Source organism: Ramlibacter agri (assembly GCF_012927085.1).
Classification (GTDB): domain Bacteria; phylum Pseudomonadota; class Gammaproteobacteria; order Burkholderiales; family Burkholderiaceae_C; genus Ramlibacter; species Ramlibacter agri.
Genome location: NZ_JABBFX010000004.1, coordinates 340,912 through 437,028, shown reverse-complemented (window position 1 = coordinate 437,028; position 96,117 = coordinate 340,912). Strand labels below are relative to the sequence as shown.

Here is a 96,117-nt window from a genome sequence, read left to right as displayed (position 1 = left end):
AAGGGGATGCCGGCCTTCTTGGCCGCCTTCGCCGCCAGGATCTCGCCGTCGGCGTGCTGCATCCCGGTCAGGCCGGTCGGGGCGATCGCCACCGGCATGGCGACCTCCTGGCCGACCATGGTGGTGCGGGTGCTGCGGCCCTCCATGTTCACGGCCACCCGCTGGCGCAGCAGGATCTTCTCGAAGTCGGCTTCGTTGGCGCGGTAGGTGCTCTCCGTCCAGGAGCCGGAATCCGCGTAGTCATAGAACATGCGCGGCACGCGCTTCTGCGCCAGGACCCGCAGGTCCTCGATGTTGGTGACGACGGCCATCTATCTCCTCTCCAGTGTCCGCATCGTAACGGGCGAGTCTGCTGCGACACTTGAAGAATTCTCACAGCGGGGTGAAGCCTATTCCACGGCCCTGGACGCGAATAGTGGCCAACGCTCGCATCTTCCGCTGCACTCGTGCCGCCAACTTCGAAGACGCGACCAGCGCTGTGCGACGCAATTCGGGGTTTTCCCGCGGCCGCTTCGTCCATCCGGGCGAAGAAGCCCGGCGCGCGGCGTCGAACAATGCGTGAAGCAAGGAGGCCCCGATGAAGAACATCGTCATCTGCTGCGACGGCACCTGGAACACGCCCGACGAACGCCACGACGGCGTCCCCACACCGACCAACGTCGTGCGCATCTTCAATGCGGTGGCGGCTGCCGACGCCAAGGGCACGCAGCAGCACCGCTACTACCACCCCGGCGTGGGCACCGACGGCACCTGGTGGGACAAGGCCGTGGGCGGCGGCACTGGCGCGGGCCTGGACCGCAACATCATGAGCGCCTACCGCGAGCTGTGCGACTGGTACGCGCCGGACGATGCCATCTACCTGTTCGGCTTCAGCCGCGGCGCCTACACGGTGCGCAGCCTGGCCGGGTTCATCTCCCACTGCGGGCTGCTGAAGACGCAGGGCCTGGCCGAGGCCGACGTGTGGGCGCGCATCGAAAGGCTGTTCCAGAACGGCTACCGCCGGCAGATCGAATCACGCGAGCAGCACTCCTGGGCGGATTACGCCTTCCATGCCAACGGCGACGCGGTGCCCATCCGCTTCCTCGGCGTGTGGGACACGGTCGGCGCGCTGGGCATCCCCGAAGACATGGCGGTGCTGAACCTGCTGGACAAGCTGCAGGACCACACCTTCCACGACACCGTGCTCGGCACGCATATCCAGGTGGCGCGCCACGCGGTGGCGCTCGACGAGCTGCGGGCCAGCTTCCAGCCCACGCTGTGGGACGCGCCCGCCACCGTGGACGCGCAGCAGGTCTGGTTCGCCGGCGTGCACTCGGACGTCGGCGGCGGCTACCCCGAGACCGGCCTGTCGGACGGCACTTTGGCCTGGATGCTGGCCGAAGCCGGGCGCGCCGGGCTGGCCTTCACCGCCGGCATGGTGGGCCAGGTGAAGCCTTCCGTGCAGGACGTGCTGCACGAATCCTGCCGCGGCGCCTTCGCCTTGCTGCCCACGCAGCCGCGCAGCGCCCCGCGCCTGGTCGAGGGTCCTTCGGTGCATCCGTCGGTGCTCGAGCGCCAGAAGGCGCCGCCGATCTCGCAGTGCCCGTACCGGGACAACCTGGCGTTCGACAAGCAACTGCCGGCGCAGGTGCAGGTGTTCGCGCTGCCGCCCTGGAACGCCACCGGCCTGTGGCTGGAGGCCGGCACGGCCTACCGCTTCGAGGCCAGCGGCGAGTGGATGGACGCGTCCATCAAGTGCGGCCCCGCGGGCTGCAACGACGGCCACTTCCAGATCGGCGAACTGGCGCAGATGGCCGGCACGCTGCTCGGGAAGGCGGAGGACGCATGGAAGAAGATCACCGGCAACGAAGCCGCGGACTTCCGCTTCACGCGCCGGCACGAGAACATGCCCTGGTTCTGCCTGGTCGGCGCCATCGCCAACGGCGGGGGCGTCGACGCCAAGCAGCACCTCGCGCCGCACGAGAGCTTCGCCATCGGGGACGGCTGCACCTACACGCCGCGCAAGTCGGGCTACTTCTACGCGTATGCCAACGACGCCTGGAACTGCTACGGCAACAACCGCGGGCGGGTGAACCTGAGGGTCACTTTTGCCTGAGGCGCTGGCGCGTCCGCCACGCGCCAGGGGATGCGCCGGCTAAGGTGCGTCGGGCGCGGCGGCGGCCCCTGCCGCAGCGGCTACGGCGACGCCGCCGCCGGAGCGTGCCTGCGGCTCGCCCAGCGCCAGCATCACTTCGATGTCGTCGCCGGCGCCGTTGACCACGCATTGGACACCGTTGCCGCCCTTCGCGGACATGCCCGTCTGGTTGGCGTTCACGTCCCAGCTGCCGCCGCATTCCGAGCGCAGCGCGGACTTGAAGTTGTCCAGCGAGCCGAGCTTGTAGCCCGGGAATTCCTTGAACAGTCGCAGCTGCGCCATCGACAGCTCCCCGCTGTCGCGGTAGGACACCGAGACGGCGCGCACGCGGAAGCCCTTCCAGCGGCTTTCTGCCTCGAGCCCGCCCTTCATCTTGAACTGTTCGAATTCGGCGGACTTGCTTTTCCCGACCCGCAGCACCGATTCCAGCTGGTTCGGGCCACGCACGACGGAAAGGGCGCTGGTCAGCCAGGCCGGTTCGGTGAACCACACCCACAAGGCGAACATGAGCAGCGGGGTGAGCAGGGTCCCCGCGACCTGCGCGATGTTGCCTTGGCCTGCAGCGGTTTCCCCTTCGCTCGCTGCCGGCGAAGCCGTTGGCGCCGGCGCGGAGCTGCCGACATCCAGGGCCAGCGACTCCTGGGGCGGCGTTTCCGGCTCCACGGTCACCGTGCAACCCGCGGCGGCCAGCGCCTGTTCGTAGCGGGCCGCGGCTTGCAGGTCCAGCCCCCTGCGGACGACGACGGAACGCGCCTGCGCCAGTTCCAGCGCCTTGTCTTGCGGCAGCTTGAAAGCCGCGGCCAGTTTCGCGGCAACTTCCGACGGCGACGCACCAGCCGACCGGCCGGTGATCACGACCTTGTATTTCGACATCCCACTCCTCAACGCTCGATTTGTAAGTCGAATGTACCTGAGTGGTGCGGCCTTGCCGACAGGGGTAACGCCGACAAAAAAAAGGCGGCCCGGGTGGGCCGCCTTGCTTGCAGGGACGCGGCTTATTCGGCCTTGATCCCGCGCATCATGATGACGCCGCCCAGCAGGTTGGTGTCGGACTTGATGCGGTTCGCCAGGCCTTCGGCGTTGGTGCCCACGGCCGTCCAGCCCTGGGTGAACAGCTTCTGGCGCACGTCCGGCGTGCGGGCGATGTCGGCGATCATCTGCGACAGCTTCTCCGCGATCGGCTTGGGCATGGACTTCGGCGCGGCGGCGGCGGTCCAGATCTCCAGCTGGAAACCGCGGATGCCCTGCTCGTTCAGGCTGGGGTACTGCGGCACCAGCGAGCTGCGGCCGGTGGACGTGACGCCAATGGCCCGCAGCTTGCCGGCCTTGATCTGGGCGTCGGCCAGCGCGGGCGGCAGCAGCGCGAGCTGGATTTCGCCGGTGATCAGGGCGTTGACCACCTGCGGGTTGCCCGGGTAGGGCACGTGCACCGGGTCGATGTTGGTCTTGGTCTTGAGCAGCTCCATGCCGATGTGGCCCACGGTGCCGACGCCGGGCGAGCCGTAGCTCCACTTGTTGCCGGCGTTGCGGCCGGCCAGGAAGAAGTCCTGCGCGGTCGCGCCCGGCGTGTGGGCGGACGCGGTCAGCAGCAGCGGCGCGGTGCCGATCAGGCTGAGGGGCTGGAAAGCCGTCTGCGGGTCGTAGGTGACCTTCGGGTTCAGCAGCTTGGCGATCGTCATGTTGCCGTTGATCATCACGCCGATGGTGTGATCGTCGGTGGCCCGGGCCACGATGTCGGCGGCGATGTTGCCGCCCGCGCCCACGCGGTTGTCCACGACCACGGGCTGGCCCAGCTGCTTGGACAGCGGGTCGGCGATGGTGCGTGCCACCAGGTCGGGCGTGGAGCCGGGCGGGAAGCCGACGACGATGCGCAGCGGCTTGGTGGGCCAGTTCAGCGGCGCGGCGGCGGCGGCGGGCGCCTTGGCGGGCTGCTTCTGGGCAAAGGCGGCGCCGGCAGCGGCCGCGAGGGCCAGCAGCACGAGGCCGCGGCGGGCGGAGTTCTTCAACATCTCGATTACGTCCTTGCTAACGAACGGGCGATGGTAGCAAGCCGACATGGCCCCTCCATGGCACCCCCTAGGAATTTTGCGTATGCCCCTCAGGCGGAAATCGCTTCGAGCAATTCCGTCTCGATCTCCAGCTGCCGCCGGTTCTGCTGCAGCTCGGGCCCGTCGATGAGGAAGGTGTCTTCCACCCGTTCGCCCAGCGTGCTGACCTTGGCCAGCTGCAGGTTCAGCTTGTGCCGGGCCAGCACGCGCGCGATCGAGTACAGCAGGCCGACGCGGTCGCTGGTGGAGATGGACAGCAGCCAGTGCTGCGCCTTCTCGTCGGGCCGCAGGTCGACGCGCGGCGTGACGGGGAAGCTCTTGACCCGGCGGGACACGCGGCCGCGGCTGGGCGCGGGCAGCGGGCCGGCCTGGCTGATGGTGCTGGCGAGTTCTGCCTCCGCCATGTTGCACAGCTCGCGGTAGTGCTCGGGCAGCATGGACGTCACCACCTGGAAGGTGTCCAGCGCATAGCCGTTGCTGGCGGTGTGGACCTTGGCGTCCAGGATGCTGAAGCCGGCCTGGTCGAAGTAGCCGCAGATGCGGGCGAACAGGTCCGGCTGGTCCGGCGTGTAGACGACGATCTGCAAGCCTTCGCCCACCGGCGACAGGCGCGCGCGCACGATCGTCTTGCCGCTTCCCACATGGCGCGACAAGTGGCGCGTGTGCCAGGCGATGTCGCCGGCCTCGTGCCGCATGAAGTAGCCCACGTCCAGCGTTTCCCACAGTTTCTTGTGGGCCTCGAAGGGCAGGGCGTGCAGCTGCAGCAGCACCAGCGCTTCGCGCTTGGTCGCTTCCACCTCGGCCTGCGGATCCGGCGCCCGGCCGCCCAGCACGCGCAGCGTGTAGCGGTACAGGTCTTCCAGCAGCTTGCCCTTCCAGGCGTTCCACACCTTGGGGCTGGTGCCGCGGATGTCGGCGACCGTCAGCAGGTACAGGGCGGTCAGGTAGCGCTCGTTGCCCACGCGCTTCGCGAAGGCCTGGATCACGGCCGGATCGCCGAGGTCTTCCTTCTGCGCGACGCGGCTCATCATGAGGTGCCCGCGCACCAGGAACTCGATCAGCTCGCAGTCCTCCGGCTCGATCTGGTGCTGGCGGCAGAAGCGCTTGACCTCGCGCGCGCCCAGTTCCGAGTGGTCGCCGCCGCGGCCCTTGGCGATGTCGTGGAACAGCGCCGCGGCGTACAGGATCCACGGCTTATCCCAGCCGGCGGCCAGCTGCGAGCAGAACGGGTACTCGTGCGCGTGTTCCGCCATGAAGAAGCGGCGCACGTTGCGCAGCACCATCAGGATGTGCTGGTCCACCGTGTAGACGTGGAACAGGTCGTGCTGCATCTGGCCGACGATGCGCCGGAACACCCACAGGTAGCGCCCCAGCACCGAGGTCTGGTTCATCAGCCGCATCGCGTGGGTGATGCCTTCCGGCTGCATCAGGATGGCGCGGAAGGTGGCGTGGTTGACCGGGTCGTTGCGGAAGGCGCCGTCCATGACCTTGCGGGCGTTGTACAGCGCGCGCAGCGTCCGGGCCGACAGGCCCTTGACCCCGGGCGTCGTCTCGTACAGCAGGAAGGTCTCGAGGATCGCGTGCGGGTTCGCCAGGTACAGGTCGTCGCTCGCCACCTCGATCATCCCGGCCTTCTCGGAGAAGCGCTCGTTGATGGGGCGCGCTTCGGCGCCGGCGGGGTTGAGCCGCTCCTCGATGTTCAGCAGCAGGATCTGGTTCAGCTGCGCCACCGCCTTGGCCGCCCAGTAGAAGCGCTTCATCAGCCGCTCGCTGGCGCGCTCCAGCGGACGGCCGTCCGGCCGCATCGTGGTCTGGTAGCCGAAGGACTCCGCCACCGCGTTCTGCAGGTCGAACACCAGCCGGTCCTCGCGCCGGTTGGCGATGAGGTGCAGGCGGGCGCGGATCAGGTTCAGCAGCGCCTCGTTGTGCTTGATCTGGCGCGCCTCGAAGGCCGTGGCCAGCCCGCTGCGGGCCAGCTCGTCCCAGCTCTTGCCGAAGCCGGCGGCGTTGGCCACCCACAGGATCACCTGCAGGTCGCGCAGGCCGCCAGGCGACTCCTTGCAGTTCGGCTCCAGCGAGTACGGGGTGTTCTCGAACTTGTTGTGGCGCTGGCGCATTTCCAGCGTCTTGGCCACGAAGAAGGCCCTGGGATCCAGCGTGGCGCGAAAACGCTCCTGGAAGGCCAGGAACAGCTTGCGCGAGCCGGTGATCAGGCGCGACTCCAGCAGGCTGGTCTGCACCGTCACGTCTTCCAGCGCCTGCGCCACGCATTCCTCCACGGTGCGCACGCTGGAGCCGATCTCCAGCCCGGCGTCCCAGCAGCTGCCGATGAAGTCCTCGATGCGCTGCTTCAGCGCCGGGTCGTGGTCCGGCGAGATGCCATCGGGCATCAGCAGCAGCACGTCGACGTCGGAATGGGGGAAGAGTTCGCCGCGGCCGAAGCCGCCGACGGCGACCAGCGCCACGCCGGCGGGCAGGCCGGCGCGCTGGCACAAGGCCTTGAGGGTGTCGTCGGCGAGCTGGCTGAAGGCGGCCAGCAGGTTCTTGATGCCGCGGGTGGAGCCGCGCTCGTCGCGCAGCTGCTGCAGCAGGCCCGCCTTGCGGGCGCGATGCGTCTCGCGGATGTCGCCGATGGCGGAATGGACTGGCGGCTGGGCCGCTTCGATGACGGAATGACCTGAACCTGTCATTCCCTCATTCTGTCACGCGCGCAGCGAGGTCACTTCCGGACGAAGTCCGGCGGCTGCGGGGCGCCGTCGGAAAGCGTCATCACCTCGTAGCCGTCTTCGGTGACCAGCACGGTGTGTTCCCACTGGGCGGACAGCGAGTGGTCCTTGGTGACGATGGTCCAGCCGTCGTTGCCGAACTCCTTCACCTCGCGGCGGCCGGCGTTGATCATCGGCTCGATGGTGAAGGTCATGCCCGGCTTCAGTTCTTCCAGCGTGCCCGGCTTGCCATAGTGCAGGACCTGGGGCTCCTCGTGGAAGTTGCGGCCGATGCCGTGGCCGCAGAACTCGCGCACCACCGAGAAGCCGTTGCCTTCGGCGAACTTCTGGATGGCGAAGCCGATGTCGCCCAGGCGGATGCCCGGCTTGACCATGGAGATGCCGTGCCACATGGCGTCGTAGGTGATCTGCACCAGGCGCTTCGCGGCGATGGAGGCGTCGCCGATGACGAACATGCGGCTGGTGTCGCCGTACCAGCCGTCCTTGATGACGGTGACGTCGACGTTGACGATGTCGCCCTTCTTCAGCGGCTTGTCGTTCGGGATGCCGTGGCACACCACGTTGTTGACCGAAGTGCACAGCGAAGCCGGGTAGGGCGGGTAGCCCGAGGGCTGGTAGCCCAGCGTGGCGGAAATCGAGCCCTGCTTCTTCATGAACTCGGCGGCGAGGCGGTCGATCTCGCGCGTGGTGATGCCGGGCTTGATGTGGTCGGTCAGGTGGTCCAGGACTTCGGCGGCCAGGCGGCCGGCGGTCCGCATCCCCTGGATGCCTTGTTCGTCTTTGTAGGTGATGCCCATGGCAAGGGATTATCCCAGAGGGTGGAATCCCCCGCAGGTAAAATGCCGGGTTCTCCCGCCGCCGTACCCCACACCGTGTCCCTGCATATCACCGAGTTCGAGGGCGGCCAGGCCCTCAGCGACTTCCGCGTCCAGCAACTCCTGCCCCGCCTGCAAGCGGTGCATCCGAAGATCACGGGCATCCAGGCCCGCTACGTCCACCTGGTCGCGGCCGACCATGCCCCTTCCGCGGCGGAACGCGAGCGCCTGGCGGCACTGCTGACCTACGGCGAGCCCTGCGCCGGCTCCAGCCAGGGGCCGCTGGTCATCGTCACGCCCCGTTTCGGCACCGTCTCGCCCTGGGCTTCCAAGGCCACGGACATCGCCCACAACTGCGGCCTGGCGGTGCGGCGGGTCGAGCGCGTGGTGGAGTACCGCCTGCAACTGGCCTCGGGCCTGCTCGGCAAGGCCAGCCTGGACGCCGCCCAGTTGGGTGCGGTGGCGGCGCTGCTGCACGACCGCATGACCGAAAGCGTGGTTCCCGGCCGCGCCGATGCCCATCGCCTGTTCACCGAACTCGAGCCGCAGCCGATGGAGCACGTGGACGTGCTGGGCGGCGGCCGCGCGGCGCTGGAAGCGGCCAACAGCCGCTTCGGCCTGGCGCTGGCGGACGACGAGATCGACTACCTGGTGGACGCCTTCCGCAAGCTGGAGCGCAACCCGACGGACGTGGAACTGATGATGTTCGCGCAGGCGAACAGCGAGCACTGCCGGCACAAGATCTTCAACGCCTCCTTCACGGTCGACGGCGTGGCGCAGGACAAGAGCATGTTCGGCATGATCCGCAACACGCACCAGTTGAATCCGCAGCACACGATCGTCGCCTATGCCGACAACGCGTCGGTGATGGAAGGCCATGCGGTGGAGCGCTTCCTGCCGGGCGCGGGCGGCACCTACGGCAAGACCGACGCCACCCATCACGTGCTGATGAAGGTGGAGACGCACAACCACCCGACGGCCATCTCGCCCTTCCCGGGCGCGTCCACCGGCGCCGGCGGCGAGATTCGTGACGAGGGCGCCACCGGCCGCGGCGCGCGGCCCAAGGCCGGCCTGGCCGGCTTCACGGTCTCGAAGCTGTGGGACGCGAAGTTCGGCAAGCCCGAGCACATCGCCAGCCCGCTGCAGATCATGACCGAGGGGCCGCTGGGCGGCGCCGCTTTCAACAACGAATTCGGCCGTCCCAACCTGCTGGGCTACTTCCGCGAGTACGAGCAGGAAGTGGCGGGCGTGAAGCGCGGCTACCACAAGCCCATCATGATCGCCGGCGGCATCGGCTTCATCGATGCGGGCCTCACGCACAAGATCCTCTTCCCGGCCGGCACCTTGCTGATCCAGCTGGGCGGCCCCGGCATGCGCATCGGCATGGGCGGCGGCGCGGCTTCGTCCATGGCCACCGGCACCAACACCGCCGAACTGGACTTCGACTCGGTGCAGCGCGGCAACCCCGAGATCGAGCGCCGGGCGCAAGAGGTCATCAACGCCTGCTGGTCGCTGGGCGACCACAACCCCATCCTGGCGATCCACGACGTCGGCGCCGGCGGCCTGTCCAACGCCTTCCCCGAGCTGACCAACGACGCCGGCCGCGGCGCGCGCTTCGACCTGCGCCAGGTGCCGCTGGAAGAAAGCGGCCTGGCGCCCAAGGAAATCTGGAGCAACGAAAGCCAGGAACGCTACGTGATGGCGATCGCGCCGGAGTCGCTGGAGCAATTCCGCGCCTTCTGCGAGCGCGAGCGCTGCCCGTTCGCGGTGGTGGGCGTGGCCACCGAGCAGCGCGAGCTGGTCGTGGCCGACGAAGGCGCCGACACGCCGGTGGACATGCCGATGGACGTGCTCCTGGGCAAGCCGCCGCGCATGCATCGCGACGTCCAGCGCGTGGCCCGCGAAGTGCCGCCGCTGAAGCTGGATGGCGTGGCCCTGCAGGAAGCGGTGATCCAGGTGCTGAGCCATCCCACGGTGGCGTCGAAGCGCTTCCTGGTCACCATCGGTGACCGCACGGTGGGCGGGCTGACGCATCGCGACCAGATGGTCGGCCCCTGGCAGGTGCCGGTGGCCGATTGCGCCGTCACGCTGGCCGATTACCAGGGCTTCGCCGGGGAAGCCATGAGCATGGGCGAGCGCACGCCGCTGGCCGCCGTCGACGGCCCGGCTTCCGGCCGCATGGCGGTGGCCGAGGCCATCACCAACCTGCTGGCCGCGCCCATCGACCTGGCGCGCGTGAAGCTGTCCGCCAACTGGATGGCCGCCTGCGGTGAACCCGGCGAAGACGCCGCGCTGTACGACACGGTGCATGCGGTGGGCATGGAGCTGTGCCCGCAGCTGGGCGTGTCCATTCCGGTCGGCAAGGACAGCCTGTCGATGCGCACGCAGTGGCAGCAGGACGGCGCCACGCAGAAGGTGACCTCGCCGGTCAGCCTGATCGTCAGCGCCTTCGCCAGCCTGGACGACGTGCGCGGCACGCTGACGCCGCAGCTGGATGCGAAGGAAGACACGACGCTGGTGCTGGTGGACCTGGGCCACGGCCGCAATCGCATGGGCGGCAGCATCCTGGCGCAGGTGCTGGGCCAGCCGGGCGGCGAGGTGCCGGACCTGGACGAGGCGCAGGACCTGGTGAAGCTGGTCGCCGCGGTCAACGAACTGCGCGCGCAGGGCCGCATCCTGGCCTACCACGACCGCAGCGACGGCGGCCTGTTCGCCGCCGCCGCCGAAATGGCCTTCGCCGGCCAGGTGGGCGTCGCGCTGAACGTCGACCTGCTGGTGACCGAAGGCGACGGCATCAGCGACAGTCGCGCCGAATACGGCGACGCCAAGAACTGGGCCTCGCAGGTCAGCGTGCGACGCGAGGAGCTGACGCTCAAGGCGCTGTTCAACGAGGAACTGGGCGTGGTGCTGCAGGTGAAGACCTCGGAGCGCAACGACGTGATGCAGGTGCTGCGCGCGCACGGCCTGTCCAGGCACAGCCACTTCGTCGGCCAATCGCGGCCGCTGTCGTCCGCCATAGCCGTGGGCAAGGGCGAAATCCAGGTCTGGCGCGACACCAAGACCGTCTTCAGCGCGAAGCTCGCCGACCTGCACCAGGTCTGGGACAGCGTCAGCTGGAAGATCTGCCAGCAGCGCGACAACCCGGCCTGCGCCGACAGCGAGCACGCGGCGGCCGGCGATCCGGCCGACCCGGGCCTGCACGTTTTCCTGCCGCGCGAACTGCCCGCAGCTCCCGCCACCCTCAGCTCGCGTCCGCGCGTCGCCATCCTGCGCGAACAGGGCGTCAACTCGCACATCGAGATGGCCTACGTCTTCACCGAAGCGGGCTTCGAGGCGGTCGACGTGCACATGACCGACCTGCAGGCCGGCCGCCACAAGCTGCAGGACTTCCGCGGCGTCGTCGCCTGCGGCGGCTTCAGCTACGGCGACACGCTGGGCGCGGGCATAGGCTGGGCGCGCAGCATCACCTTCAACCCGGTGCTGTCGGAACAGTTCCAGGCCTTCTTCGGCCGCAAGGACACCTTCGGCCTGGGCGTTTGCAATGGCTGCCAGATGTTCGCCGAGCTGGCCGACATCATCCCCGGCGCCGAGGCCTGGCCGCGCTTCACCACCAACCGCAGCGAGCGCTTCGAGGCGCGCCTGTCCATGGTGGAAGTGCTCGAGTCGCCCAGCCTGTTCTTCCAGGGCCTGGCCGGCGCGCGCCTGCCGATCGCGGTGGCGCACGGCGAGGGCTACCCGAACTTCGCGCACCGTGGCGACGCCGGCAAGGCGATCGCGGCGATGCGCTTCGTCGACAACCACGGCCAGGCGACCGAGCGCTATCCCTTCAACCCGAACGGCGGCGCCGGCGGCCTGACGGGCGTGACCACGGCCGACGGCCGCTTCACGGCGCTGATGCCGCACCCCGAGCGCGTGTTCCGCAACATCCAGCTGTCCTGGACCTCGGGCGACAAGTCGGCGCTGAGCCCGTGGATGCAGATCTGGCGCAACGCCAGGAAGTGGGTCGGCTAGGTCACTTGCGTTCGCCCGCCCGGGCGAAGCAGTTGCTGAAGGTGTCTTCGATCAGCGTGCTGACGCCGATCGAAGGCCCTTCGAAGGCGAGGTTCACGGTGTCGTTCAGGAACTTGTCGCCGGCCTTGGGATAGCGGGCAGACAGCGTCGTCCAGACGGCGTCCTTCGCCTTGCCGTCCGCGCGCAGCCGCGCCGCCAGGTCCAGCGGCTCGATCGAACGGAAGCAGAACTCGCTCGCGGGCTTCTGCCGCGGTTGCGGATCCAGGCGCAGCGCCGTGGCGCAACGCATGAAGCGCTCCGCCGCCAGGGCGCTGGGGGTGGGGTACTCCTTGCTTTGCAGCCGCTCGAAATCCTGGATTTCCTCTTCGGCCGCCTTCCTGCCCAGGCTCTTGCGGGCAAAGCCCTCGACCTGCGGCATGCTGATCGAGCCTTCCCGCACCATGTTCGCCATGCGCCAGGCGCGCTTCGCATAGAGCACGCAGTAGCGGAATTCCGCCGGCCCGCCCTTGTCGGCGGGAACCTGGTAGCTCGCGAGGCCGCCGTAGTCGTCGGGTTTGTTGTCCTGCGCTTGCGCGAGGGCGCAGGCGGCCAGGAAGGCGCAGAGCAAGGCTTGTTGGAGGATCCGCAGCATGGCGCGATCCTACCCGGCCTGCCGTCGGCCCCGCGTCAAGCCGCGGGCCGCGTCCTGTAGAACTTCAAGGGCACCGCCTGCGCTTCCCGCAGCACGGCCTTCTTGATCTTGCCGACCACGTGCATCTCGCAGGGCTTGCAGTCGAAGCGCAAGGTGAGCTTCTCGCTGCCGTTGATCAACTGCAGCGGCTCCGCCTTGATCGTGCCCTTGACGCCCACCACCCCCTTGGCCTGCTTGGGGCACAGGCTCATCGACCAGCGCACGCAGTGCTTGGTGATCATGAGGCTGACCTCGCCTTCCTCCTCGTGCGACTCGTAGGCCGCGGCGATCACGTTGACGCCGTGCTTCGCGTAGAAGTCGCGTGCCTTGTGGTTGAAGACGTTGGCGAGATAGGTGAGGGTGTCCTCGGGATAGGCCACCGGCGGTTCGACCGGCTGGCCACGCTGCGGACGCTCGTAGCCGGCAGACCGTGCGGCTTCCAGCGAGATGATGGCGTCGCGGCGCAGCTGGTTGATCAGCGAAGGCGGCACGAACCAGGAAGCCGAGACTTCCAGCTGGATGTCCAGCGCCGTGAAGATGGTGTTGCCGAAGCGGCCCAGGTGTTCGCGCAGCGCTTCCTCGCCCTTGGTGGCATCGCGCGCCGGCTGCCTGTCGAACGGCGCCGCAGCCTCGCCCAGGTAACCGTCCTCGTCGGTCAGGCGCAGCGCGAAGCCGTCCGGCGTCTCGCCAAAGGTGGCCCAAACGCCGATGCGGCGGTCGCTGGATTTCTTCTCCAGCACCCGCACCCAGTCCATGTCGCGGTTGCGGTTGATCTGCGTGCCCTTGCGCAGGTCCTTCATGCCCGCGATCGGGTCCTTGGGGAACACGCGCCAGGCGCCCAGCCTGGCCAGCGGCTCGGCGCGGTTCAGCGCCATGCCCACCAGCTCCTTCTGCAGGTCGAAGTAGCACAGGCCGTCGCCGTTGTGCAGCAGCTTGCTGGCGTCGTCCAGTTCCAGCTCCACCGAATCCGCGTTCACCTTGGTCACCCAGCCGATCGCCTGGCCCGGGTTCTTGGGCGAATCGAAGGCGCCGATGTCGTCCTTGCGCCCGTTCACGAAGTAGTCGGTGAACTCGCGGTTGAAGTTCTGGTTGGGGTCGGGCGTGAAGGTGAAGGTGGTGCGGCCGGCGGAGGCGCGCGCCACCGGGAAATCCGACGCTTCCCGGTCCTCGATCAGCTGGTCGAACAGCTTGCGATAGTGGGCCGTGATGTTCTTCACGTAGCCCATGTCCTTGTAGCGGCCCTCGATCTTGAAGCTGCGCACGCCGGCATCCACCAGCGCCCCGAGGTTCTCGCTCTGGTTGTTGTCCTTCATCGAGAGCACGTGCTTGTCGTGCGCGACGAAGCGGCCTTGGCTGTCCACCACCTGGTACGGCAGGCGGCAGGCCTGCGAGCAGTCGCCGCGGTTGGCGCTGCGGCCCGTGTGGGCGTGGCTGATGTAGCACTGGCCGCTGTAGGCCACGCACAGCGCGCCGTGGATGAAGAACTCCACCTTGCAGCGATCCGCATCGAGCGCTGCGTGGATCTCGCGGATCTGCTCCAGGGTCAGCTCGCGGGCCAGCACCATCTGCGAGAAGCCGACGTCCTGCAGGAACGTCGCTTTCTCCACGGTGCGGATGTCGGTCTGCGTGCTGGCATGCAGCTGGATCGGCGGCAGGTCCAGTTCCAGCAGGCCCATGTCCTGGATGATCAGCACGTCGGCGCCGGCGTGGTAGACGTCCCAGGCCATCTTGCGGGCGGCATCCAGCTCGTCGTCGCGCAGGATGGTGTTGTGCGTGACGAAGATGCGGCTGCCGAAGCGGTGCGCGTGCTTCGCGAGGCGTTCGATGTCCTGCACCGTGTTGCTGGCCGATACGCGTGCGCCGAAGTCCGGGCCGCCGATGTAGACGGCGTCGGCGCCATGGTTGATCGCCTCGATGCCGATGTCGGCATCGCGCGCCGGAGCAAGCAGCTCCAGCTGGTGGTACAAGAGGGACATGGAGGGCTCTGCAGGGAGCCCGGAATTTTACCGGGCCGCCTGCGGCGGAGCTACCACCGCCCCTTCGACGCCATGGCGCTTCAGCGACTCCGCCACGAAGCCGGAGGCCTTCATTTCCTCGATGAAGCTGCTGAGCCAGGCCTGGGCGGCCGTGCGGCCCTTGGGCACGCCCATGGCCTGTTCGATGACCATGAAGCGGCCCGGCAGCAGGCGGACGCCGCCGACGCGTTTCGCGTCCATTTCCAGCTGCTGCTTCACGCCGGCAGCCACGTCCAGGTTCTGCGCCAGGAAGCCATCGACGACTTCGGGCGAGGTCGGCGTGCGCACCAACGTGGCCTGCTTCAGCTCGCGCGTGAGGTACAGGTCATAGGCGCTCCCGCGGCCCACCGCGACGCGCGTCCCGGGCCGGTCCACTTCCTCGTTGCGCTGCAGCGGCGAGGCGTTGCGCACCAGGTAGGCGCCTTCGATGATGACGTAGGGCGCGGTGGAGTCCAGGTCGGCCGCGCGCACCGGGTCGATGGCGACGAAGGCCAGGTCCACCTTGCGCGCCTTCACCGCTTCCACCGTCATGCCGGCGGAGTTGAAGGTGACCAGTTCCAGCGGCAGGCCGAGCCGGCGCGCGGCTTCGGTCGCCAGGTCCACGGACAGGCCGCGTGGCTCGCCGCCCGGGCCGCGCGTGGCGAGGATGGGGTTGCCGAAGTTGATGGCGGCACGCAGCTTGCCGGTGCCACCGAGTTCGCTGACGACCGCGGCCGGCGGCGCGGAAGGCGCCGTGGCGCAAGCCGTGAGCAGGGTGGCCGCGACGGCCAGCAGCAGGAAGCGGATTCGGGTCATGGCGCGGGATTGGAACCGCGGCTGCCGGAGACGTCAACGGGGCAGCCCCTACACTTGCGCGCGTGCCGACCAAGAAGACGCCCCGCTACGACCGCATCGACGCCCTGCGTGGCGTCGCCATCGTCTGGATGACGGTCTTCCACTTCTGCTACGACCTCAATTACTTCGGCTGGCTGCACCAGGACTTCCTGGGCGACCGCTTCTGGACCGGCCAGCGCACGGCCATCGTGAGCCTGTTCCTGTTCTGCGCCGGCCTGTCGCAGGCGGTGGCCGTGGCCCAGGGGCAGCGCTGGCCGCGCTTCTGGCGCCGCTGGTCGCAGGTGGCCGGCTGCGCGCTGCTGGTGAGCGTCGGCACCTGGTTCGTGTTCCATGCGCGCTTCATCTGGTTCGGCGTGCTGCACGGCATCGCGGCGATGCTGGTGGTCGTGCGGCTGACCGCGCACTGGGGCCGCTGGCTGTGGCTGGCCGGCGCGGTGGCCATCGGACTCGCCTGGGTCGCGCCCTTCGCGCACGTGCACTGGCCGGCGCTGAACGTGTTGAACGACCCCGCCTTCAGCTGGATCGGCTTCGTGTCGCGCAAGCCGCAGACCGAGGACTACGTGCCGCTGCTGCCCTGGCTGGGCGTGATGTGGTGGGGCATGGCCGCAGGCGCGTGGGTGCTGCGGGAGCGGCCGCAGTGGGTGCAGGGCGCGCTCCCGAAGGCGGCGGGGCCGCTGGCGTGGCTGGGGCGCTGGAGCCTGACGTGGTACATGCTGCACCAGCCGCTGCTGTTCGGCCTGGTGATGCTCACGCGCCAATGAAAAACGGCCCCGACGGGCCGTTTGACATTTACTCGATCTTCGCGCCCTTGCGCAGCGAATCCTGGAACTGCGCCAGCTTCTGCTGCTGCAGCTGCTGCGCGATCTGGGGCTTCACTTCCTCGAACTTGGGCAGCTGCGCCTGGCGGATGTCGTCGACGCGGATCACGTGCCAGCCGAACTGCGACTTCACCGGCGCGTCGGTCATCTGGCCCTTCTGCAGCTTGGTGATGGCCTCGGCGAACTCCGGCACGTAGCTGGCAGCGGCGGCCCAGTCGAGGTCGCCGCCGTGGTCCTTGGAGCCCGGATCCTTGGACATCTTCTTGGCCAGGTCGTCGAACTTCGCGCCCTTCTTCAGGTCGGCGATGATCTTCTTGGCGTCCGCTTCGTTTTCCACCAGGATGTGGCGAACCTTGTATTCCTTGCCGCCGTTGGCCGCGACGAACTTGTCGTATTCGGCCTTGATCTCTTCGTCGGTGACGGGGTTCTTGGCCTGCTGGTCGGCGAACAGCTCGCGGATCAGGATGGTCTGGCGGGCCAGTTCCATCTGCGCCTTGTAGTCTTCGCTGGCGTCCAGGCCGCGCTTGGAGGCTTCCTGCATGAAGATTTCGCGCGCGATCACTTCATCCTTCAGCTGGCCCTCGGCTTCCTTGGGCACCGGGCGGCCGGCCTTTTCCAGCTGGTTCTTCAGCATGTCGACGCGAGCCATCGGCACCGGCTTGCCGTTGACGATGGCGACGTTCTGGGCTGCGGCGGGCAGGGCCATGCCGATGGCGGCCGCGGCCACCGCGGTCAGGATGACTTTTTTCATGGGTTTTCCGTCTATGAGGGGAGATTCAGAGCGTCTCGATCGCGAGCGCATGCATGCCGCGGTCCAGGAAATCGCGCAGGGCATCATACACAAGGCGATGCCGGGCTACCTTGGGCATCCCGGTGAAGATAGGTGAAGCGATCCGCACCCGGAAATGGGTGCCGGAACCGGTGCCGTCCTGGCCCGCGTGACCCAGGTGCTGGGCGCTTTCGTCGATCACTTCGAGCTGGCTCGGGGCGAGTTTTTCCGCCAGCCGCGCTCGCACGGCTTCGGCGGTGATGCCAGTGCTCATGGTTGTTCGCCGGCGCCCGCCTTGTCGTCCTTCATGTAGCGGCCCAGGTAGAAAGCCTGCGCCACCACGAAGACGGCCATCAGGCCCAGGCCGCCGAACAGCTTGAAGTTGACCCAGGTCGCGGTGTCGTAGTGGAAGGCGACCCAGAGGTTGATCACGCCCATGCAGGCGAAGAAGACGATCCAGCTCCAGTTCATCACGCGCCAGGCGTTTTCCGGCAGTTCCAGCTGCGAGCCCATCACGGACTTCAGCAGGTTCTTGCGGAAACCCAGCATGCCCACGGCGAGGCTGCCGCCCATCAGCCAGTACAGCACCGTCGGCTTCCACTTGATGAAGGTGTCGTCGTGGGCCAGGATGGTCGCGCCGCCGAACACCACGATGATGCCCAGGCTCAGCCACTGCATCGGTTCCACCTTGCCGGTGGAGTAGCGCACGTACGCGATCTGCGCGATGGTCGCCACGATGGCCACCCCGGTGGCGACGTAGATGCCCCAGAGCTTGAAGGCGACGAAGAAGAGGGCGATGGGGAAGAAGTCGAGCAGCAGCTTCATTCAGGCTTTTTCTTGCGGGTGGAAGTCCAGCGAGGCAGAGTTCATGCAATAGCGCAAGCCGGTGTCGGTGGGACCGTCGGGGAACACGTGGCCGAGGTGGGCGCCGCATTGCGCGCAGACCGTCTCGGTGCGGATCATGCCGTGGGTGCTGTCGCGGATCTCCCGGATCGCGCCGGGCACCGCCCGGTCGAAGCTGGGCCAGCCGCAGCCGGCGTCGAACTTGGTGTCGGCGTCGAACAGCTTGGCGCCGCAGCAGATGCAGTGGTAGCTGCCGTCGGCCCACACGCGCTCGTACTTGCCGCTGAAGGGCCGCTCGGTGGCGGCGTGGCGGGTCACCTGGAAGGCGCCGGGCTCCGCGCCCTTGGCAGCCAGGATCTCCTTCCACTCGGGGTCGGATTTCTGGATCGGATAGTCGTCGGTCATGAAGAGCAGCTGATCTCGATGTGCGAAGCCCAGTCGGGCGGGAAGCCGGCCATGTCCTCGTGTTCCGGGTGTTCGTCGAACGGCGCCCGGACCAAGCGCAGCAGGGCTTCGACCGCGGAAAAGTCGTTTAGTTTCGCTTGCCGGATGGCCAGTTCGCACAAATGGTTGCGCAGCACGTACTTGGGGTTGGTCGCGAGCATGCGCCTGGCGGCCGTGTTGCGATCGTCCGGCAGGCGCTCGTCGTATTGTCGGAGCCAGCCGTCAATTCTTTCACGGGCAAGGAAAAGGTCGCGCACTTCCTCCGCCGGCGCACCGGCCACGTAGCGGGAAAGCCGGCGCCAGAAGATCGGGTAATCGACCCGGTCGGCGGCCAGCAGTTGCAGGACGTCCTCGATCAGCTGGCGGTCAGCTTCCTGCTCGCCCTGCAGGCCCAGCTTGGCGCGCATGCGGCCTTCCATTTCGCGCGGGAACACCGTCTTGTACGACTCGAGCGCCGCCAAAGCCAGTTCCTGGTCCTCGACCAGCGGCAGCAGCGCCTGGCCGAGGCAGAACAGGTTCCAGTGGGCGACGTTGGGCTGGCGGTTGTACGCGTAGCGGCCGCTTTCGTCGCTGTGGTTGCAGATGTGGTTGGGGACGAAGGCGTCCAGGTACTGGAAGGGGCCGTAGTCGATGGTGAGCCCCAGGATGCTCATGTTGTCCGTGTTCATTACGCCATGGCAGAAGCCCACGGCCTGCCACTGCGCCATCAGCGCCGCCGTGCGCTCGCTGACCTGTTCCAGCAGGTTCGCGTAGGGGTTGCCGGCCAGGCGCTCGCAGCCACGGCAGGCGGGGTAGTAGCGGTCGATGACGTAATCCGCCAGTTGGCGCAACTCGCCGTACTGCTCGCGCGAGGAGAAGTGCTCGAAATGGCCGAAGCGGATGAAGCTGGGGGCGACGCGCAGCACCACGGCGGCCGTTTCGATCTCCTCGCGGCGCACCGGCTGCGGCGAACCGGTGACCGACAGTGCCCGCGTGGTGGGAACTCCCAGGCCCTGCATGGCCTCGGAACCCAGGTACTCGCGGATGCTCGAACGCAGCACGGCGCGGCCGTCGCCCATGCGCGAGTAGGGCGTGCGGCCGCTGCCTTTCAGTTGCAGTTCCTGCGGGCCCAGCGGCGTCTGCACCTCGCCCAGCAGGATGGCGCGGCCATCCCCCAGCTGCCCGGCCCAGACGCCGAACTGGTGGCCGCTGTAGACGCTGGCCAACGGCCGGCCGCCCTCGAACAAAACGTTACCTGTGAGGGCGGCCACGCCCGGCGGCGAGGCGAGCTGCGCGGGGTCCAGGCCGAGGTCGCGGGCCAGGGGCTCGTTGAGTGATACCAGGGCGGGCGCCGCCAGCGGGGTGGGGGCGAGTTCGGTATAGAAAGCCGGTCCCAGCCCGGCGAAGCCTTCCTGCCAGGGCAGGCCCAGGTTCACGGTGGCCGTCTCGTCGGCAAGCAATGGGTCCATGCCGCATTGTCCCCGGTGGCGCCCAAGCGGGTATCTTTAGGGGATTCGCTTACTGTTCGGGCTGCTCATTTGTTACGCATAATGACTTCAGCCGAGCTTCGCAAACGTGTAGTAATCCGCCTGGCGCAGGAGAGGAAAGAAACAAATGAGTGACCTGTCGACCCTGGACCAATCGTTCGCGCTGCCGTCCGCCGGACCGATTGCCTTGCTGGGGGATCTTCCGCCGCTGGAATCCACGGACGTCCAGGCGCACGAGGTCACTTTCCGCCATCTCCGCACGCCCGTCGAAATCACCCGCATCCTGCACCTGCGCGACGAAATCCGCCTGCCGCAGTCCGCCCGGGAGGACCTCGCCTTCAGTACCCGCGAAAAAAAAGAGACCAGGTGGGCATGGTCGGCGCCTTCCTGCGTTTCGGTGCGTACATAGGCACGATCCGCGTCCTTCCCCTGGCCCGGAACGTCGCGCCCTGCGACAAGATGATCGAGCGCCACGACATCGCCCCTGAGCTGCTCGAGAACGCCTGGGAGGTCGGCCGCCTCGTCGTCGACCCGCACTATCGGGGTGGCCCCGAATTCCTGCGCCGCTGCCTCTTCCTCACCATTTGCGACATGCTGGAGCACTCCCGGCTCGACAATCTCTTTGCGTCCTGCACCCCGGTGCTCGCGCGGCTGTACCGCCGCTTCGGCTTCCGCGTGCTGGTGAAGGACGCCGCGCAGGCTGGGGAGGGTTCCTACTGCCTGATCCACGGCCACATGCCCGAGGTGCTGCGGGCACTCGCCGGCAACGAGGGAGAACGCGAGCTCGCGGAGGAAATGCTGATCGAGCTCGAAGAAGAAGCGATGGTGCTGCAATGATCAAGTACCTGGCGAAGGTCTATCGCCACTACGAGGACTATCACGCCTACGGCCCGAACCGGCTGAAGGTGATGGGCATCCTCGGCGCGCTCGGCTACTCCGCCTTCCACTTCTTCCGCTACACGCGGCCGCACGACACTTTGCTGGTCGAGGACGTCCCGTTCCGCCTGTTCGGCGTCGCGCTGTTCCTGCTGATGGGCCTGCGCGACTTCTGGCCCGAGCGCCTGAAGCCGTACTACATCCGCTTCTCCTACCTGGTGCTGCTGTACTGCCTGCCGTTCTTCAACGTGCTGATCGGGCTGCAGCGCGGCGGCGGCATCGCGTCCATCTCCAACACCTTCATCTGCCTGTGCTTCCTGGTGCTGCTGACCGACTGGCGCAACACCGTGCTGATGGTGCTGGTGGGGACCGCGCTCGCCTCGGGCGTCTACGTGCTGACGACGACCAATCCGCACATTCCGCGCGACCTCGTCGCCCAGTTGCCCGCGTTCGCGATGGTCGTGATCGGCGGCAACATGTTCAAGTCCAGCACGGACCGGATCGATGCCGAACGCAAGCTGCGCGCGACGCAGGCGCTCGCAGGCTCGATCGCGCACGAGATGCGGCATCCGCTCGCGCAGCTGAAGCACAGCCTGGAAGGAATGCAGGAGGTGCTGCCGGCGCCCGGCGCCTCGCGCCAGACGGCGCGGCTGGACCCGCAGGAAGTGCAGCAGCTTTATCGGCACCTGGCCCGCGGCGAACAGGCCGTGCAGCGCGGGCTGCAGGTCATCTCCATGACGCTGGACGAGGTGAGCGCGCGGCCGCTGGACGCCACCACCTTCCGCTACCTGTCGGCCGCCGAAGTGGTGCAGCAAGCCGTGGAGGAATACAGCTACGACAGCGACGAGGCCCGTGACAAGGTGAGCGTGTCGGTGGCCGAGGACTTCACCTTCAAGGGCGACGAGACCGCCTACCTGTTCGTCCTGTTCAACCTGATCAAGAACGCGCTGTACTACCTGACGCCGTATCCGCAGACGCAGGTGTCCATCACCGTGGCCGACCAGCAGGTGAAGGTGCGCGACAACGGCCCGGGCATCGCGCCCGACGTGCTCAAGGGCCTGTTCGAGCCCTTCCGCTCGATCGGCAAGTCCGGCGGCACCGGCCTCGGCCTGGCCTACTGCAAGCGCGTGATGCGCGCCTTCGGCGGCGACATCGAGTGCCGCTCGGTGCCCGGTCAGTACACCGAGTTCATGATGCGCTTCCCGGCCATCGGCGAGAAGGAGCGCGAGGAGCACCGGCTGGCCGCCGTGGCCCAGGCCCGCACCCTGCTGGCCGGCAAGCGCATCCTGATCGTCGAGGACGACCCGGTGCAGCGCATGGCGACGCGCCAGAAGCTGGGGCCGCTCGCCCTGACCGCCGACCTCGACGAGGCGGAGGACGGGCAGGTGGCGCTGGACATGCTGGGCCGGCGCACTTACCACATCGTGCTGATGGACCTGAACATGCCGGGCCTGGACGGCTACACCGTCGCCGACAAGGTCCGCAACGAGGCCGGCCCCAACCAGGACGTGCGCATCATCGCCTACACGAGCGAGCCGTCGCACCTGGCCCGCGCCAAGGCGCTGAAGGGCGGCATGGACGGCTTCATCAGCAAGCCCTGCGCGCAGCTGCCGCTGCTGGCGGCGCTGCAGCAGGTGGTGCAGCAACCGCGCGGCGCCGCGCGCACCGAGCCGGGCCGGCTGGCCGGCCGCCGCATCCTGCTGGCCGACGACAGCGCCTTCAACCGCAAGGCCGTGGCGGCCTACCTGCGCAACGCCGCCGCCGACGTGATCGAAGTCGAACATGGGCAGGCGGTGCTGGACCAGCTGCAGGCCAACGATGGCTTCGACGCCGTCGTCGTCGACCTGCACATGCCGGGCATGGACGGCCTGGAGGCGGCGCATGCCATCCGCCATTCCGGCGAGCCCTGGGCGGCCGTGCCGGTCGTCGCGCTGACTGCGCATTCCGACGAGGAGGCGGTAGCCGCGGCGCGGGCCGCCGGCATGGACGCCTTCCTGGTGAAGCCGGTCGATTCCGCGCTGCTGTACGAGACGCTGGTGCGGCTGGTGGCCGGCACCGGCAAGGCGCTTCCGCCCCCCGAGCCGCCTGCCGTGGCCGCGCGCCCGGTGGTCCCGGAGATTCCCGAGGAAGGCCTGCTGAATGTGCAGCGCCTGGAAAGCTACCGCCGCCTGGGCATGCTGGAAGAACTGCTGACGGACTACCTGCCCGAGATGTCGCGGCTGGTCGGCGCCCTGCAGGACGCCGCCGCCAGCCAGGACCGGCAACGCAGCCTGGACGCCCTGCATTCGCTGCTGGGCATGAGCGGCGAGGCCGGTGCGCAGGCGCTCTACCAGCTGGTGCGCCGCCTGTACGTGCCACTGCTGGAACGCGACGAATGGCCCGACGCGCCGGCCTGGCTGGAACACCTGCAAGCCGTGGCGGTCCGTACGGACGCCGCGCTGAAAGCCTATTGCGCCACCGAAACCCGCAGTGACGGCGCCTGACGGCGCCTTCCCTTCCTTGAACCCAGGTCCCGATAATCGGGCGAATGCCCATGCATGATCTCGCCGGCGAGGCTCCATCCATCCTGTTCGTGGACGACGAACCCACCTCGCGCAAGTGGTTCGCGCTCGAATTCGGCGACGAATTCAAGGTGGCCACCGCGGGCGGCGCCGATGAGGCGCTGGCCATCCTGAGCGAGCGCAGCCACGAATTCGGCGTGCTGGTCACCGACTACCGCATGCCCGAGCGCGACGGCATGAAGCTGCTGCGCGCCGTGCAGCGCGACTACCGCCACGTGATCCGCCTGCTGGCCACGGCCTATGCGGAGAAGGACGTCGCGATCGCCGCCGTCAACCAGGGCAAGGTGCTGCGCATCCTGGAAAAGCCGCTGGACGGCACGGCCACGCGCGAGGCCTTGCGCGAAGCCCTGGCGCTGTATCGCAGCCAGGCGCTGGAGCGCATGCTGAACGAAGGCCGGGTGGCGGCGCTGCGCGAAGCCATCGGCTTCCTGGCGCACGAACTGAACACGCCGCTGGCCACGGTGCGCGGCTACGTGAGCACGGTGGCCGCCCGCCACGTGCCGGCCGGCCCCGATGCGCCGCCGGGCGTCGCGCAGTTCACCGAGGACCATCCGGGCGAGATCCTGGCCGCGCTGGAGCGGGCCGAGCGGCGCGCGCTGTATGCGCAGTCGCTGGTGTCGACCTTCGTGCAGTCGGCGCGCGACGCCTATCCGGGCGCGCAGCCGCAGTCGGTGTCGGCGAGCAGCCTGGTCGGCGCGCTGCAGGACGAATTCCCCTTCGAGGACAGCGAACGCGCCATCGTCAGCAGCGACGTCAAGCGCGACTTCTGGCTGCCGGGCCGGCGCGACCTGCTGTACCTGGTGCTGTGCACGCTGGCCAAGAATGCCTTGCAGGCACTGCGCGGCCAGCCGGCGCCGCAGTTGCGCATCGAGGTCGGCTGCGACGCGGCGGCCCCCGCCGGCAAGCGCGCCTGGATGGTGTTCGCGGACAACGGCCCCGGCATCCCGCCGGAGGTGCTGGCCAAGCTCACGCGCGAGCCGATCACCACCCGCGCGGGAGCCGGCGGCAACGGCATGGGGCTGATGTTCTGCCACCGCGTGATGCAGGCGATCAGCGGCTCCATCGAGATCCGGTCCACGGTGGGGCAAGGCACGGCGGTCACGCTGTACTTCCAGCCGCTGGCCGAACAGGGCTGAGCGGCTCCGGCCCGGTGCCGCCGGGCCTCGCGACGCGTCGGCGACACAGGCGCGGATTTCCACCGAGTAGGGGCGGGGGCCCGCCGGGGTAGCATCCGGCCCAGAACGTACTTCCGGAGACAAGGAATGCTGGGCCTGATGCAGAACCAACCGCTGCTGATCTCTTCGCTGCTCACGCACGCGGAGCGCCACCACGGCGACGGCGAGATCGTCTCGCGCCGGGTGGAAGGCGACATCCACCGCTACCAGTGGCGCGACGTGGCACGCCGCGCGAAGCAGGTGGCGAATGCGCTGGACCAGATGCAGCTGCTGTTCTCCGACCGCGTCGCCACGCTGGCCTGGAACGGCTACCGCCACCTGGAGCTGTATTTCGGCGTCAGCGGCTCGGGCCGCGTGCTGCACACGATCAACCCGCGCCTGCACCCGGACCAGATCGCCTGGATCGCCAACCACGCGGAGGACCAGGTGCTGTGCTTCGACCTGAGCTTCCTGCCGCTGGTGCAGGCGGTCCATGCCCGCTGCCCGGGCATTAAGCAGTTCGTGGCCTTGTGCGACCCCGGCAGGCTGCCGGCCGACAGCGGCATCCCCAACCTGGTCGCCTACGAGGACTGGATCGGCGGCCAGCCGGCCGCGTACACCTGGCCCTCGTTCGACGAGAATTCCGCTTCGAGCATGTGCTACACGAGCGGCACCACGGGCAACCCGAAGGCCGCCCTCTACAGCCACCGCTCCACGATCCTGCACGCCTATGCAGCCTCGCTGCCGGACGTGATGTGCCTGTCGGCGCGCGACTCGGTGCTGCCGGTGGTGCCAATGTTCCACGTCAATGCCTGGGGCATCCCCTACGCGGCGGCGCTCACCGGCTGCAAGCTGGTGTTCCCCGGCGGCGCGCTCGATGGCAAGTCGGTCTACGACCTCATCGAGTCGGAGAAGGTGACTTTCGCGGCCGGCGTGCCGACGGTGTGGCAGATGCTGCTGGGGCACATGAAGCCGAACGGCCTGCGCTTCTCCGCCCTGAATCGCACCGTGATCGGCGGTTCGGCCTGCCCGCCGGCGATGATCAACGCCTTCCGCGAGGACTACGGCGTCGACGTGCTGCATGCCTGGGGCATGACCGAGATGAGCCCGCTGGGCACGCTGTGCACCCTGAAGAACAAGCACCTGGCCATGCCGGCCGACGAGCAGATGAAGATCCGGCTGAAGCAGGGCCGGGCCATCTTCGGCGTCGACATGAAGATCGTCGGCGACAACGGCGAGGAACTGCCCTGGGACGGCAAGGCCTTCGGCGACCTGTACGTGAAGGGGCCGTGGGTGGTGCGCGAGTACTTCAAGGGCGAGGGCGGCGACCCGCTGGTGGACGACTGGTTCCCCACCGGCGACGTGGCGACCATCGATACCGACGGCTACATGCAGATCACCGACCGCAGCAAGGACGTCATCAAGTCCGGCGGCGAGTGGATCAGCTCGATCGACGTCGAGAACATCGCGATGGCGCACCCGGGCGTGCAGATGGCGGCCTGCATCGGCATGCGGCATCCCAAATGGGACGAGCGGCCGGTCGTGGCGGTGGTGAAGAAGCCGGGCGCGGAGCTCACCCGCGAAGAGCTGCTGAAGTTCTACGAAGGCAAGATCGCCAAGTGGCAGGTGCCCGACGACGTGGTCTTCGTCGACGCGATCCCCCTCGGCGCGACCGGCAAGATGCTGAAGACGCGGCTGCGGGAGCAGCTGAAGGACTATCGGCTGCCGACGGCCTGACGCTGCGCGATCCCTTCGAGTCAATGTGCGAAGCCGACATATGCACGCGCAAGCCGCTGTCACGTTGGCGATACACATGCGCGCTGCTTACGGGCAATCCCTGACCGGGCCGCGGACTTAACGCCTGTACTCTGCGCGCTGTCAGGAATCCCTCAGGAGACAGTCGATGAAATTCACGATGAAGGTCGTTGCGGTCGCGGCGCTGTGCGCCGCCTCGGGTCTGGCACTCGCGCAGAAGGGCGAGACGGTCAGGATCGCGTTCATGGACCCGCTGTCGGGCCCGTTCGCGAACGTGGGGCAGAACCAGCTGAAGAGCTGGCAGTTCGTGGCGGACCGCTTCTCGGGCAAGAACGCCGCCGGCGTCAAGTACGAGGTGGTGGGCTTCGACAACAAGGGCACGCCCGAAGGCAGCCTCAACACGCTGAAGGCCGCCATCGACCAGGGCTTCCGCTACGTCACGCAGGGCAACGGCTCCGGCGCCGCCTGGGCGCTGCTGGACGCCATCAACAAGTACAACGATCGCAACCCCGGCAAGGAGATCGTGTATCTCAACTACGCCGCCGTCGACCCCGCGATGACGAACGCGCCGGAGAAGGAAGGCGCGCCCGGCTGCAGCTTCTGGCAGTTCCGGCTGGATGCCGACACCTCGATGAAGATGGAGGCGCTGACCTCCTTCATGAAGGACCAGGCCAGCGTCAAGAAGGTCTACATCATCGGCCAGAACTACTCGCACGGCCAGCAGGTCTCCAAGTACTTCAAGGACGCCATCAAGCGCAAGCGCCCGGACATCCAGATCGTCGGCGACGACCTGCACCCGATCGGCCAGGTGAAGGACTTCGCGCCCTACGTGGCCAAGATCAAGGCCTCGGGCGCCGACGCGGTGCTGACCGGCAATTGGGGCCAGGACCTCACGTTGCTGGTGAAGGCGATGAACGACGCCGGCCTGAAGGTTCCCATGTACACCTACTACGCCGGCGTCACCGGCACGCCCACGGCTCTCGCCGCCGGCGGCGAGAGCCAGGTCTACGTGGTGGCCTACGGGCACGCCAACCACACCGGCGAGCTGGGGCAGATCGGCGCCGACTTCCACAAGAAGTTCAACGACGACTACTACACCTACGCCACCTACAACGGCATCAACCTGATGTCCGCGGCCATCGCCAAGGCCAAGTCCACCGACCCGGTGAAGGTGGCCCACGCCATGGAAGGCCTGCAGGTCAAGAGCTTCGCCGGCGACGTGACCATGCGCGCCAGCGACCACCAGCTGCAGCAGACCATGTTCATCACCAAGTGGCAGAAGGCCAAGCCGGGCGAGTACAAGGTGGAGAACACCGATTTCACCTTCGTGCCGGTGAAGCAGATGGACCCGTACGTGTCCAGCACGCCCACCAGCTGCCAGATGAAGCGTCCGGCGGGCTGATGCACGGGTGACGCGAAAAGCCGGGGCAAGCAGCGTCCCGGCTTTTTTTTGCGCGCGCGGCCCGGCAGAATGCGGGCCAGGCAGAACGAACACAGAAAAAGCACGGATGGAGTTCTTCACCATCTCCCTGTTGAACGGCATCAGCTACGGCTTGCTGCTGTTCATGCTCAGTTCCGGGCTCACGCTGATCTTCAGCATGATGGGCGTCCTCAATTTCGCCCACGCCAGCTTCTACATGCTGGGCGCCTATTTCGCCTATACGACGACGCAGTGGTTCGGCTATTGGCCGGCGCTGGTCATCGCGCCGCTGCTGGTGGCGGGGCTGGGCGCGCTGTTCGAGAAGTACGCGTTGCGGCGGGTGCACAAGTACGGGCACGTCGCGGAACTGCTCCTCACCTTCGGGCTGTCCTTCATCATCCTCGAGATGGTGCAGCTGGTCTGGGGCACCAGCTCGGTGGACTACCGGGTGCCGGCGGCCCTGAGCGGGCCGCTGTTCACGCTGTACGGCACCCAGTTCCCCATGTACCGCGGCTTCATGATGCTGGTGGCGCTGTTGATGCTGCTGGCCATGTGGCTGCTGCTCACGCGCACGCGCATCGGCCTGGTGATCCAGGCGGCGCTGACGCACCCGGACACGGTGGAGGCGCTGGGCCACAACGTGCCGCGCGTGTTCATGCTGGTGTTCGGCGGCGGCTGTGCGCTCGCCGCGCTGGCCGGCGTGATCGGCGGCAATGCCTTCGTGACCGAGCCGGGCATGGCGGCGACGGTCGGCTCGGTGATCTTCGTCGTCGTGGTGGTGGGTGGCATGGGCTCGCTGGCCGGCGCCTTCGTCGCCTCGCTCGCGATCGGCGTCATCCAGACCTTCGCGGTGGGCATCGACCGCTCGCTGCTCGACGCCGCGCAAGTCGTGGGCCTGGCCATCACGCCCGAGACCTTCGGCTACGCGCTGTGGAAGCTGAAGATCTCGCAGGTCGCGCCCATCCTGCCTTACGTTTTCCTGGTGCTGATCCTGATCTTCCGGCCCAAGGGCCTCCTCGGCACGCGGGAGGGCTGACATGGGGCAGAGGAACTACTACGAATTCAAGCCGCACAACGTCGGCCGCTGGGTGGTGTGGGGCGCCTTCGGCCTGATCCTGGCCGTGGCGCCGCTGCTGTTCACGAGCAGCCTGGCGCACACGATGCTGTCGCAGATGGGCATCGCCATCATCGTCTGCCTCTCGTACAACATGCTGCTGGGGCAGGGCGGCATGCTCAGTTTCGGCCACGCGGTGTATTCGGGCATGGGCGCGTTCTTCGCGATCCACGTGCTGAACCTGGTGGGCAAGGGCCATTGGCCGATCCCGGTGAGCCTGGTGCCCATCGCCGGCGGGCTGGCCTCGGCGGCCTTCGCGGTGCTGTTAGGGTATGTGACGACGAAGAAGGCGGCGACGCCTTTCGCCATGATCACGCTGGGCATAGGCGAGCTGGTGTGGGCCTCGTCGCTGATGTTCCCGGAGTTCTTCGGCGGCGAGGGCGGCATCTCCAGCAACCGCGTGGTGGGCGCCAAGCCCTTCGGCATCACCTTCGGGCCGCAGATCCAGCTGTACTACCTGATCGCGGTCTACACCTTCGCCTGCACGGCGCTGATGTTCGCCTTCACGCGCACGCCGCTCGGGCGCATGCTCAACGCGGTGCGCGACAACCCCGAGCGGGTGGAGTTCGTCGGCTACGACACGCAGAAGGTGCGCTACATCTCCTTCATCATCGCCGCCTTCTTTGCGGGGATCTCGGGCGGGCTGGCGGCGCTGAACTTCGAGATCGTCACCTCCGAGGTGGTGAGCGCGCCTCGCTCGGGCGCCTACCTGCTGTTCACCTTCCTCGGCGGCGCCACCTTCTTCTTCGGCCCCATCCTCGGCGGCGTGCTGATGGTGCTGGCCTTCGTGCTGCTGTCGGAATACACCAAGGCCTGGCTGCTGTACCTGGGCCTGGTCTTCCTGTTCATGGTGATGTACGCGCCCGGTGGCATCGCCAGCCTGATCATGATGAACCTGCGGGTGGCGAGCTTCGGGCGCCTGAAGCAGCTGTGGGTCAGCTACCTGGCGCTGTTCGTCACCGCCTTCCTGGCCTTGCTGGGCGCCGCCGCGATGATCGAGATGGTCTACCACCTGCAGCTCAATGCGGCGCTGGGGCCCAAGCTGCAGTTCCTGGGCGTGCCGCTCGATGCCAAGGGCGTCGACACCTGGTTCGGCGCGGTGTTCTTCATGCTCACGGCCGTCGCTCTGTTCGAGCTGGCCCGCCGCCACTTCTCGCGCCAGTGGGGCGAGATCCACGAGCACATCGAAAAAGAGATGAAGCGGAGGGAAGCCCTGTGACCGCGGCGCTTGAACTGAAAGACCTGCGCAAGAGCTTCGGCAAGACGGAGATCATCCGCGGCTGCAGCCTGCAGGTGGACGCCGGCGAGCGGGTCGCCGTGATCGGCCCCAACGGCGCCGGCAAGTCCACGCTGTTCAACCTGGTCAGCGGGCGTTTCCCGCCCAGCAGCGGCCAGGTGCTGCTGCACGGGCAGCGCATCGACGGCAGGAAGCCCTTCGAGATCAACCGCCTGGGCCTGTCGCGCAGCTTCCAGATCACCAACATCTTCCCCAAGCTGTCGGTGTTCGAGAACCTGCGCTGCGGGGTGCTCTGGAGCCTGGGCTACAAGTACACCTTCCTGCGCTTCCTGGCGGACCTGCACGATGCCAACGAGCGCGCCGAGCAGCTGATGGAGCGCATCCGCCTGCACAAGAAGCGCGACGTGCTGGCGGCCAACCTCACCTACGCGGAACAGCGGGCGCTGGAGGTGGGCATCACCATCGCCGGCGGCGCCAGCGTGATCCTGCTGGACGAACCGACCGCCGGCATGAGCCGCGAGGAGACGCGGCGCTTCATCGAGCTGATCAAGGAAGTGACCGTGGGCAAGACGCTGCTGACCGTGGAGCACGACATGGGCGTGGTGTTCGGCCTGGCCGACAAGATCGCGGTGGTGGTCTACGGCGAGATCATCGCCTTCGACACGCCCGAGAAGGTGCGGGCCAACCGCAAGGTGCAGGAGGCCTACCTCGGTTCCTCCGTCGCCGACGAGCAGGCGGGGGCGCATTGAACACGATCCTGACCGTCGACAAGCTGCACGCCTACTACGGCAAGAGCCACGTGCTGCACGGCGTGCAGTTCGACGTGGGCCAGGGCGAGATCGTCGCGCTGCTGGGGCGCAATGGCTCCGGCCGTTCCACGACGGCCAAGGCCATCATGGGCATGGTGGAATGCAGCGGCGACGTCACCTGGCGCGGCCAGGGCATCCTGGGCCGCAAGCCCTACGAGATCGCGCACCTGGGCCTGGGCTACGTGCCGGAGAACCGCGACATCTTTCCCAAGCTCACGGTGCACCAGAACCTGATGCTGGGGCAGAAGAGGGCCGGCCAGAAGGGCCGCTGGTCCTTCGACGACATGTACGGCATGTTCCCGCGGCTGAAGGAGCGGCAGCACACCGAGGCCGGCGTGCTGTCCGGCGGCGAGCAGCAGATGCTGACCCTGTGCCGCACCCTGATGGGCGACCCGGAACTGATCATCATCGACGAACCGACCGAAGGCCTGGCGCCGAAGATCGTCGAACTGGTGGGCGAGTACCTGAAGACGCTGAAGGCGCGCGGCGTGTCGGTGCTGCTGATCGAGCAGAAGCTGACCATCGCCATGGCCATCTCCGACCGCGCGCTGGTCATGGGGCACGGCAGCATCGTGTTCCAGGGCACGCCGGACTCCCTGCGGGCGGACGCCTATGTCCGCAAGGAGTGGTTGGAAGTTTGATTACGGCGCGGCCGCGTGCTCCGGCGCGTTCAACACCCGCTCCAGTTCCTCGCGCAGCAGGTCCGGCTGCACGGGCTTCGTCAGGTAGCCGTTCATCCCGACCTCCAGCGCGCCTTCGCGCCAGGACGGCAGGTCGTTCGCGCTCAAGCCGAGCACCGGGATCGCATTCGCCGGCGCGGGCCGGCTGCGCAGCGCGCGCGTCGCCTCCACGCCGCTGAGCCCCGGCATCTGCATGTCCATCAGGATGGCGGCGGGGCGCGCCCCTTCGTCGATCATGCGCAGGGCTTCGCCGCCATGCTGCGCCTCGATGGCGTGCACGCCCAGCTCGCCGAGGCGGGCCTTGACGATGGTGCGGTTGAAGGCGCTGTCGTCCACCACCAGCACCGTGCGGCCCGCCAGGTCCAGGGCCGGCCGGGCGGCAGGTTCCGGCGCGGCCGCGGGTGCGGCCTCGGCGCCGGCCGGCGCGGGCGGGAAGCGCAGCGTGAATTCGGTGAACTGGCCCAGCTCGGAGCGGCAAGCGATGTCGCCGCCGCAGGCGCGCATGGCGCGGCGCGAGAACGCCAGGCCCAGGCCCGTGCCTTCGACCTTGCCGGCGGACTGGAACTCTTCGAACAAGCCGCCGACGACCTCCGGCGGAATGCCCGGGCCGGTGTCACGCACCACGATGCGGTGCTCGGGGCCGGCGTCGACGGTGATGGTGATGGTGGCTTCGGGATGCAGGGGCAGGTAGTACAGCGCGTTCTTCAGCAGGTTGAACACGATCAGCACCACGGCGGTCTCGTCGCCGATGAAGACGAAGTCATCCAGCACGTCCAGCCGCACGCGGGAGCGCTGCTGCGCGCCTTCGTAGGCGTATTCGTCCACCGCCTTCTGCACGCAGGCTGCGGCGGACAGGCGCGTGTAGTGGCTGGTGTCGACGGCGCGCTCGCTCAGTTGCTGCAAGGTGAGGGTGATCGCCTGCAGGCCGCGGCCCACCGAGCGCTTGCCCTGGGCCGTGAGGTTCAGGAGCTGCGCCAGGTCCTCGCGCGTGAGCACCGCGCCATTGCGGCTGGTGTTGCGCCGCAGGCTGGCCTCGATGGTGTCCAGCGCATGCTGCACCTGCGACAGCGGCGTGCGCATCTCATGCGCCACGGAGCCCGCCATGCCGGAATAGAGGCGGCGCATGCGCACCAGCTCGGCGCGTTTTTCCACGTACTTGGAGATGCTGCCGCTGGCCACGAGCACGGCGCTCAGGGGCACCCACCACAGCAGGAAGCTGGAAGGCAGCACGGGGTCCGGCATCATGAGCCAGTACACCGCGATGCTGGACATGTAGCCGGCCACCAGCATGATGATGGTGTTGCGCCAGTCGGTCAGCAGGATGATCAGCACCACGCTCACCACCATGTTGGCGACCGAGGGCGTGGATGCGTTGTTCTGCAGCAGCGTGAGCGGCAGCAGGAAGGCCAGCGAATAGAAGACGGCGAACCAGGAGTAGCCCAGGTAGTAGGGCTGCAGTTTCTGCGGCCAGTACTTGCGCGTGGCGAGGCCGAAGCAAAGGACGGTCGCCACCAGGCGCCAGTGGAGGTCGTCCCACAATGGCGGCAGCCTGCCGGTGAAGCGCAGCAGGTAGATGCCCGGGAACGCGACTGTCCCCACGATGCCGATTCCCTGCAGCAGCCCGCCGTTGCCAGCGTGATGCGCCCGATACCTGCGCATGAGGTCGGTGACCAGTCTTTTCATTCCCTCTCCCTTGCCCCCGGCCCCCGGGCGCTCGTGGCGGCCCGGGCTGTGCCGGCTCTCATGGGAACTTTATAGCAAACGGGGTCAGCTGGAAGTACGCCATCTCCTCAAGCAGCGAGGGCGGCTTCTTCCTCGTGCAGGACGGCAACGGGAACCACGCCGCGGCGGGCCGGCAGCGGCACCTCGAGCGCTGTGGCGACGGCGGCCACGGCCCCGGCCACCAGCATGAAGTCGCGCCCGCTCGCGCCGCGCAGCGGGGCCGCCGGGCGCATGCCGAAGCGGCGCCACAGGCGCGCCATCACGGGCGTGGCAATGGCGTAGAAATGGTCGACGTCGCGCTCTTCGATCAGCGCGCGCAGGGCCAGGGTCAGGCAGTCCTGCAGCAGCTCGGGCGAACGCTCGTCCGGCGCCACGATCAGGCGGCCCACTTCCCAGTTGCCCGCGCCGAGGATGCGGTTGCCGGCCTCGCCGATGCCGTCGGGCAGGCGCTCGGCCGCGGTGAGGCGCAGGCCGCTCGGCACGAAGCGCATCGTCGCCACCAGCTTGCTGCCGCGGTACATGGCCGTGACGAAGCCCATGTCGTCGCGCAGCGTCTCGTAAGGCATCAGGCCGGCACCCAGGTCGTCCTCGACGCCCATCGGGGCGTGCTTGCGCAGCGTCGCAAGCTCCTCGCGCTGGCGGGCCGTGCGCAGCACGCGCAGCTGCAGCGGGGCGTCCGCTTCGGCAACGTGGAAGTCCAGCGCGGGCGCGGGGCCGGAATCCTGGAAATCGAGCGGCGCGGCGAGCGCGGCGGGGTTCCAGAGCTTGGCTTGGGTGACAGTGGTGAAATCGATGGCGCGCATGGGTATCCTCCTTGAGAAGTTGAAATAGGACTGCGGGGGTGCCGCCAGCAAGGCTTCAGCGTCCAGGCTGGTATTGGCCGCACCATTGTGATAGACCACACCTGTTTTGTCCCGGCTGCGACAAGCCGCTGTTGGCACCCGGGCGCACGCCTCTAGAATCGCGAAAAGCGAACGACCGTTCTTTTCTCATCAAAGGAAGCAGCATGACCGCTGAATACAAGGTGCACGGCGACGTGGCCGTCATCACGATGAACAACCCGCCAGTCAACGGCCTGGGCTATGCGACGCGGGTCGCGATCACGCAGGGCCTGGACCAGGCCAATGCCGACCCCGCCGTCAAGGCCATCGTGGTCACCGGGGCCGGCAAGGCCTTCTCGGGCGGCGCGGACATCAAGGAGTTCGGCTCCGCCAAGGCCACGCAAGACCCGAACCTGCTATCGGTCATCCGCGCCCTCGAGAACTCGTCCAAGCCCACCGTGGCGGCGATCCATTCCGTCGCCATGGGCGGCGGGCTGGAGCTGGCCCTGGGCTGCCACTACCGCATCGCGGCGCCCGGCGCCAACATCGCGCTGCCCGAGGTGAAGCTGGGCCTGATCCCCGGCGCCGGCGGCACGCAGCGCCTGCCGCGCGTGCTGGGCGTGGAACCGGCCCTGAACATGATCGTGAGCGGCGAGCCGGTCAAGAGCGAGCTGCTCGCCCAACTGCCCGGCCAGAAGCTGTTCGACAAGATGGCCGCTTCGCCCGAGACCCTGGCCGAAGAAGCCCTGGCCTTCGCGCGCTCGGTCGCCGACGCGCGACCGCTGCCGCTGGTGCGCAACCTGCCGGCCAAGCACCCGCAAGGCGACGCCTACTTCCAGTTCGCCCGCAACATGGTCAAGGGCATGGCGAAGAACTTCCCCGCGCCGGCCAAGTGCGTCGACGCGGTCGAGGCCGCGACCAAGAAGAAGTTCGAAGAGGGCATGGTCTTCGAGCGCGAGATCTTCACCAACCTGATGTTCACGCCGGAATGCCGGTCGCTGCGCCACCTGTTCATGGCGGAGCGCGCGGCCTCCAAGATCGCCGACGTGCCGGATGACACGCCCAAGCGCGCCATCGAGCGCGTGGCCGTCATCGGCGCCGGCACCATGGGTGGCGGCATCTCGATGAACTTCCTGAACGCCGGCATCCCGGTGACCATCCTCGAGACCAAGCAGGAGGCGCTGGACCGCGGCCTGGCCACGATCCGCAAGAACTACGAGGCGCAGGTCAAGAAGGGCAAGCTGAAGCAGGACAAGTACGAGCAGCGCATGGCCCTGCTCAAGCCCACGCTGTCTTATGACGAGATCAAGGACGCCGACCTGGTGATCGAGGCGGTGTTCGAGGAAATGGGCGTCAAGAAGGCGGTGTTCGAGACGCTGGACGGGACCATGAAGCAGGGCGCCATCCTGGCGTCCAACACGTCCACCCTGGACCTGGACAAGATCGCCGCCTTCACCAAGCGTCCGCAGGACGTGGTCGGCCTGCACTTCTTCTCGCCGGCCAACGTGATGAAGCTGCTGGAAGTGGTGCGCGGCGCCAAGACGGCCAAGGACGTGATGGCCACCGTGATGGCGCTGGGCAAGAAGATCAAGAAGACGGCCGTCGTCTCCGGCGTCACCGACGGCTTCATCGGCAACCGCATGATCGAGCAGTACAGCCGCCAGGCCGGCTTCCTGCTGGACGAAGGCGCGACGCCGCAGCAGGTGGACAAGGCCATCGAGAAGTTCGGCTTCGCGATGGGCCCGTTCCGCATGGGCGACCTGGCCGGCAACGACATCGGCTGGGCCATCCGCAAGCGCCGCGCGGCCGAGCGGCCCGACATGCTGTATTCGCGCACTGCCGACAAGCTTTGCGAGCTGGGCCGCTTCGGCCAGAAGACCGGCGCCGGCTGGTACGACTACCAGGCCGGCAAGCGCGACGCGATCCCGTCGAAGCTGGTCGAGGACATGATCGTCGAACACCGCAAGTCCCTGGGCATCGAACCGCGCAAGATATCCGACGACGAGATCGTGCAGCGCCTGGTGTTCTCGCTGGTCAACGAAGGCGCGCGCATTGTGGAAGAGGGCATCGCCGCCCGTGCGAGCGACATCGACATGGTCTACATCACGGGCTACGGCTTCCCCATCCATCGCGGTGGCCCGATGCAGTATGCCGACGAAGTGGGCCTGTTCAACGTGGTCCAGGCGATGAAGCGCTTCGGCCAGAACCCGCGCGACGATGCGAAGTTCTGGCAGCCGGCGCCGCTGCTGGCCAAGCTGGCCGCAGACGGAAAGACGTTCAGCTGAACGTCTGAACGGTGCGGCCATCCCGGCGCAAGCCGGGATCCCGCGCCGACTCACCATGCTCAAACGCATTTTTCTCGCTCTGGCTGCCGTGGTCCTGCTGCTGGTGGCCGCGCTGGCCATCAACACGCTGCGCCAAGGCTCGCGGCAGCTGCAGGTGCCGGCCGCGGCGCCGTTCGCGATCGATCGCGCGGCGCTTGCCGACAAGCTCGCGGGCGCGATCCGCATCCGCACCGTTTCCGGCCCGGACGAGAAGCGGGCCGACCCGGCGCGCTTCCAGGAACTGCACGCCTACCTGGCCCAGCGCTTTCCGCTCGTGCATGCGCGGCTGAAGCGCGAGGAGGTGGATGGCGTGCACCTGCTCTACACCTGGCCCGGGACCGACCCGTCGGCCAAGGGCATCGCCCTGATGGCGCACCAGGACGTGGTGCCGATCGCGCCGGGCACCGAAGGCCAGTGGCAGCAACCGCCTTTCGACGGCGTCGTGAAGGACGGCTATGTCTGGGGCCGCGGCACCTGGGACGACAAGGGCAACCTCGTCGCCGAACTGGAAGCCGTGGAGCAGCTGCTGGCCGCCGGCTTCCAGCCGCGGCAGACCGTCTACATCGTCTCCGGCGCCGACGAGGAACTGGGTGGCGATGGCGCGCGCAAGATCGCGCAACTGCTGCAGGACCGCAAGGTGCGGCTGGAGTTCGTCATCGATGAAGGCCTGGTGCTCACGCACGGCATCTTCCCCGGCGTGCAGGCGCCGGTGGCGCCCATCGGCGTCGCCGAGAAGGGCTACATGTCGGTGGAGCTGAAGGCGAAGTCGGCCCCGGGCCACTCGTCGATGCCGCCGCCGGCAGGCACGGGCTCGATCGCCCAGGTCAGCGCCGCGCTTTCGCGCCTGGACACGCAGCAGATGCCGGCTTCCATGAACGGCGTGGCGCGCGAGATGTTCGAGACCCTGGCGCCCGAGATGAGCGGCCTTCAGCGCGTCGCGCTGTCCAACCTGTGGCTGTTCGGGCCCGTGGTGCAGGCGCAGATGGAACGCTCCGGGAGCATGAACTCCACACTGCGCACGACCACGGCCCTGACCATGGTGCACGCGGGCAACAAGGACAACGTGCTGCCGCCCGACGCGACCGGCACGGTGAACTTCCGCATCCTGCCCGGCGACACCCGCGAGAGCGTGCTGGCGCACGTGCGCGAAGTCGCCGGCCCCGGCATCGCGGTGCGCGAGTTGCCGAGCAGCTACGACCCCACGCCGGTGACGCCGACGGCTTCGACCGGCTACCAGGCCGTGAACCGCGCCGTGCGCGCCGTGTTCCCGGGCACGGTGGTCGTGCCGGCGCTGTACGTGGCCGGCTCCGATTCGCGCTCCTTCGTGCCCATCGCCGACAACATCTTCCGCTTCTGCCCGGTGCGCGCCGGCCCCGAGGACCTCTCGCGCCTGCACGGCACCAACGAACGCATTTCCGTCCAGAACCTCGCCGAGCTGGCGCAGTTCTACCAACAACTGCTGCGCAACCTGAATGCGCCGGCGCCCTGAACCGATTTCATCCAGAAAGGCCTGACATGACCAACGCCGTCATCGTTTCCACCGCCCGCACGCCCCTGACCAAGAGCTGGAAGGGCGCGTTCAACATGACGCACGGCGCCACGCTGGGCGGCCACGCCGTCAAGCACGCCCTGCAGCGCGCCGGCGTGCCCGGCGATGCCGTGGAAGACGTGCTGATGGGATGCGCCAACCCCGAAGGCGCCACCGGCGCCAACATCGCGCGGCAGATCGCGCTGATGGCGGACCTGCCGGTCACGGCGTCGGGCGTCACGATCAACCGCTTCTGCTCCTCGGGCCTGCAGACCATCGCGATGGCTTCGCAGCGCATCATCGCCGGCGAGGGCGACGTGTATGTCGCCGGCGGCGTGGAGAGCATCTCCTGCGTGCAGCAGGAAATGAACCAGCACATGCTGCGCGACCTGGCGCTGGACAAGAAGAAGCCCGAGATCTACTGGTCGATGCTGCAGACCGCGGAGCAGGTGGCCAAGCGCTACAACATCGGCCGCGACGCGATGGACGAATACGGCGCCGCGTCGCAGCAGAAGGCGTGCGCCGCGCAGGCCGCCGGCAAGTTCGAGCAGGAGATCGCGCCGATCACCGTGACGGCCGGCGTGGCCGACCCGGTGATGGGCCTCGTCTCCAGGCAGGTGACGGCCAGCAAGGACGAGGGCCTGCGCGAAGGCACGACCAAGGAAAACATTTCCGGCATCCGGCCGGCGCTGCCGGGCGGCGTCATCACGGCCGGCAATGCCAGCCAGTTCTCCGACGGCGCCGGTGCCTGCGTCATCGTCAGCGAGGAATACGCGGGCCGCAACAACCTGAAGCCGATGGGCCGCTTCCTGGGCTTCGCGGTGGCGGGCTGCGAGCCGGACGAAATGGGCATCGGCCCGGTGTTCGCCGTGCCGAAGGTGCTGAAGAAGCTGGGCCTGAAGGTGAGCGACATCGACCTGTGGGAGCTGAACGAAGCCTTCGCGGTGCAGGTGCTCTACTGCCGCGACAAGCTGGGCATCCCGGCCGACCGCCTCAACGTCAACGGCGGCGCCATCGCCGTCGGCCACCCCTACGGCGTCTCGGGCCAGCGCCTGACCGGCCACGCCCTGATCGAAGGCAAGCGCCGCGGCGCGAAGAAGGTCGTGGTGACGATGTGCATCGGCGGCGGGATGGGGGCGGCGGGCGTCTTCGAGGTTCTTTGAAGACGGACTTCCGGACGCAAAGGGCGCAAAGGATTCGCAAAGGACGCAAAAGGGAGAACCGATAAGGTCTTCTGATTCTTTTGCGACCTTTGCTCTCTTTTGCGCCCTTTGCGTCCGGCAGTTCTGACTTCAGCACACGAACAACCCCATGTCCGCACTCCGCCCCACCCTCGACTTCCTCCTTTACGACTGGCTGCATGCCGAGCGGCTCGATGAGCGCGCGCGGTTTGCGGACCATTCGCGCGAGACCTTCGATGCCGTGCTCGATACCTGCGAGCGCATCGCGCGCGAGAAGTACGCGCCCTTCAACCGCGTGGTGGACACGCAGGAGCCGCACTTCGATGGCGAGAAGGTGATCCTGCCGCAGGCCACCCACGAGGCGCACCAGGCCTACGGCGAGTCCGGCATGCTGAGCGCGAGCCAGGATTACGAGGAGGGCGGCATGCAGCTGCCCTATACCGTGGAAGCGGCGGCGGGCCTGTTCTTCGCGACGGCTTCGGTCAGCATCAACAGCAGCCTGCTGACCAAGGGCAACGCCAACCTGCTGATGGTGCACGGCACCGAGCCGCAGAAGGCCGTGTTCGCCCGCAACGAATTCGCCGGCCGCTTCTCCGGCACGATGGCGCTGTCGGAGCCGCAGGCCGGCTCGTCGCTATCGGACATCGCCACGCGCGCGACGCCGGACGGCACGGACTTCGAGAGCGATCCGCTCGGCCCGCGCTACCGCCTCAAGGGCAACAAGATGTGGATCTCGGCCGGCGAACACGAGCTGTCCGAGAACATCATCCATCTTGTGCTCGCGAAGATCCCCGGCCCCGACGGCAAGCTCGTCGCCGGCGTGAAGGGCATCTCGCTGTTCATCGTGCCGAAGAAGCTGGTGGACACCGAAGGGCAGCTCACGGGCGAGCGCAACGACGTCGCGCTGGCCGGGCTGAACCACAAGCTGGGTTGGCGCGGCACCACCAACACGCTGCTGAATTTCGGCGAAGGCAAGTACCCGGTGCGAGGAGCATCAGGAGGCGGCCTGGACGGCCGCGGTGCCGGCGCCATCGGCTACCTGGTGGGCAAGCCGGGCGAAGGCCTGCGCTGCATGTTCCACATGATGAACGAGGCGCGCATCGGCATCGGCCTGGCCGCCACCGCGCTGGGCCTGGCGGGCTACTACGCTTCGCTCGATTACGCGAAGAACCGGCCGCAAGGACGGCCGGTCGGCCTTCGGCCGACAAGTCGGCAAGACACCGGAAACGACGCAAGCGTCGTGGGCAAGGACCCGGGCCAGCCGCAGGTGCGCATCATCGAGCACGCCGACGTCAAGCGCATGTTGCTCGCGCAGAAGTCGTACTGCGAAGGCGCACTGGCGCTGCTGCTGTACTGCGCCCGCCTCGTCGACGAGCAGCACACCGGCACGCCCGAGGCGGTCGAAGAGGCCCGCCTGCTGCTCGAAGTGCTGACGCCGCTGGCCAAGAGCTGGCCCAGCGAGTTCTGCCTGGAGGCCAATTCGCTGGCCATCCAGGTCCACGGCGGCTACGGCTACACGCGCGATTTCCCGGTGGAGCAGTACTGGCGCGACAACCGCCTGAACATGATCCACGAGGGTACGCACGGCATCCAGGCCGCCGACCTGCTGGGACGCAAGGTGGTGATGGAAGGCGGCAAGGGCCTGCTGCTGCTGGCGCAGCGCATCAACGCCACCATCGAGCGCGCAATCCAGCAGCCGGCGCTGGCCGAACACGCCAATGCGCTGGGCCAGGCGCTGCAGAAGGTCGGCGCCGCCACCAAGGCCGCCTGGGCCACCGGCCAGGCGACCGACGCGCTCGCCAATGCCGTGCCCTACATGCAGGCTTTCGGCCACCTGGTGATCGCGTGGACCTGGCTGGACGTGCTGCTGGCCGTTCCCGCCGCGAGCAATTCACCGGCCGACGAGGGCCGGCGCCGCGCCGCCCGCTATTTCTTCCATTACGAACTGCCGAAGATCGGCGCCTGGCTGCGCGTCGTCGAGACGCGCGATCCCACCTGCGCCGGCATGCCCGAGGAGGCTTTCTGATGACGAACCGCCGCACCCTGGAGCGCATCGACACGCTGGTCTGGGTCCTGATCTTCGGCGGCCTGCTGACGCTGGTGCTGGGCATCGCCTCGCACGACGAGACGGCCGTCGGCGGCTGGAGCCTGTCGGTGCTCGGGGCACTCGCCACCATCGCCGGCATCGTGCTGATCTTCGTGCGCTCGCGCCTGCACGAGACCCCCGAGGCCGGCGCAGAATCGAAGCCATGAACCACGAAGTCCGGAGAGACGCATGACGCGCACTGTGCAATCCCTGTTCGACCTCGAGGGCAAGACGGCCCTCGTCACCGGCGGCTCGCGTGGCCTCGGCCTGCAGCTGGCCCATGCCCTGGGCGAGGCCGGCGCCCGGGTGATGATCAGCGCCCGCAAATCCGACGAGCTGGAGCAAGCGGTGGCGGACCTCGAGGCCGTCGGCATCGATGCCCGCTGGATCGCGGCGGACTGCGCGCGCGAGGAGGACATCCAGCGCCTGGCCGACCAGACGCTGGAGCGCATGGGCGACGTCGACATCCTGGTGAACAACGCGGGCGCCGCCTGGGGCGCGCCGGCGGAAGACCACCCGGTCGACGCCTGGGACAAGGTGATGAACCTCAACGTGCGCGGCTATTTCCTGCTGGCCCAGCGCATCGCCAAGCGCAGCATGATCCCGCGCAAGTCCGGCCGCATCGTCAACATCGCTTCGATCGCGGGGCTGGGCGGCAACCCGCCGGAGATGAACACGCTGGCCTACAACACGTCCAAGGGCGCGGTCATCACCTTCACGCAGGCGCTGGCTTGCGAGTGGGGCAAGTACGGCATCAACGTCAACGCCATCTGCCCGGGCTTTTTCCCGAGCAAGATGACGCAGGGCACGCTGGACCGCATCGGCACCGAAAAGCTGGCGCAGAACGCGCCGCTGCGGCGCCTGGGCGACGACGAGGACTTGAAGGGCGCGATGCTGCTGTTCGCCTCCGATGCCGGCAAGCACATCACCGGCCAGTGGCTGGCGGTGGATGGCGGCGTGTCCGTGGTGACGGGGGGCTGAGCGCGTGGCACGAGACAACGGCTTTCCCTTCGGCGTCGAGATTCCCTTCATCGACCTGCTCGGCATCGAGATGGTGCGCTACGAGGGCGGCGAATCGGAGCTGCGCTTCGCGCCGAAGCGGGAACACATGAACTCCTTCCAGGTCGCCCACGGCGGCGCCGTCATGACCTTGCTGGACGTGGCGCTGGCGACGGCCGCGCGCAGCGTCGACAAGGAGCTGGGCGTGGTCACCATCGAGATGAAGACCAGCTTCATGCAGCCCTGCGCGGGCGTGCTCACGGCCCGCGGCAAGCTGCTGCACCGGACCAAGTCCATGGGCTTCTGCGAAGGCAGCATCGTCGACGACCAGGGCCGCCTGTGCGCCCAGGCCACCGGCACTTTCAAGTTCGTGCGGCGGTCCGCTCCGACGGCCGCGGCGAACGTCATCTCCACCGACTGACAGAGGACTCCTCATGCCCACGAACAAGCAGATCCTGCTGGACAACCGCCCGACCGGCGAAGCCCAGGCCAGCAACTTCAAGCTGGCGAGCGGCACCACGCCGCCGTTGAAGGACGGCGAGGTACTGGTCAAGCACCACTTCCTCAGCCTCGACCCGTACATGCGCGGGCGCATGAACGACGCCAAGAGCTACACGGCGCCGCAGCCCGTGGGCCAGGTGATGCAAGGCGGCACGGTGGGCGAGGTGGTCGAGAGCCGCAGCCCCAAGTTCCAGCCCGGTGACAAGGTCGTGGGCATGGGCGGCTGGCAGGAATACAGCGTCGTCTCCGCCGACCAGCCGGGCAGCATCCGCAAGGTGGACACGACCCACGTTCCCCTGTCGCACTATCTCGGCGCGGTGGGCATGCCGGGCGTGACGGCCTGGTACGGGCTGGTGAAGATCATCGAGCCACAGGCAGGCCAGACCGTCGTCGTCAGCGCCGCCAGCGGCGCGGTGGGCAGCGCCCTCGGCGCGCTCGCCAAGGCGCGCGGCTGCCGCGCGGTCGGCATCGCGGGCGGCCCGGACAAGTGCCGCTACGTGACCGAGGAACTGGGCTTCGACGCTTGCGTCGACTACAAGCAGCACAAGGACGCGGGCTCGCTGTCCAAGGCGCTGAAGGAAGCCTGCCCGGACGGCATCGACGGCTACTTCGAGAACGTGGGCGGCATGGTGATGGACGCCGTGATGCTGCGCATGAACGCGCACGGCCGCATCGCCCTGTGCGGCATGATCGCCGGCTACGACGGCCAGCCGATCCCGATGGCCTATCCGCAGCTGCTGCTGACGAACCGCATCAAGCTGCAGGGCTTCATCGTGAGCGAGCACATGGAAGTGTGGCCGCAGGCGCTGCAGGAGCTGGGGCAGCTGGTGGGCAGCGGCAAGCTGCGGCCGCGCGAGAGCGTCGCGCAAGGCCTGGAGTCCGCGCCCGAGGCCTTCCTCGGCATGCTGAAGGGCAAGAACTTCGGCAAGCAGGTCGTCAAGGTGGCCTGACGCGCGCCGGCCTGCGGGCCTGGGCACGCGTTTTGCGATGCCCCTTCATCCAACTCCGAGGAGTCCCGATGAAGGTGCATGCATCCCTGTTCGCCGCGCTGGCGGCGCTCGCGTTCAACGTCCACGCCGCCGAAAGGGTCCGCTTCGGCCTCAGCTGGGTGGCCGAGGCCGAACACTGCGGCTTCTTCCAGGCCAAGGCGGCCGGCCTCTACGACAAGGCCGGCCTGGACGTCGAGATCGTCAACGGCGGGCCGGACCGCAACCTGCCGCTGCAGATCGGCGCCAACGACCTGCAGCTGGCCATGGGCTCCAGTTTCACGACCCTGCACATGCTGCAGAACGGCGTGCCGGCCGTCACGGTGGCGGCTTTCTTCCAGAAGGACCCGCAGACGCTGGTGGCGCACCCCGACCAGGGTGTCGCGAAGCTGCAGGACCTGAAGGGCCGCCAGATCATGGTGGCCAAGTTCTCGCAGCAGGAGTACTGGCAGTTCCTGAAGCGCAAGTACGGCTTCGTCGACGACCAGCTGCGGCCCTACACGTATTCGGCCGCGCCGTTCCTGGTGAACCCGCAGGCGGTGCAACAGGGCTACATCACCGAGGACGCGATGCTGCTCGGCAAGGCCATGCCCAAGCCGCCGGTGTCCATCCTGCTGGCCGACTACGGCTACAGCAACTACCAGGACACGGTGTTCGGCACGCGCGCCTGGGTCGAGGCGCATCCGCAGGTGGTGCAGGCCTTCGTGGACGCGACGCGCGCCGGCTGGCAGCAGTGCCTGAACGGCGACTACACGCCGGCGATGAAGGGCATCCTGGCGATGAACCCGGAACACGGCGAGCCGCTGTTCCACTTCAAGATGAAGCAGATCAAGGAGCGCGGCCTCGTCGACAGCGGCGACGCGAAGACGCTGGGCCTGGGCGCCATGACCGATGCGCGCTGGAAGGACTTCTTCGAGGTGATGTCCGCCTCCGGTGTCTACTCGGCCAGCCTCGACTACAAGGCCGCGTACACCTTGCGCTTCGTGGGCAAGGCCGCGCAATGACGGCCGCCGCGCTGGCGGTGCCGGTCGTCGACCTCGGCGCCTTCGCGGCGGGCGACGCCGCGCGACGCGAGGACGTGGCGCGCGCGTTCGGCCGCGCGCTGGAGGAGGCGGGCTTCGTCACCATCGTGCAGCACGGCGTGCCCGCCGACCTGGTGCGTGCCACCTATGCCGGTGCGCGCGGCTTCTTCGCGCTGCCTGAACCGGAGAAGCGCCGCTACACGCCGCCCGAGAGGACGAAGGGTCGCGGCTACCTGCCGCTGCGCATCGAAAGCGTCGCGGCCACGCTGGCCGGCCGCACGCCGCCCGACCTGTGCGAGGCGCTCGTGTTCGCGTCGCTGCAGCGCGAGCGGGCCGGGCTCGGCCTGCCCAACTACTGGCCGGACCAGCCTGCGGACCTGGGACGCAACGTCCAGGCCTGGTACGACGCCATGTTCGGGCTGACGCAGCAGCTGATGCGGCTTTCCGCGCTCGCGCTGGACCTGCCGGAGGACTTCTTTTCGGGCTTCTACCGCGAGCCGTCGCTGACGCTGCGCTTCGTCAACTACCCGGACCAGGAGGAGCCGCCCGAGCCCGGGCAGCTGCGCTATGGCGCGCACCACGACTACGGCGGCCTCACTGTCCTGCGGCAGGACGAAGCGCCCGGCGGCCTGCAGATCTGCGACCGCGAAGGCCGCTGGCACGACGTGCCGCCGCACCCGGACAGCTTCGTCATCAACGTCGGCGACCTGATGGCGCGCTGGACCAACGGGCGCTGGCGGTCGACGCTGCATCGCGTGGTGAACCCGTCGCGCGAACTGACCGGGTCGACGCAGCGGCTGTCGATGGTGGCCTTCACCGGCCCGAATGGGGCCAGCGAGATCGCGGCCTTGCCGTCGTGCACGAGTGCGGACAACCCGGCGCGCTACGAACCTGTGAACGCGTCGGCTTACGTGCAGGCGAAACTGGCGGCTTCGCACGACCTGCCGGCGACACGCTGAGGCTGCAAGGTGGGCGATACTCGGGTGGAACGTTTCCCCCGAGGATCCGCCATGGCAGAGTACGCCACGCACGAAGTCTTCAACCAGCCGCAGCCGTTGGTCGACTACGACCTGTTCGCCACCAACCGGCCGCTGCGCGATGCGCTGCGTTTCAACGCGCCGCAGCTGGACACGGCGCCCCTGCAGGCGCTGGGTCGCCTCGCCGGCAGCGCCGAGTACCAGCAGCACGCGCGGCTGGCCAACGTCCACACGCCTGAACTTCATACGCACGACCGCTTCGGCCACCGCATCGACGAGGTGGAGTTCCATCCCAGCTATCACGCGCTGATGAAGGCGGCGGTTGCCGCCGGACTGCACGGCACGCCTTGGGCCGGGGAGGGCGCTTCGCCGCATGTGTTGCGTGCCGCCGGCTTCATGCTCTTCACCGAGCTCGAGCCGTCGATCCTTTGCCCGATCTCGATGACCTATGCGGTGACGCCGGCACTGCGCAGCAACGCCGCGGTCTACCGCGACTGGGGCCCCAAGCTCACCAGCCGCGGCTACGACCCTCGGCTCGTGCCCTGGCGCGACAAGCCGGGCGTGACCATGGGCATGGGCATGACGGAGAAGCAGGGCGGCTCGGACGTGCGCGCCAACACGACGCATGCCGAGCCGGACGGCAACGACGACTGGGGCGCGCGCTATCGCGTCACCGGCCACAAGTGGTTCTTCTCGGCGCCGATGTGCGACGCCTTCCTGGTGCTCGCGCAAACGGCGTCAGGCCTGAGCTGCCTGTTCCTGCCGCGCGTGCTGCCCGATGGCAGCCGCAACGCCCTCCGCATCCAGCGCCTGAAGGACAAGCTGGGCAACAAGGCCAACGCGAGTTCCGAAGTGGAGTTCCAGGGCGCCACTGCCTGGCTGGTGGGCGAAGAGGGCCGCGGCGTGCCGCAGATCCTGGAGATGGGCACGATGACGCGCCTCGATTGCGCGCTGGGCACCAGCGGGCTGATGCGACAGGCGCTGTCCATCGCCTTGAACCACACCGAGCAACGTTCCGCCTTCGGCAAGAAGCTGATCGAGCAGCCGCTGATGCGCAACGTGCTCGCCGACCTGGCGCTGGAGAGCGAAGCCGCGACCGCGCTGGCCCTGCGCCTGGCGCGTGCCTTCGACCAGCGCGGCGACGCGCACGAGGCCGTGATGGCGCGCCTGCTCACGCCCATCGCCAAGTTCTGGATCTGCAAGCGCGGCAGCCACTTCGCCCAGGAGGCGATGGAATGCCTGGGCGGCAACGGCTACGTGGAAGAGGGCGGCGAAGGCATCATGGCCCGCATCTACCGCGAGATGCCGCTCAACTCCATCTGGGAAGGCGCCGGCAACATCATGGCGCTGGACCTGTTGCGCGCGCTGCGCAAGGCGGACGCTGCCGCGGCCCTGGCGCAGGAACTCGCGCCGGCGAAGGGCATGCACGCGGCGCTGGACCGCCTGGCCGCCAGCCTGCCCGCGCGGGTGGAGGAGATGGCCACCGAGATCGAGGCGCGCCGCCTCGCGCAGGACGTGGCGCTGGCCGTGCAGGCCGCGCTGCTCGCCCAGCAAGCGCCCGGCGAGGTGTTCGCCGCCTTCTGCGATTCGCGCCTGGCCGGCAACTGGGGCCAGGCTTTCGGAACCTTGTCCGCCGGCAGCGCCTTCGACACGATCCTTGCCCGCGCCACGCCCCATTGAAAGAAGAAGACATGCAAGACCTGATCCTGCACAACTACGCCAGCTCGCCGTTCTCCGAGAAGCTCCGCCTCGTCCTGGGCCACAAGAAGCTGCCCTGGAAGTCGGTGCTGGTGCCGCCCATCATGCCGAAGCCGGACGTGGTGGCGCTCACTGGCGGCTACCGCCGCACGCCGGTGCTGCAGGTCGGCGCCGACATCTACTGCGACACGGCCTTGATCTGCGACGTGCTGGAGCACGTGCGGCCCGAGCCCACGCTGTACCCGCCGCACCTGAAAGGCGCCTGCCGCATCTTCGCGCAGTGGGCCGACTCCACGCTGTTCTGGGCGGCGATGGGCTACAACCTGCAGCCCAAGGGCGCGGCTTTCGTCTTCGGCAAGGCGCCGGCCGGCACCGCGGAGGCGTTCGGCGCCGACCGCAAGGCCATGAGTTCCAACCTGGTGCGGCTGCGTCCCGGCGACGCGACCTCGGCCTACCGCTCCTACCTGCGCCGGCTTGCCAACATGGCTGACGAGCACGACTTCCTGTTCGGCATGGATCCTTGCGTGGCCGACTTCGCGGCCTACCACGGCATCTGGTACACGCGCACGCAGGTGCCGGTGTTGATGGACATCTTCAGCGCCACGCCTTCGGTGGTGGAGTGGGCCGAGCGCATGGCCGCCATCGGCCACGGGGCGATGACGAAGCTGGGCGCCGAGGACGCGATCGAGGTCGCGAAAGCGGCCGAGCCGGAAGCGCCCGGCGCCAACCTGCTGATCGACAGTGCCTTCCAGGACGACCACGGCCTCCGGCTGGGCAGCCGCGTCAGCATCACGCCGGAGTCCTTCGGCACCGAAGCGACCGAGGGCGAACTGATCGCCGCCACCCGCACCCACTACAGCCTGCGCCGCCACGACCCGCGCACGGGCGTCGTGCACGTGCATTTCCCGCGGCTCGGCTACGTGCTGAAGGCTGCCTGAAAGTGGCTCGCGCCCTCGGCTGCTGCATTTTCGATACGGCGATCGGGCCGTGCGGCATCGCCTGGGCCGAGGACGTCATCGCCGCCGTGCAGTTGCCCGAGACCACGCGCGCCGGCACGCTCGCACGCATGCGGCGCCATTCCGGCGAAGTGCCCGAGTCGGAGCCGCCGCCCTTCGTGCAGCGCGCGATCGAGCGCGTGCAGCGCCTGCTGGAAGGCGAGCACGACGACCTGTGCGACCTGCCACTGGCCCTGGACACGGTGCCGGAGTTCCATCGCCGTGTCTACGAGCTCGCGCGGGCGATTCCGCCCGGCGAGGTGCTGACCTATGGCGAAGTGGCGCAACGCCTCGGTGATCCGGGAGCGGCGCGCGCGGTGGGCCAGGCGCTCGGATCGAACCCCTTCGCGCCGGTCGTGCCCTGCCATCGCGTAATGGCCGCGGGCGGCCGCTCGGGCGGCTTCTCCGCCACCGGCGGCGTGGACACCAAGCTGAGGATGCTGGAGATCGAGCGGGCGCGTTTCGGCGGCCAGCCCGGGCTGTTCGACTAGGCGGAGCCGGCCAGGCGCTCACCTGTCGCTGGTTGCGGCTTCATGCGCTGGCGGGCCGCCTGGATGTGGCCTTGCACCGCTGCCTCCGCCGCATCGGGGTCGCGCGCCTCGAAGGCCGCGATGATGGCCCGGTGTTCGTCCACCGCGGCATCCGAGCCCAGCTTGTTGCTGTCCGGAACGATGGACATCCGTGCCACCAGCAGCACCAGTTGCAGCTCGCGATAGGCCGCGGAGATCACCGGGTTGGCGGCGCTGTCGACGAGCGCCTGGTGGAAGGCCTGCTCGAGCTCGAAGTAGGCCCGGTACTGCTTGTAGCTCACGCCCTTGGCCCGCATCGCGGCCATGCCGTCGGTGGCCTTGCGCATGGCCGCCAAGGAGTCTTCGTTCGCCAGCGCCGCGCCTACCCGCGCGCCATGGCTTTCCAGCACGGTGCGGAACTCCAGCAGGTGCTTCATCTGCGCTTCGTCCGGCACCGGCGCCACGCGGAAGCCCGTGTTGGCCTCGAACACGACGAGCCCTTCGCCCCCGAGCTTCACCAGCGCCTCGCGCAGCGGCGAACTGCTGACGCCGCATTCGCGCGACAGGGCGTCGATGTTCAGGCGCTCGCCGGGCCGCAGGCGCTGGTCGAGGATCTGGCGCTTGAGTTCGTCGTACGCCAGTCCGGCCAGCGAGGTCTTGACCAGCCGCAGCCCGGCGGCGGGGGTCTTGGAGGTTGCCATCCGGCGATTATGGCGCGCCGGGCGAGCATCGTCATTCCACGATCGCGGATCAACGATCGTGCACGATATTGACTTGTACGCCGATCCGGCCGCAGAATCCGTGGCATTCGCGGTGTTCGCGATGGAGACAATCCTTGAACTCACCTGCCAGCCGCGCCAAGCGGCTCAGCCTCGCGGCGGCCCTTGCGCTGCTCGCCCTGCCGATCCTGGACACGGCCCAGGCCGCGTCCTCGGACTACCCGAAGAAGTCCGTCCGGTGGTCGTTCCGTATCCGGCCGGCGGCCCCAACGACCTGATCGCCCGCGTGCCGCTAGTGCTGTCGGTCAACCCCGCACTGAACGTCAAGTCCGTGTCCGAGCTGATCGCGCTGGCGAAAGCGAAGCCGGGCCAGCTGCAATACGCGTCCTCGGGCAGCGGCTCCGCGACCCACCTGGCCGCCGAGGCCTTCAAGATGCAGGCCGGCATCGACCTGCAGCACATTCCCTACAAGGGCAGCTCGCCCGCCATGAACGACGTCATCGCCGGCCACGTGCAGGTGGTCTTCGATTCGCTGGGTTCCACCATGCCCTTCATCCAGGCCGGCAAGCTGCGCGGCCTGGCGGTGACCTCGGCGAAGCGCTCGCCGGCGGAGCCCGGGCTGCCGACGATCTCGGAGTCCGGCGTGCCCGGCTACGACATCAGCACCTGGTATGGCCTGTGGGCCCCGGCGGGCACGCCCAAGGCGGTCGTGGACCAGCTCTCGAACGAGGTGCACGCCATCCTCGAACTGCCCGACGTGCGCGAGCAGCTCACCTCGCGCGGCATCGACCCCGTCGGCAGCAGCGCCGCCGACTTCCTCAACTACAACGCCTCCGAGTCCACCAAGTGGGCGCGGATCGTCAAGGCCTCGGGCGCGAAGCTCGATTGAACGCAGGACTGCATCGCATGGACCCCATCCAGACTGTCGAAGTCGCCCTCTACCAGGTACCTCTCAAGAAAGCCGTGAGCGACGCCAAGGTGCTCACCGGCCGCCAGCGGCCGTTGGCGCACGTGGACCTGCTCACCGCCACCATCGAAACCGTGAACGGCGCGCGCGGCTTCGGCTTCAGCTACTCGCTGCGCGCCGGCGGCTCCGCCTTGTTGGCGCACGCCAAGGACCTGGCCGGCGCGCTCGTGGGCGAAGATCCGAACGACATCGGCCGCCTGTGGGAAAAGCTCGCGTGGCTGGGCGCCTCGGTATCGCGCACCGGCGTGTCGGTGCAGAGCATCGCGGCCTTCGACGTCGCGCTGTGGGACCTGAAGGCGAAGTCGGCCGACGTCTCCATCGGCAAGCTGCTCGGCGCCTACCGCGAAAGCGTTCCCTGCTACAACACCTCGGGCGGCTACCTGAATGCATCGACGTCCGAGGTGCTGGCCAACGTCGACCGCTCGCTGGAGCTCGGCCTCGGCGGCATCAAGCTGAAGGTCGGCCAGCCCGAGCTGAAGAAGGACATCGAGCGCGTGGCGGCCGTGCGCAAGCACGTCGGCGATGACGTGCCGATGATGGTGGATGCCAACCAGCAATGGGACGTCACCACCGCCTTGCGCGCGGGCCGGATGCTCGACCCGTTCAACCTGGTCTGGCTGGAAGAACCCACCAACGCCTACGACTACCGCGGGCACGCGCAGCTGAAGGCCAAGCTCGACACGCCCATCGCCACGGGCGAGATGCTGAGCAGCGTCGCCGAATGCGGCGAGCTGATCAGGCACGACTCGGTCACCTTCCTGCAGCCCGACGTGCCGCGGGTCGGCGGCATCACGCCGTTCCTGAAGATCGCCAACAGCGCGGACCTGAACCGCCTGAAGCTCGCGCCGCACTTCGTGATGGAGATCCACATCCACCTGGGTTGCGCGTATCCGCACGAGGCCTGGGTGGAGCACATCGAATGGCTGGAGCCGGCCTTCAACGAACGCCTCGAGATCAAGGGCGGGCAGATGTTCCTGCCCCAGCGCCCCGGGCTGGGCTTCAGCCTGTCCGAAGAGGCGGCGCGCTGGCGCGTCGCGTGAATCGCAGGAGACCTCACTTGAACAAGATCCTTCTTGCCCTGGCGGCGACGCTGCTTCCCCTGGCCGTCATGGCGCAGGCCTATCCCTCGCGCCCGGTCACGCTGGTCGTTCCCTTCCCGCCGGGTGGCGGCACGGACACCGGCGCGCGCCTGATTGCGCAGGCGCTGTCCACCAGGTGGGGCCAGCCGGTGGTAATCGACAACCGCGGCGGCGCCGGCGGCATCGTCGGCGCCGACATCGTGGCCCGCGCCAAGCCGGACGGCTACACCTTGCTGATGGGGAACGTCGGCACGCAGGCGATCAACCCGCCGCTGTACGGCAAGCTGCCCTACAACCCCGAAAAGGCCTTCGCGCCGATCTCGCTGGTGGCCGACCTGCCGATCGTGCTGGTGACGTATCCCGGCTTCAAGGCGACCAACGTCAAGGACCTCGTCGCGCTGGGCAAGGCCGAACCGAACAAGTACACCTTCGCCAGCTCGGGGACGGGCAATTCGACGCACCTGGCGGCGGAGATCTTCATGGCCGCCTCGGGCGCGAAGTTCCTGCACGTGCCCTACAAGGGCGGCGGCCTCGCCAACACGGACGTGATCGCCGGCCACGTCGACATGCAGTTCACCAGCATCTTCGGCTCCACGGGCTTCATCAGCTCGGGCAAGTTCCGGCCGCTCGCGGTGTCGAGCGAAACCCGATCACCCGCCTTGCCCAACGTTCCCACGCTGGCAGAGGAGGGCGTGAAGAATGCGGAGATGGGCTCCTGGCTCGGCGTCCTGGCGCCGGCCGGCACGCCGCAGCCCGTCATCGACAAGATCGCGGCGGACATCCGCGAGGTGGTCAACTCCAAGGAAGTGCGTGACACGATGATCGCGCAGGGTGCGACCCCGCGCACCAGCACGCCGGCCGAATTCGCCGCGGTCATCGCGCAGGATCTCCAGCGCTTCACGGCGCTGGTGCGCAAGCTGAACATCCACGCGGAGTGATCCTCTCCTAGGAGCAGGACAGGCTCAGCGCCTGCAGCGGCTTGCCGCCCTTCAGCTCCGTGACGACCAGGTTCACCTGCTGCGCATGCCCCGGCGTGGCAGCTACCGGCCGGAACCTCAGGGCCTGCGCGCCCTGGTAGTTGCCGGCCGTCACGTATTGCCGCACGACGAAGTCGTGCTTCAGCGCCTCGCCGGCGTTCTCGCCGGCGGTGACCTTGCTCGCGTGGCCGTGCTCGGTGACGGTCCAATACGCGGCCCAAGACGCGTTGGGCGACTGCGGGATCACCTGCGCCTGCACCACGTCCGCGCCCTCGCGCGTGAGCTGGATCGCCACCGTCGCCGGCTCCGGCTTGGCCGGGAGCGCAGCGCCGTAGTCGCGCCAGTCGCGGCCATCGCGCACCAGCTGCGGCGTGTAGAGCGTGAACTCGTGGTTGTTCGCGGCCACCTCGCGCTGCCGGCCCGTGTACGCGGGCGTGGCGAAGCGGTCGACCCAGCCCTGCGAGTCCCAGTAGCCGACGTGGAAGGCCTGGACGACCACGCGCCCTTGCGCGGCGGCGTCTTTCAGGCCCGAGATCCAGTGGTCTGCCGGCGGGCAGGAACTGCAGCCTTCGGAGGTGTAAAGCTCGATGACGGGGGTGCGGGTGGCGGGCGAGGAAGCGTGGCAGGCAGGCTGCTGCGCCTGGGCCGCGCCGGCGGCCAGCAGGAAGGCGAGGGTGGTGTGATTCATGGCGGGGCTCCCGTGGATGTGTCCACGTAGCGTGCGCAGCTCGCTGCGCACCGGCCGCAGTATGGCCGCGGCCGACCCCGCCGCAATTACGCCAGGATTAGAACCACTTCCGCCAGCCGCTTTCGGCCGGCCGATCGCTCGCCATCGCGCGTTCCTCGCGCTGCTGTTCCTGGCGCACGGCCTGTTCCTGCCCGGCGCGGGCGCGCTCCTGCTCGGCACGGGCACGCAGCTGGTCTTCGCGCAGTTGCGCATCCCGCAACTGTTGCGACTGGCCCGTTTCCGCGCGCACGGCCGGGGCCGCCACGCCGCTGGCGAAGCGCGCGTCCAGGCGATGCTCCAGCTCGGTCAGGCGCGCGGCGACGGTGCGGTTGACCTGCTCCAGCTGCGTGCGCAGCTCGCGCTGGCTCTGGACCATGGCTTTCTCGAACTCGGTCGCAGCGACGGAGTCGCGCTCGCGCAGGTCGCGCAGCTGCGAGTCCAGGTGCTGCCGCAGGTCGGTAAAGCGCGAGGCCTCGGCCTTGTCGGCCAGCGTGCGCTGCTGCTCCAGCGTCTTGTGGTGGTTGCGGTAGTCCACCAGCGCCTGCGTGCGGATGGTGGCGGCGCTCAGCGCGAAAGCGACCGCCGCCAGGGCCAGCAAGGCCAGCAGGATGGCGCCCATCGGCGCGTCCGTGACGAAGAGGCCGAAGGACAGCGGCGCGGTATGGACGATTTCACCCCAGTTCAGGGCGGCAAAGGCGGCAACCAGCAGGATGGCGACCACGAGGAGGATGGCACGGGTGCGCATGGGGATTTCTCCTAGGGGGACTGTTGGTTTCCATTCTCTGCCGTGGCTGTTTTGCACATGTCGGACCAGGCCCTGTTTCCCTGTGCGGAGCGTGTGGCAAACTCGCGCGCTTTCAGGTTCTCCGTTCCCCGCGCTTCCCAGCGCCAGTTACAGAATGCAAAAGATCCTGCGGCAGATCGCCGCCGAACTCCGGGTGCAGGAAAGCCAGGTCCGCGCCGCGGTCGAGCTCCTGGACGGCGGGGCCAGCGTCCCCTTCATCGCCCGCTACCGCAAGGAGGCCACCAACGGCCTCGACGACAACCACCTGCGCGAACTCGAAGCCCGGCTCGCCTACCTGCGCGAGCTGGAAGAGCGCCGCGCCGCGGTGCTCAAGAGCATCGAGGAGCAGGGCAAGCTCACGCCCGACCTGCGCGCCGCCATCGAGGCCGCGCCCACCAAGCAGGAACTGGAAGACCTCTACCTGCCCTACAAGCCGCGCCGCCGCACCAAGGGCCAGATCGCCCGCGAAGCCGGCATCGAGCCGCTGGCCGACCTGCTGTGGGCCGACCCCAGCAAGGACCCCGCGGCCGAAGCCGTGCCTTTCGTGAAGGCAGAAAAGGGCGAGGGCGGCGAGGACTTCACCACCGTGCCCGCGGTGCTGGATGGCGTGCGCGACATCCTGTCCGAGCGCTGGGCCGAGGACGCCGCGCTGGTGCAGAACCTGCGCGAGTGGCTGTGGACCGAAGGCCTGCTGAAGTCCAAGCTCGCGAGCGGCAAGGACGAAAACAACCCGGACATCGCCAAGTTCCGCGACTACTTCGAGTACGACGAGCCGATCGGCAAGGTGCCTTCGCACCGCGCCCTGGCCGTGTTCCGCGGCCGCCAGCTGGAGACCCTCGAAGTCAAGCTGGTGCTGCCGGTGGAGCCCGAACCGGGCAAGCCTTCCATCGCCGAAGGCAAGATCGCCTTGCACCTGGGCTGGAGCCACAGCGCCCGCAAGGCCGATGACCTGCTGCGCAAGTGCGTCGCCTGGACCTGGCGCGTGAAGCTGTCGCTGTCCACCGAGCGCGACCTGTTCGCCCGCCTGCGTGAAGACGCGGAGAAGGTCGCCATCAAGGTGTTCGCCGAGAACCTGCGCGACCTGCTGCTGGCCGCGCCCGCCGGACCGCGCGTCGTCATGGGCCTGGACCCCGGCATCCGCACCGGCGTGAAGGTTGCCGTGTGCGATGCCACCGGCAAGCTGGTCGATACGTCCACCGTGTACCCGCACGAGCCGCGCCGCGACTGGGACGGCTCGCTGCGCACCCTGGCGCAGCTGTGCGCCAAGCACGGCGTCAACCTCATCGCCATCGGCAACGGCACCGCCAGCCGCGAAACCGACAAGCTGGCCGGGGAACTGTGCAAGCTGCTGGGCGGCGAGATGCAGCGCGTGGTGGTCAGCGAGGCCGGCGCCTCGGTCTACTCCGCCAGCGAATTCGCTTCGCAGGAACTGCCCAACGTGGATGTCAGCCTGCGCGGCGCGGCGAGCATCGCGCGCCGCCTGCAGGACCCGCTGGCCGAACTGGTGAAGATCGAACCCAAGTCGATCGGCGTGGGCCAGTACCAGCACGACGTGAACCAGAGCGAGCTGGCCCGCATGCTGGACGCGGTGGTCGAAGACTGCGTGAACAAGGTCGGCGTCGACCTCAACACCGCCAGCGCGCCGCTGCTGTCCCGCGTCTCCGGCCTGTCCGGGACCGTGGCCAAGGCGGTGGTGCAGTGGCGCGAGAACAACGGCGCCTTCAAAAATCGCCAGCAACTCTTGCAGGTGAGCGGCCTCGGGCCCAAGACTTTCGAGCAGAGCGCGGGCTTCCTGCGCATCCGCGGCGGCGACAACCCGCTGGACATGACGGGCGTCCACCCCGAGACTTACCCGGTCGTTGAGAGGATCCTCGAAACCGTGAAGAAACCGGTGCAGGAACTGATGGGCCGCGCCGAGATGCTGAAGACGCTGAAGCCCGAACTGTTCTCGAATGAGAAGTTCGGCGTGATCACCGTCAAGGACATCCTGGGCGAGCTGGAGAAGCCGGGCCGCGATCCGCGCCCGGACTTCAAGGTCGCGCGCTTCAACGAAGGCGTGGACGACATCAAGGACCTGCAACCCGGCATGGAGCTGGAAGGTACGGTCAGCAACGTCGCCGCCTTCGGCGCCTTCGTCGACCTGGGCGTGCACCAGGACGGCCTGGTGCACGTGAGCCAGCTGTCGCACAAGTTCGTCAACGATGCGCGCGAGGTCGTGAAGACCGGCGACATCGTCAAGGTGAAGGTGCTCGAAGTGGATCCCGTGCGCAAGCGCATCAGCCTGACGATGAAGCTGGGCGCCCCGGTGGACAAGCGCCGCGACGGCCCGCGCGAGAACCGCTTCGAAGGCGCGGCGCGCGGCCAGCGCGCCCCGAACAACCCGGCCATCGGCGGCGCCATGCAGGGCGCCTTCGCCAAACTGCAGGGCTTGCGAAAATAAACGTCATGTCCGCTATCCCGGTCCCGGCCAGCGTGTTGTTCCTGCGGATGCGCGCTTTCCATGGCCAGCCGGTCACGGAACAGGCGCAGCGCCGCGAACGCCTGCTGGCCGCGGTCAAGCAGGCGTTGGCGCCCTGGCAGCCCGAGGAACGCGTGGTGCTGGAAGCACCGGACGGCCTGGCCGTCGTCGGCCGGGGCGACCCCTGGCAGGCGCTGCAGGCCGCGCGCGAGGCCGCGGCGTCCTGCGAGGACGTCGCCATCGGCCTGCACTACGGGCCCATCAAGGCCGAAGCCGACACCCTGGCCGGCGCCCGCGTCGCGGGCGAGGGCCTGGAGACCGCGGGTGCGGTGGCGGGCTTCGCCACGCAGCATCCCATCCTGGCTTCGCTGCCCTTTCGCCAGGCGCTGGCGGCACGCTGGCCGCAGCGCGCCAAGACCTTGCGTCCGGCCGGCGATTTCGTCGACGAGCGCCTGCGTTCGCACGCGCTGTATGCCTTCGAGCCGGGAAGAGCGCGCCGGCGCGCGCTGTGGGGCCACCTGTTCGCCGCGGTGGGCGTGGCCCTGATCGTGGCCGCCGGTTTCGCCGGCCGCTGGCAGCGCGAAGAGATGGAGGCCGCCAGCCGGCCGGGCACGATCGCGCTCGAAATCCATCCGCAAGGCGAGATCTACGTCGACGGCGAGCTGAAGGGCGTGTCGCCGCCGCTCGCGCGGCTGTCGATCCCGCCGGGGCCGCACAGCATCGAGCTGCGCAACGAGCACATGAAGCCCGTCGTGATGGACGTGCAGCTGGCACCGGGCGAAGAGCTGGAGCTGAAGCACACCTTCGAGGCGCCGAAGCCGGCGCCGGCGCCGAAGCGCGTGGCGCCCAGGCAGCCGCAATCGACACAGGCCAAGGCCATCGACAAGGTCAAGGGCTGGCTGGACAAGCTCAAATGAACCCGCCGCCCTTCACTCATTTCGGCCGCTATCGCATCCTCGAGGAACTGGGACGCGGTGCCATGGGCATCGTGTACCTGGCCGAAGACGAGTCGCTGCAACGCCGGGTGGCCGTCAAGGCCATGCTGCTGCCGCCGGACGCCGCCGAGCGCGACGAGCAAGAAGCACGCTTCCGCCAGGAGGCCAAGGCCGCCGGCGGCCTGAGCCATCCGAACATCATCACCATCCACGACCTCGGGCGCGAAGGCGACTGGCTGTACATCGCGATGGAGCTGCTGCGCGGCACCGAGCTGAAGACGATGATGACAGTCGGCGCCATGCCCTTGCCGCTGGCCCTGGACATCGCCGCGCAGGTGGCCGAAGGCCTGGCCGCGGCGCACTCGCACGGCGTCGTGCACCGCGACATCAAGCCGTCCAACATCATGGTGATGGACGGCCGGCACGCGAAGATCATGGACTTCGGCGTCGCCCGCATGCAGGCGTCCGAGGTGCGCACGCGCAGCGGCGTGCTGCTCGGCTCGCCCAAGTACATGTCGCCCGAGCAGGTGGGCGGCCACGCGGTCGATGCGCGCAGCGACATCTTCTCGCTGGGCAGCATGCTGTACGAGATGGTGACCGGCCAGCCCGCCTTCGGCGGCGCCGAACTGGGCAACCTGCTGTACGACATCCTGCACGGCCAGCCCACGCCGGCCAGCCGCCACAACCCCGCCGTTCCGCAGATGCTGGACCTGGTGTTGGCCCGCGCGATGCAGAAGAACCCGGGCGCCCGCTATCAGGACGCCCGTGAGATGGCGCGCGACCTCGAGGCCTGCCTCGGCGGCGCGCCGGCGCCCGTTCCGGTCGGCGCGGCGACGGTGGCGGACGCCACGCTGTTCTCTTCGACCGTGCGGGCCGATGCCACCGTCACGCTCGCTTCCCCGGTGCTGGCCCTGCTGCCCGCCGTGCAATTCGATTCGCGCGCGGCCCTGCAGTGCCTGCTGAAGCCGGAAGCGCAAGCCGCTGCGGGCGCCGGCGGCGGCGCCTTCCTGCGCAAGCTGGCCTGGCCGCTGGTCTACGTGGCGGCGCTGGCCGGCGCCGTCGCGATCGCGCTCACCTGAAACGATCCATCGTGCGAGCCTTGCGCATCTACGCCGGTCCGGCGGCCCGGCGGCATCTCGAACAGCACGGCCTGGTGCCGGCCGACGTCGGCGTGGTGCCAGCCGCGGCCGGTGGCCCCAAGGGCCTGATCCTGGGTCCGCTGGACCGCTTCCTGTTCGGCGACTGGCTGCCGCAGGCGACGCACCCGGTGCACCTGGTCGGCGCGTCGATCGGCGCCTGGCGCATGGCCACGGCTTGCCTGCGCGACCCGCTGCCCGCCTTCGAGCGGCTGGAGCGCGACTACATCGCGCAGGACTACGAGCTGCCGCCCGGGCGCAAAACGCCGACCGCGGCGCACGTCAGCGAGCGGTTCGCGCAGAGCCTGGAATCCTTCTACGGCGGCCGCGTGCAGGAGGTGCTGTCGCATCCGCGCTTCCGCCTGCACATCGTCACCGCGCGCGGGCGCCACGTGCTGCGGCGCGAGCACCGCGTCGCCACGCCGCTCGGCTACCTGGGCGCCTTCGTCAGCAACTCGCTGCACCGGCGCGCCATGGGCGCCTGGCTGGAGCGCGTCGTGTTCTCGACGCCGGAGCAGGGCAGGGCGAGCACGCTGCCTTTCGGCACCGACGACTATCCGACGCGGCAGGTGGTGCTGAGCGAAGACAACTTCCAGCCGGCCTTGCAGGCGAGCTGCTCGATTCCCTTCGTGCTGAAGGCGGTGCACGACATCCCCGGCGCCCCGCCCGGCGCGTACTGGGACGGCGGCATCACGGACTACCACCTGCACCTGAAGTACGGGACCAACCTGGTGCTGTACCCGCACTTCCAGAAGGCGGTGATCCCGGGCTGGCTGGACAAGGCCCTGAAGTGGCGGCACGGCGCCACGGCCTTCCTCGATTCGATGGTGGTCCTGGCGCCTGATCCGGCGTGGGTCGCGCAGCTGCCCAATGGCAAGCTGCCGGACCGCACCGACTTCCCGCGCTACGGCGCGGACCTGCAGGCGCGGGTGAAGGCGTGGAGCACCGCGACTTCGGCGGCGCAACAGCTGGCGGATGAATTCGCGGCGTGGGTCGCGCAGCCCGACCCGTCGCGCGTCGAGGCCTTGTGAACGCGCGGCGTCACATCGACGCTTCGAGCATCTCCCGGTAGTCCTGCGGGCTCGCTTCGCGCGGGTTCGTCTTGTGGCAATGGTCCGCCAGCGCGCCCTTGATGATCTCGTCGAAGGCAGCGCGCTCCACGCCCATGGCGGCCAGGCCGGACGGCAGGCCGAGCCGCGCGTTCATGTCGCGGATCGCCTCCGGGATGTCGCCGGCGGACTTCAGGCCCATCGCATGGGCCATGCGTTCCAGCCGGCGGTCCTTCTGCACGGAGGGCGCTTGCGCGTTGAAGCGCACCACAGCCGGCAGGAACATCGCGTTCAAGGTGCCATGGTGCAGCCGGGGGTCGACGCCGCCCAGGCTGTGGCTCAAGGAATGGACGCAGCCCAGGCCTTTCTGGAAGGCCATCGCGCCTTGCATCGACGCGCTCATGAGGTTGAAGCGGGCCTCGCGGTCACTGCCGTCGCGCGTGGCGCGTTCGATGTGTCCCCAGCCGCGCTCCAGGCCATCCAGCGCGATGCCATCGGCCGGCGGGTTGACGGCCGCCGACATGAAGGTCTCCATGCAGTGCGCGATGGCGTCCATGCCGGTGGCCGCAGTCAGCTTCGAGGGCAGGCCCAGGGTCAGCTCGGGGTCGCAGATCGCCGCCTTGGGCACCAGCAGCCAGTTGTGGAAGCCCAGCTTGCGGTGGTCGTCGACGATGATGATGGCGCCACGCGCCACTTCGCTGCCGGTGCCGCTGGTGGTGGGCACGGCGATCAGCGGCGCGACCTTCTCCGTGATGCGCGGCGAACCGCCTTCGATCGTGGCGTAGCGCGTGAGGGGGCCTTCGTGCGTGGCGAGGATCGCGACGCCCTTGGCGCAATCGATGGAGGAGCCGCCGCCGACCGCGACGAGGCCGTCGCAGCCCTGCGCCTGGTAGATCTCTGAAGCGGCCCGCACCGCCGCCTCGGTGGGATTGGACGGCGTCTGGTCGAACACCGCATGCGGCAGGCCGCCCAGGGCATCCAGCGCCTTCTGCAACACGCCGGCCGCGCGCACGCCGGCGTCGGTCACGACCAGGGGCTTGCGGATGCCGGCGCGCTCGCATTCCTGCTTCAGCAGCTGCACCGCCCCGAAGTCGAACTGGACCTGGGTGACGTAGTAGATCAAGGCCATGGCGCGTCCCTTACGATGGTGCACTTGACTGTAAGCCAGCGGCCGCCAGGCGCGCTGCCTCGAGCGTGACATTCCTTCCCCAGTTTCCCGAACTCACCCCGGCCATGCGCTCGGTGCTGCAACGCATGGCGCGCGCCGGCCATCCGCCGCTTTACCTGCTGCCGCCCGAACAGGCGCGCGCCGCCTACGAAGCCGGCGCCGGCGTGCTGGAGGTCGACCGGCCGGCCCTGGCCCGCGTGCAGGACCTCGAGATCTCCACGCGCGACGGCGCGCGGCTGCCGGCCCGGCTCGTGGCGCCGGAGCAGGGCGCCTTGCCGGTGCTCGTGTACTTCCATGGCGGCGGCTTCACCATCGGCAGCGTCGATTCGCACGACACCTTGTGCCGGGTCCTCGCGAAAGAAGCGGGTTGCGCGGTGCTGTCGGTGGGCTATCGCCTCGCACCCGAACACCGCTTCCCGACCGCGGTGAACGACGCCTGGGACGCCGTGCAATGGCTCGCGACGCAAGGCGCCGCTTTGGGGCTGGATACGAGCCGCATGGCGGTCGGTGGCGACAGTGCGGGCGGCACCCTGGCCGCGGTCTGCGCCACGCTGGCACGCGACGCCGGCCTGCCCTTGCGCTTGCAGCTGCTGTTCTACCCGGGTTGCGCCGCGCGCCAGGAGTCGCCCTCGCACCTGCGCTATCACGAAGGCCTGCTGTTGGAGCAAGCCCACATCGAATACTTTTTTCGTCACTACATCGATGCGGGCGAACGCGACGACTGGCGCTTCGCGCCGCTGAACACACCGGACGTGGAAGGCGTCGCGCCGGCCTGGTTCGGCCTGGCCGAATGCGACCCGCTGGTCGATGACGGCCTGGCCTACGCGGATAAACTCCGGGCTGCGGGCGTCGCGGTCGAGCTGGAGATCTACCGCGGCGTCACCCACGAATTCGTCAAGATGGGCCGCGCGCTGCCGGAGGCCCGGCAAGCCCATGCCGACGCCTCGGCCGCCCTGCACAAGGCTTTCGCACCATGAAGAGACAAGAGTTCCGGTTTTTCCATCGCCTGCGGGTGCGCTGGGCCGAGGTGGACATCCAGAAGATCGTCTTCAACGCCCACTACCTGATGTACTTCGACACTGCCGTCGCCGACTACTGGCGGGCGCTGGCGATGCCTTACGAGGAGGCGATGCACCTGCTCGGGGGCGACATCTACCTGAAGAAGACCTCGGTCGAATTCCACGCCTCGGCCCGCATGGACGACCGGCTCGACGTGGCGCTGAAGTGCTCGCGCGTCGGCACTTCCTCGATGACCTTCCTCGGCGCCATCTACCGCGGCGAGGACCTGCTGATCACCTGCGAACTGGTCTACGTGTTCGCGGACCCGGCCACCCAGACTTCGAAGCCGGTGCCGCCGGCCCTGCGCGCCATGCTCACCGGCTACGAGGCCGGCGAAGCGATGGTGCAGGTGAAGACGGGCGACTGGCAGGCGCTCGGCGCCGACGCCGGCAGCATCCGCACGGCGGTGTTCGTGCAGGAGCAACGCATTCCCGCCGAACTGGAATGGGACGAGGCCGACAACACCTCGCTGCATGCCGTGGCCTACAACCGCCTGGGCCAGCCGGTCGGCACCGGCCGGCTGCTGCCCGCGCAGGACGGCGTGGCCAAGGTGGGCCGCATGGCGGTGCACCAGGTGCTGCGCGGCGGCCGCATCGGCGAGCAGGTGCTGCGCACGCTGGCCGACGCGGCCCATCGCCGCGGCGACCGCGCGCTGACCTTGCACGCGCAGCGCACGGCCAAGGATTTCTATGCCGGCCTCGGCTTCGCGCCCGAAGGCGAACCCTTCGAGGAAGCCGGCATCCCGCACCTGACCATGTCGCGCGCCCTGCCGCTCGCACGCTGAACAAGATGGCCCGCAAACGCCGCCCCGCGCCGGCCCCGTCGCGCGCGACTCCGTCCGGCGCACCCGCCGCTGCTCCCGCCGCTACTCCCGCCGCCACGCCCGCGCCCGCCGTGAAAGCGGCCGCGCCGGTGCGCCTGCCGTCCGAACCTGCTGACGACGGCTGGGCCGGCGCGCTGCTGGCCTTGATGATGTTCCTGGCGCCGGCGCTCGGCTCGCCGACCGAGCTGATGCTGCAGGACACGCTCAAGTCCGCGATCGTCTCGATGTGCGCGCTGGTCGCGGCGCTGCTGCTGTTCCTGCAGGTGCGCAAGCGGCGCGAGCCGCTGCGCTGGCATGCGGTGTTGTGGCTGCCCCTGATGCTGCTGGCCTATGCGCTGGGCAGCATGGCCTGGTCGCACACCTTCCTGGCTTCGGTGGAGTCGATCCGCTGGTTCGTCTTTGCGCTGCTGGTCTGGCTGGGGCTGAACGTGCTGACGCGCCAGCGCCTGGGCTGGCTGGCCGCGGGCTTCCATGCCGGCGCCGTGGTGGCGTCGGTCTGGGCCGTACTGCAGTTCTGGGCCGACCTGCCGCTGTTCCCGCAAGGGCCGGTGCCGGCGTCCACCTTCATCAACCGCAACTTCTTTGCCGAATTCGTGGTGTGCACCGTGCCCTTCGGCATGCTGCTGCTGGCGAAGGCGCGGCGCAGCGGCACCGTGGCCCTGCTGGCCTGCAGCAACGCGCTGGTGGTGCTGGCCCTGTTCATGACCGGCACGCGGGCGGCGCTGATCGCGCTGTGGCTGCAGCTGTTCCTGCTGTTGCCGCTGATCGCCTGGCGCTGCCGGAGCCAGTTCGCCTTCCCGGCCTGGAGCCGCAACCTGCGGGCCATCGCGATCGGCCTGTTCCTCGGCCTGTTGCTGGGCCTGGGCATGATTCCCACCGACAACGCCAAGGTGCTGGACGAGGAGCGCGGCGCCACCGCCCTGCAGCGCGCCGTCAACCGCACGGAATCGATCGGGCCCAAGGACTACTCGCTGGGCGTGCGCATGGTCATGTGGCGCGCCACGCTCAATGCGATCCGGGCCAAGCCCCTGGTCGGCCTGGGCGCCGGCGCCTGGGAAAGCGAGATCCCGCTGTACCAGGCCGAAGGTTCGCAGCTGGAGACCGACTACTACGTCCACAACGAGTTCCTGCAGATGGTGGCGGAGTACGGCCTGGTCGGCTGGGTGTTCCTGCTGGGGCTGGTCACCTACCTGCTCACCGCTGCCTGGCGCAGCTGGAAAGCCGTGACCCCCGAGGCGCGCGAAGACCAGCCCTGGCGGGCGGTGATGCTCACCAGCCTGCTGGCCCTGATGGTCGTCAGCAACATCGGCTTCGCCTGGCGCATGGCGGCCACTGGCGCGCTGTTCGCGCTGTGCCTGGGCGGCCTCGCGGCCTCCGATGCGCGCCAGGGCTGGCGGCGCCGCTGGGCCGCGCTGCCGCTGCGCTGGAGCCCGATGACGGCGAGCGTCTGCCTGGGGCTGACCGGCGTCTGCCTCGTGCTGGCCCTGTACATCACCCAGCAGGCCGCGACGGCCGAACGCAAGCTGGTGCAGGCCGCCAAGCTGGCGCTGACCATCACCCAGTCGGGGCGCCCCAACAGCCCCGAATGGGACGGCACCAAGCGCGAGCTCCTGGAGCTGGTGCGCGAAGGCGTCGCCATCACGCCGCACTACCGCAAGATCACGCCGATGGTCGCCGACGAACTGGCGCGCTGGGGCGACTGGAAGGACGCCACCTGGATCTGGGAGAGCGTGCTCAGCTCGCGGCCCTACGTGGTGGCGATCATCAGCAACGCCGCCCGCGGCCACGCCAGCATGGGCGAGATGGACCAGGCGCTGGCCTTGCTGGAGCGCGCCAAGCGCATCCAGCCGCACGCACCGGCGGTGCGTTCGCTGGAGGTGATCATGCTGGCCCGCTCCGGCCAGGCGGACCGTGCCTATGCGCTGGCCAAGGAGGCCATCGACCAGGGCTTCTACGACTTCGACCTGGTGAACGCCGCGGTCGCCCTGGCGCTGCAACGCAAGGACTTCGCCATGGCGGAGAAGGCGACCGAGCTGCGCCTGAGGGACTGGCCGCAGACCAAGGCGCGCAGCCTGGTGCAGCTCGGGCTGATCCATATCCAGCAGGGCGACCTGGCCCGGGGCGCGCAGCAGGTGCGCGAGGGCCTCGCCGCCGCGCAGCAGCCGGAAGAACGCGACCAGCTGCTGCAGCAGGTGCCGCCGTCGTGGATGCCGCTGGTGACGGGCTCCGCGCCGGCGGCCGGCACTCAGACGTCGGCCAACAGCAAGTAGGGCAGGGGCTGCAGGTCCAGCCGGGCGCCGGTGGCGCTGCCCGCGTGCAGGTCGCCGGCCTCGGCGGCCGTGAGCTGCAGCGAGACGATCGCGTCCCAGCCGCCGCTGGGCGCCGGCGCGGCCTGGGCCACCACGCCCGCGGGCTGCTCGGGGTCGCCGGCCTGGAACACCTCCTGGCCGGGCGCGAGCTCCGCGTCGGCATGCGCCAGGAAAGCGCGCCGCTTGAGCGTGCCGCGGAACTGGCTGCGCGCCACGACTTCCTGGCCCGGGTAGCAGCCCTTCTTGAAATTGACGCCGCCCACGGATTCGTAATTGAGCATCTGCGGCACGAAGGCCTCGACGATGGGCGTGGTGATGGTAGCGACGGCGCTGCGCACCTCGCCCCATTGCCACAGGGTCGTGTCCAGCGCCGGGCCCGCCGGTGCGGGTGCGTCGGCGGGGCCCACCCACAGCGCGCGCGGCTGGCCGTCGGCCGGGTACAACTGCACCAGGCGGGCGGCGCCGAGGTCGGCGACGTTCCAGGGCGCCTGCGGCGCCGGCTGCAAGGCCTTGAGCGTTTCGCCGGCCACGCCGTACAGCGCGAACTCCGCGCTGGCGTCGCTGAGCTTCGCCTTCGCGCGCAGCACGAACATGGACAGGCGCTTCAGCGTGGCCGGCAGGACGTCGCGGCTGCACACCAGCAACACCTCGTCCGGTGCCCGTTTGAAAGCGATGAAACTGGCCTGCATGCGGCCCTTGGCCGTGCAGAAGGCCGCCAGCCGGGCCTCGTTGGCGCCCAGCAGGGCGAAATCCTGGGTCAGCTGGCCGTGCAGGAAGCTTGCCGCGTCCGTGCCGATGGCGCGGATGACGCCGAGTTGGGGCAGGGGGGCAACGCCGTTCAGGTGGAGACTCATGCCTGAATTATCATGGCCGGCACAAACCATGGATTGCAGAAGGGCGGGCGGTTGCTGCGGTTGCTGAAAGCATTGTTCCTGCTGGTGCTGGTGGCGGCCTTGGGCGCCGCGGGCGCCGGCTGGTGGTGGCTGCACCACCCTCTGACGCTGGCGCAGAGCCCGCTGGACCTGGATATCGAGCCCGGCACCCTGCCACGCGGCGTGGCCGAGGCCGTGCGCAAGGCCGGCGTCGACGTCGAACCGCGCCTGCTGTTTGCCTGGTTCCGGCTGTCGGGGCAGGGCAAGCAGATTCGCGCCGGCAGCTATGAACTCACCACTGGCATCACCCCGGAGCGGCTGTTGGACAAGCTGGCCCGCGGCGAGGAGTCGCTGCGCGCCGTGACGCTGGTGGAAGGCTGGAACATCCGCCAGGTGCGCGCCGCGCTGGGCAAGGGCGACGCGCTGCGGCAGGACAGCGCGAAGCTGAGCGACGAAGACCTGATGAAGCTGCTGGGCCGCCCCGGCGTGCACCCGGAAGGCCGCTTCTTTCCCGACACCTACACCTATTCCAAGGGCTCCAGCGATGTCGCGGTGCTGAAGCGCGCCATGCGCGCCATGGACAAGCGGCTCACCGTGGCCTGGAACGAACGCCGTCCCGGCATCGTGCTGAAGTCGCCCGAGGAGGTGCTGACCCTGGCCAGCATCATCGAGAAGGAAACCGGCAAGGCGGCCGACCGCACGCTGATTTCCGCCGTGTTCCAGAACCGGCTGCGGATCGGCATGCCGCTGCAGACGGACCCCACGGTGATCTACGGCATGGGCGACGCCTTCACCGGCAACCTGCACAAGGCCGACCTGCAGGCCGATACACCCTGGAACACGTACGTGCACCTGGGCCTGCCGCCGACGCCGATCTCGATGCCGGGCAAGGCCTCGCTGCTGGCCGCTGTGCAGCCGGCGCCGGGAAAGTACCTGTATTTCGTGGCCAAGGGCGACGGCACCAGCCAGTTCAGCGAGAACCTCGACGACCACAACCGGGCCGTCAACAAATACCAGCGCGGGCAATGAGCGGGCTGTTCCTCACCTTCGAAGGCATCGATGGCGCCGGCAAGTCCACGCACATCGACGCGCTGGCCGGCGCCTTCCGCGCCGCCGGCCGCACCGTCACGCTGACGCGCGAGCCGGGTGGCACGCCGCTGGCCGAGAAACTGCGCGCCCTGGCCTTGAACGAGCCCATGGACGCCCTCACCGAGGCGCTCGTGATGTTCGCCGCGCGCCGCGACCACCTGCTGCAGGTGATCGAGCCGGCCATCGCCCGCGGCAACGTCGTGCTGTGCGACCGCTTCACCGACGCCACCTTCGCCTACCAGGGCGGCGGCCGCGGCTTCGACCGCGAGGTGCTGCAGCAGCTGGAACGCTGGGTCCAGAGCGTGCCCGCGATTCGGCTGCCCGGCCTGCGCCAGCCAGACCTGACGGTCTGGTTCGACCTGGCACCGTCCGTGGCAGCGCAACGCCTGGCCGGCGCCCGCGTGCCGGACAAGTTCGAGTCGCAGCCGCAGGAGTTCTTCGCCCGCGTGGCCGAGGGCTACGCGCAACGCCTGCGGGCTGATCCGCGCCGCTTCCTGCGCGTCGATGCCGACCAGCCGCGCGAAGGCGTCTGGCAGGCGGTCGAACGCGGCGTGCGCGCCAGGGGGCTGCTGTGAGCACCGCGCCCTGGATCAGCGCGCAACTGCGCCAGCTCCTGTCCCAGCGTGGCCACGCCTGGCTGTTGCACGGGCCGTCGGGCCTGGGCCAGTACACCCTGGCGCTGGGCCTGGCGCAAGCCTGGCTGTGCGACCGGCCCACGCCGGATGGCGCCTGCGGCGAATGCGACAGCTGCCACCAGGTGGAGGTGCGCTCGCACATCGACCTGGCAGTGCTGATGCCTGAAGTGCAGATGCAGGAGCTGGGCTGGCCGCTGGACGAAAAGGCGCAGTCCGACCTCGACGACAAGAAGCGCAAGCCCAGCAAGGAAATCCGCGTCGACGCCATGCGCGCGGCGCTGGAATTCGCCCAGCGCACCAGCGGCCGCGGTCGCGGCAAGGTGATGCTGGTGTATCCGGCCGAACGCATGAACCAGGTGACGGCCAACGCCTTGCTGAAAACGCTGGAGGAGCCGCCCGGCGACGTGCGCTTCGTGCTCGCGACCGAAGCGGCGCACCAGCTGCTGCCCACGATCCGCAGCCGTTGCCAGGGCCATACCCTCGCCTGGCCGGCGGCGGAACAAGCCGAAGCCTGGCTGAAGGAGGAGGGCGTGCCCGCGGCGGCGGCACCGGTGCTGCTGCGCGCCGCCGGCGGCCGGCCCGAGGACGCGCTGCGCCTGCACCGGGCCGGCCTGGACGCCCAGGCCTGGGCCCGCTGGCCCAAGGCCCTGGCCCGGGGCGACGGCAGCGCGCTGGCCGACTGGGGGCCGGCGCAGGCCGTGGAGTCGCTGCAGAAGCTTTGCCACGACCTGATCGCCATGCGCAACGGGGCCGAGCCGCGCTTTTTCGCGCCCGGCGACCTGCCGCCGGCGGCCGACCCGGCCGCCCTGACGGGCTGGTGGCGTGACCTGGCTGCGACATCCCGCACGGTCGAACACCCTTTCAATGCCGGCTTGATGCTGGAAGACCTTGTGAGCCGGGCCCGGGCGGCCCTAAACTCGGAACCACACTCCCGATGAGCACCGCCCCCGCCCCCAATACCCCGCGCCCGAGCGTCATCCAGCTGGCCATCAAGGAGAAGGCCGCGCTGTATGCCGCCTACATCCCCTTGTTCGCCGATGGCGGCGTGTTCATTCCGACCACGCGTGAATACAAGCTGGGCGACGACGTCTACGTGCTGCTGTCCCTGCCGGACGACCCGCAGCGCTACCCGGTGGCCGGCAAGGTCGCCTGGGTCACGCCGGCGCGCGCCGCCGCCAACCGCACCCAGGGCGTCGGCGTCCGTTTCCCGAACGACGACAAGTCCAAGCTGCTCAAGGTGAAGATCGAGGAAATCCTCGGCGGCCACCTCGCGTCCGAGCGGCCCACGCAGACCATCTAGCTTCCCTAGAATCATGGGGTTTCGGCGCCGCCATCCGGGCGGCGCTGGTGCTTTTGCCACCCCATGTACGTCGACTCCCACTGCCACCTCAGCTTTCCCGAGCTCCAGTCCCAGCTGCCCCAGATCCGTGAGGCCATGGCCGCCGCGCAGGTCGACCGGGCCCTTTGCATCTGCACGACCCTCGAGGAATTCGACGACGTGCACGCGCTGGCCATGCAGTACCCCAACTTCTGGGCTTCGGCCGGCGTCCACCCGGACACCGAGAACCTGGAAGAACCCACGCTGGAGAAGCTGCTGGAACTGGCCGCGCGCCCGAAAGTGGTGGGCATCGGTGAAACCGGCCTGGACTACTACCAGATGGAAGAACGCAAGGGCGGCCGCAGCATCGCCGACCTGGAATGGCAGCGGGACCGCTTCCGCACGCACATCCGCGCCGCGCGCCAGTGCGCCAAGCCGCTGATCATCCACACCCGCGAGGCGTCGGACGACACCGTGTCCATCCTGAAGGAAGAGGGCGAGGACGGCGCCCCGGGCAGCGCTGGCGGCGTGTTCCACTGCTTCACGGAGACCGCGCAGGTGGCGCGGGCAGCGCTGGACCTCGGGTTCCACATCTCGTTTTCGGGCATCCTCACGTTCAAGAGCGCGGCCGACCTGCGCGAGGTGGCGAAGTTCGTGCCGGACGACCGGCTGCTGATCGAGACCGACAGCCCCTACCTGGCGCCGGTGCCGTATCGCGGCAAGGTCAACAACCCGTCGTACGTGCCCTACGTGGCGAGGTTGCTGGGCGAACTGCGCGGGACGAGCCCGGAAGCCATCGGGGCGCTGACCAGCGCCAATTTCGAGCGCCTGTTCACGGGGGTGAAGGCATGAGAATGCACTTGAAGTTCCTGGTGTATCTGGTTCTGGTGCTTTGGGTTTCCCTCGCACAGGCTGGTTCTTACGACGACTGGTTCACCGCCATCACGCGCGACGACCCCGGCACCCTGCAGAAGCTGCTGCAGCGCGGTTTCGACCCCGACACGGTGGACCCCAAAGGCACGGCCGGCCTGTTCATCGCCATGAAGGAGCAGTCGTACAAGGCGGCCGAAGTGCTGATCGCCTGGCCCAAGACCAACGTGGAATGGCGCAATCCCAAGGACGAAAGCCCGCTGATGCTGGCGGCGCTGAAAGGCAACCTGGACCTGGCCCGCAAGCTGATCGCGCGCGGCGCCGACGTCAACAAGACCGGCTGGGCGCCGCTGCACTACGCGGCCACCGCCGGCAACGTGCCGATGATCCAGCTGCTGCTGGACGAGAACGCCTATATCGACGCGGAGTCGCCGAACAAGTCGACGCCACTGATGATGGCGGCGTACTACGGCTCGATGGTTTCCGTGAAGGCGCTGCTGGAGGCGGGTGCCGACCCCAAGCTGCGCAACGAGCTGGGACTGTCGGCCGTGGAATTCGCGCAGCGCGCGAACCGTCCCGACGTGGCCGAGACGGTGGCTGCCGCGATTCGGGCCAAGCAGCCGAAAGGCAAGTGGTGACAACCACTTGCCCGCGATACCTCAAGTAAGGATCACTTCGCGCTGCAGGCCGCGATCATCTCCACGCCGGCGGACATGACGCTGTTGTCGCTCTTGCAGCGGGCCATGTCGGCGTAGTGGCCGCGGACGATGACACCCGGCGGGTTGTAGCGCAGCGTGGCCTGGGCCGAGAAGCCTTCGGCCGGTTCGGCCTGGCAGCGGGCGGCGCGTCCGGCCAGCTTCTCGACGCGGCGGCAGAACGCGTCGTCCGGATAGTCGAACTGGCGGATCACGTTGCCGCCGGAGTCGCGGTAAACGAGGTACTTGCCGGGCGGGCCGGCCGGCACTGGCGGCTCGGTGGCGCAGCCTGCAAGGATGGCGGCGGCTGCGGCCACCAGGAACAGACGGTTCTGGGTCAAAGGCATGAGATCTCCCAAGCGTGTACAAGGCGCTGCCTGCCTGGCAGCGACGCCCAGCTTTTTACAGGGATTTGCCCAGCTTGGGGTGCCACCGTAACTGTCCGATGGATTGATACGATGTGTATTATGTCAAATGCCAGATTGAGGCCATAGCCCGCTCTCTCCGGCTTTCAGCCATCCCGCGGCTCCCCCGGTGTCTCCAGGTTCAACTGGTAGAACGCCGCATCGAGCCAGCGGCCGAACTTGAAGCCGATCTGGCGCATGGTTCCCGAGTGCACGAAGCCGAGGCGCTCGTGCAGCCGGATGCTGCCCGCGTTCGCCGCGTCGATGCACCCGACCAGCACGTGCAACTGCTGTTCCCGCGCCCGCTCGATCAGCGCGCGCACCAGGAGTTCGCCCAGCCCGCGGCCGCGCGCGTCGCGGTGGACGTAGACGCTGTGCTCGACGCTGTACTTGTAGGCCGGAAAAGCACGGAAGGTTCCCCAGCTCGCGAACCCCAGCAAACGGCCGCTGTCGTCGACCGCGCCGATCACCGGGAAGCCGTTGGCCCGCTTGGTCGCGAACCAGGCCGCCATCGCCTGCGGCGGCCGCGGCACGTAGTCGTACAAGGCGGTGGAATTGACGATGGCCTCGTTGAGGATATCGAGGATCGCGGGTGCATGCGCTTCTTCCGTGCACTCGATCAGGTGTGGGTTCATTTGCTGGACTCCTGGCCGCGGGCGGTCGACGCTCGCCCGCGGCGAGCTGGTGCAATCGCCCGCCAGTATCACGGATACATCAAAGCATCTTGCCCAAAGGCCCCAGGTCCAGGTTCAGGTCTCCGGGCTGAAGGCCGAAACGGCGCGTGAGCTCGTGCACGGTCTCCTCCAGCTGCATCAGCGCGCGGCCGACCGCATCACCCTCCCCGCGCCTCGCGCCGCATGCGCAGCCGCGCCCGCGTCTGCTTCTCGCCGGAAGGCAGCACGAAATCCGCAGCGCACAGCAGCACCGTCCTGAACCACAGGATGTCGGCGCTGTCAGGCATCGGGAGCTCCTCGCGAAGGGCGTGCCCAGATCATCGCTGCGCGCCGGCCATCGCTTGTTTCAGGATGCGCACATAGTTGCCGCCGCACACATCGGCGAGCGTACTTTCTGGCAGGCCCAGGGTCGCGAGGCGATCGGCGACGGCGCGCAGGTCGGCATAGTCGACGAGCACCGGGTTCGCGCCGGCGCCATCGAGATCGGTCCCGAAACCGACGGCCCGCGGCCCCAGCAGGTCGACCATGCGCACGATCTCGTCCGCGTCGGTGCCGACGCTGTTCACCGGATACGAGCGGTCCCGCGAGCGCACGGACCAGAGCCCGACCACGCCGCCGCGCGCCGCGATCTTGCGCGCCTGCTCCGGCGACAGGGCGCGGGCCAGGTTGGCGGGCTCGTGCCAGCGTCCGCCGCCCGGGCGGATCCACGAATGCGACCAGGCGACGGGGCCCGACGTCGCATCGAGCACGGCATCGACCAGCGCCGGCGCGCCGTGCGCCAGGTCCAGCAGGATGCCCAGGCGCTGGCACTCGGCGACCACCTCGCGGGTGGGCGCCGGCAGCGCGCTCCCGTGGCGCGGAGCCACCGTCTGCAAGTCGCCCAGCGGCGAATCGATGTAGTGCACCAGTTGCAGGTGGCGCAGCCCCCAGGCGTGGGCCTGCGCGAGGCGGCTCGCATCGCCTTCCAGGAAGTTGGCGGCTTCGGAGGCCAGGACCACGCGGGGCTCACCGGCCATCGCCGCATCGAGGTCGGCGGGCGTGAGCGCCTTGGGCAGGTTCCATTCCTGCAGGCGCGCATCGACTTCCTCCAGTCGCTGCCGGAACCAGTTCCACGGCTCACCCGGCGCGGGCACGCCCTTCTGCGTGACGCCGAAGGACGTGGACTGGGTCCAGGGCGAGTCGTCGACGAGCGCCCAGGCGACCAGCCGTACGCCGTTGGCGTCCATCTCGTCACGCAGGCGCACCTTGCTGCCGCGGAAGATGCCACGGTGGGAATGCATGTCGGCGATGGGCGGCGCCGGCGCGGCGCGGGCCGGCACGGACAGCCCGGTCCCCAACAGGCCGGCACCTGCGATCAGCACGTCCCGCCGGTTCGGATTCGGCATGGCGAGTCTCCTCTACAGGACGCGAGGCTACCGCAGACGCGTGCTCATTCCCAGCTAAGCCAGCGCTCAAGGTGCGCTAAGGAGACGCGCCTAAAGTGCTGGCATCGAGGTCTGCCCCATGAACCATCCCGCCCCCTCCCGCCACCAACGCGCCCCCCTGCTGGCTGCGATGACACTGCTTGGCGCCGTGTTCTCCGCGGCGGTCATCGTGCTGGGCGCCGAGGGCAGCCGGCCGGAGCTCGATCTGGCGTTCGCCGACCTGCTGCCGGCCACCGCCATCGCCCGCTGATTCAGTCGTCCCGGTCCGCGTCCGAACGGCCGCTGCGCCAGATCGAGACCAGCAACCAGAGGCCGCCGGCCACCGCGCCCAGGAATCCGAGCAGCCCCAGCACCGGCCAGCCGAACAGCCGCAAGCCGCCCGGCACCGTCATCACGATCGACGAGCCGACGATCAGCGCCGCCACCACCACGCCGACCACCAGGCGGCTGACGGCGCGATCCAGCTGGTTGCCGAGGCGCTGCAGGTGCCGCACCTCGACCTGGACATCGATGCGCCCGCGGCGGGCCGCGCGCATCAGCCGGGACAGGTCGCGCGGCAGGCTGGAGACCAGCGAAGCCGCGTCCAGCAGCGACCGCCAGCCGCGCTGGAACACGACCCGCGGCGAATAGCTGTCGCGCACCGCGCGCTCGAGGATGGGCGCAGCCTGCCCGGCCATGTCGAAGTCCGGATCGAGCTCCCGCCCCATGCCTTCCAGCGAGATGAAGGCCTTGACCAGCAGGCCCAGGTCCGGCGGCAAGGTGAGCCTGTGCTGCCGCAGCACGCCCACCGCATCGTTCAGCATGGCGCCTAGCCGCAACTGCGCCAAGGGCACGCCGCGATACTGGTCGACGAAGCCGTCCAGGGCCAGCAGCAGCGCATCGAGATCCGGCGCATCGTCGCCGGCCCAGTCGGCCAGCACGTCGGCCACGTCGGCGGCGCGCTGCTGGACCAGTCCCAGCAGCAGGCGCAGCAGTTGCTCGCGGCGCTGCTCCGTCAGCCGGCCCACCATGCCGAAGTCGATGAAGGCGATGCGGTTGCCGGGCAGGTAGAACACGTTGCCCGGATGCGGGTCGGCGTGGAAGAAGCCGTCCTGCAGGATCATCTTGAGCACCGCACGGGCGCCCCGGCGGGCCAGCACGCGCCGGTCCAGGCCGGCGGCATCGACGCGCGCGAGCTGCGTGCCCGGAATGCCGTCGATGAACTCCTGCACGCAGGCGCGCTCGCAGTCCCAGAAGACGCGCGGGATCACGATGAGGGGCTGGCTCGGGCCGGCTTCCGCGGGCGGCGCGTCTTCGTCGCGATAGCCGGCGAAGTTCTGCGCCATGCGCCGGGCATTGCGGGCCTCGGAAGAGAAGTCCAGTTCCCGCAGCAGCGACTGGGTGAACTCGTGCACCAGCTGGCGCGGCCGCAAGGCGCGCAGCTCGGGGCTCTCGCGCTCCACCAGCTCCGCCAGGCGCATCAGCAGTCGCAGGTCGGCCTCGACGACCGGACGGATGCCTGGCCGCCGGGCCTTGACGACCACTTCCTCGCCGCCCGGCAACTGCGCGCGATAGACCTGTGCCAGCGAAGCCGCCGCCACCGGCTCGGGATCGAAGCGCGCGAACATCTCCTCGGGCGGGCCGCCGAGATCCTCGGTGAGCTGCACGCGCATGGCCTCGTAGGGTACGGGCCGCGCATGGTCGTGCAGCTGGCTGAATTCGGCGATCCATTCCGGCTCGAACAGGTCCAGCCGCGTGGCCAGCACCTGCCCGAGCTTGACGAAGGCCGGCCCCAGGTCCTCCATCGCGCGGCGCACGCGCGCCGGCGGCGCGAGGTGGGCATAGTCGCTGGCGTCCTGCCAGCGCAGCACGCGCCCGGCCCGCTCCAGGGTGTCGGCCAGGCCCATGCGCCGCACCATGTCGCCGAAGCCGTAGCGCACCAGGACCGAAGCGATCTCGTACAGGCGCGCGAGGTCGCGCATGGAGGCCAGGGCTTGCCAGAGCATGGGCCCACAAGATAGCAGAGCGGCGGGTCGCCGCCCGCTGCACTTCAGTCGGGACCGATGGTCCGCAGCGGCCGCCCCGCGGCCTCCCAAGCCGCGATGCCGCCTTGCAGGAAGCGCGCGTCATGGCCCGCGGCGCGCAGGCGCAGCGCCGTCGCCCGTCCCACCTCGTGGCCGTAGACGCAATAGACGACCAACGGTCGGCCGGGCTCGAGGTCAGCGCTCCAGTTTGCGACCTGCTCCGGGTCGCGCCGCAGCGCGCCCGCGACCATGGTCCCCGCCTTGTCGAACACGCCGGCGCGGCGCACGTCGACCACCAGGGCATCGCCGATCGCATCCGGCTCGCAGGCGAAAGCATCGCTGGCGGCATGCACGGCGGCCTGGTAGCGAGCGTACACGCCGCGCCAATCGACGTTGGCCAGGAAGTCCTCCACGCGGTGGTCGCCGCGATGCAGGTTCAGCGCAAGCAACGGCACGCCACCGGCTACCGCCTGCGCGTCATCCGCTGCCCATTGATTGACAAGCGTGCCGGCGCGGGGCTGGAAAGCCAGCAGCAGCCAGCCGGATCCGCCTGCAGCCTGGCCTGCCACGCTCCGCCGAGGCTGGCGAGATGAAGTTCATGCAGCATGGCAGCCTCCTTCAAGGATGCGGAAGAAACGGGTAGGCCGCGAGCCCGATCAGGGCTGCGGCCAGCACGAGCACCGGCTCCTGCACCTTCTTGAACTTCCACAGGACCCCGGCCGTGGCAATGGCGAGCAAGGCGGTCAGCCAGTCGACGATGGAGCGCTGCGCGATCACGATCACCGCGCCGGCGATGGCGCCGATGGCGGCGGCCGTCACGCCGTCGATGAAAGCCACCAGCCCCGGCCGCTTGCCATGGCGCTTGAAGTACGGCGCCGGCAGGATGGTCAGCAGGTAGCAAGGCAGGAAGGTGGCCACCGCCGCGACCACGGCACCCCAGAAGCCGGCGACCAGGAAGCCGATGAAGCCGGTCGTGATCACCACCGGCCCCGGCGTGATCATCGCCACGGCCACCGCGTCGACGAACTGGCGGTCGGTGAGCCAGGCGTACTCCTTGACGACACCGGCATACAGGAAGGGCACGATGGCCAGGCCGCTGCCGAACACGAAGGTGCCTGCATACGCGAAGTAGGCGCCGATCTGCGCGAGCTTGTGCCAGTCGATCGCATCCAGCGCGAACCAGGGCAGCGCCACGGAAGGCAGCGTGCCGGCCGACCCCAGCCGCGGCCGTGCGCGCACCAGCCACACCAGCACGCCGGCGCCGAGGAACAACCACAGCGCTTCGGACTGCGTGACGACAGTGGTCACGGCGCTGGCCACGAACACCAGCCACAACAGCTTGTCGTGGCCGATGTTCCTGGTGGTGAGCTTCCAGGCGCTCATCGCAATGATGCCGATCACCGCCGCACCGACGCCATAGAACACGGCCTGCATCCAGGACAGGCCGCCGTACGCGCGGTACAGCGCGCCGAGCGCCACCACCATGAAGAACGAAGGCAGCACGAAGGCCAGGCCCACCAGCGTCGCGCCGCGGATGCGGTAGTGCACGTAACCCAGGTAGATGGCCAGCTGCGCGGCCAGCGGCCCGGGCATCAGCTGCGCGATGGCGAGGCCTTCCTTGTAATCGGCCTCGGTGATCCACTGCCGGCGTTCGACGAGGTCACGGTACATGTAGCCGGCCAGGGCGACGGGGCCGCCGAAGCCCCAGGTGCCGAGGCCCAGCATGTACTTCAGCAACTGCCAGAGCGTGTAGCCCGGCGTGGTCGTGGAAGGCGCGGTGGTTGGTTCTTGCAAGTCAAGGCTCCCGGCTGGGCGCACGCGGCCCAGGGTCAGGAGCAGAACTTGGAGGCGTGCGCCTCTTTGGATCGACGGGGAGCCTGCTCGAGTCCCCATCCACCGCATTCTAGTCCCGGACGACGATGCTCCCCTTCATCGTGGGGTGGAAGGTGCAGGCATAGTCCTGCCGGCCCTTCGCCTTCGCCGTCCACGACCATTGGCCGCCCGGCGCCATCGACTTCGAATCGAACTTGCCGGCGGCCGTGGCCGTGTGCGGCACCAGGTCCTTGTTGCGCCACACCACGGTGTCGCCCGACTTCACTGTCCTCACCGCGGGCTGGAACTGCATGCCCTCGATGGTGACGATGTGCGTGGCGGCCGCGGCCAGGCCCGGCAGCGCCAGCAGCGCTGCCAGCCAGCCGGCGCGCATCACTTGCCCAGCTCCGCCTGCAGGTGCTTGGCGTGCTCCAGGTGCTCCACCAGCGCCGGGCGGACCTTGACGATCAGCGCCTTCAGTTCCTCGTTCCTGGCGTTCGGGACCAGCGTCTTGTCGACGGCGTCGATCACGGCCTGGTGGTAAGCCACCTCGTGGTCGACGTAGGCCTGGTCGAACTCCTTGCCTTTCAGCCTGGACAGCGCTGCGAGGTTCTCCTCGCCGCCCTTCTTCAGGCTCGCACTGGTGTCGTTGGGCTCGGGCTTGACGTGCAGCTTCTGCACCAGCGCCGCGGCCGACTTGTTGACGGCCGTGTGGTCGGTGACCATCTGCTTGCCGAAGGCCCGCACGTCTTTCGTCGAGCCTTTCTTCTCGGCCACCTTGCCGGCATCGATGTCGACCTGGTTGGCGGTGACCACGATGTGGGCGATCTGCGGGTCGGTGGGCCCCGGCTGGGCGTGCACGGCCAGGACGGCCGAGCCGGCGAGCAGCCCGGCCAGGAATACATGGGTACGCATCTTTGGTTCTCCTTCGATGTTGCAAGCGCATAGATGCACGCCGCGCGCCGCGCGTTCCCACAGCACCCCGCGTGAAGCCCCGGACTCGCGAAGCTGGGACAATCGGGGCTTCACCATGCACATTGAACAGATCCGGCAAAGCCTGCGCGCCGCAGGCGCGGGGGCCAGCCACGAGTTCCGCGTCCTGCGGCTGTGGTCGCAGGCGCTGCCGCAAACCAGCGGCAAGCGGCGGCCCGAACACTTCCTGCCCGCCTCGCTGCTGGCCGCCCTGCCCGCCCTCGAGGCGCAGCTGGCCGGCCTGGTCCGCCTGCAGTCGGTGCACCCCGGCGCGGACGGCTCGGAGCGCCTGCTGGTCGAACTGGCCGATGGCCAGACCGTCGAAAGCGTGCTGCTGCCGCGCGAAGGGCTTTGCATCTCCTCGCAAGTGGGCTGCGCGGTCGGCTGCCGGTTCTGCATGACCGGCCAGGGCGGCCTGGTGCGGCAGCTCGGAAGCGCCGAGATGGTGGCGCAGGTGGCGCTGGCCCGCACGCGCCGGCCGGTGAAGAAGGTGGTGTTCATGGGCATGGGCGAGCCCGCGCACAACCTCGACGCGGTGCTCGAAGCCATCGACCTGCTCGGCACCGCCGGCAACGTCGGCCACAAGAACCTGGTGTTCTCCACGGTGGGCGACCCGCGGGTGTTCGAGCGGCTGCCGCGAGGGCGCGTGAAGCCCGCACTGGCGCTGTCGCTGCACACCACCAAGGACGAACTGCGGCGCGAACTGCTGCCCCGTGCGCCGCGACTGTCGCCGCAGGAGCTGGTCGATGCCGGCGAAGCCTATGCGCGCGCGACCGGCTATCCCATCCAATACCAGTGGACCTTGCTGGAAGGCGTGAACGACGGCCCCGACGAGATCGAAGGCATCGTGCGGCTGCTGCACGGCAAGTACGGCGTGCTGAACATGATCCCCTTCAACGCGGTGGATGGCGTGGACTTCCGGCGCCCGTCCTGGGAACGCGCCGCCGAGATCGCCCGCACTCTGCACCGGCGCGGCATCCTCACCAAGCTGCGGCAGTCCGCGGGCCAGGACGTCGACGGCGGTTGCGGCCAATTGCGCGCGCGCAGCATCGCGGTGCTGCGGCCGATGCCTCAGGCCCGCGCCACGCACTTGTCATAGAGCTCCGGCGCCCGCCCCTGCGGGTCGTAGCGCGCCTTCAGCGCCCGGTAGGCGCCGCCGCCATAGGCGCCGTCGAATTCGCCCGGCGTGAAGTGGCTGCCGGCGTGCAGCGCCTTGATGCCGCCCAGGCGCCGGGCCTCCTCCTCCACCAGCCGGTCGAAGCCGCCGGCTTCCTGTGGCTCGCGCACCTGCGGCACGTCGCGGAAGCCGAAACTCACGTACAGCGGCTGGGCGAGCGAATAGAGGGGGAAGCGATCGCCCGGACGGTCGCCGTGCACCGGACAGACCCAGATCGGAGCAGTGCCGAGCGCGCGCTGCAGGAAGCCCAGGAATTCGCCGGCCCGCGCCAGCGGGATGTCCACGTCCTGGACCACGCTTTCGCGGTGCTGGCCGCGCCAGCGCCCGAGCACGCGGCGCAGCAGCGAGCGCTGGGCGCCGAACTGCCGAGAGTACCAGGACCAGTCCGTGTCCCAGCGCCACAGCCAGTCCCCGGTGGCCAGGTAGTCCTCGTCGCGCTCGCGCAGCGACTGCCAGTAGGCCGGCTCGACACCGTAGCTGCTGCGCCAGGGCACATCGTCGGCGAAGCGCGCGGCGCTCAGCACGTATTCGCCAGTGCCGAAAGCCATGCCGTCGACGAAGTCCGCGTCGTTCGCGCAGACGCGCGCGAGCGCCGCCAGGAAGGCCTGCGGGTCGCGATAGTGGCCATGGCGCACATGCACGAAGGGCCGCACCGGCAGCGTGGCGAGCCGCACGCGCTGCGCCTGCCCGAGGCAGCCGTGCGAATTGGGGAAGCCGAAGAACAGGTCGCGATGGGCGTTGTCAGGCGTACAGGTGACCACCTCTCCGCCGGGCAAGCGCACCTCCAGCTCGCGCATGGCGTGGTGCACGAGGCCTTGCCGGAAGGAGGTGGCCGCCACGCCGACACCGGCGATCGCCCCGCCGACCGTGACCTTCTTCAACGGTGGCACGACGGCCGGCATCACACCCCGTGGCAGGGCCCAGGCGACCAGCGCATCGAAGCTGCAGCAGCCCTCGACGTCCATGCAGCCTTCGGCTTCGCTCGCGATGGCCCGCAACGGTAGCTCCACCGACCCAGGATACGCGCAATCGCCGCGATCAGGATTGCCAATCCCGACGCCAGATGAGAATCCCTATCATTTGAGCATGCGCCTGCGCAGTCACTCCAACCTCCACAAGACCCTTTCCTTCGCCGTCATCCACCTCGCGATCGGGGTGGCGCTGGGCTGGCTGTTCACCGGCGCCTTCATCCTCGGCAGCCTGCTGGCCTTCGTCGAGCCGGCCGTGAACACCGGCGCGAGCCACTGGCTGGAGAAGGTCCGCTGGAACGGTTCGGCGCGAGCCCGGACGCTCAAGCAAGGTGGCGTGATGGCCGGCACCCACCTGGTGGTGGCGATGGGCGTCGGCTATGCGCTCAGCGGCAGCTGGATGGCCGCCAGTGCCTACGCGATCCTCGAGCCGCTGGCCAACGCCGTGGCGCACCATTTCTTCGACCGCTGGTGGCACGCGGTGCCGGAGGCGCGGCCCACCGCGGCTTGAAGCGCGGCCGGGCGCCGCCAACTAGCCGTTCGGGGAGTGAAGCCTGGCCGATGCGCGGATGCGTTCCTGGGGAGCGCTGCGCACCATGGGGGCATTGCTCCTCCCGGATGGTGTCTCCATGAACGACTTCTCCTTCCCGCCCTCGGCGGCCGATGCCGTCGAGCGCGTCGCCCCTTCCGTGCTCGGCGTGCGCGTGCGCCGCGGCGGCGCCTGCGCCGGCATCGCATGGCGCGCGGACACGGTGGTCACTGCCGCCGCCGGCCTGGGCCACGGCCACCGCGCGCACGTCGTGCTGCCCGATGGCGAGGCCGTGCCCGCCACTTTGCGCGGCACCGATCCGGGCACCGACATCGCCGTGCTCTCGGTCGACACCAAGCTGCAACCGGCCGAGCGGCGGCTGGATCCCGCTCCGCGCACCGGGGACTTCGTGTTCGCCACCGGGCGCGACGCCTCCGGGGTCGTGCACGCGAGCTTCGGCTACCTGGGCTGCGTGGCCGGCCCCTGGCGGACCTGGCGCGGCGCGCCGGTGGATCGCCTGCTGCGGCTCGATGGCGGGCTCTTTCCAGGCCTGATGGGCGCACCGATCGCCGACGCGCAGGGACAGGTGCTGGGCATGGCCAGCGCGATGCTCGCCCGCCACCACGCTGTCGTGCTGCCCGTGTCCACCATCGACCGGGTGGTCGACCAGCTGCTGGCGCATGGGCGCGTGGCACGCGGCCATCTCGGCGTCGTGGCGCAGGGCGTCGCGCTCACGAGCGCCATGCGCGAAGCGGCCGGCACCGAGGCTGGCTCGGGCCTGCTGGTCTGCGGCGTCGGCGAAGACAGCCCCGCCGCTCGCGCCGGCCTGCTGGTGGGCGACGTGCTGCTCGCCGCCGGCGGCAAGACGCTGGGCAGCATCGAAGACCTGCGCGACCTGCTCACGCCGGACCGCATCGGCAGCCGCCTGCGCCTGCAGGTCCTGCGCGGTGGCGCGCCCGTGGAACTGAGCGTGGAAGTGGGCGAGCAGGCGCCGCGGTGCTGAACCTGGTCGTCACCGGCGGGCCGAAGTGGTCGGTGCAAGGCGTCGCCGAGGCCCTGCGCCGCACGCCTGGCCTGTCGGTGGCGACCGCTGCGCCGGAACAGGCGCTGCACCTGCCGGCCGAAGTGCTGGTGGTGGTGGATCCCGTGGCCGCGGACGCGGCCCGCATCGCCCAGGATGCGCCCGAAGCGCTGCCCGTGTTGTGGCTGGGCGAAGCAGCGCCGGCCGCGCGCCGCGCGCCCCAGGGCCACCTGCACCTCGATGCCGGCGAAGCCCAACTCGCGGCAGCGGTCCACGCGCTCGCGGCCGGCCTGCACGTCGCCGATCCCGCCGCGGCCTTGCCCCGGATCGCGGCCGGGCCCGAGCTGAGCGAGCCGCTCACGCCGCGCGAGCTGGAAGTCTTCGAACTGCTCGCCAAGGGGCTGGCCAACCGCGAGATCGCCCAGGCGCTGGGCATCTCCAGCCATACCGCGAAGTTCCACGTCGCCCAGATCCTGGTGAAGACCGGCGCGGCGACACGCACCGAAGCCGTCCGCCAGGGGCTGCGGCTCGGACTGGTCGGACTGTGAGGAAACCATGAACGAAAACGACGACCTGCAACTGCTCGACGCGTATTCGCGCGCCGTCATCGACGTCCTGGAGCACGCCCGTGCCGGTGTGGTGTCGCTGCGCGTGCAAGGCAAGGCGCGCCGCAACGGCCAGTCCGGCGACGGCGCCGGCTCCGGCTTCCTGATCACGCCGGACGGCTACCTGCTCACCAACTGCCACGTCGTCGAAGGCGCGGCTGCCGTGCAGGTGCGCTTCGAGGACGAGACCCAGGCGGCCGGCGAAGTGGTCGGCATCGATCCGCACACCGACCTCGCACTGGTGCGCACGGCCTCGGCGCACGCGCTGCCCCACCTGGAGCTGGGCGACTCGGCGAAGCTGCGCCCGGGCCAGGTGGCCATCGCCATCGGCAACCCGCTGGGCTTCGGGCACACGGTGACCACCGGCGTGGTGTCGGCGGTGGGCCGCAGCCTGCGCGCGCCCTCGGGCCGCGCCATCGACAACGTCATCCAGACGGACGCGAGCCTCAACCCCGGCAACTCGGGCGGGCCGCTGCTGGACACGGCCGGTCGCGTGGTCGGCGTCAACACGGCCATCATCGCCGGCGCGCAGTCGCTGTGCTTCGCGGTGCCGTCCAACACCGCGCAGTGGGTGGTGACCGAGCTGCTGCGCAACGGCAGCGTGCGCCGCGCCTGGCTGGGCCTGGCCGCCCACACCGTGCCGCTCGCGCGCCGCGTGGCACGCCATCACGGCCTGGCGCTGGAGAGCGCGATCCTCGTCGACGAGGTAGTGCGCGACGGGCCGGCCGACCGCGCCGGCGTGCGTTCGGGCGACCGCATCGTCACGATCGACGAAAAGCCGGTCGGCGAAGTGGACCACCTGCACCGCGCGCTGGGCCGCGACCGCATCGGCCGCAGCACGGCGCTGGGCCTGCTGCGCGGCGTGCAGCGGCAGGTGGTGGAGGTCACGCCGCAGGCGGCGGTGTGAATCAGGAAGGCGCGGCCAGCGTCAACCGCAGCTGCAACACGTCGTCTGCACCGGTCTTCACGGAAAACCCGGCGCTGCGCGCCAGCGCAGCCATCCCGGCGTTCTCCTGCAGGCATTCGCCCACGATCGCGCCCGTGCCGCGCCCGCGCAGGTAGGCGACGAGCTTGTCCATCAGCACGCGGCCGAGGCCGCGGCGCTGCCAGCCGCCCGCGACCTGGATCGCGAATTCGGCCTGCTCGTTGTCCGGGTCGCAGATCGCGCGCACCTCGCCGGCGATCGCGTCGCCGGCAATGGCCACGAAGGTCATCTCGCGTTCGTAGTCGATCTGGCAATAGCGCGCCAGTTCGGACAGTGGCACTTCGCGGCGCGAGAGGAAGAAGCGCAGGCGCAGGTCACTCGGCGTGGCCGCCGCATAGAACTCGGCCAGCCGCTCGCCGTCCTCGGGGCGAATAGGCCGCAGCAGCAATTGCTGGCCGCCCAGGTTCGCGGTCTCCTCCAGTTCCGCCGGATAGGGACGCAGCGCGAGGCGGCTGGCATCGCCCTCGTCCTGCGGCCGCACGCGGATGCGCGCGTCGAGCGCGAGCACGCCTTCGGCATCCGCCAGCAGCGGGTTGATGTCCAGTTCGGCCACGCCCGGCAGGTCGCAGGCGATCTGCGCCACCTGCTGCAAGGCGCGCAACAGCGCCGGCTCGTTCACGGGAGCCCGGCCACGCCAGCCAGTAGCCAGCCGCGGCCCGATGCGGGTGCGCGCCACCAGGTCACGGGCCAGCACCGCATTGAGCGGCGGCAATGCGAGCGCCCGGTCCTGCATCAGCTCCACGTCGATGCCGCCGCTGCCGAACAGCACGATCGGGCCGAACACGGGATCGGTCGCGATGCCCGCGATCAGTTCGTGCGCACGCGGCCGCTGCGCCATGGTCTGCACCGTGAAGCCGCTCACCTGCGCCTGCGGGCTCAGGCGCGCCACGCGCTGGCGCATGCGGACCGCCGCCGAGCGCACCTCGTCGGCCGAGCCGAGGTTGAGCGCGACGCCGCCGACGTCCGACTTGTGCAGGATCTGCGGCGAGATCACCTTCAGCGCCACCGGGTAGCCCAGCGCGTGCGCGGCGGCCACGGCATCCTCGGCATCGCGCGCCTTGCGGGTCGGCACCGTGGCGATGCCGTAGGCCTGCAGCACAGCCTTGGCCTGCGCCTCGTCCAGCCATTCGCGGCCGTCGCGGCGGGCCCGCGCCACGATGTCTTCGGCAGTGGCGCGGTCGGGCCGCAGTTCGGCAGGCTGCGCATCGGGCAGTTGCAGCAGCGCGGCCTGGTGGCGGTGGTATTGCAGCAGCTGCAGCCACGCGTCCACTGCCTGCTCGGGCGTCGAATGGGTGGAAAACCCTTCGGCGCCGAATAGCATGCGCGCCGCCCTCACGCTGGCGCCGCCGAGCCAGCAACTCAACACCGGCTTGCGCGCTTCCTTCAGCAGCGGCCCGCACGCTTCGGCGATCGCCAGCGAGTCGACCACGGCGGTGGGCGCATGCATGAAAAGAACGCCGTCGACCTCGTGCGCCTGTAGCAGCACTTGCAATGCGGCGTGATAGCGTTCCACCGGCGCGTCGCCATGGATGTCCACCGGGTTGGCGCGCGGCCAGCCGGCCGGCAGCACGGCGTCGAGGCGCGCCAGCGTTTCGGGCGCGAGCGCCGCCAGCGGGCCGTGGCCCAGCGCAAGCGCATCGGCGGCCAGCACGCCGGCGCCGCCGCCATTGGTGACGATGGCGAGCCGCTCGCCGATCCAGGGCGTCGGATGGGCCAGCGTGGCCGCGGCGGAGAACAGTGCTTCCAGCGTGTCCACGCGCACCAGGCCCGCGCGGCGCACCGCCGCGTCGAACACGAGGTCGGAGCCGGCCAGTGCGCCCGTGTGCGAGGCCGCGGCGCGCGCGCCTTCGGGGGCACGGCCGGCCTTCACCAGGATCACCGGCTTGTTGCGCGCGGCAGCGCGCGCGGCCGACATGAACTTGCGCGCGTGCTTCACCGATTCCATGTACATGAGGATGGCGCGCGTGTTGCCGTCGCTGCCCAGGTAGTCGAGCACGTCGCCGAAGTCGACATCCGCGCTGTCACCCATGGAGACGAAATGCGAGAAGCCGATGCCTTGCGTGTTGGCCCAGTCCAGCATGGCGGTCGCCAGCGCGCCCGATTGCGTGACGAAGGCGATGGACCCCGCCAACGCCTGTGCCGGCGCGAAGCTCGCATTGAGGCCGAGGCCGGGCACCAGCAGGCCGATGCAGTTGGGCCCGAGGATGCGCAGCAGGTGCGGCCGCGCCGCTTCGAGCATGCGCTGTTCCGCGGTCGCGACGCGCTCCGCGCTCGGCTGCCTCAGCCCGGCCGACAGCACGATGGCCGCACGCGTGCCGCGGCGGCCGAGCTCTGCGATCACATCGGGCACCGCGGCCGCCGGCGTGCAGACGACCGCGAGGTCCGGCGGCTCCGCCAGCGCGTCCACGCTCGCGAGCACTTCGGTGCCCTCGACTTCGCCGCGCACGCGGTCCACCGCCCGGATCGTTCCCGCGAAACCGCCGTGCTTGAGGTTGCGCAGCACGAGCGCGCCGATGTTGCCTGGCCGCGCATTGACGCCGACGACGGCCACGGACCGGGGCGCGAACAATGCATCGAGATGGCGCACGCTCATGGGGCAACTCCCTCTTAACTGCAACGAGCTTAGGGGTGTCCCTCGGTGGCCACTTGCGCCAGATCAACAAGCGCCGGAACATGGACTCCCAGAATGGGCCCCTGCCTGTTGCCGGAACGATCATGTCGCTTGCCACCGCCTCGCCCGACCTGTCCCTGCGCCTCCTGACCCAGATGACGAAGCGCCAGGAGGAGCTGCGCGCGATGCTGCGTGCCGCCGCGGACGCCCGCGAGAACGAGCAACCCACCGACGTGGTCGACTTCAAGGACGTGGCCGCGGAGGAAAGCCGCGCCGCCGTCGACGATCTCGCGCTGTCGCACGCCGCCATCGAGCTGTCGCAGGTGTCGTCGGCGCTGCGCCGGATGGAGGAAGGCAGCTACGGCCTGTGCCAGGACTGCGGCGAGGCCATCGACGAGCGCCGCCTGATGGCCCTGCCGGCCACGCCCTACTGCACCGCTTGCCAGACCATTCACGAGCGGCCCGCGCCCGGACGGCGCTGAGGCCGCATGCAACCCGGGAGTTTTCGATGAATGACAGAACGCGCATGTCCGTCCTCTCCGCCGCCGACGCGGCACCCGGCTGGAACTGGGCCCTCGACTTCGGGCGGCAGCAGATGGCCGTGGCCGTCGAAGGCGCCAGCACCATGTACCGCGGCTTCGAAGCGATGCGGCGCGTGCAGGAGCAGATCGCCCACCACGCCGCGGAGCGGCACGCCGAAGCGGCCGAACAGCTGCGCGCGCGCAAGGCCCCGGCCGACCTGATCGCCACCCAGTCGCAGCTGCTGCACGACGACCTCGAAGATGCCACCCGCTACTGGCAGCAGCTGGCCGCGGCCGCCTTCGAGATGAACAGCCAGCTCCTTGGCTGCGCCACCCACCTGGTCGATACCGACGGCGCCTTCGCCGCCGCACGGATCTTTCACGTCCCGAAGACGTAGGTCCCCGGCGCCGCGATCACCTGGCCCGCGATAGCCACCGCGGTGACGGCCTGCGCGCGCTGCGTGCCGTCGCCGTGCGCCTGCAGCCACTGGTTCCAGTTGGTCCACCAGGAACCGCGCACCGCCCTGGCCGCGGCGAACCAGCGCTGCGCATCGGCCGGCGCCTCGCTGGCGCCGTGGTCGGCGTAGCGGTAGCCCGCCTCCTGGTGCGCCGCCGGCCCGTCGGGCGGGCTGACGATGCCCGCATTGTGGCCGCCGGAGACGAGCACGAAGCGCGCCGGCGCCCGCGCCAGGCGCAGCACGCGATAGACGGAGCGCCAGGGCGAGACATGGTCCCGCTCGGTGGCCGCCACGAACAGCGGCACGCGCAGGCGGTCCAGGCTCACGTGCTCGCCGCGCACCGTGTAGTCGCCTTCGGCCAGTTCGTTTTCCATGTAGAGGCGCCGCAGGTATTCGCTGTGCATGCGCGCCGGCATGCGGGTGGCGTCGGCGTTCCAGGCCCGCAGCGCCGTCATCGGCGTCTGCGCGCCCATCAGGTATTCGTGCACGAGCTTGGACCACACCAGGTCCTTGGAGTTGATCAACTGGAAGGCGCCGGCCATCTCGCGGCCGTCGAGGTAGCCGCGTTCGGCCATCAGGTCCTCGAGGAAGGCGACCTGGCTTTCGTCCATGAACAGGCCCAGCTCGCCGGGCTGCTCGAAATCCACCTGCGCGGCGAGCAGCGACACGGTCTTCAGCGGATGCTGGTGGCGCGCGCCGAGCAGCGCCGCCGCGATGGCCAGCAGCGTGCCGCCCAGGCAGTAGCCGGCGGCGTGGATGCCCGCGTGCGGGCGCAGCGCCTGCACCGCATGCAGGGCATCGAGCACGCCCAGTTCCACGTAGTCGTCCAGCCCGAGGTCGCGATCGGCCGGGCCCGGGTTGTGCCAGGACACCATGAACACCGTGTGGCCCTGGTCCACGAGGTACTTCACGAGCGAGTCGTCGGGCGTCAGGTCCAGGATGTAGAACTTCATGATCCAGGACGGCACCACCAGCACCGGCTCCTTGCGCACGCTGGGCGTGGCCGGCTCGTACTGGATCAATTCCATCAACCGGTTGCGGTGCACCACCTTGCCCGGGGTCAGCGCCACGGCTTCGCCGGGCCGGAAGGCTTCGACACCGCGCGGCTGGCCGCCGGCCGAGACCGCCATTGCATCGCGCAGCCAGTTGGACCAGCCGGTGGCGAGGTTGGCGCCGTTGCTGGCCGCCGTCGCGCGCAGCACCTGCGGGTTGAGCAGCGGGAAGTTGGACGGCGACAGCATGTCCAGCCATTGCCGCGCCATGAAGGCCGTCACTTCCTCGTGGTGGCGGGCCACGCCGCGCACGCCCGTCGCCGCTTCGTCCCACCACTGCTGCGACAGCAGGAAGGCCTGGGCCAGCGCCGCATAGGGCGGCAGGCGCCATTCCGGCGGGGCGAAGCGCTTGTCCTCGATGCCACCGTCGCCGTTCCAGCCCTCGCCGGCCGCCTGCAGCCAGGTGAGCCAGTTGCGCAAGGCGCTGGAAGCGAGCTCCGCCTGCTTGGACGGCGACACCGCGATGTGGCTCAGCCAGTCGGCATAGGCCATCGCCACCGAGGCTGGCGAGATGCCGTGGGCCCAGCGCGCGAGCGCCGCCTTCAGCGGCAGGTCGAGCGGCTCGGGGCTGGGACGCGGCGCGGGCAGCATGGTCATCCCCGATGGTCGCCCTTGCGCCGCGGGCCCAATTGCGCCAGGTCAAGCTCCGCTGCATTGCCCTGGCTAACCCCCAGGCCCCACCGGGTTCCCGTGCCTCGCTAAGATGCGCCCAGCATCACCCAGGAGAATTGCATGCAGACACGCCGTGCCGCCCTCAAGCAGGGGCTTGCAGCGGCTGGCGTCGCCGGCGCGGGCGGCCTGTTCGCCGCCGCCCCGGCCCACGCCTTCAACAAGAGCGCCTTCCAGGCCACCAGCGTGCAGGACGCCGTCAAGGCGCTGGGCGGCAGCGGCGCGCTGGCCGAGAGCAAGGACGTGAGCCTGCAGGGACCGGAGATCGCCGAGAACGGAGCCGTCGTGCCCCTGGTCGGCGCGAGCCCCCTGCCCGGCATCAAGCTGCTGGCCTTCATGGTGGAAAAGAACCCGAACACCCTGTCGGCGGCGTTCCACGTCACCGACGCCGTCGAGGCGAACTTCTCCACGCGGGTGAAGATGGCCGAGACCTCGCCGGTCTACGCGGTGGCGATCGCCGCCGACGGCAAGGCGTACTTCGCGAAGAAAGAGATCAAGGTCACCCTCGGCGGCTGCGGCGGCTGAAGGACCGGGAGCAGACATGGCAGAACCGATGCGCATCCGCGCGCAGGTGCAAGGCAGCGGCGCCGTCGTGCGCGTGCTGATGAACCACGAGATGGAAACGGGCCAGCGCAAGGACCCGAACGGCCGCACCATCCCGGCCTGGCACATCACCGACGTGACGGCCACCCTCAACGGCAAGACCGTGCTGACGGCCGAATGGGGCCCGGCGGTCTCGCGCAATCCCTTCCTGCAGTTCACGCTGAAGAACGCCAAGGCCGGCGACAAGGTGGCGATCAGCTGGAAGGACACCCGCGGCGACACCCGCACCGACGAAGCCACCGTCGCCTGAGTGGACCTGGGCCGGCGCGAGTTCCTGCAGTTGTTGGGCGCCGGCGCGGTGGCCGGCATGGGCCTGGGCCGCTGGGCCGAAGCCGATGCGGCGGTGGCCGGCGAGGTGCTCTATGACTTGCCGCGCTTCGGCAACGTCTCGCTGCTGCACCTGACCGACAGCCACGCGCAGCTGCTGCCGCAGCATTTCCGCGAACCGAGCGTCAACCTGGGCGCCGGGCCCATGAAGGGCCGGCTGCCGCACCTGGTCGGCGAACAGCTGCTGAAGGCCTGCCAGGTCCCGCCCGGCACGCCCGTGGCCCACGCCCTCACCCACCTCGACTTCGACGCCGCGGCGGATCGCTACGGCAAGAGCGGCGGCTTCGCCCACCTCGCCACGCTGGTGAAGCGGCTCAAGGCCAGCCGCCCGGGCGCGCTGCTGCTCGATGGCGGCGACAGCTGGCAAGGCTCGGCGACCGCGCTGTGGACGCGCGGCCAGGACATGGTCGACGCGGCCAGGCTGCTGGGCGTGGACGTCATGACCGGCCACTGGGAGTTCACGCTGGGCATGGAGCGCGTGCGCGAACTGGTGGAGCGGCAACTCGGGCCGCTGCAGTTCCTGGCCCACAACGTCAAGACGGCCGACTTCGGCGACCCGGTGTTCGACGGCCACACGGTGCGCGAGATCAACGGCGTGCGCGTCGCCATCATCGGCCAGGCCTATCCCTACACGCCGATCGCGAACCCGCGCTACCTGGTGGCCGACTGGACCTTCGGCATCCGGGAGCAGGAGCTGCAGAAGCTGGTGGACACCGTGCGGGCCCAGGGCGCACAGCTGGTGGTGCTGCTGTCGCACAACGGCATGGACCTGGACCTGAAGCTGGCCTCGCGCGTGAGCGGCATCGACGCCATCCTGGGCGGCCACACGCACGATGCGCTGCCGCTCGCGATCGAGGTTTCCAACCGCGGCGGCCGCACGGTCGTCACCAATGCTGGCTGCAACGGCAAGTTCCTCGGGGTGCTGGACTTCGACGTGCGCGGCGGACAGCTGCGCGGCTACCGCTACACGCTGTTGCCGGTGTTCGCGAACCTGCTGCCGGCCGATGCGCAGATGCAGGCCCTGATCGCCGGCGTGCGCGCGCCCTACGAAGCGCGCCTGGCGGAGGTGCTGGCCGTCCCCGAAGGCACGCTGTACCGCCGCGGCAATTTCAACGGCACCGGCGACCAGCTGCTGCTGGACGCGCTGCTGCAGGTGCAGGACGCGCAGATCGCCTTCTCGCCCGGCTTCCGCTGGGGCAGCACGCTGCTGGCCGGCCAGCCGCTGACGCGCGAGTGGCTGCTGGACATGACTGCCACGACCTACTCGTACGCCACCGTCAGCGAGATGAGCGGCGCCACGATCAAGGCGGTGCTGGAAGACGTGGCCGACAACCTGTTCAACCCCGACCCGTACTACCAGCAAGGCGGCGACATGGTGCGGGTGGGCGGCCTGCGCTACGCGATCACGCCCGGCGCCGGCATGGGCCAGCGCATTTCCGACCTGCGCCTGGATGGCCAGCCGCTGGACGCCGACCGGCTGTACAAGGTGGCGGGCTGGGCGCCGGTGGCGGAAGAAGCCCGCACGGCGCACACACGGCCCGTCTGGGAACTGGTGGAAGAGTGGCTGCGCGCGCAAGGCGGCCGTCTTGCCGCCCGTGAACCCAACGTGCCCGCGATCCTCGGCGCACTGCCGGACCCCGGCTTCGCGGCCTAAGCGGCTTCCGTGACCAGTGACTCGATGCAGCGGGCCACCAGCGACTGGCCCGGATCGAAGTAGTGGGTGTGCGCGCCGGCGCCGATGCAGAGGTCCGCCGTCTTCGCGCCCGGCGCCGGTGGTGAGCCGGTCCCATCGAACGCATCGGGCCGCTGCCAGCTCCAGAGCGCCCGGCCCACGTAGTCGCCGGACGTGAAGACATTCGTCCAGCGGCGCACGCCGATGTCCGCGGCAGTGGGCCCGGCCAGCACCCAGCCATAAAGGACCGGGAAGCGCGCGGCATAGAGTTGGCGCAAGGGGCAGCCGGCGGTCAGCAGGAACACGCGGCCTTCCAGCGCCTGCCAGAGCGTCCGGGCGCGGTCGCCGGCGCCGGCCTTGCTCGCGCGGTACTGCAGGTAGCGCAGCAGCTCCGTCGTGATGATGGTTCCCTGGCTGTGCGAAACGATCACGACCCGCTCGTAGCCCTGCGCCGCCAGCTGCTCCAGCAAGGCCACGTAGCGCGCGAAGATGCGCGCGCGCGTGATCGCGCGGCGCGGGAACTCGCGGAAATGGTTGTCGACGTCCAGGGCCACGTCGAGCGGCGCGCGCAGGCCAGGCATGTACTTGGACAGCACCCCGCCGAACAGGGTGAGCGCGCCGCCGACCGTGGCGGTGCTGAAGACGAGCGGCTTCAGCATGGCGTTGGACAAGGCGACGACCTGGTTGCCGATCGCTGCGCCGCCCGGAATCCTCACGAAGGGCGCCAGGACCAGCAGCATGCCGATCAACGCCGCGGCGATCGCGCTCGCCGCGACCAGCAGCGCGACAAAGGTATCGAGATGCCGGTAGCCGCCACTGAGCCAGCGCCCCAGCACCCGCGCAGGTCCCACGTCCGCCTTGAATTCGGCCAGCACGCTGGGCGTCACCATGCCCACCAGGTAGGCGAGCAGCGCGAGGATCAGGGTGCCGACGACGGCGAAGGTGCCGGTGCTCTTCTCGAAGCGGGCGTGGACGAAGGCCTTGCCATCCACCGCGAGCCGCGAGCTGTCGGTGAAGAACAGGGGTTCGTACGCCGTGCCCGCCGCGCCCAGTTCCACGACGACCGTCAGCATCGCCCAGGTCGCCATCGCGATGGTCACGAACACGGCCAGCGACGCGAACAGCCCCAGCCGGCCGGTGGCCACCGAGCTGCGCGCCGTGGCGCCTCCCCGGCTGGCGAGCTCGCCGGTGAAGACCCAGGCCAGCAGCGCGAAGCCCGCGACGAACCAGTACACGGTGAGCAGCAGCAGCAGGTATTCCAGCGTGCGCATGCCCGCGCGCAGCCAGTCGTCCACGCGAAACAGCGCATCGCCCTGCGCCAGCGTGAACCAGGCCACGTGCCCGAAGAACAGGAGCGCCGTCGACGCGCCCAGCAGCAGGCCCGCCGGGCGCGTCGTCGGGAAACGCACTTCGGCAACCCGCAGCCCGTAGTCGCACAGCAGCGCCAGGACCGCGAACCAGGCCGTTCCCACCACCCACACCGGCGGCAGGCGCAGCAGCAAGCACGCGAGCGCCGCCGCTCCCGCGATGCAGGCTGCGCTGGACCAGAAGCCCTGGACCACGCGGTAGCAGGCCCACCAGGCGCCCAGCACGGGCAAGGCCAGCCCCAGCACGAGGGCGGCCGTGGGCAGGGCAGGACGGATCCCGCCCAGGCCCCCGATGACGAAGCCGACCAGCAGCAGCTGCAGGAAAAGATTTGCGAGGATGGCGGAGAAGGCCCAGTCCAGCCCGATCTGCAGGCTCGCCAGGGCCCGCCAGCTGCGCGTCTCGCGGCCAGCTGCGCGCGCCGCCTGGTCCACGGTGTCGCGCCCCAGGCGGGACAGCCGGAACAGCAGAGCGAACAGCTCCGTCACGATGCGGGGGATGGCCCCCGAGAGGCGGGACAGGTCCGCCCAGTACATCTCGTGCACGTCGACCTCGCGCACGCCGCCGGCCCCCGGGTCGCGCTGCAGCTTGATCCGGGTGGCCTCGTAGGTCTCATCCTCGCTGTGGTTGCGCCACGCCTTGTACAGGAGGTAGTCCGTGAAAGCGATGCCCGCGTCCTCGCGCAGCAGCTGCGCCGCCGTCGCCGCGGCCGGGTGCGTGCCTTCGCCGTGCTGCGGCAGGCGCCAGTCGCCACGCTGGAAATCGGAGCGCAGCGCCTGGTGGACGGCCTTCACGCGGCGCGCCCGGCCGGCCATGGCCTCCTCCGTCGCCTCGGTCGCCTCGGGGCCCTGGAACATCGGCGGCAGGACGGGAACCGGGACCAGGAAGGTGTCGCACGGCCCTTGCGTGTAGCGTGCCTGTCCTTCCCTGACATTGGCCAGCAGCGCGGCGATGGCGCGCGCCGTGTCGCCCGCCCGCTGGTCCGCCACGCCATGGATCGCGACGACCGCCACCCTTTGCGGGGCGCGTGCACCGTCCGCGGGCGGCTTCACGCGTGCGGCTCGCGCCAGGGCGTCGGGCCCTCGCGCGGCAGCGTGGCGGGATGTTGACCGTGGGCGTGGAGCGAGCGCAGCTGCTGCTCCAGCTGCACGATGCGCTGCAGGTAGCCAAGCAGCAGGCTCATGGTGAACAGGTCGAGGTCGAAGTCGACCCGCAGCCGCGCGGCCTCGCGCAGCGAAGGCACGACCGCGGCGCTGAACAGGCGGCCGTCCGGACGCTCGCTCACCAGGGGAACGAGCGCGCCGTATTCCACCAGCTCGTCGATCTCCGCCGCGCTCAGGCCGCAGGTCTGGGCCAGCTCCGCCTGGTCGATGCTGCGCTGGTTGTCCAGCCAGGTCCAGTCAGAATCCCTGAAGTCCATCGATGGCCTCCTTGGCGGCAGCGCCCGCGGTCCGCACCGCGCAGGCGAAGCTTACGCCTGGATCGCCGGCCCGCGGCGCCGGCTTACTGCACCCGGGTTTCGAAGGCGCGCGTCAGGCCTTCGAGGTCCAGGATGCGCACGTGCTTCTTGTCCACTTCGAGCAGGCCCTGGTGCTGGAAGGCGGAGAAGGTGCGGCTCACCGTCTCCAGCTTCATGCCCAGGTAGCTGCCGATCTCGGCGCGCGACATGCGCAGGTGGAACTCGCTGGCGGAATAGCCGCGCGCTTTCATGCGCTGGCTGATGTTCAGCAGGAAGGCGGCCAGCCGCTCCTCGGCGTTCATGCTGCCCAGAAGCATCATCAGGCTGTGCTCGCGCACGATCTCGCGGCTCATGAGGCGCGAGATCACGTGCTGCAGGTCGGTGCTGCTCGCGGCCAGTTCGCTCAGGTGCGCGTACGGGATGGCGCAGATCTCGGCGTCCTCCAGCGCGGTGGCGCTGCTGGCGTGCTGGCCGTTGGCCAGGCCATCGAGCCCGAGCAGCTCGCCGGCCATCTGGAAGCCGGTGACCTGCTCGCGGCCGTCCTTCAGGGTCAGCCCCGACTTGAAGGTGCCGCTGCGCACGGCGTAGATGAACTGGAACTTGTCGCCCTCGCGGTACAGCGCCTGGCCTTCCTTGACCCGGCGGCGCGCGAACATCAGGCCGTCCAGCCGCTCCACGTCCGTGCCGCCCAGGCCGCAGGGCAGGCACAGGTCGCGCAGGTGGCAGGTGGAGCACAGCGTCTTCAGCGGCGCCGGCGCGGCCTGGGCCCGGGTGGCCTGGGTGCGCGGGACGATGCGGATGCTGGTGCTGCGGGCGGTGACGGCTTCCATGGTGTTCCCCTCGTTTCGCTGTATCAGTGGAGCGCGCGGCCGCCGGCATGGGCGACGGCGTGCGCGAGTTGTTCGAATTCGGTGCTCTTGTCGAGGAAGCAGCAGGCGCCCTCCCCCAGGTAACGCTTGCGGTAGGCGGGCGCGCTGTTGTTGCTGAAGACGATGAAGGCCACTTCCGGCTGCGCGCTGCGCACGGCCTGCAGCACTTCCAGGCCGCTGCCGCCTTCGAGCTGCACGTCCAGCACCACGACGTCCGGGCAGCTGGCCAGGATGCCGGCGATGCAGTGCTGCGGGGTCGCGCCTTCGCCAACGATGTCCACCGGCTCCGCCGCCAGCAGCGTGCCGATGCGCGCGCGGATTTCGGCGGAGTCTTCGGCCAGGTAGACCTTGACGGATGCAGTGCGGGAAGCCATGGCGAGACTGTGCGCGGCGGCGCCTTTCCTTCCCATCGGCGCCGGCTGAATCGCCCCCTAGTCCGAGTCCGATTCGGGCCCGGTTGCAGGACTAGGGCGCCTAGGAAAATTCCTAGCCGGGGCGATTGATCTTGCGCAAGACAGGGACATGGGGCCGCGCGCAACATGGGCGCATCCAACGTCCCCAGGAGCCTCCATGTACAAGCGCATCCTCGTGCCGGTCGACGGCAGCGAAACCTCCACCCGGGCCCTGGTGGCCGCCCTGCAACTGGCGCGCGAAGGCGGCGGCCAGGTCCGCGTGCTGCACGCGCTGGACGAACTGGCCTACCTCACGGGCTACGAGTACAGCGGCGACCTGCTGAAGATCGCCCGCGACTACGCCAACAAGGTGCTCACCGACGCGATGGAAGTGGCCAAGTCCTCCGGCGTGCCGGCCGACAGCCTGCTGGCCGACACCCCGGGCCGCCGGCTCGGCGACGTCGTCACCGACGAGGCCAAGTCCTGGGACGCCGACCTGGTGGTGGTGGGCACGCATGGCCGCCGCGGCCTGAGCCGCGCCCTGCTCGGGAGCGGCGCCGAACAGGTGATCCGGATGTCCCCGGTGCCGGTGCTCAGCGTCCGCGGCGTCCAGCCGGCCTGAGGCTGGCCCGCCGCGGGCGACGTGTAACAGTAACGAAAGATTTCAATTGAGACGCGATTTCGAAACGACCTCACGTCTCAAAACCAAGTTCTTGATTTGATTGTTCTTTCTTTTGTCAATTAGTGCACGGGGCCCTCGTTGCCAAGCCGCGCGCTTGGGGATAATTTGCAACCCGTCTTACCAAAGATCGTCGTTGTCGACACCCCCCGGAAAATGCGTTGGTTCAAGGGCAGCATCCGCACCAGCATCTACGGCCTCCTCGGAAATCCGGTGGGGCCGAGCGACTCCGCGCTCGAAAGCGGCACGGAGGACATCCGCGAGGCCATGCTGGCCCTGCTCGGCGAGGGTGGGCCGAAGAAATTCCCCAACGTCACGCGCCGCATCCGCTATGCCAACGACGTGCAGGCGCTCTGGTACCTGCGGGGTGACCTGATGGCCGCGCTGGCCAGCATCCACGGCGAAGCCGCCGCCCGCGAGCAGGTCCGCGAAATCACCGAAATGTTCCACGGGCTGCTGCCCGGCAGCCTCAGTTCCCGCCCCAGCCCCTTGATGGGCTAGTGCATGTGACCCCATAGGATGAAGGCGTCGCGGCCCTCCACGGCCAGCGTCACCTTGGCGCCCACCGGCAGGCACACCTTCGTCGGCACGTGGCCGAAAGGCAGGCCCGTGAACACCGGGCACTTCACCTGCGTGCGCAGCCACTCGA

The 96,117-nt window shown here is 69.2% G+C and carries 94 protein-coding genes (1 of these 94 only partly in view); 56 read left to right on the top strand and 38 right to left on the bottom strand.

Features of this window, described 5'->3' with window-relative positions:
• On the bottom strand, positions 1–311 hold a 311-nt coding region (locus HHL11_RS31950; RefSeq protein WP_205964771.1), incomplete at its 3' end, for an alpha-hydroxy acid oxidase.
• 266 nt (positions 312–577) lie between these two features.
• On the opposite strand from HHL11_RS31950, the gene HHL11_RS31945 reads away from it, so the two are divergent.
• Entirely contained in the window at positions 578–2,095 is a 1,518-nt protein-coding gene (locus tag HHL11_RS31945; protein ID WP_169422665.1) for a DUF2235 domain-containing protein, read from the top strand.
• Positions 2,096–2,134: 39 nt separating this feature from the next.
• Here HHL11_RS31945 and HHL11_RS31940 read toward each other — a convergent pair whose 3' ends face one another.
• From HHL11_RS31940 to map, 4 genes are all read right to left on the bottom strand, one after another.
• The gene (locus tag HHL11_RS31940) at positions 2,135–3,007 is read right to left on the bottom strand and encodes a hypothetical protein (RefSeq protein WP_169422664.1); all 873 of its coding nucleotides are present in this window, start codon (positions 3,005–3,007) and stop codon (positions 2,135–2,137) included.
• Positions 3,008–3,129: 122 nt separating this feature from the next.
• Positions 3,130–4,143, bottom strand: coding sequence for a Bug family tripartite tricarboxylate transporter substrate binding protein (locus tag HHL11_RS31935; RefSeq protein WP_169422663.1), 1,014 nt, complete (start codon positions 4,141–4,143; stop codon positions 3,130–3,132).
• An 89-nt stretch (positions 4,144–4,232) separates the two neighbouring features.
• The gene (locus HHL11_RS31930) at positions 4,233–6,872 is read right to left on the bottom strand and encodes a [protein-PII] uridylyltransferase (protein ID WP_169422662.1); all 2,640 of its coding nucleotides are present in this window, start codon (positions 6,870–6,872) and stop codon (positions 4,233–4,235) included.
• Positions 6,873–6,901: 29 nt separating this feature from the next.
• Positions 6,902–7,705 (bottom strand): type I methionyl aminopeptidase, encoded by an 804-nt coding sequence (gene map / locus HHL11_RS31925; RefSeq protein WP_169422661.1) that lies wholly within the window; start codon positions 7,703–7,705, stop codon positions 6,902–6,904.
• A gap of 75 nt (positions 7,706–7,780) precedes the next feature.
• On the opposite strand from map, the gene purL reads away from it, so the two are divergent.
• Positions 7,781–11,734, top strand: coding sequence for a phosphoribosylformylglycinamidine synthase (gene purL, locus HHL11_RS31920; protein WP_169422660.1), 3,954 nt, complete (start codon positions 7,781–7,783; stop codon positions 11,732–11,734).
• Position 11,735: 1 nt separating this feature from the next.
• Here purL and HHL11_RS31915 read toward each other — a convergent pair whose 3' ends face one another.
• Genes HHL11_RS31915 through HHL11_RS31905 form a run of 3 tightly spaced genes read right to left on the bottom strand, consistent with a single transcriptional unit; the run spans position 11,736 to position 15,214 of the window.
• Positions 11,736–12,365, bottom strand: coding sequence for a hypothetical protein (locus HHL11_RS31915; protein ID WP_169422659.1), 630 nt, complete (start codon positions 12,363–12,365; stop codon positions 11,736–11,738).
• 35 nt (positions 12,366–12,400) lie between these two features.
• Positions 12,401–14,380, bottom strand: a complete 1,980-nt coding sequence (locus HHL11_RS31910) for a peptidase U32 family protein (protein ID WP_169422658.1) — start codon at positions 14,378–14,380, stop codon at positions 12,401–12,403.
• 27 nt (positions 14,381–14,407) lie between these two features.
• Positions 14,408–15,214, bottom strand: a complete 807-nt coding sequence (locus tag HHL11_RS31905; protein WP_169422657.1) for an ABC transporter substrate-binding protein — start codon at positions 15,212–15,214, stop codon at positions 14,408–14,410.
• 62 nt (positions 15,215–15,276) lie between these two features.
• On the opposite strand from HHL11_RS31905, the gene HHL11_RS31900 reads away from it, so the two are divergent.
• Positions 15,277–16,014 carry an acetyltransferase domain-containing protein gene (locus HHL11_RS31900; RefSeq protein WP_342593308.1) on the top strand — a complete coding sequence of 246 codons (738 nt, stop codon included), beginning with the start codon at positions 15,277–15,279 and terminating at the stop codon, positions 16,012–16,014.
• A 28-nt stretch (positions 16,015–16,042) separates the two neighbouring features.
• Here the strand turns inward: HHL11_RS31900 and HHL11_RS31895 are convergent, their stop codons facing one another.
• The 5 genes from HHL11_RS31895 to HHL11_RS31875 are packed head-to-tail and all read right to left on the bottom strand — an operon-like array spanning position 16,043 to position 19,575.
• On the bottom strand, positions 16,043–16,822 hold the full coding sequence (locus HHL11_RS31895) for a peptidylprolyl isomerase (RefSeq protein ID WP_169422656.1): 780 nt from the start codon (positions 16,820–16,822) through the stop codon (positions 16,043–16,045).
• A gap of 25 nt (positions 16,823–16,847) precedes the next feature.
• Complete coding sequence (locus HHL11_RS31890) at positions 16,848–17,114, bottom strand: BolA family protein (protein ID WP_169422655.1); 267 nt, start codon at positions 17,112–17,114, stop codon at positions 16,848–16,850.
• Positions 17,111–17,665 carry a septation protein A gene (locus HHL11_RS31885; protein ID WP_169422654.1) on the bottom strand — a complete coding sequence of 185 codons (555 nt, stop codon included), beginning with the start codon at positions 17,663–17,665 and terminating at the stop codon, positions 17,111–17,113. The genes HHL11_RS31890 and HHL11_RS31885 overlap by 4 nt, the downstream gene beginning before the upstream one ends.
• Entirely contained in the window at positions 17,666–18,088 is a 423-nt protein-coding gene (gene msrB / locus HHL11_RS31880) for a peptide-methionine (R)-S-oxide reductase MsrB (protein WP_169422653.1), read from the bottom strand. It lies immediately after the preceding gene.
• Positions 18,085–19,575 (bottom strand): protein adenylyltransferase SelO, encoded by a 1,491-nt coding sequence (locus HHL11_RS31875; protein WP_169422652.1) that lies wholly within the window; start codon positions 19,573–19,575, stop codon positions 18,085–18,087. The genes msrB and HHL11_RS31875 overlap by 4 nt, the downstream gene beginning before the upstream one ends.
• A gap of 145 nt (positions 19,576–19,720) precedes the next feature.
• On the opposite strand from HHL11_RS31875, the gene HHL11_RS31870 reads away from it, so the two are divergent.
• The 10 genes from HHL11_RS31870 (at position 19,721) to HHL11_RS31825 (ending at position 31,160) form a co-directional block, all read left to right on the top strand.
• Positions 19,721–20,002: a hypothetical protein gene (locus HHL11_RS31870; protein ID WP_169422651.1), complete on the top strand. Its 282-nt coding sequence runs from the start codon at positions 19,721–19,723 to the stop codon at positions 20,000–20,002.
• Positions 19,966–20,430 (top strand): N-acyl amino acid synthase FeeM domain-containing protein, encoded by a 465-nt coding sequence (locus HHL11_RS34220; RefSeq protein ID WP_205964769.1) that lies wholly within the window; start codon positions 19,966–19,968, stop codon positions 20,428–20,430. Before HHL11_RS31870 ends, HHL11_RS34220 begins: the two co-directional genes overlap by 37 nt.
• On the top strand, positions 20,427–22,952 hold the full coding sequence (locus HHL11_RS31860; RefSeq protein ID WP_169422650.1) for an ATP-binding response regulator: 2,526 nt from the start codon (positions 20,427–20,429) through the stop codon (positions 22,950–22,952). Before HHL11_RS34220 ends, HHL11_RS31860 begins: the two co-directional genes overlap by 4 nt.
• 44 nt (positions 22,953–22,996) lie before the next feature.
• Positions 22,997–24,166, top strand: a complete 1,170-nt coding sequence (locus tag HHL11_RS31855) for a hybrid sensor histidine kinase/response regulator (protein WP_169422649.1) — start codon at positions 22,997–22,999, stop codon at positions 24,164–24,166.
• Positions 24,167–24,292: 126 nt separating this feature from the next.
• Complete coding sequence (locus HHL11_RS31850; protein ID WP_169422648.1) at positions 24,293–25,921, top strand: 3-(methylthio)propionyl-CoA ligase; 1,629 nt, start codon at positions 24,293–24,295, stop codon at positions 25,919–25,921.
• Positions 25,922–26,087: 166 nt separating this feature from the next.
• Positions 26,088–27,341, top strand: a complete 1,254-nt coding sequence (locus HHL11_RS31845) for a branched-chain amino acid ABC transporter substrate-binding protein (RefSeq protein ID WP_169422647.1) — start codon at positions 26,088–26,090, stop codon at positions 27,339–27,341.
• Between the two features lie 106 nt (positions 27,342–27,447).
• The gene (locus HHL11_RS31840) at positions 27,448–28,395 is read left to right on the top strand and encodes a branched-chain amino acid ABC transporter permease (RefSeq protein WP_169422646.1); all 948 of its coding nucleotides are present in this window, start codon (positions 27,448–27,450) and stop codon (positions 28,393–28,395) included.
• Position 28,396: 1 nt separating this feature from the next.
• On the top strand, positions 28,397–29,692 hold the full coding sequence (locus HHL11_RS31835; protein ID WP_169422645.1) for a branched-chain amino acid ABC transporter permease: 1,296 nt from the start codon (positions 28,397–28,399) through the stop codon (positions 29,690–29,692).
• On the top strand, positions 29,689–30,459 hold the full coding sequence (locus HHL11_RS31830; protein WP_169422644.1) for an ATP-binding cassette domain-containing protein: 771 nt from the start codon (positions 29,689–29,691) through the stop codon (positions 30,457–30,459). Before HHL11_RS31835 ends, HHL11_RS31830 begins: the two co-directional genes overlap by 4 nt.
• A 5-nt stretch (positions 30,460–30,464) precedes the next feature.
• A complete protein-coding gene (locus HHL11_RS31825; protein WP_169422690.1) occupies positions 30,465–31,160 on the top strand; it encodes an ATP-binding cassette domain-containing protein in 696 nt (231 codons plus the stop codon).
• Here HHL11_RS31825 and HHL11_RS31820 read toward each other — a convergent pair whose 3' ends face one another.
• The gene (locus HHL11_RS31820; protein ID WP_169422643.1) at positions 31,161–32,882 is read right to left on the bottom strand and encodes a hybrid sensor histidine kinase/response regulator; all 1,722 of its coding nucleotides are present in this window, start codon (positions 32,880–32,882) and stop codon (positions 31,161–31,163) included.
• Between the two features lie 107 nt (positions 32,883–32,989).
• The gene (locus HHL11_RS31815; RefSeq protein ID WP_169422642.1) at positions 32,990–33,724 is read right to left on the bottom strand and encodes a hypothetical protein; all 735 of its coding nucleotides are present in this window, start codon (positions 33,722–33,724) and stop codon (positions 32,990–32,992) included.
• Between the two features lie 203 nt (positions 33,725–33,927).
• On the opposite strand from HHL11_RS31815, the gene HHL11_RS31810 reads away from it, so the two are divergent.
• The 13 genes from HHL11_RS31810 (at position 33,928) to HHL11_RS31750 (ending at position 48,530) form a co-directional block, all read left to right on the top strand.
• Entirely contained in the window at positions 33,928–36,027 is a 2,100-nt protein-coding gene (locus HHL11_RS31810) for a 3-hydroxyacyl-CoA dehydrogenase NAD-binding domain-containing protein (protein WP_169422641.1), read from the top strand.
• Positions 36,028–36,082: 55 nt separating this feature from the next.
• Positions 36,083–37,555, top strand: coding sequence for a M20 family peptidase (locus tag HHL11_RS31805; protein WP_169422640.1), 1,473 nt, complete (start codon positions 36,083–36,085; stop codon positions 37,553–37,555).
• A gap of 26 nt (positions 37,556–37,581) precedes the next feature.
• Entirely contained in the window at positions 37,582–38,757 is a 1,176-nt protein-coding gene (locus HHL11_RS31800; RefSeq protein ID WP_169422639.1) for an acetyl-CoA C-acyltransferase, read from the top strand.
• 148 nt (positions 38,758–38,905) lie between these two features.
• Positions 38,906–40,801: an acyl-CoA dehydrogenase gene (locus HHL11_RS31795; RefSeq protein WP_169422638.1), complete on the top strand. Its 1,896-nt coding sequence runs from the start codon at positions 38,906–38,908 to the stop codon at positions 40,799–40,801.
• Positions 40,801–41,028, top strand: a complete 228-nt coding sequence (locus tag HHL11_RS31790; RefSeq protein WP_169422637.1) for a DUF308 domain-containing protein — start codon at positions 40,801–40,803, stop codon at positions 41,026–41,028. Before HHL11_RS31795 ends, HHL11_RS31790 begins: the two co-directional genes overlap by 1 nt.
• Positions 41,029–41,050: 22 nt before the next feature.
• Positions 41,051–41,842, top strand: a complete 792-nt coding sequence (locus HHL11_RS31785) for an SDR family oxidoreductase (RefSeq protein WP_169422636.1) — start codon at positions 41,051–41,053, stop codon at positions 41,840–41,842.
• A 4-nt stretch (positions 41,843–41,846) separates the two neighbouring features.
• Positions 41,847–42,281 carry a hotdog fold thioesterase gene (locus HHL11_RS31780; RefSeq protein ID WP_169422635.1) on the top strand — a complete coding sequence of 145 codons (435 nt, stop codon included), beginning with the start codon at positions 41,847–41,849 and terminating at the stop codon, positions 42,279–42,281.
• A gap of 13 nt (positions 42,282–42,294) precedes the next feature.
• Complete coding sequence (locus HHL11_RS31775; protein ID WP_169422634.1) at positions 42,295–43,311, top strand: NADP-dependent oxidoreductase; 1,017 nt, start codon at positions 42,295–42,297, stop codon at positions 43,309–43,311.
• 68 nt (positions 43,312–43,379) lie between these two features.
• A complete protein-coding gene (locus HHL11_RS31770; protein WP_169422633.1) occupies positions 43,380–44,351 on the top strand; it encodes an ABC transporter substrate-binding protein in 972 nt (323 codons plus the stop codon).
• Entirely contained in the window at positions 44,348–45,328 is a 981-nt protein-coding gene (locus HHL11_RS31765; protein ID WP_169422632.1) for an isopenicillin N synthase family dioxygenase, read from the top strand. The genes HHL11_RS31770 and HHL11_RS31765 overlap by 4 nt, the downstream gene beginning before the upstream one ends.
• Positions 45,329–45,379: 51 nt before the next feature.
• Complete coding sequence (locus tag HHL11_RS31760) at positions 45,380–47,026, top strand: isovaleryl-CoA dehydrogenase (RefSeq protein ID WP_169422631.1); 1,647 nt, start codon at positions 45,380–45,382, stop codon at positions 47,024–47,026.
• Positions 47,027–47,037: 11 nt separating this feature from the next.
• Positions 47,038–47,982, top strand: coding sequence for a glutathione S-transferase family protein (locus HHL11_RS31755; protein WP_169422630.1), 945 nt, complete (start codon positions 47,038–47,040; stop codon positions 47,980–47,982).
• A gap of 2 nt (positions 47,983–47,984) precedes the next feature.
• Complete coding sequence (locus HHL11_RS31750) at positions 47,985–48,530, top strand: methylated-DNA--[protein]-cysteine S-methyltransferase (RefSeq protein WP_169422629.1); 546 nt, start codon at positions 47,985–47,987, stop codon at positions 48,528–48,530.
• Here HHL11_RS31750 and HHL11_RS31745 read toward each other — a convergent pair.
• Complete coding sequence (locus tag HHL11_RS31745) at positions 48,527–49,249, bottom strand: GntR family transcriptional regulator (protein WP_169422628.1); 723 nt, start codon at positions 49,247–49,249, stop codon at positions 48,527–48,529. The two genes, HHL11_RS31750 and HHL11_RS31745, sit on opposite strands and share 4 nt — an antisense overlap.
• Positions 49,250–49,383: 134 nt before the next feature.
• Between HHL11_RS31745 and HHL11_RS31740 the strand changes: the two genes are divergently transcribed.
• Genes HHL11_RS31740 through HHL11_RS31725 form a run of 4 tightly spaced genes read left to right on the top strand, consistent with a single transcriptional unit; the run spans position 49,384 to position 52,251 of the window.
• Complete coding sequence (locus HHL11_RS31740; protein ID WP_169422627.1) at positions 49,384–49,545, top strand: hypothetical protein; 162 nt, start codon at positions 49,384–49,386, stop codon at positions 49,543–49,545.
• Positions 49,506–50,156 carry a tripartite tricarboxylate transporter substrate-binding protein gene (locus HHL11_RS31735; RefSeq protein ID WP_169422626.1) on the top strand — a complete coding sequence of 217 codons (651 nt, stop codon included), beginning with the start codon at positions 49,506–49,508 and terminating at the stop codon, positions 50,154–50,156. The genes HHL11_RS31740 and HHL11_RS31735 overlap by 40 nt, the downstream gene beginning before the upstream one ends.
• Before the next feature lie 17 nt (positions 50,157–50,173).
• The gene (locus HHL11_RS31730) at positions 50,174–51,274 is read left to right on the top strand and encodes an L-talarate/galactarate dehydratase (RefSeq protein WP_169422625.1); all 1,101 of its coding nucleotides are present in this window, start codon (positions 50,174–50,176) and stop codon (positions 51,272–51,274) included.
• 17 nt (positions 51,275–51,291) lie between these two features.
• Complete coding sequence (locus HHL11_RS31725) at positions 51,292–52,251, top strand: Bug family tripartite tricarboxylate transporter substrate binding protein (protein WP_169422331.1); 960 nt, start codon at positions 51,292–51,294, stop codon at positions 52,249–52,251.
• Between the two features lie 7 nt (positions 52,252–52,258).
• Here the strand turns inward: HHL11_RS31725 and HHL11_RS31720 are convergent, their stop codons facing one another.
• Both HHL11_RS31720 and HHL11_RS31715 read right to left on the bottom strand, forming a co-directional pair.
• Entirely contained in the window at positions 52,259–52,978 is a 720-nt protein-coding gene (locus tag HHL11_RS31720; RefSeq protein ID WP_169422624.1) for a DUF1223 domain-containing protein, read from the bottom strand.
• A 97-nt stretch (positions 52,979–53,075) separates the two neighbouring features.
• Positions 53,076–53,762, bottom strand: a complete 687-nt coding sequence (locus HHL11_RS31715) for a hypothetical protein (protein ID WP_169422623.1) — start codon at positions 53,760–53,762, stop codon at positions 53,076–53,078.
• A gap of 154 nt (positions 53,763–53,916) precedes the next feature.
• Between HHL11_RS31715 and HHL11_RS31710 the strand changes: the two genes are divergently transcribed.
• The 4 genes from HHL11_RS31710 to HHL11_RS31695 are packed head-to-tail and all read left to right on the top strand — an operon-like array spanning position 53,917 to position 59,361.
• Positions 53,917–56,241 (top strand): Tex family protein, encoded by a 2,325-nt coding sequence (locus HHL11_RS31710; RefSeq protein WP_169422622.1) that lies wholly within the window; start codon positions 53,917–53,919, stop codon positions 56,239–56,241.
• 5 nt (positions 56,242–56,246) lie between these two features.
• Positions 56,247–57,176 (top strand): PEGA domain-containing protein, encoded by a 930-nt coding sequence (locus tag HHL11_RS31705; RefSeq protein WP_169422621.1) that lies wholly within the window; start codon positions 56,247–56,249, stop codon positions 57,174–57,176.
• Positions 57,173–58,273, top strand: a complete 1,101-nt coding sequence (locus HHL11_RS31700) for a serine/threonine-protein kinase (RefSeq protein ID WP_169422620.1) — start codon at positions 57,173–57,175, stop codon at positions 58,271–58,273. Before HHL11_RS31705 ends, HHL11_RS31700 begins: the two co-directional genes overlap by 4 nt.
• Before the next feature lie 11 nt (positions 58,274–58,284).
• Positions 58,285–59,361, top strand: a complete 1,077-nt coding sequence (locus HHL11_RS31695; protein WP_169422619.1) for a patatin-like phospholipase family protein — start codon at positions 58,285–58,287, stop codon at positions 59,359–59,361.
• Positions 59,362–59,371: 10 nt separating this feature from the next.
• Here HHL11_RS31695 and HHL11_RS31690 read toward each other — a convergent pair whose 3' ends face one another.
• Positions 59,372–60,508 (bottom strand): iron-containing alcohol dehydrogenase, encoded by a 1,137-nt coding sequence (locus HHL11_RS31690; RefSeq protein ID WP_169422618.1) that lies wholly within the window; start codon positions 60,506–60,508, stop codon positions 59,372–59,374.
• A gap of 104 nt (positions 60,509–60,612) precedes the next feature.
• On the opposite strand from HHL11_RS31690, the gene HHL11_RS31685 reads away from it, so the two are divergent.
• The 3 genes from HHL11_RS31685 to HHL11_RS31675 are packed head-to-tail and all read left to right on the top strand — an operon-like array spanning position 60,613 to position 64,699.
• On the top strand, positions 60,613–61,524 hold the full coding sequence (locus tag HHL11_RS31685; RefSeq protein WP_169422689.1) for an alpha/beta hydrolase: 912 nt from the start codon (positions 60,613–60,615) through the stop codon (positions 61,522–61,524).
• The gene (locus HHL11_RS31680) at positions 61,521–62,390 is read left to right on the top strand and encodes a YbgC/FadM family acyl-CoA thioesterase (protein WP_169422617.1); all 870 of its coding nucleotides are present in this window, start codon (positions 61,521–61,523) and stop codon (positions 62,388–62,390) included. Before HHL11_RS31685 ends, HHL11_RS31680 begins: the two co-directional genes overlap by 4 nt.
• Before the next feature lie 5 nt (positions 62,391–62,395).
• Positions 62,396–64,699 carry an O-antigen ligase family protein gene (locus HHL11_RS31675; RefSeq protein WP_169422616.1) on the top strand — a complete coding sequence of 768 codons (2,304 nt, stop codon included), beginning with the start codon at positions 62,396–62,398 and terminating at the stop codon, positions 64,697–64,699.
• Here HHL11_RS31675 and ygfZ read toward each other — a convergent pair.
• Positions 64,675–65,592 (bottom strand): CAF17-like 4Fe-4S cluster assembly/insertion protein YgfZ, encoded by a 918-nt coding sequence (ygfZ, locus tag HHL11_RS31670; RefSeq protein ID WP_169422615.1) that lies wholly within the window; start codon positions 65,590–65,592, stop codon positions 64,675–64,677. The genes HHL11_RS31675 and ygfZ overlap by 25 nt on opposite strands.
• Before the next feature lie 12 nt (positions 65,593–65,604).
• Between ygfZ and mltG the strand changes: the two genes are divergently transcribed.
• The 6 genes from mltG (at position 65,605) to HHL11_RS31640 (ending at position 70,160) form a co-directional block, all read left to right on the top strand.
• Positions 65,605–66,639 (top strand): endolytic transglycosylase MltG, encoded by a 1,035-nt coding sequence (mltG, locus tag HHL11_RS31665; RefSeq protein ID WP_169422614.1) that lies wholly within the window; start codon positions 65,605–65,607, stop codon positions 66,637–66,639.
• A complete protein-coding gene (tmk, locus tag HHL11_RS31660) occupies positions 66,636–67,274 on the top strand; it encodes a dTMP kinase (RefSeq protein ID WP_169422613.1) in 639 nt (212 codons plus the stop codon). The genes mltG and tmk overlap by 4 nt, the downstream gene beginning before the upstream one ends.
• Positions 67,271–68,272 carry a DNA polymerase III subunit delta' gene (locus HHL11_RS31655; RefSeq protein WP_342593307.1) on the top strand — a complete coding sequence of 334 codons (1,002 nt, stop codon included), beginning with the start codon at positions 67,271–67,273 and terminating at the stop codon, positions 68,270–68,272. Before tmk ends, HHL11_RS31655 begins: the two co-directional genes overlap by 4 nt.
• Positions 68,269–68,634: a PilZ domain-containing protein gene (locus tag HHL11_RS31650; protein WP_169422612.1), complete on the top strand. Its 366-nt coding sequence runs from the start codon at positions 68,269–68,271 to the stop codon at positions 68,632–68,634. Before HHL11_RS31655 ends, HHL11_RS31650 begins: the two co-directional genes overlap by 4 nt.
• A 63-nt stretch (positions 68,635–68,697) precedes the next feature.
• Positions 68,698–69,504, top strand: a complete 807-nt coding sequence (locus tag HHL11_RS31645; RefSeq protein WP_169422611.1) for a TatD family hydrolase — start codon at positions 68,698–68,700, stop codon at positions 69,502–69,504.
• 2 nt (positions 69,505–69,506) lie between these two features.
• Positions 69,507–70,160 carry an ankyrin repeat domain-containing protein gene (locus tag HHL11_RS31640; RefSeq protein WP_342593306.1) on the top strand — a complete coding sequence of 218 codons (654 nt, stop codon included), beginning with the start codon at positions 69,507–69,509 and terminating at the stop codon, positions 70,158–70,160.
• Between the two features lie 32 nt (positions 70,161–70,192).
• On the opposite strand, the gene HHL11_RS31635 is transcribed toward HHL11_RS31640, so the two are convergent.
• The 5 genes from HHL11_RS31635 to HHL11_RS31620 all read right to left on the bottom strand — a co-directional run bounded on the left by HHL11_RS31635 (position 70,193) and on the right by HHL11_RS31620 (position 72,680).
• Positions 70,193–70,564: a hypothetical protein gene (locus tag HHL11_RS31635; RefSeq protein ID WP_169422609.1), complete on the bottom strand. Its 372-nt coding sequence runs from the start codon at positions 70,562–70,564 to the stop codon at positions 70,193–70,195.
• A 164-nt stretch (positions 70,565–70,728) separates the two neighbouring features.
• Positions 70,729–71,256 (bottom strand): GNAT family N-acetyltransferase, encoded by a 528-nt coding sequence (locus HHL11_RS31630; RefSeq protein WP_169422608.1) that lies wholly within the window; start codon positions 71,254–71,256, stop codon positions 70,729–70,731.
• Positions 71,257–71,335: 79 nt separating this feature from the next.
• Complete coding sequence (gene gvpK / locus HHL11_RS34960) at positions 71,336–71,434, bottom strand: gas vesicle protein GvpK (protein ID WP_169422607.1); 99 nt, start codon at positions 71,432–71,434, stop codon at positions 71,336–71,338.
• Positions 71,435–71,453: 19 nt separating this feature from the next.
• Positions 71,454–71,582 (bottom strand): hypothetical protein, encoded by a 129-nt coding sequence (locus tag HHL11_RS34780; RefSeq protein WP_281068756.1) that lies wholly within the window; start codon positions 71,580–71,582, stop codon positions 71,454–71,456.
• A 30-nt stretch (positions 71,583–71,612) separates the two neighbouring features.
• Positions 71,613–72,680: a dipeptidase gene (locus HHL11_RS31620; protein WP_169422606.1), complete on the bottom strand. Its 1,068-nt coding sequence runs from the start codon at positions 72,678–72,680 to the stop codon at positions 71,613–71,615.
• Positions 72,681–72,798: 118 nt separating this feature from the next.
• Here HHL11_RS31620 and HHL11_RS31615 point away from each other — a divergent pair, with 118 nt between their 5' ends.
• On the top strand, positions 72,799–72,969 hold the full coding sequence (locus HHL11_RS31615) for a hypothetical protein (protein ID WP_169422605.1): 171 nt from the start codon (positions 72,799–72,801) through the stop codon (positions 72,967–72,969).
• Between the two features lies 1 nt (position 72,970).
• Here the strand turns inward: HHL11_RS31615 and HHL11_RS31610 are convergent, their stop codons facing one another.
• From HHL11_RS31610 to HHL11_RS31590, 5 genes are all read right to left on the bottom strand, one after another.
• Entirely contained in the window at positions 72,971–74,704 is a 1,734-nt protein-coding gene (locus HHL11_RS31610; RefSeq protein ID WP_169422604.1) for an ABC1 kinase family protein, read from the bottom strand.
• Between the two features lie 44 nt (positions 74,705–74,748).
• Positions 74,749–75,291 carry a rhodanese-like domain-containing protein gene (locus HHL11_RS34895; protein ID WP_169422603.1) on the bottom strand — a complete coding sequence of 181 codons (543 nt, stop codon included), beginning with the start codon at positions 75,289–75,291 and terminating at the stop codon, positions 74,749–74,751.
• A gap of 49 nt (positions 75,292–75,340) precedes the next feature.
• Complete coding sequence (locus HHL11_RS31600; RefSeq protein WP_281068755.1) at positions 75,341–76,516, bottom strand: chromate transporter; 1,176 nt, start codon at positions 76,514–76,516, stop codon at positions 75,341–75,343.
• Between the two features lie 109 nt (positions 76,517–76,625).
• Entirely contained in the window at positions 76,626–76,928 is a 303-nt protein-coding gene (locus tag HHL11_RS31595) for a cupredoxin domain-containing protein (protein ID WP_205964793.1), read from the bottom strand.
• Entirely contained in the window at positions 76,928–77,449 is a 522-nt protein-coding gene (locus HHL11_RS31590) for a DUF4142 domain-containing protein (RefSeq protein ID WP_169422601.1), read from the bottom strand. Before HHL11_RS31590 ends, HHL11_RS31595 begins: the two co-directional genes overlap by 1 nt.
• A gap of 115 nt (positions 77,450–77,564) precedes the next feature.
• Here HHL11_RS31590 and HHL11_RS31585 point away from each other — a divergent pair, with 115 nt between their 5' ends.
• Positions 77,565–78,605: an RNA methyltransferase gene (locus HHL11_RS31585; protein WP_169422600.1), complete on the top strand. Its 1,041-nt coding sequence runs from the start codon at positions 77,565–77,567 to the stop codon at positions 78,603–78,605.
• Here the strand turns inward: HHL11_RS31585 and HHL11_RS31580 are convergent.
• The gene (locus HHL11_RS31580; RefSeq protein WP_169422599.1) at positions 78,578–79,681 is read right to left on the bottom strand and encodes an FAD-binding protein; all 1,104 of its coding nucleotides are present in this window, start codon (positions 79,679–79,681) and stop codon (positions 78,578–78,580) included. The genes HHL11_RS31585 and HHL11_RS31580 overlap by 28 nt on opposite strands.
• 88 nt (positions 79,682–79,769) lie before the next feature.
• Here HHL11_RS31580 and HHL11_RS31575 point away from each other — a divergent pair, with 88 nt between their 5' ends.
• The 4 genes from HHL11_RS31575 (at position 79,770) to HHL11_RS31560 (ending at position 82,713) form a co-directional block, all read left to right on the top strand.
• A complete protein-coding gene (locus HHL11_RS31575) occupies positions 79,770–80,162 on the top strand; it encodes a DUF2061 domain-containing protein (RefSeq protein WP_169422598.1) in 393 nt (130 codons plus the stop codon).
• Between the two features lie 118 nt (positions 80,163–80,280).
• Entirely contained in the window at positions 80,281–81,183 is a 903-nt protein-coding gene (locus HHL11_RS31570; protein ID WP_169422597.1) for a S1C family serine protease, read from the top strand.
• Entirely contained in the window at positions 81,177–81,749 is a 573-nt protein-coding gene (locus HHL11_RS31565; protein WP_169422596.1) for a LuxR C-terminal-related transcriptional regulator, read from the top strand. The genes HHL11_RS31570 and HHL11_RS31565 overlap by 7 nt, the downstream gene beginning before the upstream one ends.
• 7 nt (positions 81,750–81,756) lie before the next feature.
• Entirely contained in the window at positions 81,757–82,713 is a 957-nt protein-coding gene (locus HHL11_RS31560) for a S1C family serine protease (RefSeq protein ID WP_169422595.1), read from the top strand.
• Position 82,714: 1 nt separating this feature from the next.
• Here the strand turns inward: HHL11_RS31560 and HHL11_RS31555 are convergent, their stop codons facing one another.
• Positions 82,715–85,384, bottom strand: coding sequence for a bifunctional acetate--CoA ligase family protein/GNAT family N-acetyltransferase (locus HHL11_RS31555; protein WP_169422594.1), 2,670 nt, complete (start codon positions 85,382–85,384; stop codon positions 82,715–82,717).
• A 122-nt stretch (positions 85,385–85,506) separates the two neighbouring features.
• On the opposite strand from HHL11_RS31555, the gene HHL11_RS31550 reads away from it, so the two are divergent.
• On the top strand, positions 85,507–85,884 hold the full coding sequence (locus HHL11_RS31550; RefSeq protein WP_169422593.1) for a TraR/DksA family transcriptional regulator: 378 nt from the start codon (positions 85,507–85,509) through the stop codon (positions 85,882–85,884).
• A gap of 26 nt (positions 85,885–85,910) precedes the next feature.
• Positions 85,911–86,321 carry a phasin family protein gene (locus HHL11_RS31545; protein ID WP_169422592.1) on the top strand — a complete coding sequence of 137 codons (411 nt, stop codon included), beginning with the start codon at positions 85,911–85,913 and terminating at the stop codon, positions 86,319–86,321.
• Here HHL11_RS31545 and HHL11_RS31540 read toward each other — a convergent pair.
• On the bottom strand, positions 86,303–88,030 hold the full coding sequence (locus HHL11_RS31540) for a PHA/PHB synthase family protein (protein WP_169422591.1): 1,728 nt from the start codon (positions 88,028–88,030) through the stop codon (positions 86,303–86,305). The genes HHL11_RS31545 and HHL11_RS31540 overlap by 19 nt on opposite strands.
• A gap of 135 nt (positions 88,031–88,165) precedes the next feature.
• Here HHL11_RS31540 and soxY point away from each other — a divergent pair, with 135 nt between their 5' ends.
• The 3 genes from soxY to soxB are packed head-to-tail and all read left to right on the top strand — an operon-like array spanning position 88,166 to position 90,686.
• Positions 88,166–88,627 carry a thiosulfate oxidation carrier protein SoxY gene (gene soxY / locus HHL11_RS31535; RefSeq protein ID WP_169422590.1) on the top strand — a complete coding sequence of 154 codons (462 nt, stop codon included), beginning with the start codon at positions 88,166–88,168 and terminating at the stop codon, positions 88,625–88,627.
• Positions 88,628–88,643: 16 nt separating this feature from the next.
• Positions 88,644–88,955, top strand: a complete 312-nt coding sequence (soxZ, locus tag HHL11_RS31530; protein WP_205964767.1) for a thiosulfate oxidation carrier complex protein SoxZ — start codon at positions 88,644–88,646, stop codon at positions 88,953–88,955.
• On the top strand, positions 88,956–90,686 hold the full coding sequence (soxB, locus tag HHL11_RS31525) for a thiosulfohydrolase SoxB (RefSeq protein ID WP_169422589.1): 1,731 nt from the start codon (positions 88,956–88,958) through the stop codon (positions 90,684–90,686). It begins immediately after the preceding gene.
• On the opposite strand, the gene HHL11_RS31520 is transcribed toward soxB, so the two are convergent.
• The 4 genes from HHL11_RS31520 to HHL11_RS31505 all read right to left on the bottom strand — a co-directional run bounded on the left by HHL11_RS31520 (position 90,683) and on the right by HHL11_RS31505 (position 94,771).
• Positions 90,683–93,121 carry a hypothetical protein gene (locus HHL11_RS31520; RefSeq protein WP_169422588.1) on the bottom strand — a complete coding sequence of 813 codons (2,439 nt, stop codon included), beginning with the start codon at positions 93,119–93,121 and terminating at the stop codon, positions 90,683–90,685. The two genes, soxB and HHL11_RS31520, sit on opposite strands and share 4 nt — an antisense overlap.
• On the bottom strand, positions 93,118–93,489 hold the full coding sequence (locus HHL11_RS31515; protein ID WP_169422587.1) for a chaperone modulator CbpM: 372 nt from the start codon (positions 93,487–93,489) through the stop codon (positions 93,118–93,120). The genes HHL11_RS31520 and HHL11_RS31515 overlap by 4 nt, the downstream gene beginning before the upstream one ends.
• 83 nt (positions 93,490–93,572) lie before the next feature.
• The gene (gene fnr / locus HHL11_RS31510) at positions 93,573–94,358 is read right to left on the bottom strand and encodes a fumarate/nitrate reduction transcriptional regulator Fnr (RefSeq protein ID WP_169422586.1); all 786 of its coding nucleotides are present in this window, start codon (positions 94,356–94,358) and stop codon (positions 93,573–93,575) included.
• Between the two features lie 23 nt (positions 94,359–94,381).
• On the bottom strand, positions 94,382–94,771 hold the full coding sequence (locus tag HHL11_RS31505; protein WP_169422585.1) for a response regulator: 390 nt from the start codon (positions 94,769–94,771) through the stop codon (positions 94,382–94,384).
• Positions 94,772–94,967: 196 nt separating this feature from the next.
• On the opposite strand from HHL11_RS31505, the gene HHL11_RS31500 reads away from it, so the two are divergent.
• A complete protein-coding gene (locus tag HHL11_RS31500; RefSeq protein WP_169422584.1) occupies positions 94,968–95,411 on the top strand; it encodes a universal stress protein in 444 nt (147 codons plus the stop codon).
• Positions 95,412–95,624: 213 nt separating this feature from the next.
• On the top strand, positions 95,625–95,969 hold the full coding sequence (locus tag HHL11_RS31495) for a hypothetical protein (protein WP_169422583.1): 345 nt from the start codon (positions 95,625–95,627) through the stop codon (positions 95,967–95,969).
• Here the strand turns inward: HHL11_RS31495 and HHL11_RS31490 are convergent.
• Positions 95,966–96,117 carry the 3' portion of an LD-carboxypeptidase gene (locus HHL11_RS31490; protein ID WP_342593305.1) on the bottom strand. The gene runs 766 nt beyond the window's last position, so 152 of the gene's 918 nt are visible here — the last part of the coding sequence; its start codon lies off the right edge, out of view — the gene reads right to left on this strand; the stop codon is at positions 95,966–95,968. The two genes, HHL11_RS31495 and HHL11_RS31490, sit on opposite strands and share 4 nt — an antisense overlap.

Coding starts and splice junctions, on each gene's coding strand:
- HHL11_RS31945 (WP_169422665.1), top strand. CDS start 578: ATGAAGAACATCGTCATCTGCTGCGACGGCACCTGGAACACGCCCGAC.
- HHL11_RS31940 (WP_169422664.1), bottom strand. CDS start 3,007: ATGTCGAAATACAAGGTCGTGATCACCGGCCGGTCGGCTGGTGCGTCG.
- HHL11_RS31935 (WP_169422663.1), bottom strand. CDS start 4,143: ATGTTGAAGAACTCCGCCCGCCGCGGCCTCGTGCTGCTGGCCCTCGCG.
- HHL11_RS31930 (WP_169422662.1), bottom strand. CDS start 6,872: ATGACAGGTTCAGGTCATTCCGTCATCGAAGCGGCCCAGCCGCCAGTC.
- map (WP_169422661.1), bottom strand. CDS start 7,705: ATGGGCATCACCTACAAAGACGAACAAGGCATCCAGGGGATGCGGACC.
- HHL11_RS31915 (WP_169422659.1), bottom strand. CDS start 12,365: ATGCTGCGGATCCTCCAACAAGCCTTGCTCTGCGCCTTCCTGGCCGCC.
- HHL11_RS31910 (WP_169422658.1), bottom strand. CDS start 14,380: ATGTCCCTCTTGTACCACCAGCTGGAGCTGCTTGCTCCGGCGCGCGAT.
- HHL11_RS31905 (WP_169422657.1), bottom strand. CDS start 15,214: ATGACCCGAATCCGCTTCCTGCTGCTGGCCGTCGCGGCCACCCTGCTC.
- HHL11_RS31895 (WP_169422656.1), bottom strand. CDS start 16,822: ATGAAAAAAGTCATCCTGACCGCGGTGGCCGCGGCCGCCATCGGCATG.
- HHL11_RS31890 (WP_169422655.1), bottom strand. CDS start 17,114: ATGAGCACTGGCATCACCGCCGAAGCCGTGCGAGCGCGGCTGGCGGAA.
- HHL11_RS31885 (WP_169422654.1), bottom strand. CDS start 17,665: ATGAAGCTGCTGCTCGACTTCTTCCCCATCGCCCTCTTCTTCGTCGCC.
- msrB (WP_169422653.1), bottom strand. CDS start 18,088: ATGACCGACGACTATCCGATCCAGAAATCCGACCCCGAGTGGAAGGAG.
- HHL11_RS31875 (WP_169422652.1), bottom strand. CDS start 19,575: ATGGACCCATTGCTTGCCGACGAGACGGCCACCGTGAACCTGGGCCTG.
- HHL11_RS31870 (WP_169422651.1), top strand. CDS start 19,721: ATGAGTGACCTGTCGACCCTGGACCAATCGTTCGCGCTGCCGTCCGCC.
- HHL11_RS34220 (WP_205964769.1), top strand. CDS start 19,966: ATGGTCGGCGCCTTCCTGCGTTTCGGTGCGTACATAGGCACGATCCGC.
- HHL11_RS31860 (WP_169422650.1), top strand. CDS start 20,427: ATGATCAAGTACCTGGCGAAGGTCTATCGCCACTACGAGGACTATCAC.
- HHL11_RS31855 (WP_169422649.1), top strand. CDS start 22,997: ATGCCCATGCATGATCTCGCCGGCGAGGCTCCATCCATCCTGTTCGTG.
- HHL11_RS31850 (WP_169422648.1), top strand. CDS start 24,293: ATGCTGGGCCTGATGCAGAACCAACCGCTGCTGATCTCTTCGCTGCTC.
- HHL11_RS31845 (WP_169422647.1), top strand. CDS start 26,088: ATGAAATTCACGATGAAGGTCGTTGCGGTCGCGGCGCTGTGCGCCGCC.
- HHL11_RS31840 (WP_169422646.1), top strand. CDS start 27,448: ATGGAGTTCTTCACCATCTCCCTGTTGAACGGCATCAGCTACGGCTTG.
- HHL11_RS31835 (WP_169422645.1), top strand. CDS start 28,397: ATGGGGCAGAGGAACTACTACGAATTCAAGCCGCACAACGTCGGCCGC.
- HHL11_RS31820 (WP_169422643.1), bottom strand. CDS start 32,882: ATGAAAAGACTGGTCACCGACCTCATGCGCAGGTATCGGGCGCATCAC.
- HHL11_RS31815 (WP_169422642.1), bottom strand. CDS start 33,724: ATGCGCGCCATCGATTTCACCACTGTCACCCAAGCCAAGCTCTGGAAC.
- HHL11_RS31810 (WP_169422641.1), top strand. CDS start 33,928: ATGACCGCTGAATACAAGGTGCACGGCGACGTGGCCGTCATCACGATG.
- HHL11_RS31805 (WP_169422640.1), top strand. CDS start 36,083: ATGCTCAAACGCATTTTTCTCGCTCTGGCTGCCGTGGTCCTGCTGCTG.
- HHL11_RS31800 (WP_169422639.1), top strand. CDS start 37,582: ATGACCAACGCCGTCATCGTTTCCACCGCCCGCACGCCCCTGACCAAG.
- HHL11_RS31795 (WP_169422638.1), top strand. CDS start 38,906: ATGTCCGCACTCCGCCCCACCCTCGACTTCCTCCTTTACGACTGGCTG.
- HHL11_RS31790 (WP_169422637.1), top strand. CDS start 40,801: ATGACGAACCGCCGCACCCTGGAGCGCATCGACACGCTGGTCTGGGTC.
- HHL11_RS31785 (WP_169422636.1), top strand. CDS start 41,051: ATGACGCGCACTGTGCAATCCCTGTTCGACCTCGAGGGCAAGACGGCC.
- HHL11_RS31775 (WP_169422634.1), top strand. CDS start 42,295: ATGCCCACGAACAAGCAGATCCTGCTGGACAACCGCCCGACCGGCGAA.
- HHL11_RS31770 (WP_169422633.1), top strand. CDS start 43,380: ATGAAGGTGCATGCATCCCTGTTCGCCGCGCTGGCGGCGCTCGCGTTC.
- HHL11_RS31765 (WP_169422632.1), top strand. CDS start 44,348: ATGACGGCCGCCGCGCTGGCGGTGCCGGTCGTCGACCTCGGCGCCTTC.
- HHL11_RS31760 (WP_169422631.1), top strand. CDS start 45,380: ATGGCAGAGTACGCCACGCACGAAGTCTTCAACCAGCCGCAGCCGTTG.
- HHL11_RS31755 (WP_169422630.1), top strand. CDS start 47,038: ATGCAAGACCTGATCCTGCACAACTACGCCAGCTCGCCGTTCTCCGAG.
- HHL11_RS31745 (WP_169422628.1), bottom strand. CDS start 49,249: ATGGCAACCTCCAAGACCCCCGCCGCCGGGCTGCGGCTGGTCAAGACC.
- HHL11_RS31730 (WP_169422625.1), top strand. CDS start 50,174: ATGGACCCCATCCAGACTGTCGAAGTCGCCCTCTACCAGGTACCTCTC.
- HHL11_RS31720 (WP_169422624.1), bottom strand. CDS start 52,978: ATGAATCACACCACCCTCGCCTTCCTGCTGGCCGCCGGCGCGGCCCAG.
- HHL11_RS31715 (WP_169422623.1), bottom strand. CDS start 53,762: ATGCGCACCCGTGCCATCCTCCTCGTGGTCGCCATCCTGCTGGTTGCC.
- HHL11_RS31710 (WP_169422622.1), top strand. CDS start 53,917: ATGCAAAAGATCCTGCGGCAGATCGCCGCCGAACTCCGGGTGCAGGAA.
- HHL11_RS31705 (WP_169422621.1), top strand. CDS start 56,247: ATGTCCGCTATCCCGGTCCCGGCCAGCGTGTTGTTCCTGCGGATGCGC.
- HHL11_RS31700 (WP_169422620.1), top strand. CDS start 57,173: ATGAACCCGCCGCCCTTCACTCATTTCGGCCGCTATCGCATCCTCGAG.
- HHL11_RS31690 (WP_169422618.1), bottom strand. CDS start 60,508: ATGGCCTTGATCTACTACGTCACCCAGGTCCAGTTCGACTTCGGGGCG.
- HHL11_RS31685 (WP_169422689.1), top strand. CDS start 60,613: ATGCGCTCGGTGCTGCAACGCATGGCGCGCGCCGGCCATCCGCCGCTT.
- HHL11_RS31680 (WP_169422617.1), top strand. CDS start 61,521: ATGAAGAGACAAGAGTTCCGGTTTTTCCATCGCCTGCGGGTGCGCTGG.
- HHL11_RS31675 (WP_169422616.1), top strand. CDS start 62,396: ATGGCCCGCAAACGCCGCCCCGCGCCGGCCCCGTCGCGCGCGACTCCG.
- ygfZ (WP_169422615.1), bottom strand. CDS start 65,592: ATGAGTCTCCACCTGAACGGCGTTGCCCCCCTGCCCCAACTCGGCGTC.
- mltG (WP_169422614.1), top strand. CDS start 65,605: ATGGCCGGCACAAACCATGGATTGCAGAAGGGCGGGCGGTTGCTGCGG.
- tmk (WP_169422613.1), top strand. CDS start 66,636: ATGAGCGGGCTGTTCCTCACCTTCGAAGGCATCGATGGCGCCGGCAAG.
- HHL11_RS31650 (WP_169422612.1), top strand. CDS start 68,269: ATGAGCACCGCCCCCGCCCCCAATACCCCGCGCCCGAGCGTCATCCAG.
- HHL11_RS31645 (WP_169422611.1), top strand. CDS start 68,698: ATGTACGTCGACTCCCACTGCCACCTCAGCTTTCCCGAGCTCCAGTCC.
- HHL11_RS31640 (WP_342593306.1), top strand. CDS start 69,507: ATGCACTTGAAGTTCCTGGTGTATCTGGTTCTGGTGCTTTGGGTTTCC.
- HHL11_RS31635 (WP_169422609.1), bottom strand. CDS start 70,564: ATGCCTTTGACCCAGAACCGTCTGTTCCTGGTGGCCGCAGCCGCCGCC.
- HHL11_RS31630 (WP_169422608.1), bottom strand. CDS start 71,256: ATGAACCCACACCTGATCGAGTGCACGGAAGAAGCGCATGCACCCGCG.
- gvpK (WP_169422607.1), bottom strand. CDS start 71,434: ATGCAGCTGGAGGAGACCGTGCACGAGCTCACGCGCCGTTTCGGCCTT.
- HHL11_RS34780 (WP_281068756.1), bottom strand. CDS start 71,582: ATGCCTGACAGCGCCGACATCCTGTGGTTCAGGACGGTGCTGCTGTGC.
- HHL11_RS31620 (WP_169422606.1), bottom strand. CDS start 72,680: ATGCCGAATCCGAACCGGCGGGACGTGCTGATCGCAGGTGCCGGCCTG.
- HHL11_RS31615 (WP_169422605.1), top strand. CDS start 72,799: ATGAACCATCCCGCCCCCTCCCGCCACCAACGCGCCCCCCTGCTGGCT.
- HHL11_RS31610 (WP_169422604.1), bottom strand. CDS start 74,704: ATGCTCTGGCAAGCCCTGGCCTCCATGCGCGACCTCGCGCGCCTGTAC.
- HHL11_RS31595 (WP_205964793.1), bottom strand. CDS start 76,928: ATGCGCGCCGGCTGGCTGGCAGCGCTGCTGGCGCTGCCGGGCCTGGCC.
- HHL11_RS31590 (WP_169422601.1), bottom strand. CDS start 77,449: ATGCGTACCCATGTATTCCTGGCCGGGCTGCTCGCCGGCTCGGCCGTC.
- HHL11_RS31585 (WP_169422600.1), top strand. CDS start 77,565: ATGCACATTGAACAGATCCGGCAAAGCCTGCGCGCCGCAGGCGCGGGG.
- HHL11_RS31575 (WP_169422598.1), top strand. CDS start 79,770: ATGCGCCTGCGCAGTCACTCCAACCTCCACAAGACCCTTTCCTTCGCC.
- HHL11_RS31570 (WP_169422597.1), top strand. CDS start 80,281: ATGAACGACTTCTCCTTCCCGCCCTCGGCGGCCGATGCCGTCGAGCGC.
- HHL11_RS31560 (WP_169422595.1), top strand. CDS start 81,757: ATGAACGAAAACGACGACCTGCAACTGCTCGACGCGTATTCGCGCGCC.
- HHL11_RS31555 (WP_169422594.1), bottom strand. CDS start 85,384: ATGAGCGTGCGCCATCTCGATGCATTGTTCGCGCCCCGGTCCGTGGCC.
- HHL11_RS31550 (WP_169422593.1), top strand. CDS start 85,507: ATGTCGCTTGCCACCGCCTCGCCCGACCTGTCCCTGCGCCTCCTGACC.
- HHL11_RS31545 (WP_169422592.1), top strand. CDS start 85,911: ATGAATGACAGAACGCGCATGTCCGTCCTCTCCGCCGCCGACGCGGCA.
- HHL11_RS31540 (WP_169422591.1), bottom strand. CDS start 88,030: ATGACCATGCTGCCCGCGCCGCGTCCCAGCCCCGAGCCGCTCGACCTG.
- soxY (WP_169422590.1), top strand. CDS start 88,166: ATGCAGACACGCCGTGCCGCCCTCAAGCAGGGGCTTGCAGCGGCTGGC.
- soxZ (WP_205964767.1), top strand. CDS start 88,644: ATGGCAGAACCGATGCGCATCCGCGCGCAGGTGCAAGGCAGCGGCGCC.
- HHL11_RS31515 (WP_169422587.1), bottom strand. CDS start 93,489: ATGGACTTCAGGGATTCTGACTGGACCTGGCTGGACAACCAGCGCAGC.
- fnr (WP_169422586.1), bottom strand. CDS start 94,358: ATGGAAGCCGTCACCGCCCGCAGCACCAGCATCCGCATCGTCCCGCGC.
- HHL11_RS31505 (WP_169422585.1), bottom strand. CDS start 94,771: ATGGCTTCCCGCACTGCATCCGTCAAGGTCTACCTGGCCGAAGACTCC.
- HHL11_RS31500 (WP_169422584.1), top strand. CDS start 94,968: ATGTACAAGCGCATCCTCGTGCCGGTCGACGGCAGCGAAACCTCCACC.
- HHL11_RS31495 (WP_169422583.1), top strand. CDS start 95,625: ATGCGTTGGTTCAAGGGCAGCATCCGCACCAGCATCTACGGCCTCCTC.